This is a genomic window from Micromonospora sp. NPDC048947 (genome assembly GCF_040649495.1).
GTDB lineage: Bacteria > Actinomycetota > Actinomycetes > Mycobacteriales > Micromonosporaceae > Micromonospora > Micromonospora alfalfae.
The window spans coordinates 114,616-228,413 of the sequence record NZ_JBEZFO010000009.1 but is presented as its reverse complement, the minus strand read 5'-3'; the positions used below and the strand labels follow the sequence as shown (position 1 = coordinate 228,413).

Annotated in this window: 108 protein-coding genes and 1 tRNA gene (2 of these 109 only partly in view); 38 read left to right on the top strand and 71 right to left on the bottom strand. The window is 71.6% G+C overall.

The genetic code is table 11. The annotated features are described in order from the left end of the window. From AB0B98_RS15855 to AB0B98_RS15845, 3 genes are all read right to left on the bottom strand, one after another. Nucleotides 1-256, bottom strand: partial view of a serine/threonine-protein kinase gene (locus AB0B98_RS15855; protein ID WP_357363261.1) — the beginning only. 1,307 nt of this gene lie to the left of the window's left edge; the window shows 256 of its 1,563 coding nt (coding positions 1-256); the start codon lies at nt 254-256; its stop codon lies off the left edge, out of view. Between the two features lie 78 nt (nt 257-334). Continuing rightward, on the bottom strand, nt 335-694 hold the full coding sequence (locus AB0B98_RS15850; protein WP_357363260.1) for a hypothetical protein: 360 nt from the start codon (nt 692-694) through the stop codon (nt 335-337). Nucleotides 695-775: 81 nt separating this feature from the next. Beyond that, nucleotides 776-1,543 (bottom strand): enoyl-CoA hydratase/isomerase family protein, encoded by a 768-nt coding sequence (locus AB0B98_RS15845; RefSeq protein WP_357363258.1) that lies wholly within the window; start codon nt 1,541-1,543, stop codon nt 776-778. Between the two features lie 152 nt (nt 1,544-1,695). Between AB0B98_RS15845 and AB0B98_RS15840 the strand changes: the two genes are divergently transcribed. After that, nucleotides 1,696-2,247: a hypothetical protein gene (locus AB0B98_RS15840; protein ID WP_357363256.1), complete on the top strand. Its 552-nt coding sequence runs from the start codon at nt 1,696-1,698 to the stop codon at nt 2,245-2,247. Here AB0B98_RS15840 and AB0B98_RS15835 read toward each other — a convergent pair. The 6 genes from AB0B98_RS15835 to AB0B98_RS15810 form a co-directional block, all read right to left on the bottom strand. Continuing rightward, nucleotides 2,235-2,879, bottom strand: a complete 645-nt coding sequence (locus AB0B98_RS15835; protein WP_357363254.1) for a histidine phosphatase family protein — start codon at nt 2,877-2,879, stop codon at nt 2,235-2,237. The genes AB0B98_RS15840 and AB0B98_RS15835 overlap by 13 nt on opposite strands. A gap of 297 nt (nt 2,880-3,176) precedes the next feature. Beyond that, nucleotides 3,177-3,596 (bottom strand): VOC family protein, encoded by a 420-nt coding sequence (locus AB0B98_RS15830; RefSeq protein WP_088952055.1) that lies wholly within the window; start codon nt 3,594-3,596, stop codon nt 3,177-3,179. 35 nt (nt 3,597-3,631) lie between these two features. Beyond that, the gene (locus AB0B98_RS15825) at nt 3,632-4,033 is read right to left on the bottom strand and encodes an AraC family transcriptional regulator (RefSeq protein ID WP_112582884.1); all 402 of its coding nucleotides are present in this window, start codon (nt 4,031-4,033) and stop codon (nt 3,632-3,634) included. Between the two features lie 114 nt (nt 4,034-4,147). Next, on the bottom strand, nt 4,148-4,351 hold the full coding sequence (locus tag AB0B98_RS15820; RefSeq protein ID WP_357363252.1) for a hypothetical protein: 204 nt from the start codon (nt 4,349-4,351) through the stop codon (nt 4,148-4,150). A gap of 352 nt (nt 4,352-4,703) precedes the next feature. Next, entirely contained in the window at nt 4,704-5,483 is a 780-nt protein-coding gene (locus tag AB0B98_RS15815) for a hypothetical protein (RefSeq protein WP_357363250.1), read from the bottom strand. 131 nt (nt 5,484-5,614) lie between these two features. After that, a tRNA-Thr gene (locus AB0B98_RS15810) sits at nt 5,615-5,691 on the bottom strand. Between the two features lie 342 nt (nt 5,692-6,033). Here AB0B98_RS15810 and ugpC point away from each other — a divergent pair. After that, complete coding sequence (ugpC, locus tag AB0B98_RS15805; protein ID WP_091403085.1) at nt 6,034-7,125, top strand: sn-glycerol-3-phosphate ABC transporter ATP-binding protein UgpC; 1,092 nt, start codon at nt 6,034-6,036, stop codon at nt 7,123-7,125. A 143-nt stretch (nt 7,126-7,268) separates the two neighbouring features. On the opposite strand, the gene rlmB is transcribed toward ugpC, so the two are convergent. Together rlmB and cysS are read right to left on the bottom strand one after the other, a co-directional pair. Further along, nucleotides 7,269-8,402, bottom strand: coding sequence for a 23S rRNA (guanosine(2251)-2'-O)-methyltransferase RlmB (rlmB, locus tag AB0B98_RS15800; RefSeq protein WP_357284719.1), 1,134 nt, complete (start codon nt 8,400-8,402; stop codon nt 7,269-7,271). After that, complete coding sequence (gene cysS / locus AB0B98_RS15795; RefSeq protein WP_357363248.1) at nt 8,402-9,817, bottom strand: cysteine--tRNA ligase; 1,416 nt, start codon at nt 9,815-9,817, stop codon at nt 8,402-8,404. Before cysS ends, rlmB begins: the two co-directional genes overlap by 1 nt. A 273-nt stretch (nt 9,818-10,090) precedes the next feature. Between cysS and AB0B98_RS15790 the strand changes: the two genes are divergently transcribed. Beyond that, complete coding sequence (locus AB0B98_RS15790; protein ID WP_357363312.1) at nt 10,091-10,699, top strand: helix-turn-helix domain-containing protein; 609 nt, start codon at nt 10,091-10,093, stop codon at nt 10,697-10,699. Nucleotides 10,700-11,151: 452 nt separating this feature from the next. Here AB0B98_RS15790 and AB0B98_RS15785 read toward each other — a convergent pair whose 3' ends face one another. Then, entirely contained in the window at nt 11,152-11,292 is a 141-nt protein-coding gene (locus AB0B98_RS15785) for a hypothetical protein (RefSeq protein ID WP_238667146.1), read from the bottom strand. A gap of 405 nt (nt 11,293-11,697) precedes the next feature. Here AB0B98_RS15785 and AB0B98_RS15780 point away from each other — a divergent pair, with 405 nt between their 5' ends. Next, a complete protein-coding gene (locus AB0B98_RS15780; protein ID WP_357363246.1) occupies nt 11,698-12,303 on the top strand; it encodes a hypothetical protein in 606 nt (201 codons plus the stop codon). A gap of 199 nt (nt 12,304-12,502) precedes the next feature. Here the strand turns inward: AB0B98_RS15780 and AB0B98_RS15775 are convergent, their stop codons facing one another. From AB0B98_RS15775 to AB0B98_RS15765, 3 genes are all read right to left on the bottom strand, one after another. Continuing rightward, a complete protein-coding gene (locus tag AB0B98_RS15775; protein ID WP_357363244.1) occupies nt 12,503-14,197 on the bottom strand; it encodes a S8 family serine peptidase in 1,695 nt (564 codons plus the stop codon). Nucleotides 14,198-14,418: 221 nt separating this feature from the next. Further along, the gene (locus AB0B98_RS15770) at nt 14,419-15,114 is read right to left on the bottom strand and encodes an HAD family hydrolase (RefSeq protein WP_357363310.1); all 696 of its coding nucleotides are present in this window, start codon (nt 15,112-15,114) and stop codon (nt 14,419-14,421) included. An 81-nt stretch (nt 15,115-15,195) separates the two neighbouring features. Continuing rightward, entirely contained in the window at nt 15,196-16,152 is a 957-nt protein-coding gene (locus AB0B98_RS15765) for a DMT family transporter (RefSeq protein WP_357363242.1), read from the bottom strand. Nucleotides 16,153-16,238: 86 nt separating this feature from the next. Between AB0B98_RS15765 and AB0B98_RS15760 the strand changes: the two genes are divergently transcribed. Further along, entirely contained in the window at nt 16,239-16,784 is a 546-nt protein-coding gene (locus tag AB0B98_RS15760) for a CGNR zinc finger domain-containing protein (RefSeq protein ID WP_238667150.1), read from the top strand. Here the strand turns inward: AB0B98_RS15760 and AB0B98_RS15755 are convergent. From AB0B98_RS15755 to AB0B98_RS15745, 3 genes are all read right to left on the bottom strand, one after another. Then, nucleotides 16,751-17,350: a GNAT family N-acetyltransferase gene (locus AB0B98_RS15755; RefSeq protein WP_357363241.1), complete on the bottom strand. Its 600-nt coding sequence runs from the start codon at nt 17,348-17,350 to the stop codon at nt 16,751-16,753. The genes AB0B98_RS15760 and AB0B98_RS15755 overlap by 34 nt on opposite strands. A 96-nt stretch (nt 17,351-17,446) precedes the next feature. Further along, complete coding sequence (locus AB0B98_RS15750; RefSeq protein WP_357363239.1) at nt 17,447-17,629, bottom strand: DUF397 domain-containing protein; 183 nt, start codon at nt 17,627-17,629, stop codon at nt 17,447-17,449. Further along, nucleotides 17,620-18,432, bottom strand: coding sequence for a helix-turn-helix transcriptional regulator (locus AB0B98_RS15745; protein WP_357363238.1), 813 nt, complete (start codon nt 18,430-18,432; stop codon nt 17,620-17,622). The genes AB0B98_RS15750 and AB0B98_RS15745 overlap by 10 nt, the downstream gene beginning before the upstream one ends. A gap of 781 nt (nt 18,433-19,213) precedes the next feature. Here AB0B98_RS15745 and AB0B98_RS15740 point away from each other — a divergent pair. Then, on the top strand, nt 19,214-19,504 hold the full coding sequence (locus AB0B98_RS15740; protein ID WP_357363237.1) for a hypothetical protein: 291 nt from the start codon (nt 19,214-19,216) through the stop codon (nt 19,502-19,504). A 15-nt stretch (nt 19,505-19,519) separates the two neighbouring features. Here AB0B98_RS15740 and AB0B98_RS15735 read toward each other — a convergent pair whose 3' ends face one another. The 5 genes from AB0B98_RS15735 to AB0B98_RS15715 form a co-directional block, all read right to left on the bottom strand. Next, a complete protein-coding gene (locus AB0B98_RS15735; protein WP_238672052.1) occupies nt 19,520-20,929 on the bottom strand; it encodes a class II fumarate hydratase in 1,410 nt (469 codons plus the stop codon). A 35-nt stretch (nt 20,930-20,964) separates the two neighbouring features. Next, the gene (locus tag AB0B98_RS15730; RefSeq protein ID WP_357363235.1) at nt 20,965-23,943 is read right to left on the bottom strand and encodes a BTAD domain-containing putative transcriptional regulator; all 2,979 of its coding nucleotides are present in this window, start codon (nt 23,941-23,943) and stop codon (nt 20,965-20,967) included. Between the two features lie 258 nt (nt 23,944-24,201). Next, nucleotides 24,202-25,869 (bottom strand): fumarate hydratase, encoded by a 1,668-nt coding sequence (locus tag AB0B98_RS15725; protein WP_238667174.1) that lies wholly within the window; start codon nt 25,867-25,869, stop codon nt 24,202-24,204. Between the two features lie 126 nt (nt 25,870-25,995). Beyond that, entirely contained in the window at nt 25,996-27,435 is a 1,440-nt protein-coding gene (locus AB0B98_RS15720) for a PQQ-binding-like beta-propeller repeat protein (RefSeq protein ID WP_357363233.1), read from the bottom strand. A gap of 78 nt (nt 27,436-27,513) precedes the next feature. Continuing rightward, nucleotides 27,514-28,017, bottom strand: coding sequence for an Lrp/AsnC family transcriptional regulator (locus AB0B98_RS15715; RefSeq protein WP_238667176.1), 504 nt, complete (start codon nt 28,015-28,017; stop codon nt 27,514-27,516). Nucleotides 28,018-28,156: 139 nt separating this feature from the next. Between AB0B98_RS15715 and hppD the strand changes: the two genes are divergently transcribed. From hppD to AB0B98_RS15690, 5 genes are all read left to right on the top strand, one after another. Then, nucleotides 28,157-29,362, top strand: a complete 1,206-nt coding sequence (hppD, locus tag AB0B98_RS15710) for a 4-hydroxyphenylpyruvate dioxygenase (protein ID WP_357363231.1) — start codon at nt 28,157-28,159, stop codon at nt 29,360-29,362. A gap of 195 nt (nt 29,363-29,557) precedes the next feature. Then, the gene (locus AB0B98_RS15705; RefSeq protein ID WP_238667178.1) at nt 29,558-30,550 is read left to right on the top strand and encodes an RDD family protein; all 993 of its coding nucleotides are present in this window, start codon (nt 29,558-29,560) and stop codon (nt 30,548-30,550) included. Next, the gene (gene hisC, locus AB0B98_RS15700; RefSeq protein ID WP_357363229.1) at nt 30,547-31,650 is read left to right on the top strand and encodes a histidinol-phosphate transaminase; all 1,104 of its coding nucleotides are present in this window, start codon (nt 30,547-30,549) and stop codon (nt 31,648-31,650) included. Before AB0B98_RS15705 ends, hisC begins: the two co-directional genes overlap by 4 nt. A 138-nt stretch (nt 31,651-31,788) precedes the next feature. Next, nucleotides 31,789-32,343, top strand: coding sequence for a hypothetical protein (locus AB0B98_RS15695; protein ID WP_357363228.1), 555 nt, complete (start codon nt 31,789-31,791; stop codon nt 32,341-32,343). Nucleotides 32,344-32,605: 262 nt separating this feature from the next. Beyond that, entirely contained in the window at nt 32,606-33,400 is a 795-nt protein-coding gene (locus AB0B98_RS15690; RefSeq protein WP_357363226.1) for a hypothetical protein, read from the top strand. A 69-nt stretch (nt 33,401-33,469) separates the two neighbouring features. On the opposite strand, the gene AB0B98_RS15685 is transcribed toward AB0B98_RS15690, so the two are convergent. From AB0B98_RS15685 to AB0B98_RS15660, 6 genes are all read right to left on the bottom strand, one after another. Next, nucleotides 33,470-33,832 (bottom strand): LPXTG cell wall anchor domain-containing protein, encoded by a 363-nt coding sequence (locus AB0B98_RS15685; RefSeq protein WP_357363224.1) that lies wholly within the window; start codon nt 33,830-33,832, stop codon nt 33,470-33,472. Nucleotides 33,833-33,933: 101 nt separating this feature from the next. Beyond that, nucleotides 33,934-35,193 carry a PQQ-binding-like beta-propeller repeat protein gene (locus AB0B98_RS15680; RefSeq protein ID WP_357363222.1) on the bottom strand — a complete coding sequence of 420 codons (1,260 nt, stop codon included), beginning with the start codon at nt 35,191-35,193 and terminating at the stop codon, nt 33,934-33,936. An 81-nt stretch (nt 35,194-35,274) separates the two neighbouring features. Beyond that, a complete protein-coding gene (locus AB0B98_RS15675; RefSeq protein WP_091403139.1) occupies nt 35,275-35,757 on the bottom strand; it encodes an SRPBCC family protein in 483 nt (160 codons plus the stop codon). Nucleotides 35,758-35,901: 144 nt separating this feature from the next. Next, a complete protein-coding gene (locus AB0B98_RS15670) occupies nt 35,902-36,111 on the bottom strand; it encodes a DUF397 domain-containing protein (RefSeq protein WP_030327888.1) in 210 nt (69 codons plus the stop codon). A 248-nt stretch (nt 36,112-36,359) separates the two neighbouring features. Continuing rightward, entirely contained in the window at nt 36,360-37,556 is a 1,197-nt protein-coding gene (fahA, locus tag AB0B98_RS15665; protein WP_238667185.1) for a fumarylacetoacetase, read from the bottom strand. Continuing rightward, nucleotides 37,553-38,422 (bottom strand): hypothetical protein, encoded by an 870-nt coding sequence (locus AB0B98_RS15660; RefSeq protein WP_357363220.1) that lies wholly within the window; start codon nt 38,420-38,422, stop codon nt 37,553-37,555. Before AB0B98_RS15660 ends, fahA begins: the two co-directional genes overlap by 4 nt. Before the next feature lie 94 nt (nt 38,423-38,516). On the opposite strand from AB0B98_RS15660, the gene AB0B98_RS15655 reads away from it, so the two are divergent. Then, complete coding sequence (locus tag AB0B98_RS15655) at nt 38,517-39,677, top strand: cupin domain-containing protein (protein WP_357363218.1); 1,161 nt, start codon at nt 38,517-38,519, stop codon at nt 39,675-39,677. Here the strand turns inward: AB0B98_RS15655 and AB0B98_RS15650 are convergent. Genes AB0B98_RS15650 through AB0B98_RS15635 form a run of 4 tightly spaced genes read right to left on the bottom strand, consistent with a single transcriptional unit; the run spans nt 39,674 to nt 42,449 of the window. Next, nucleotides 39,674-40,702, bottom strand: a complete 1,029-nt coding sequence (locus AB0B98_RS15650) for a tetratricopeptide repeat protein (protein ID WP_238667188.1) — start codon at nt 40,700-40,702, stop codon at nt 39,674-39,676. The genes AB0B98_RS15655 and AB0B98_RS15650 overlap by 4 nt on opposite strands. 10 nt (nt 40,703-40,712) lie before the next feature. Continuing rightward, complete coding sequence (gene ispF, locus AB0B98_RS15645; protein WP_357363216.1) at nt 40,713-41,195, bottom strand: 2-C-methyl-D-erythritol 2,4-cyclodiphosphate synthase; 483 nt, start codon at nt 41,193-41,195, stop codon at nt 40,713-40,715. Between the two features lie 16 nt (nt 41,196-41,211). Next, a complete protein-coding gene (ispD, locus tag AB0B98_RS15640; RefSeq protein WP_357363214.1) occupies nt 41,212-41,907 on the bottom strand; it encodes a 2-C-methyl-D-erythritol 4-phosphate cytidylyltransferase in 696 nt (231 codons plus the stop codon). A gap of 56 nt (nt 41,908-41,963) precedes the next feature. Further along, nucleotides 41,964-42,449: a CarD family transcriptional regulator gene (locus AB0B98_RS15635; protein WP_007073334.1), complete on the bottom strand. Its 486-nt coding sequence runs from the start codon at nt 42,447-42,449 to the stop codon at nt 41,964-41,966. A gap of 328 nt (nt 42,450-42,777) precedes the next feature. Here AB0B98_RS15635 and AB0B98_RS15630 point away from each other — a divergent pair, with 328 nt between their 5' ends. Beyond that, entirely contained in the window at nt 42,778-43,470 is a 693-nt protein-coding gene (locus AB0B98_RS15630) for a hypothetical protein (protein WP_357363212.1), read from the top strand. Between the two features lie 8 nt (nt 43,471-43,478). Here AB0B98_RS15630 and AB0B98_RS15625 read toward each other — a convergent pair whose 3' ends face one another. From AB0B98_RS15625 to AB0B98_RS15610, 4 genes are all read right to left on the bottom strand, one after another. Next, on the bottom strand, nt 43,479-44,126 hold the full coding sequence (locus AB0B98_RS15625; RefSeq protein ID WP_357363210.1) for a hypothetical protein: 648 nt from the start codon (nt 44,124-44,126) through the stop codon (nt 43,479-43,481). A gap of 31 nt (nt 44,127-44,157) precedes the next feature. Then, nucleotides 44,158-45,207 (bottom strand): type III polyketide synthase, encoded by a 1,050-nt coding sequence (locus AB0B98_RS15620; protein WP_357363208.1) that lies wholly within the window; start codon nt 45,205-45,207, stop codon nt 44,158-44,160. A 91-nt stretch (nt 45,208-45,298) separates the two neighbouring features. Beyond that, the gene (locus tag AB0B98_RS15615; protein WP_357363206.1) at nt 45,299-46,465 is read right to left on the bottom strand and encodes an acyl-CoA dehydrogenase family protein; all 1,167 of its coding nucleotides are present in this window, start codon (nt 46,463-46,465) and stop codon (nt 45,299-45,301) included. A 40-nt stretch (nt 46,466-46,505) separates the two neighbouring features. Next, a complete protein-coding gene (locus AB0B98_RS15610) occupies nt 46,506-47,279 on the bottom strand; it encodes a methyltransferase domain-containing protein (RefSeq protein ID WP_357284815.1) in 774 nt (257 codons plus the stop codon). On the opposite strand from AB0B98_RS15610, the gene AB0B98_RS15605 reads away from it, so the two are divergent. The 4 genes from AB0B98_RS15605 to disA all read left to right on the top strand — a co-directional run bounded on the left by AB0B98_RS15605 (nt 47,278) and on the right by disA (nt 51,944). Continuing rightward, on the top strand, nt 47,278-48,165 hold the full coding sequence (locus tag AB0B98_RS15605; protein ID WP_238667196.1) for a UbiA family prenyltransferase: 888 nt from the start codon (nt 47,278-47,280) through the stop codon (nt 48,163-48,165). The two genes, AB0B98_RS15610 and AB0B98_RS15605, sit on opposite strands and share 2 nt — an antisense overlap. A gap of 140 nt (nt 48,166-48,305) precedes the next feature. Then, complete coding sequence (locus AB0B98_RS15600) at nt 48,306-49,085, top strand: hypothetical protein (RefSeq protein WP_357363205.1); 780 nt, start codon at nt 48,306-48,308, stop codon at nt 49,083-49,085. 85 nt (nt 49,086-49,170) lie between these two features. Then, nucleotides 49,171-50,628: a DNA repair protein RadA gene (radA, locus tag AB0B98_RS15595; protein ID WP_357363204.1), complete on the top strand. Its 1,458-nt coding sequence runs from the start codon at nt 49,171-49,173 to the stop codon at nt 50,626-50,628. Between the two features lie 131 nt (nt 50,629-50,759). Beyond that, a complete protein-coding gene (gene disA / locus AB0B98_RS15590) occupies nt 50,760-51,944 on the top strand; it encodes a DNA integrity scanning diadenylate cyclase DisA (RefSeq protein WP_030327921.1) in 1,185 nt (394 codons plus the stop codon). Nucleotides 51,945-51,950: 6 nt separating this feature from the next. Here disA and AB0B98_RS15585 read toward each other — a convergent pair whose 3' ends face one another. The 3 genes from AB0B98_RS15585 to AB0B98_RS15575 form a co-directional block, all read right to left on the bottom strand. Next, on the bottom strand, nt 51,951-52,667 hold the full coding sequence (locus tag AB0B98_RS15585) for a hypothetical protein (RefSeq protein ID WP_357363202.1): 717 nt from the start codon (nt 52,665-52,667) through the stop codon (nt 51,951-51,953). 106 nt (nt 52,668-52,773) lie between these two features. Beyond that, nucleotides 52,774-53,346 carry a peptide deformylase gene (locus AB0B98_RS15580; protein ID WP_238667199.1) on the bottom strand — a complete coding sequence of 191 codons (573 nt, stop codon included), beginning with the start codon at nt 53,344-53,346 and terminating at the stop codon, nt 52,774-52,776. Then, entirely contained in the window at nt 53,343-53,855 is a 513-nt protein-coding gene (locus AB0B98_RS15575) for an ACT domain-containing protein (RefSeq protein WP_238687013.1), read from the bottom strand. The genes AB0B98_RS15580 and AB0B98_RS15575 overlap by 4 nt, the downstream gene beginning before the upstream one ends. A gap of 96 nt (nt 53,856-53,951) precedes the next feature. On the opposite strand from AB0B98_RS15575, the gene AB0B98_RS15570 reads away from it, so the two are divergent. After that, nucleotides 53,952-54,863, top strand: a complete 912-nt coding sequence (locus tag AB0B98_RS15570) for an A/G-specific adenine glycosylase (RefSeq protein WP_238667201.1) — start codon at nt 53,952-53,954, stop codon at nt 54,861-54,863. Between the two features lie 467 nt (nt 54,864-55,330). On the opposite strand, the gene AB0B98_RS15565 is transcribed toward AB0B98_RS15570, so the two are convergent. The 3 genes from AB0B98_RS15565 to lysS form a co-directional block, all read right to left on the bottom strand. Beyond that, nucleotides 55,331-57,874, bottom strand: a complete 2,544-nt coding sequence (locus tag AB0B98_RS15565) for an ATP-dependent Clp protease ATP-binding subunit (protein ID WP_355578660.1) — start codon at nt 57,872-57,874, stop codon at nt 55,331-55,333. A 514-nt stretch (nt 57,875-58,388) separates the two neighbouring features. Beyond that, a complete protein-coding gene (locus AB0B98_RS15560; protein ID WP_036392792.1) occupies nt 58,389-58,733 on the bottom strand; it encodes an Lsr2 family protein in 345 nt (114 codons plus the stop codon). Between the two features lie 112 nt (nt 58,734-58,845). Beyond that, nucleotides 58,846-60,354: a lysine--tRNA ligase gene (gene lysS / locus AB0B98_RS15555; RefSeq protein WP_238667203.1), complete on the bottom strand. Its 1,509-nt coding sequence runs from the start codon at nt 60,352-60,354 to the stop codon at nt 58,846-58,848. 88 nt (nt 60,355-60,442) lie between these two features. On the opposite strand from lysS, the gene AB0B98_RS15550 reads away from it, so the two are divergent. Next, nucleotides 60,443-61,183 carry a class I SAM-dependent methyltransferase gene (locus AB0B98_RS15550; RefSeq protein ID WP_357363199.1) on the top strand — a complete coding sequence of 247 codons (741 nt, stop codon included), beginning with the start codon at nt 60,443-60,445 and terminating at the stop codon, nt 61,181-61,183. A gap of 36 nt (nt 61,184-61,219) precedes the next feature. On the opposite strand, the gene AB0B98_RS15545 is transcribed toward AB0B98_RS15550, so the two are convergent. The 8 genes from AB0B98_RS15545 to AB0B98_RS15510 form a co-directional block, all read right to left on the bottom strand. Continuing rightward, a complete protein-coding gene (locus AB0B98_RS15545; RefSeq protein WP_091403191.1) occupies nt 61,220-61,978 on the bottom strand; it encodes a type III pantothenate kinase in 759 nt (252 codons plus the stop codon). Nucleotides 61,979-61,995: 17 nt separating this feature from the next. Next, nucleotides 61,996-62,892, bottom strand: coding sequence for a carboxylating nicotinate-nucleotide diphosphorylase (nadC, locus tag AB0B98_RS15540; RefSeq protein WP_357284850.1), 897 nt, complete (start codon nt 62,890-62,892; stop codon nt 61,996-61,998). After that, entirely contained in the window at nt 62,889-64,583 is a 1,695-nt protein-coding gene (locus tag AB0B98_RS15535; RefSeq protein WP_357284854.1) for an L-aspartate oxidase, read from the bottom strand. Before AB0B98_RS15535 ends, nadC begins: the two co-directional genes overlap by 4 nt. Before the next feature lie 108 nt (nt 64,584-64,691). Then, on the bottom strand, nt 64,692-65,588 hold the full coding sequence (locus AB0B98_RS15530) for a septum formation family protein (RefSeq protein ID WP_357363197.1): 897 nt from the start codon (nt 65,586-65,588) through the stop codon (nt 64,692-64,694). A 96-nt stretch (nt 65,589-65,684) separates the two neighbouring features. Then, on the bottom strand, nt 65,685-66,113 hold the full coding sequence (gene panD, locus AB0B98_RS15525; RefSeq protein WP_357363195.1) for an aspartate 1-decarboxylase: 429 nt from the start codon (nt 66,111-66,113) through the stop codon (nt 65,685-65,687). A 45-nt stretch (nt 66,114-66,158) separates the two neighbouring features. Further along, nucleotides 66,159-67,007, bottom strand: coding sequence for a pantoate--beta-alanine ligase (gene panC / locus AB0B98_RS15520; RefSeq protein ID WP_357363193.1), 849 nt, complete (start codon nt 67,005-67,007; stop codon nt 66,159-66,161). Nucleotides 67,008-67,062: 55 nt separating this feature from the next. Continuing rightward, entirely contained in the window at nt 67,063-68,037 is a 975-nt protein-coding gene (locus AB0B98_RS15515; protein WP_357363191.1) for a Rossmann-like and DUF2520 domain-containing protein, read from the bottom strand. Between the two features lie 111 nt (nt 68,038-68,148). Further along, nucleotides 68,149-68,724, bottom strand: coding sequence for a TetR family transcriptional regulator (locus tag AB0B98_RS15510; RefSeq protein WP_357363190.1), 576 nt, complete (start codon nt 68,722-68,724; stop codon nt 68,149-68,151). A 118-nt stretch (nt 68,725-68,842) separates the two neighbouring features. On the opposite strand from AB0B98_RS15510, the gene AB0B98_RS15505 reads away from it, so the two are divergent. From AB0B98_RS15505 to AB0B98_RS15495, 3 genes are all read left to right on the top strand, one after another. Continuing rightward, complete coding sequence (locus AB0B98_RS15505) at nt 68,843-69,754, top strand: SDR family oxidoreductase (protein WP_357363188.1); 912 nt, start codon at nt 68,843-68,845, stop codon at nt 69,752-69,754. Between the two features lie 94 nt (nt 69,755-69,848). After that, entirely contained in the window at nt 69,849-71,129 is a 1,281-nt protein-coding gene (locus tag AB0B98_RS15500; RefSeq protein ID WP_357363187.1) for an SAM-dependent methyltransferase, read from the top strand. Further along, the gene (locus AB0B98_RS15495) at nt 71,126-72,313 is read left to right on the top strand and encodes an NADH-quinone oxidoreductase subunit D (RefSeq protein WP_357284881.1); all 1,188 of its coding nucleotides are present in this window, start codon (nt 71,126-71,128) and stop codon (nt 72,311-72,313) included. The genes AB0B98_RS15500 and AB0B98_RS15495 overlap by 4 nt, the downstream gene beginning before the upstream one ends. A 19-nt stretch (nt 72,314-72,332) precedes the next feature. Here AB0B98_RS15495 and AB0B98_RS15490 read toward each other — a convergent pair whose 3' ends face one another. The 4 genes from AB0B98_RS15490 to AB0B98_RS15475 all read right to left on the bottom strand — a co-directional run bounded on the left by AB0B98_RS15490 (nt 72,333) and on the right by AB0B98_RS15475 (nt 76,736). Continuing rightward, complete coding sequence (locus AB0B98_RS15490) at nt 72,333-73,997, bottom strand: hypothetical protein (RefSeq protein WP_357363185.1); 1,665 nt, start codon at nt 73,995-73,997, stop codon at nt 72,333-72,335. A 110-nt stretch (nt 73,998-74,107) separates the two neighbouring features. After that, a complete protein-coding gene (locus AB0B98_RS15485) occupies nt 74,108-75,112 on the bottom strand; it encodes a glycine betaine ABC transporter substrate-binding protein (protein ID WP_238667215.1) in 1,005 nt (334 codons plus the stop codon). A gap of 200 nt (nt 75,113-75,312) precedes the next feature. Continuing rightward, nucleotides 75,313-76,053: an ABC transporter permease gene (locus AB0B98_RS15480; protein WP_210780819.1), complete on the bottom strand. Its 741-nt coding sequence runs from the start codon at nt 76,051-76,053 to the stop codon at nt 75,313-75,315. After that, nucleotides 76,050-76,736: an ABC transporter permease gene (locus tag AB0B98_RS15475; RefSeq protein WP_091403225.1), complete on the bottom strand. Its 687-nt coding sequence runs from the start codon at nt 76,734-76,736 to the stop codon at nt 76,050-76,052. Before AB0B98_RS15475 ends, AB0B98_RS15480 begins: the two co-directional genes overlap by 4 nt. A 29-nt stretch (nt 76,737-76,765) precedes the next feature. On the opposite strand from AB0B98_RS15475, the gene AB0B98_RS15470 reads away from it, so the two are divergent. After that, nucleotides 76,766-77,743 (top strand): ATP-binding cassette domain-containing protein, encoded by a 978-nt coding sequence (locus AB0B98_RS15470; protein ID WP_357363184.1) that lies wholly within the window; start codon nt 76,766-76,768, stop codon nt 77,741-77,743. A 51-nt stretch (nt 77,744-77,794) separates the two neighbouring features. Here AB0B98_RS15470 and AB0B98_RS15465 read toward each other — a convergent pair whose 3' ends face one another. The 7 genes from AB0B98_RS15465 to folP all read right to left on the bottom strand — a co-directional run bounded on the left by AB0B98_RS15465 (nt 77,795) and on the right by folP (nt 82,389). Continuing rightward, nucleotides 77,795-78,298 (bottom strand): hypothetical protein, encoded by a 504-nt coding sequence (locus tag AB0B98_RS15465; protein WP_238667315.1) that lies wholly within the window; start codon nt 78,296-78,298, stop codon nt 77,795-77,797. Between the two features lie 53 nt (nt 78,299-78,351). After that, nucleotides 78,352-78,660 (bottom strand): hypothetical protein, encoded by a 309-nt coding sequence (locus AB0B98_RS15460; RefSeq protein WP_091403607.1) that lies wholly within the window; start codon nt 78,658-78,660, stop codon nt 78,352-78,354. Between the two features lie 53 nt (nt 78,661-78,713). Beyond that, a complete protein-coding gene (locus tag AB0B98_RS15455; RefSeq protein WP_357363182.1) occupies nt 78,714-79,928 on the bottom strand; it encodes an ABC transporter permease in 1,215 nt (404 codons plus the stop codon). A 119-nt stretch (nt 79,929-80,047) separates the two neighbouring features. Then, on the bottom strand, nt 80,048-80,584 hold the full coding sequence (locus AB0B98_RS15450) for a DUF3180 domain-containing protein (protein WP_357363180.1): 537 nt from the start codon (nt 80,582-80,584) through the stop codon (nt 80,048-80,050). Between the two features lie 19 nt (nt 80,585-80,603). Continuing rightward, nucleotides 80,604-81,131 (bottom strand): 2-amino-4-hydroxy-6-hydroxymethyldihydropteridine diphosphokinase, encoded by a 528-nt coding sequence (gene folK / locus AB0B98_RS15445; RefSeq protein ID WP_357363178.1) that lies wholly within the window; start codon nt 81,129-81,131, stop codon nt 80,604-80,606. Then, on the bottom strand, nt 81,128-81,496 hold the full coding sequence (folB, locus tag AB0B98_RS15440) for a dihydroneopterin aldolase (protein WP_238667220.1): 369 nt from the start codon (nt 81,494-81,496) through the stop codon (nt 81,128-81,130). The genes folK and folB overlap by 4 nt, the downstream gene beginning before the upstream one ends. After that, nucleotides 81,493-82,389: a dihydropteroate synthase gene (folP, locus tag AB0B98_RS15435; RefSeq protein WP_357363177.1), complete on the bottom strand. Its 897-nt coding sequence runs from the start codon at nt 82,387-82,389 to the stop codon at nt 81,493-81,495. The genes folB and folP overlap by 4 nt, the downstream gene beginning before the upstream one ends. A 355-nt stretch (nt 82,390-82,744) precedes the next feature. Here folP and AB0B98_RS15430 point away from each other — a divergent pair, with 355 nt between their 5' ends. From AB0B98_RS15430 to AB0B98_RS15400, 7 genes are all read left to right on the top strand, one after another. Beyond that, on the top strand, nt 82,745-83,059 hold the full coding sequence (locus AB0B98_RS15430; RefSeq protein WP_030327982.1) for a hypothetical protein: 315 nt from the start codon (nt 82,745-82,747) through the stop codon (nt 83,057-83,059). Nucleotides 83,060-83,072: 13 nt separating this feature from the next. Next, entirely contained in the window at nt 83,073-83,435 is a 363-nt protein-coding gene (locus AB0B98_RS15425) for a hypothetical protein (RefSeq protein WP_053654782.1), read from the top strand. Nucleotides 83,436-83,505: 70 nt separating this feature from the next. Continuing rightward, on the top strand, nt 83,506-86,934 hold the full coding sequence (locus tag AB0B98_RS15420; protein ID WP_357363175.1) for an ATP-binding protein: 3,429 nt from the start codon (nt 83,506-83,508) through the stop codon (nt 86,932-86,934). A 1-nt stretch (nt 86,935) separates the two neighbouring features. Further along, nucleotides 86,936-88,891, top strand: coding sequence for an MFS transporter (locus AB0B98_RS15415; RefSeq protein WP_357363173.1), 1,956 nt, complete (start codon nt 86,936-86,938; stop codon nt 88,889-88,891). Further along, nucleotides 88,888-89,445: a hypothetical protein gene (locus AB0B98_RS15410; RefSeq protein ID WP_357363171.1), complete on the top strand. Its 558-nt coding sequence runs from the start codon at nt 88,888-88,890 to the stop codon at nt 89,443-89,445. Before AB0B98_RS15415 ends, AB0B98_RS15410 begins: the two co-directional genes overlap by 4 nt. Continuing rightward, on the top strand, nt 89,442-90,620 hold the full coding sequence (locus AB0B98_RS15405) for a M23 family metallopeptidase (protein ID WP_357363170.1): 1,179 nt from the start codon (nt 89,442-89,444) through the stop codon (nt 90,618-90,620). The genes AB0B98_RS15410 and AB0B98_RS15405 overlap by 4 nt, the downstream gene beginning before the upstream one ends. A gap of 13 nt (nt 90,621-90,633) precedes the next feature. Continuing rightward, nucleotides 90,634-91,233, top strand: a complete 600-nt coding sequence (locus tag AB0B98_RS15400) for a hypothetical protein (protein ID WP_238667226.1) — start codon at nt 90,634-90,636, stop codon at nt 91,231-91,233. A gap of 2 nt (nt 91,234-91,235) precedes the next feature. Here AB0B98_RS15400 and AB0B98_RS15395 read toward each other — a convergent pair whose 3' ends face one another. Then, entirely contained in the window at nt 91,236-91,793 is a 558-nt protein-coding gene (locus AB0B98_RS15395; protein ID WP_357363167.1) for a hypothetical protein, read from the bottom strand. Nucleotides 91,794-91,988: 195 nt separating this feature from the next. On the opposite strand from AB0B98_RS15395, the gene AB0B98_RS15390 reads away from it, so the two are divergent. Both AB0B98_RS15390 and AB0B98_RS15385 read left to right on the top strand, forming a co-directional pair. After that, complete coding sequence (locus tag AB0B98_RS15390) at nt 91,989-94,550, top strand: FtsK/SpoIIIE domain-containing protein (protein ID WP_357363165.1); 2,562 nt, start codon at nt 91,989-91,991, stop codon at nt 94,548-94,550. Between the two features lie 103 nt (nt 94,551-94,653). Further along, complete coding sequence (locus AB0B98_RS15385; protein WP_357363308.1) at nt 94,654-95,298, top strand: hypothetical protein; 645 nt, start codon at nt 94,654-94,656, stop codon at nt 95,296-95,298. A gap of 107 nt (nt 95,299-95,405) precedes the next feature. On the opposite strand, the gene folE is transcribed toward AB0B98_RS15385, so the two are convergent. The 4 genes from folE to AB0B98_RS15365 form a co-directional block, all read right to left on the bottom strand. After that, the gene (folE, locus tag AB0B98_RS15380) at nt 95,406-96,071 is read right to left on the bottom strand and encodes a GTP cyclohydrolase I FolE (RefSeq protein ID WP_091403265.1); all 666 of its coding nucleotides are present in this window, start codon (nt 96,069-96,071) and stop codon (nt 95,406-95,408) included. Nucleotides 96,072-96,106: 35 nt separating this feature from the next. Further along, nucleotides 96,107-98,125, bottom strand: coding sequence for an ATP-dependent zinc metalloprotease FtsH (gene ftsH, locus AB0B98_RS15375; protein ID WP_238667228.1), 2,019 nt, complete (start codon nt 98,123-98,125; stop codon nt 96,107-96,109). 530 nt (nt 98,126-98,655) lie between these two features. After that, a complete protein-coding gene (hpt, locus tag AB0B98_RS15370; RefSeq protein ID WP_112582849.1) occupies nt 98,656-99,231 on the bottom strand; it encodes a hypoxanthine phosphoribosyltransferase in 576 nt (191 codons plus the stop codon). 100 nt (nt 99,232-99,331) lie between these two features. Continuing rightward, complete coding sequence (locus tag AB0B98_RS15365) at nt 99,332-99,577, bottom strand: hypothetical protein (RefSeq protein ID WP_238667229.1); 246 nt, start codon at nt 99,575-99,577, stop codon at nt 99,332-99,334. Between the two features lie 42 nt (nt 99,578-99,619). Between AB0B98_RS15365 and AB0B98_RS15360 the strand changes: the two genes are divergently transcribed. Then, nucleotides 99,620-100,582, top strand: coding sequence for a helix-turn-helix domain-containing protein (locus AB0B98_RS15360; RefSeq protein WP_238667230.1), 963 nt, complete (start codon nt 99,620-99,622; stop codon nt 100,580-100,582). Nucleotides 100,583-100,694: 112 nt separating this feature from the next. On the opposite strand, the gene tilS is transcribed toward AB0B98_RS15360, so the two are convergent. From tilS to dacB, 3 genes are all read right to left on the bottom strand, one after another. After that, on the bottom strand, nt 100,695-101,687 hold the full coding sequence (gene tilS / locus AB0B98_RS15355) for a tRNA lysidine(34) synthetase TilS (protein WP_357363163.1): 993 nt from the start codon (nt 101,685-101,687) through the stop codon (nt 100,695-100,697). Between the two features lie 10 nt (nt 101,688-101,697). After that, on the bottom strand, nt 101,698-102,768 hold the full coding sequence (locus tag AB0B98_RS15350; RefSeq protein ID WP_091403614.1) for a zinc-dependent metalloprotease: 1,071 nt from the start codon (nt 102,766-102,768) through the stop codon (nt 101,698-101,700). Nucleotides 102,769-102,861: 93 nt separating this feature from the next. Beyond that, nucleotides 102,862-104,325 carry a D-alanyl-D-alanine carboxypeptidase/D-alanyl-D-alanine-endopeptidase gene (gene dacB, locus AB0B98_RS15345; protein WP_357363306.1) on the bottom strand — a complete coding sequence of 488 codons (1,464 nt, stop codon included), beginning with the start codon at nt 104,323-104,325 and terminating at the stop codon, nt 102,862-102,864. A 534-nt stretch (nt 104,326-104,859) separates the two neighbouring features. On the opposite strand from dacB, the gene AB0B98_RS15340 reads away from it, so the two are divergent. Further along, entirely contained in the window at nt 104,860-105,366 is a 507-nt protein-coding gene (locus tag AB0B98_RS15340; RefSeq protein ID WP_196920121.1) for an inorganic diphosphatase, read from the top strand. A gap of 31 nt (nt 105,367-105,397) precedes the next feature. Here AB0B98_RS15340 and eccD read toward each other — a convergent pair whose 3' ends face one another. Further along, entirely contained in the window at nt 105,398-106,801 is a 1,404-nt protein-coding gene (eccD, locus tag AB0B98_RS15335; protein WP_357363162.1) for a type VII secretion integral membrane protein EccD, read from the bottom strand. Nucleotides 106,802-106,902: 101 nt separating this feature from the next. Between eccD and eccCa the strand changes: the two genes are divergently transcribed. The 4 genes from eccCa to AB0B98_RS15315 all read left to right on the top strand — a co-directional run. After that, nucleotides 106,903-110,886, top strand: a complete 3,984-nt coding sequence (gene eccCa / locus AB0B98_RS15330) for a type VII secretion protein EccCa (RefSeq protein ID WP_357363160.1) — start codon at nt 106,903-106,905, stop codon at nt 110,884-110,886. A 74-nt stretch (nt 110,887-110,960) separates the two neighbouring features. After that, nucleotides 110,961-112,301 carry a type VII secretion-associated serine protease mycosin gene (mycP, locus tag AB0B98_RS15325; protein WP_357363159.1) on the top strand — a complete coding sequence of 447 codons (1,341 nt, stop codon included), beginning with the start codon at nt 110,961-110,963 and terminating at the stop codon, nt 112,299-112,301. A gap of 52 nt (nt 112,302-112,353) precedes the next feature. Beyond that, nucleotides 112,354-113,145 carry a phosphatase PAP2 family protein gene (locus AB0B98_RS15320; RefSeq protein WP_357363157.1) on the top strand — a complete coding sequence of 264 codons (792 nt, stop codon included), beginning with the start codon at nt 112,354-112,356 and terminating at the stop codon, nt 113,143-113,145. A 37-nt stretch (nt 113,146-113,182) separates the two neighbouring features. Continuing rightward, nucleotides 113,183-113,798, top strand: partial view of a phosphatase PAP2 family protein gene (locus AB0B98_RS15315; protein ID WP_357363155.1) — the 5' portion only. It continues 92 nt past the right edge of the window; only the first 616 of its 708 coding nucleotides appear in the window; it begins with the start codon at nt 113,183-113,185; its stop codon lies off the right edge, out of view.

The following is a 113,798-nucleotide window of genomic DNA, read 5'->3' as shown; positions in this document are numbered from 1 at the left end:
ACGGAACCTGGACACCGTCCAGCGCCGACTCGCCGTAGTCGTAGACGCTTGTGACGTGGGGATGCGACAGCCGGGCCGCGGCCTTTGCCTCGCCTCGGATCCGCTGTGGGGCGTTGGTGTCCGAAGTGACCAGCACCTTCACCGCCACGTCCCGTTCGAGCACCTCGTCGTACGCCCGATGCACCGCCGACATGCCACCACTGCCGAGGCGCTCCAGGAGCCGATAGCGGCCCGCAAGCAACTGATCACGCTGCACGACGGACAGCCTGCCGTACCGGCCTGAGGATCGGGTACCCGGGATCGAAATCTCGCGATGAGTGGGACCGGCGTGCGGCTACCGTCCGCCCAGATCCGGGTGGTCTCGCAGGAACGCCTCGCCCCGGCGGGCGTTTCGCAGGACCGACACGCTCAGCACCGTCCAGATCAGCAGCAGCAACCCGCCGATCACCGCGAAGAACGGCGCGAACCCCAGGAATGCCTGACCGACGCTCGTCATCGCCAACCCGGCGACCAGCACTACAAACCAGCGCTGGTCGCTGAACTGTCGGGCGGTCTCCACGAGGAGGGCCGGGTCTTCGTCGGCCTCGGGCGTGCCGCGTCGAACCTGCCGCGCCAGCCGTCGACGGTGCGGCTCTGCGGTGAAGTCACCATCTCCATGAAGGCCCCCGCCCCTGGTTGGTCCCGGGATACCCATCGATGGTCGTACGACAAACGCAATCAGCTGTCTCGCCCCCGGGTCCCCGCGTTGTCATGGCACCCGCGGAGGTCGAGGCGCTCAGTCGTCGGTCGGTGGCCGCCAGGCGAAGCGAGGTTGTCGGCGTTCGGCGATCGCCGCCACCCCCTCCCGGGCCTCACCGGTCGTCGTCACCTTCCGGTGCCACCAGGCGATCCGCGCGGCCTCGGCGCGCTCGTCGATGATCTCTTTCGCGGCGGCGATGCTCAGCGGGGATCGCTGGGCGATCGTCGCGGTCAGTTCGTCCACCCGTCCGGCGAGCCGGTCGGCCGGCAGCAGCTCGTCGACCAAGCCGATCCGCAGGGCGCGCTCGGCGTCTATCAGCTCGGCGGTGAACAGCAGAAGCTTGGCGGCGGACGGGCCGACCAGCCGGGCCAGTCGGCGCGTCGTCGGTGCCGGATAGACCAGCCCGAGGCGGGCCGGCGGTACGCCGAAACGGGCGTCGTCGGCAGCGATCCGCAGGTCGCAGGCGACCGCGAGTTGAGCCCCACCGCCGACGCAGGCACCCCGGATGGCCGCGATTGTCGGCTTGGCGAACCGGGCCAGCCGTTCCTCGGCGGCCACCGCGATGCTGGCGTCACCGGCGTCCAGCAACTCGGCCAGGTCACCGAGGTCGGCACCCGCGCAGAAGGCGTCACCGGCGCCGGTCAGCACCAACGCCCGTACGTCGGGGTCGGGCTCCAGCCGGTCGAGCAGTTCGGGGAGCTGACGCCACATGGCAGTGGTCATCGCGTTGCGCCGCGCCGGGTTGCTGATGACAACTGTGGCGACCGGCCCGGTCACCTCGACCGTCAACTCCGCGTCCGACACGTCCGCTCCTTTCCCGCGCCACCTGGAGCGACGCCGCCGATCTGGCCGTCGACGCCGCGCGCCGGTGCGGCGACCATAGCGAAGACGACCGGTCGGATCCGGCGCGGGCGCGGCCGGGGGAACCACCGGTTGGGCTCGCGCGTCCGACGGAGATGAGACCCGCATCGACGACAGTCGTCACGGCCGCGCTCCTGGGCGCACTCCTGACCGGTTGCACCAGCGTCGACCGAGCCCCCACCACCACCCCTGCCGAGCCCTCGGCCACCACAGCTACCGGCCCGGCCGCCCCGGCCACCGGCACCGCGCAGCCGACCACCGCCCCCAGTGTCAGCGCCGGGGCCAGCGGTGTGGCCCCCCGAGTGGCGTTGCGAATCTCCGGCGGCTTCGCTGGGCGCGGGGACTCCATCGTCGTCGAGCCGGACGGTCAGTGGACAGTGACGGACCGGGCCGGCAGCCGCCGCAACGGCCGGCTGACCCCTGCCGATCAGGGCATCCTGGCGGGGCTGGCCGCCGACTCCAGGCTCGCCACCGAGGCGCGACGGCCGACCACAGCGACCAACTGCTCGGACGCGATGCACTACCGCCTCACCGTGGCCAGCAACGACACCGGGTACGCCGACTGCCCGGCCGACGGGACCCCGCCGCCGGCCACCCAGGCGGTGGTCAAGCTGCTCCTGAGGGCCACCGGCTCCTACGTCAGATAGTCCGGGGGCAGGCCGGTGGCCCGCAGCTCCGGCGGTAGGTGGGCCACGTCGTTGACGGCGAGCAGATTCGGCGGGCCGCCCGCGCTGTACCGGATGACGGTCAGCCCGGCGTTGTGCGAGTTGAAACCCAACCACCGCCACTCCGGCGCGTCGAGGGCGTGCCGCACCAGCCAGGCGATCAGGAAGCTGTGCGTCACGACCAGCTCGCGGACCGGTTCGCCGCCGGCTGGACCCTCGGCGACCGGGCCCGCGAACCGCCGCACCGCGTCCGCCGTCACTCGCGGCCCGTCGACCCGCTCGGCCGCCGAGAACTGGGTCAGAAATTCGGCGTACGCGGGCGGCAGGCCAGCCGGATCCGTGTCGTGTGGAAGGTGGTCACCGGCCAGCTCCGTCTCGTACACCGGAACGTCGGGCAGCGACTTGGCGACCAGCTCGGCGGTCTGCGCGGCCCGGCGCAGCGGCCCGTGGTGGACGGCGGCGAACCGCCGGGCCCGTAGGCGTTCGCCCAGCAGGGTGGCCTGCCGTCGGCCGCGCTCCGACAGGCCGGTGTCCGGTTCGCCGGCATCGGGCCCACTCGGCTCGGAGAGATCCTGCTCGGCGTGTCGGGTCAGGTACAGCAACCGGGTCACCATGATCCCCACCTCAACACACCGGGAGGTACGAGTTCGACCCGCACCTCCCGGTCCTGCGGCAGTCGGCTCAGTCGACCCGGCCGGACACCGCCCGTACCACGGGAAACGCCGCGGCCTGGCTCATCGCCCGCCCCAGGGCCTGTTTCATAAGGGCGGTCGAGCCGAGGCGGAGTCCGGGCGGCGACCCGGCAAGGCGCGGTTTTGTCCGGATACCGGTGTTGTATCCGGACGAAACCGCAACGCCGCCGGTCGTCGTCCGGGCCCGCCGCAGGCCGGCCAGTTCTTGTGAAACAGGCCCTACGCCCGGGGGAACATCTGGCCGATGCGGATCCGGTTGCCGAACGGGTCCCGGATGCCGAAGTCGATCCCGTACGGGCGTTCGGTCGGCTCGTCGGTGATCTCGACGCCCTTGGCCACAAGATCCTCGTGCGTCTTGCGGGCGTCGTCAGTGGTCATGAAGAGGTACCCGCCGAGGGCACCCTTGGTGAGCAGCTCCCGGACCTGCTCAGCGGTGGCCGGGTCCAGCGCGGGCGGGCCCGGCTTCTCCAACAGGATCTCGCGCTCCGGGTCGCCGGGCAGGTTGACAGTGAGCCACCGCATGAAGCCGAGGTCCTGGTCGGTGTTGACCTCCATGCCGAGCTTGTTGACGTAGAAGTCAAGCGCGGCGTCCTGGTCGAGGACGTAGATCTGGGAGCGGCTGATCGCGTTCATCGTCATGCCCATGACGCTAGAGGTAGACCGTGACCTGCGGCTTATCCAAAACTGCTGGGTCGGGTCCAGGCTTTGGTGAAGCACGACGGCACGTTGGCCGGCGCGACGCGCTGACGCCGGAAATCCGAGGGCGACTCCCCGACGATCTGCCGGAACGTCCGACTGAACGTGCCCAGACTGCCGAAGCCGACGGCGTAGCAGATGTCCGTCACGTCCCGGTCGGTCTCCACCAGCAACGACATCGCCCGCTCCACCCGGCGGCGTTGCAGGTAGCGGTGCGGGGTCTCACCGAAGGTGGCCCGGAAGGTACGGATGAAGTGCGCCTGGGAGACGTGCGCGATCCGGGCCAACGCGGGGATGTCCAGCGGCTCGGCGTACGCCCGGTCCATCGCGTCCCGGGCGCGCAGCATCGCCCGGTTCGACTCCTCCACCGCCCGACTCATCTGCCCCTGTCCCGCTCCGCGCTGCTCCGGCCCCCAGGCTAGCGCCGGGCGCCCCGTCGTCCGGTCGGGTAGCGGCTCCGCGTCGTTCCTCGCCGGACCACCGGCGGCGTCGACTTACTGGTTGGCCCCACGCTCCGAACAGTCGGCGTACTGCCAGGTCGCGGTGAGGTCCTGACTCGTCACGATCATCCTGCCGGCGAGACAGGCGATCTCGTGCCGGCACCCCTGCTCGTGCGGCAGCACCTCGTCCAACATCACGTCCTGGAGTTGGGCCACGTCCAGCTCACGGTCAGCGGGCTCAATCGTCAGATTCCGCACGCCCCGGTAGCGAATGGTCAGGTCCTCCTCGTGCTTCCAACAGTTGTGCTGGAGGTACAGCTCAAGCCATCGACTGCCGCCCGTCTCACCGGACGTCAGTCGCGCGGGCTTCAGGCTCTTGACACAGCGCTGGCCAGTGAAGTCGTAGTGGTCGGGGTCCGTAGCGAACCTGCGAGCTCCATCGGGCAACGAGTCAGCAAGCGATGACAACTGCTCGACGTATGCCCAGGGATCCAGAAGGATCCCGTCCTTGGTTCGTTCAAGGCTGACGTATCTCATTGCCACCCCTCCGCCAGCCGCGCTGGCTCACCGCTGTGGGACACAGTGGCATCGGCCCGGTACGGCTGAGCTGCTACTTTCCGTAGTAGAAGTCGGCGGCCTCACCAGCGCGTGCCGGCGCGTTGATCTTCAAGGACTTCCCGTGATCCTTCATGGTGGTGGTCAGCGTCAGTTTCGGGCCGTCGCTGGGGCTCAGCTCCACCTTGATCGAGGTGACCCAACCCTGGTCGTCGGTGGTGATCGTGAACGGCGACAGGCGTATGCCGATCGAGACGATGCTCGGTGCGCCCACGGGGAGGAACGACGTGGTGTCCTTGCCGGTGGGGTCGAAACGGCCGGTGTAGGTGTGCGGGTCGACGCGGTCCACCGAGACGATCGACGCTGTGAACGCCTTCAGGCCGGTCGGGTCGACCCAGTCGAAGCGGAGGAAGAGATCGTCGCGCTTCACTCGCTTCAGATCGACGTGCACCCAGTCCTTCTCGTCGGACGGCCGCGAGTAACTGTCGTTGCCGATCACGATCCGGCTCCCCGCCGACGGGTACTTCCCGCCGGTGACCGAGATCGTCGTCTGGAAACGGCGCTTCTTCGGGTCGAAGGCACCCGTGCCGTTGACGTTCTGCCCCTCGGGCAGGTTGCCGCGCACCGCGTACCGGTGGGCAGCCCTCTGCGACCGCTGCAATGCCGCGACCAGCTCTGCGCGGACGTCGGGCGTCGGGGACGGCACGGCAGTGGCAGTCGCGGTGGCCTGAACCGGTTTGTCGGTGCGGGTGGGCTCATTCGCCGGAGTGCAGCCGGCTGCGAAGAACAGACTGCCGGTCAGACCCAGCACGAGCAGAGTGGTGCTGTGTTTCATTGTGATTCCCCCGTAGACCGCCGCTTGATGGCGGGACGGAGGCACGATAGCGACCGTGGTCGACGTCCGGTTGCCCCACGGGGCAGACCGGCACAGACACGGCAGTGCCGCTCGGAAAGGTCTGATGTAATTGGAGCCCCCGGCCGGGATCGAACCGGCGACATCTCGCTTACAAGGCGAGTGCTCTGGCCAGCTGAGCTACAGGGGCGCGTGCGTCGAGGTCAGCATAGCGACTGACGTTCGGTAATCCCGATCCCGAGGCCTCCCGAGCACGGGAATCGTCAAGAACCCGACGCAGACTCGTTTGACACGGCGGCGATTGATGTCTGACCGTGCCCGACTGACCGGAATGCGTAGCCCGACTGGTGGGCTGGGCGGCCCCCCACCTTGGCAGCACGGGTAAACGCGTTTACGGTTCACTGACACGGACGACGACCCGGGCGCCCCCGCGACCGCGCCGCCGTCCGCTGAACCGGCACGGACACGTGCCGGTTGCTCCTTCACTCGGATCGTCCGGCACGTTCCTGCCGGTGAAAGGAAGCGCTTCACCATGGCTACGGTCACCTATTCCAAGGCGTCCCGGGTCTACCCGGGCCAAGAGCGTCCCGCCGTCAACGAGCTGGACCTCGAGATCGGCGACGGGGAGTTCCTCGTCCTGGTCGGCCCCTCCGGTTGCGGTAAGTCCACCAGCCTGCGGATGCTCGCCGGCCTGGAGGACGTGGACGCCGGTTCGATCTACATCGACCAGCGTGACGTCACCCACCTTCCTCCGAAGGCCCGCGACATCGCGATGGTCTTCCAGAACTACGCCCTCTACCCGCACATGACGGTGTACGAGAACATGGCGTTCGCCCTCAAGCTGCGCAAGACCTCCAAGTCGGAGATCGACCGTCGGGTCAAGGAAGCGGCCGGGCTGCTCCAGCTCGAGGAGTACCTCAGCCGTAAGCCGAAGGCGCTCTCCGGTGGTCAGCGTCAGCGTGTCGCGATGGGCCGGGCGATCGTCCGCGAGCCGCAGGTCTTCCTCATGGACGAGCCGCTGTCGAACCTCGACGCCAAGCTGCGCGTGCAGACCCGTACCCAGATCGCGTCGCTCCAGGCCAAGCTGGGCGTCACCACTGTCTACGTCACGCACGACCAGGTCGAGGCCATGACCATGGGTCACCGGGTCGCGGTGCTGCTCGACGGCGTCCTGCAGCAGGTGGACACCCCGCGGGCGCTCTACGACACCCCGGCCAACGTGTTCGTCGCCGGCTTCATGGGCTCGCCCGCCATGAACATCAAGACCGTTCCGCTGAACGAGCGGGGCGCCGAGTTCGCCGAGCTGCAGATCCCGCTGACCCGCGAGCAGGTCGAGGCGGCCCGTGCCGAGGGTGGCGACGGCAAGGTCACCGTGGGCTTCCGCCCGGAGGACTGCGAGCTGGTCAGCCCGACCGAGGGCGGCATGCCGGTCGTGGTCGAGCTGGTCGAGGACCTCGGCTCGGACGCCAACGTCTACGGCCACGCCGCGCTGGGTGGCAACTCGGAGCGCTTCGTCGTCCGCACCGACCGGCGCAACATGCCGAACATGGGTGACACCGTGTTCGTCAAGCCGGTTGCCGGTCGCAGCCACGTCTTCCACGCCGCCACCGGTGGCCGGATCTGACGTAACGCCGTACCGACAGGGGCGGTCCGCTTCGGCGGGCCGCCCCTTCGTCGTACTCGAAGCGGCTCGTCGTCCTGCCGGTGCGCCTGACGACGAAGGCCCCCTCCCGCGCTCGGCGGGAGAGGGCCTTCGTCCGACGTGCGTTACAGCTCGACGGAGCGCCGACGGGCGACCTCGGCCAGGGCGACCGCCGCCGCCACGCTGGCGTTGAGCGACTCGACCTCGGAGATCATCGGGATGCTGACGGTCAGGTCGCAGGTCTCCCCGACCAGGCGGGAAAGACCGCGCCCCTCGGAACCGACCACGACCACCAGCGGACCGACAGCGGCCTCCAGGTTGTAGAGGTCGGTGTCGCCGTCGGCATCCAGGCCGACGACCATGAAACCGGCGTCGCGGCACGCCTTCAACGACCTCGTCAGGTTGGTCACCTGCGCAACCGGCACCCGCGCGGCCGCGCCGGCACTGGTCCGCCAGGCGGTCGCGGTGATCCCGGCGGCACGACGCTCGGGTACGAAGACACCCTGCGCGCCGAACGCGGCAGCCGACCGGATCACGGCACCCAGGTTGCGCGGGTCGGTGACACCGTCCAGCGCGACCAGCAGCGGGGCCTGCTGCTCCAGGGCAGCGGCCACCATGTCCTCGAACGGCTGGTACGCGAAGGGCGGCACCTGCAAGCCGACGCCCTGGTGCAGCACCCCACCGGTCATCCGGTCCAACTCGGCGCGGCTGATCTCCAGGTTGGCGATGCCCCGGTCGGCGGCGGTCCGGATGATCTCGTTGATCCGGTCGTCCATGTCGATGCCCTGGGCCGTGTAGAGCGCCGTCGCCGGCACGTTGGCGCGCAGCGCCTCCAGCACCGGGTTACGCCCGACCAACAGCTCCGGGGTGTCCTTGGACGGGTTGGACTTGCGCCCCGGCGTGACCCGAGGGCCGGACCGGCTGGTGGGCTTGCCGCCCCGCCCGCCGGTGGCGGCACCCCGCCCGACCGGTACGCCCCGACCGCCACCCCGACCCCAGGTGGTGTCCTTGCTGCCCGGCTGGCCGATCTTGGGGGCGCGCCCCTCCTCAGCCGCCGCACGACGCTCCTTGTCCTGCTTCCAGGCGGTGCGCTGGGGCAGCTTCTCGGTGCCCGAGTAGCCCTTGTGCCACGGCCGCTCGTCAGCGGGCAGGGTGCGACCCCGCCCGGCCAACGAGTCCTTGTTCTTGCCGCCGGTGCCCTTGGGGGCGCCTGCCTTCGACGTCAGTCGCCGGCCACGGCGCTGCGAGTTGCCGGCCATCAGTCCTGCTCTCCAATAGTCCAACGGGGGCCCTGGGGGGTGTCCTCGACCACCACGCCGGCCAGCTTGAGCTGGTCACGCACGGCATCCGCGGCGGCCCAGTCCTTGCGGCCCCGCGCCTGCGCACGCTGCTCCAGGGCCAGCGCGATCAGGGAGTCCACCACGGCGCGAAGGTCGTCCGATCGGCCGCCACCGGTCCAGGCCGGGTCGAGGGGGTCGACCCCGAGAATATCCAGCATTGCCCGCACCACGGCCAGCGTGGTGCGGACGGTCACATCGTCGCCGACGCTCAGCGCGGTGTTGCCGTCCCGAATGTGCTGTTGCAGCACGGCCAGCGCGGCGGAGGTGTTGAGGTCGTCGTCCATCGCGGCGACGAAGCCGGCCGGCAGCTCACCGAGCTGCCCGGCACCGACCCGCTCGGCGGCCCGCTGCACGAAACCCTCGATCCGCCGGTACGCGGTGGCCGCGTCGCGCAGCGAATCCTCCGAGTAGTCGATCACCGAGCGGTAGTGCGCGGCGGCGTAGTAGTAACGCAGCTCCACCGGCCGCACCCCGAGCGATTCCACGTACGCCAGGCCCAGCGCGTTGCCGGCGGACTTGCCCATCTTCGCCCCGCCGATGCTCAGCAGGCCGTGATGCACCCAGTAGCGGGCGAACGGCAACCCGGCCGCCTGGGACTGGGCGATCTCGTTCTCGTGGTGCGGGAACGTCAGATCCAGGCCACCGCCGTGGATGTCGAACTCCGGGCCGAGATAGCGCCAGCACATCGCCGAGCACTCGATGTGCCAGCCCGGACGGCCGAGACCCCACGGCGAAGGCCAGTAGGCGTCCGCCGGCTCGTCCGGTTTGGCACCCTTCCACAACGCGAAGTCACGCGGATCCCGCTTGCCCCGGTCCGGCGCGTCCCCGGCGGACTGCATCGCGTCCGGCGACTGGTTCGACAGCGACCCGTACGCCGGCCAGGACGCCACATCGAAGTAGACGTCGCCGGAGCCGTCACTCGCCGGGTAGGCGTGCCCGTCGGCGATCAACTTCGTGATCAGCTCATGCATCTCCGGGATGTGCCCGGTGGCGCGCGGCTCGTAGGTGGGCGCCAACACGTTCAACGACCGGTACGACTCGGCGAGCAGCAACTCGTTGGCGTACGCGATCGACCAGAACGGACGACCCTGCTCGCCCGCCTTGACCAGGATCTTGTCGTCGATGTCGGTCAGATTGCGAACGAAGGTGACCTCATAGCCGGCGGCCAACAGCCAACGGCGCAGGACGTCATAGTTGACGCCGGAGCGAAGATGACCGATGTGCGGCGGGGCCTGAAGCGTGAGACCACACAGGTAGACCCCCACCTTGCCGGCTTCCCGCGGGACGAAGTCCCGCACCGATCGGGTGGCGGTGTCATACAGGCGTAGCGTCACCGTACAAGGGTAGCTGTCCGTGCCTGTCCGGGTCCGCCGGTGCCGGGTCGTACGCTGCCAGGCGTGGATGCGACCGCACGCTCCAGTGGCTCCGGTGACCCGCCAGCCAACCCCACCGCCCCCGCCGACCCGGCCCGCAGGCGGGCTTCCGGGCCGACCGACGCAACCTTCGGGCAGGGCTCCGGTGCGGCCGACGCAACCCTCGGGTGGACCGAGACTGGCGCACGGCGGGCCGATGCGGTTGCGGGGCGGGGCGGGGAGACGTCGCAGACGCTGGACCGGGGGTTGCGGCTGCTGCACCTGGTCGCCGACGCCTCCGGCGGTCTGACAGTGACCGAGGCCGCGAATCAGCTCGGCATCGGCCGGGCCGCCGTCTACCGGCTGGTCAGTGCGCTGACCGGGCACGGCATGCTGCGTCGCGACGGAGACGGTCGGCTGCGCCTCGGTGCCGGGTTGCTGCACCTGGCCCGACGCGCCCAGCCGCTGCTCGCCGAAGGCGCGCTGCCCGCGCTACGCCGCCTCGCCGAGCAGGCCGGCGCGACCGCGCACCTGACCGTCGTCGAAGGTGGCGAGGGCGTCGCACTGGCAGTGGTCGAGCCGAGCTGGACGTCGTTCCACGTCGCGTACCGGGCCGGGGCACGGCATCCACTGGATCGGGGGGCGGCCGGCCGGGCGATCCTGGCCGGCCGCGCCGGGGTGGCCGAGCCGGTGAGTAGCAGCGGAGAGTTGCAGGCCGGGGCGTACGGGGTGGCCGCACCGGTGCTCGGCGTACCCGGCCTGGAAGCCAGCGTCGGCGTGGTAGCGCTCGCCCCGCTGGACGTCGACACCATCGGCCCGCAGGTGCTGGCCGCCGCCCGAACCATCGCCACCGCCCTCAGCTGACCCCGACCGCCGCGCGGCTTGATCGACTCGGGTTCACGAAAGTCGCGGTATCCCAAGGCCAGCAACCGCCCGACTTTCAGGAACGCGAGTGGATCACCGCCCATCGGCGGCCACAATGCCCGATTGGTCGGCCGTTCCGACCGCTGCCATAGCACGACCGGCGGGCGGATTCGTGGTTGTCCACAGGTCCAGCGGCAACCGCGGGCGGGGTTGTCCACAGGGGTTCCGGTGGCCAGTCGGTGCTCGGCAGGCTTCTCTGCATGCCCCCACGTCCGCATCGCCCCGATGCCCTGGCCTGGCAGGTCTTCCGCGGCTCCGACGCTGTCCGGGACGGCCTGCTCACCGAACATCAGCTGCGCAACTCTGCCTGGGTGCGGTTGCGCCACGACATCTACGCCGACTCGCGGTTGGACCGTGATCACGCCCTCGCGTGTCGCGCCGCCCTCCTGCGGCTACCGCCCGGAGTGGTGATCGGCGGCCCGTCGGCTGCCTACCTGCACGGCGTCCAACACGCCGCGAGCTTCACCGACGACGTGCACGTCCTCGTGCCCCGACCGTTGCGGGTCGGCCCGCAGCGCGGCCTCAGCGTGCACGTCAACACCATCACCCCGCTCACGGTGAGCGGGGCCCCGGAGCGAGCCGCGACCCCACCAACCGCACAACGACCACCAACCGCCGGACGAATGCCGAAGGCCGGTGGTCCGGCGACCGTTGGCCGACCACCCGATCCCGGACCACTGCCCAACCCAGCACGACCACCAGACCCCGGACCACAGCCCGACCCAGCACGACCACCAGACCCCGGACCACAGCCCGACCCAGCACGACCGCCAAGCGGGGGGCGAGTGCCAGATACGGGGCGCGCGTCGAGCGCTGGCCGTCCACGTGATGCGGCGCGACCTACGGGAGCAGTGCGCCCACCTGCCGGCCAAATGTCGCCACGGCCAGCGCCGCTGCTGTCCCGCCAGGCCGCGGTGTCTGTCAGAGCAGGGGGGATCGTGACGGCCCGCGCGGGCGATGGGTGGGCGGCGGCCGGCCCGCGCAGGTCCAGCGCGCGGGACCTCCCGATCCCCCGGTCCGACCCCGGGCGGGCCGCCTGGGAAACGGCTGTCTGGCTCGACCCCGTCCGGGCGGTCGCCATCGTCGACTCGTTGCTCGGGCAGGGCCTGGCCGAGCGCGACACCCTGGCCGTCATTGCTGCCCGCAATGCCGACCGGCCCGGTGGACGACGGGCGCGCTGGGTCTTCGACCTGGCCGACGGCAAAGCCGAGTCTCCGCCGGAGTCGCACCTGCGCGTGCGGTTGGTGCTGGGTGGGCTGCCACGCCCAGCCGTTCAACATCCGGTTCGCCTGCCCGTCGGCGTTGTCCTGCACCCCGATCTGGCCTGGCCGCAATATCGGGTGGCGCTCGAGTACGACGGGAAGTGGCACGCCGACGCAGAACAGCTGCACCGCGACCGCCGTCGGTTGAATCAGCTGGTCGGCGCGGGTTGGCTGGTCCTGCATGTGACCAGTCGACGGCTGCACGGCGAGTTCCCGGCGGTGCTCCGAGAGGTGCGCAACGCGCTGGTCAGCCGAGGGTGGCGGCGAGGATCGTCAACATGACCAGGATCAACTCGGGTTCCTGGAAACCGCGCCATCCTTCAGGCACCAACGCCGCGCCTTCCAGGAAACCGAGTCGATCATGAGCGGCGCCGAGCGGCGGCCGGTGACAACAGGCCTGGACGAGCCGGGGCCCGGTCGACGACAGGTCGACCGGGCCCCGAAGGACGGTGGCGGTTGGGCCACCGCAGTGCGATGTGCGCTACGGGCGGGCGTTCGGCTTGAGCGGGGTCTTCACCGCCGCGTAGGCGTCGACGATCCCGTAGCCGTAGAAGCCGTTGAAGTTGACCCCACCGGCGCAGTACGCGTCGTAGGTCTCGTCCCGGCCCTCGTTGCGGTACTGCTGCAGGCGCGGCTCCGGGCACGCGTGCTCGGCGGCCGTGCGGTAGAGGTGCTGCTCGACCTGGTCCGGGGACATCCCGAAGCCGGTCCGACCCTGCGCCTTGCCGTGCCGACTGACGATCAGCGCGGCGACACCAGCGGCGTGCGGGGACGCCATCGAGGTGCCCTGGAGGTACGTGTAGTAGCCGCACTCACCGTTGGCCTTGCACTGCTTGAAGACCGAATTCTCGAAGCCGGGGACGATGTTGCCGTCGGCGTCGACCGATCCTTCCTCCTGAAGCACGTGCTTCGGGTACGAGGACAGGATCATGTTGGCGTCGGTACGGAAGGTGTCGGTGCCGAAACCGTCCCGGAACCAGCCTCCCGGCGCGGCGACCGAGATCTGCTCAGTGCCGTAGTTGGAGAAGTCCGACTTCTTGCCGGACGGGCCAACCGACGACACGCCGATCACGTGCGGGCCCTCGGTGGGGAGGTCCCAGCAGCTCTCGTTGTCGATCGGCCGGGGGTACGGGTCGGCGCCGTAGTCGGGGCTCGTGACGTCGGTGCGCGGTGCACCCAGGTCCTCGTTGTTGTTGCCGAGCGCGCCGACGAGGGTCACGCCCTTGTTGTGCGCGAAGACCAGCGCCCGCTTCATCGCCTTGATGATGGCCCGCTGCTCGGCCTGGTCCTCGGGGGAATCGGCCGGGTTGGCGGTGCAGTTGTAGAGCCACGGGTCGACATAGAACGACATGTTGACCACGTCGATCCCGGACCGGCCGGCGTAGACCAGGGCGTTGACGACCGGGTCGAGGAAGAAGTAGCCGGAGTCCTGGCCACCCTTGAGCTCGACCAGCGAGACGTTCGGGGCGACGCCGGAGAGACCGAAGCCGTTGGCCGCGGCGCCGATGGTGCCGGCCACGTGGGTGCCGTGCCCGCCGTCGTCGGTGCCGACCGGGTCGAGGCAGCTCGGCACCTCGCAGGGGCCGTCCACATCGGTCAGGTCGCGCGCGAAGTTGCGCGACAGCGACCAGTTGAAGTTCGGCGCGATGTCCGGGTTGCTGGCGTCGACGCCGGTGTCCAGCACGCCGACGGTCACCCGACGGTCGCCCGGCTCGATCTTGCGGGCCTCGTCGGCCCGGATCATCTCCAGACCCCAGAGCTTGTCATCGAGCGGATCGAGCTTGGCGCCCTTCTTGGCGGCGCCGGCAGCACCGGCACGAGCACCGGCAGCGGCCAGCAGGTGCTCCTGCTCGACCCGGTCCAACTTCGGCTTGCGGCCGATGGCCTTCTGCTCGGCGGCGCCGATCAGCGTCGGCGCGGCGGTCGCCCTGGCCGCGAAGTCGGCCCGGTCGCTGCTGACCTGGAACATGCCGACCTCATCGGACCGGGACACCACAGTGCCACCAGCTGCCCGGATCGCGGCGACGGCCGTGTCGATGGCGACGCCATCCTCGGCGACGACGGTGAAGGTCCGGGAGTTGCTCGGCGCGGCGTTGGCCGGCACACCCAACCCCGTAGCCGTAAGTGCCAGCACAGCCGCGGTCGCGACCGTACGGGCGGTGAAGCGCTTGCTCACCACATCGGATCCTCTCGTTGAGGGACGTGGCAGCCATCACACAACAACGATCCGGATTACGCCAGTTGAGCGCCCGTTATGGCAGTGAATCCCGCCAGTTCGAGCCGCACCCCGACCGCACAGACACACGCCGCACAGATTCACGCCACACAGATTCACGCCGCACAGACACCGGCCGCACAGACACACGCCGCACAGACACACGCGCCGGCCGCCTCGATCTACTCACCTACCGCGACGGCACCCAGATCCGCCAGCGCGGCCGGCAGCTCGGCCATGCTGGCGACTTCGGCGTCGGGTGGGCAGCCGGGCGGGCGAGGCAGGCCGAGCCGGTTCAGCCACACCGATCGCAGGCCGGCCCGCCGGGGTGCCACCACGTCGTGCTCCCACGAGTCGCCGACGTACACGATGTGCCCGGCTGGCACCCCTGCCGCCGCGACCACAGCGGCGTAGAACTCCGGGGCCGGCTTCTTGGGCAGGCCGTTCTCGTGCGCATACAGCTCGAAGGTGAACTCGCCGGCGAGTCCGCACCGTTCGGCGCGGCTGTTGCCGTTGGTGGCGAAGCCCAGCGTGTACCGGCCGCGCAGCGTGGCCAGCGCCGGTGGTACGTCAGGAAACGGTCGGGTGAGAGCGAAGCGCTGGGCGAAGAAGAGGTCAGTGATCTCGTCCAGGTGGTGGACCAGCGCGGCGCGGGCCAGCGACCGGGCCAGTGCGGCGCGCCGGATCTCCGTCACCGGGGCGGCGCTCAGTTCGCCGAAGACGGCGCCCCAGTCCGATTCCAGCTCGGCGAGCGTCACGCCGGCCGCCGCGGGTGCGTGTCGCCGCATCTCGTCGAGGACCGCCACCAGCCCACCCGTGACCGCTGGACGCAGGTCCAACAGCGTTTCGTCAGCGTCGAACACCACAGTGGTCAGCACGACACCCACCCTCTCACCGCCAGCGGAATTCGCCGCCTGCCGGCAAGGGCCGGCCATCAGGAGCACACCGCCCGCCGACTCTCACCGACCGTCAAGCGCCAGCTCGGGCTCGGGCGTGGCCGGCGCGGGCGATCCGCGCAACTCGTCGAGGCGTACCAGGGCGACGCCGGCGACGATCAGCGCACCGCCGAACAACTGCCAGCCGGTGGGCAGCTCGTTCAGGAACAGCCAGGCGACCAGCACCGCGAAGAGCACCTCGGTCAGCCCGACGAACGACGACAGTCGGGGCCCGAGGATCCGGGTGCCGGCGATGCCGGTGAGGTACGCGATGACGGCGGCCACCAGCGACAACCCGGCGATGGGCACCAACCAGCTGGTGGGCTGCCCGGCGAAGGTGACCTCACCGAAGGTGGCGTGCAGCGGCAGCAGGCCGGTCAGCCCGATGAGGAGCAGCACGGCGGCACCGACGGCCATTCCACCGCTGGCCAAGGCGACAGAGGGCAGCCGGGGGTCGACCCGGCCGGCGAGCACGAAATATCCGGCCAGGCCGAACGCCGCGCCCAGCCCCCAGAGCACGCCCACCGGGTGGAAGTCGGCGGTGCCGGCGAGGTCGAGCACGAACGCCAGCCCGGCCAGCGCGGCCACCGCCCCGGCGATGGTGAGCCGGCGGGGCGGCTGCCCGTGCCGCAGCCACATCCAGACCACGACGAGGATGATGCCCAGGTATTCCAGCAGCAGCGCGACACCGACCGGCAGGTAGCGCACGGCGTTGAAGTAGCACACCTGGGCCACCGCCACCCCGAGGAGCCCGAACACCCCGATGGCCGCGGCGTTGCTTCGCAGCACGTCCCATTTGCCCCGCAGCGACAGTAGGGCGGGGATCGCCAGCACCACTGCGGCAACGCCGACGCGGGCGATCACCGCGGACTCGGCAGACCAGCCGGCCTCGATGAGCGACCGCGCGAAGGTGCCGGAGGTGGCGAAGGTGACTGCGGAGAGCAGCGCCAGTCCGACGCCGGCAGCAGGTCGTGAGTGCATCTCGCGCTCCTCGCAATGGGCACCGTGTCATGAGCAAACTATCCTTGTACTGATGACGCTAGGCGGGGGCAATGACAGGAGTCAAGTTGCTATTCGCTCATGACACCGAGTGTTCTCTGATCGCCGCCGCGGCGCTGGTGAACACCGCAGGTCGGGACGGCGAGTTGCTGCCCGACATCGCTGCGCTGGACACGTTCTTCGTCCGCCACTCCTACAGCGGCCGGCACGAGCACACCGAGGCCGAGCTGCACGCCGTACGGGAGCTACGGCCCCAACTGCGCCGCATCTGGTACGCCGAACCACCCGAGATCGTCGCGGTGGTCAACGGTCTGCTGCTGGAACACAAGGCGCTGCCCCAGCTCATCGAGCACGACGACGAGCCGTACCACCTGCACGCCGTCCCCCGCGACGCGCCGCTGGCCACCCGGATCGCGGTCGAGGCCGCCATGGCGATGGCCGACCTGGTCCGTACCGGCGAGCTGAGCCGCCTGCGGATCTGCGAGTACCCGGACTGCGACAACGTCGTCGTCGACCTGTCCCGCAACCGGTCCCGCCGGTTCTGCGAGGCCGGTTGCGGCAACCGTGCGGCGGTGACCGCCTACCGCGCCCGCCGGGCCGCCGGTCGCTCCTGACCGACGGTCGCCCACTCCTCGGCCCGCACCTCGTACTCCACCTCGCCCTGCTCGGTGCCCGGAATCGGGTCGTCCCACTGCAGGTGGAAGGTCCGCACGTAGTGCAGCCCGGCCTTCACCATCACCCGCCGGGAGCGTTCGTTGACAGTCATCGTCTCGGCCCAGACCCGCCGCACCCCGACCGTGTCGAAGGCGTACCGGACCAGCGCCCGCGACCCCTCGGTGGCCAGCCCTCGCCCCCACGTCGCGCGGCGCAGCCGATAGCCCAACTCGGCCTCGGTGCCGTCCTCCGACGGGTCCAACGCGAACCAACCCAGGAACTCGCCGGACTGCCGATCATGCGCCGCCCACCGACCAAGCCCGGGATGCCTGTCGTACTGGGCCAGCAGCCTCGGCAACTGCTCGTCGCGCACTGTGGCCAGCGGGGTCGCGACGCCCCCGGTGAGGAAACGCATCACCTCGGGGTCGCTGTCCAACTCGACCAGCGCGTCCACGTCGGCCATCGTCAGCCGCCGCAACCGCAACCGCTCGGTCCCCGTCGGCACACCCGCGCCATCGTCACCCATGGCCCGGATCATCCGTCCCGCTCCGGACCACGTCGAGCCGTTTATCGGGGCCAGGTGCGCGGAAACCCAGACCGCCGTCGCGGGCGAGGTGGTCGGTCAGCGCGGGGGCGCGGCCACGAAGAGCCGCCAGGAGTACGCGTCGACTACGAGCACGGGCCCGTTCGAGTCCTTGCTGTCTCGCACCCCGACCACGCTCCCCAGATTCGTAGCCACCTCGACGCAGTTGGCGTCCTGGTTGCTGCGGCTGCTCTTGCGCCACTTAGCGCCGATCAGCTCCACGACTCGGCCACCTCGTTCATCAACTCGATGGACGCCTGCGGGGGCAGGGCCTCACCCAAGGTAGCTTCCCAGACCCGCTGCAACCGCAACAGATCCTTCGGCTGGTCCAACTCCTGGCCGCGAACCTGACAGTCCAGGTAGGCCACCTCCGTGCCGTCGGGCAGGGCAGCGAGCGCGAACTGCCCGCCGAGCCCCGGATACTCCTCGGCCGATCGCGGCACCACGTGCAACCGGACCCGGGGGTGCCCTGTGGCGATGCCCACCAGGTGCAGCGTCTGGTCGCGCATCACCTTCCGCCCGCCCACCCGACGTCGCAGCACCGCCTCATCCAGCACCGCAACGACGTGCGGCGACCGCTCGCTGTGCAGCACCTCCTGGCGGCTCATCCGGTCGGCCAGTCGCCGGTCGACCTCCTCGGGAGCGAGCAGGCCGCCAGCCTCGAAGACCGCACGGGCGTAGTCCTCCGTCTGAAAGAGCCCCGGCACGTAGCGGGGCTCGTACCACCGGAGCGTGCGCGCCTGGGCAAAGATCGCCTGCCAGCCGCGTAGCCAGGGCTGCGCCCGGTCCAGGCTGACCAGTTCGGTGGACATGCGGCCGAAGAGACCGCCGGTGTCCAGGGCGCGATCGACGAGTTCCAGGTACTTGGCGGTGGGCGGCTGTTGGCCCAGCTCGACGGCGCTGACCATCGACGCCGAGTAGTTGACCGCCTTGGCCAACTCGTCCTGACTCCAGCCACGTCGCGCCCGCGCCCGGCGCAGCTCGGCGATCAGGAACGCCGCCGCCGTCATCTGTCCATCGGCCATGCCCAGCCACCCTCCAACCCGCCGACGATCAACTCCAGCCGACCAACAGAGCCGGCGCGACCCGGGAACAGGGCAGCTACGACAGGTGGGCCGAACCCTTCCGACCGTAGTCGTCCGATCACCAGACTGTGAAGCGCGGCACCGCTCCCCGTCCCCCGGGCCCGGCGGCACCGCACGGGACCGCCTGATCCCCCGTGTCAGGCGGTCCCATCCCCACCCAAGCCGCCCGCCCGGCCGCTCGCCCGCCCGCTCGACCGCTCGACCGCTCGACCGCTCGACCGCTCGACCGCTCGACCGCTCGACCAAGATCGTGCTCGATCGTGGAAGTAGTGGGGTCCTGACGTGCGGAAACCACTACATCCAGGATCGAGCACGATCTTGGGCGCCGCCGCCGGAGGGCGCGGGGCGCAGGGCGCGCGGGGTGCAGGGCCGCAGGGCGCGCGGGGTGCAGGGCCGCAGGGCGCAGGGCCGCAGGGGCGCAAAGGCGCAGGGCGCGGGGCGCGGGGGCGCAAGGCGCGGGGGCGCGGGGCGCGGGGGCGCAAGGCGCGGGGGCGCAAGGCGCGGGGGCGCAAGGCGCGGGGCCGCAAGGCGCGGGGCCGCAAGGCGCGGGGCCGCAAGGCGCGGGGCCGCAAGGCGCGGGGCCGCAAAGGCACGGGGGCGCAAGGCGCGGGGCCGCAAAGGCACGGGGGCGCAAAGGCACGGGGCGCAAAGGCACGGGGCGCAAAGGCACCGGGCGCGGAGTGATGCCACAAACGAGTCAGCTCGAAAGGACCGCAACACCATGTCCCGGACCACAGTGCCCGACCGCGCCACCACACCGAGCCGACCGCACCTGCCGCTGCGTCCGCTCTGGCTCTGCCGGGTCTGCGCCGCACCCTGGCCGTGCTCGGTCGCCCGACTCGCTCTTCGTCAGGAGTACGCGGACGATCGGATCGGGTTGAGCGTCTACCTGTGCGCGGTCCTGCACGAGGCCGCCGCCGACCTGTACCGGCTCAACCCGCACGACGGCCCCGACCCCGCAGCGCTCTTCACCCGCTTCCTCGGCTGGGCGAGACCGCGACAGATGCGCTGAGCGGGGCGCTCCGGATCAGGGGTGGGTCATCCGGAGCAGGTCCAACGTCTCGTCGAGCTGGGTCTCGGTGAGCTTGCCGGAGTCGACGTGACCCCGGGAGATGACCACCTCGCGGATCGAGGTCTGCTTTGCCAGCGCCTCCTTGGCGATGGACGCGGCCTCGTCGTACCCCAGGTAGCGGTTGAGTGGGGTGACGATCGACGGTGAGCCCTCGGCGTACGCCAGGCAGACCTCGGCGTCCGCGACCAGGCCGACCACCAGCCGGTCGGCGAAGAGCCGGCTCACCGCGGAGAGCAGCCGAATCGACTCCAGCAGGTTGCGGCCCATCACCGGGAGCATCACGTTCAGCTCGAAGTCGCCCTGTGAGCCGGCGAAGCCGACTGTCGCGTCGTTGCCGACCACCTGGGCGCAGACCTGCCGCATCGCCTCGGCGACCACCGGGTTGACCTTGCCCGGCATGATCGACGAGCCGGGCTGGAGGTCCGGGATGCGCAGCTCGCGCAGACCGGCACGGGGTCCGGAGCCCATCCAGCGGATGTCGTTGGCGATCTTGTAGAGGCCGATCGCCACGGTCCGCAACTGCCCCGAGGTTTCCACCAGCGCGTCCCGCGCACCCTGCGCCTCGAAGTGGTTACGCGCCTCGCTCAGCGGCAACCCGGTCGACTCGCGCAGCTTGTCGATCACGGCGGCGGCGAAGCCGAGCGGGGTGTTGATCCCGGTTCCCACGGCGGTGCCGCCCAACGGCAGCTCGGCGAGTCGGGGCAGCGCGCCCTCCAGTCGTTCGATTCCGTAGCGGACCTGGGCGGCGTACCCACCGAACTCCTGCCCGAGGGTGACCGGTGTGGCGTCCATCAGGTGCGTACGCCCCGCCTTGACCACCGTCTCGAACTCCGCCGCCTTGGCCTCCAGCGCGGCTGCCAGATGCGCCAGCGACGGCAGCAGGTCCTCCACGATGAACTGGGTGGCCGCCAGGTGGATCGAGGACGGAAAGACGTCGTTGCTCGACTGGGAGGCGTTCACGTGGTCGTTCGGATGCACAGGTGAGCCCAGCTCACGGCTCGCCAGGGTGGCGATCACCTCGTTGGTGTTCATGTTCGACGACGTGCCCGAGCCGGTCTGGAACACGTCCACCGGGAACTGGTCGTCGTAGCCACCGTCGGCGACGTGGGCGGCGGCGGCGGTGATGGCTGCGGCCACGTTGGCGTCGATCACGCCCAGCTCGCCGTTGACCTCGGCCGCCGCGCCCTTGATCTGGGCGAGGGCCTTGATCTGGGCCGGTTCGAGGCCCCGGCCGGAGATGGGGAAATTCTGCACCGCACGCTGGGTCTGCGCCCGCCACAGCGCCTCGGCGGGCACCTCCACCTCGCCCATCGAGTCGCGTTCGATGCGGTAACCGGTCGCCTCTGGAGTCGTCACGCGTACCATCCTGCCGCGCCCGTGGCCGACTCGCAGATGATCCGTCAGCCCAACTCGGCGAGCAGCCGTTCCACCTCGCGCTGGTCCGGCGACTCGACCTGCCGGAACAGCGCCAACGCCTGCTCCAGGTGTGCGCGGGCCGCCGTCGGATCCGTGTCCCGTACGCAGCGGGCGATGCCCTCCAACGCCCGGGCCTTCTCGTAGCGGGCACCGAGCCCGCTGGCGTCGACGAGCACCCGACGGTGCAGGTCGAGCGCGCTGGCCGCGTCCCCCTGTTCGAGGATTGCCCGGGCCAGCAGGTTGCGGGACGCACACTGGCCGATGCGGTCGCCAGCGTCGACCATCGCCACCAACCCTTCCCGGTGCAGCCCGGCGGCATGATCCGGCTGTCCGGCGTTGCGCTCCAGCACACCGATCTCGTTCAGCAGCTCACCTTCGCCAAACCGATTGCCGGCCTTCCGCTTGAGGCGTAGAGCAAACCGCAGCAGCCGACGCGCCGGCCCGTCGTCACCCAACCGGTGGCGGATCATGCCCAGGTGCCCCAACGCGTTGCCGATCTGGCGCGGGTCGCCGAGCTCGCGAGCCAGCGCCAGGTGCCGCCGACACGTACGCAGCGCCTCGTCGTACCGTCCCCACAGCAGCAGGGTCACCGAAAGATTGTTCAGGGTGTTGGCCAGTGGCACCTGCTCCTGCATCCGCCGGGCCAGCGCCGCGGATGCCTCCAGGCACTCCCAACCCCGGCGGTAGTCGCCACTGGCGACGTAAGAGTTGCCCAGATTCCCCAGGGTGTTGCGCACATCGCTCCGCAACCCGAGCCGGCGGTAGACGTCGAGCGACACCTCCATGAGCCGGTTCGCCTCGGCGAACCGACCCAACCGGTAGTGGGCCGAGGCGAGGTAGTTGAGCATCATCGCCACCGCCTCCTCGGTGCCAAGTCCCTCGGCCATACGCAGTCCAACCAGATGCGTCTCGATCAACTCGTCGAGGTGGCCACCCTCGAACAGGGCGTACCAGCTGGCCCTCGCCAGTTGCCAGCAGTGCCGGCCGAAACCCTCAGCTTCGGCCAGGCGGACCAGGGCGGTGATCACGGCCAGGTTGTCGTCGAACCATCCTCGGCCCTGCTCGGCAACGGGCAGGACCAGATCGGGACGCGCCGGCTCGGGCAGCAGCGCCAGGCTGAAGTTGGAGGAGAGCTCACTCTTGCGGGCGATCACCGTGGCGACGTGCAGGTGATAGTCGAGCAGACGTTCGATGCCGTCCCGCCGTTCACCCGCCCACCCCGGCTCGGCGACGAGCGTCCGCGCGTACTCCCGCACCAGGTCGTGCAACCGGTAGCGGCCAGGCTCCGTCTCCTCGACCAGGTTCGCGTCGACCAGCTCGTCGAGCAGGTCCTGCGCCTTCGGAAGCGACTGCCCGGTGAGGGCGGCGGCCACCGGGGTGTCGAACCGCACGCCGGGGTGCAGGCCCAACAACCGGAACGCGCGCTGCGCGACAGGGGACACCTGGGCGTACGACAGGGCGAAGGCGCGGCCGACCGACCGCTCGCCCACCTCGAACTCGGCCAGGGGATCCGGTCGGCTGGTCAACCGCTCGGCCAGGTCGGCGATTCGCCAACGGGGCCGGTGTGCCAGCCGGGCACCGGCCAGCCGGATGGCCAGCGGCAGGTGTCCGCAGCGTCGGACGACCTCGGCGGCCGCCTCCGGCTCCGCCGCCACCCGGGCCACGCCGACGACCCGCCCGAGCAACTCGACCGCCTCGTCGCTGTCGAGCACGGGCAGCGACGAGGGTCGCCCCTCATCCACCCCTACCAGCCGGCGGCGGCTGGTGATCAGGATCAGGCAGTGCGAGCCGTTGGGCAGCAGTGGTGTCACCTGGTCGGCGGTCGCCGCGTTGTCGAGCACCAGCAGGGCCCGTCGACCGGCAAGCTCGCTACGCCAGAGCGCCAACCGGTCGTCCTGGCTCGTCGGCACCCTTTCGGCGGGCACACCGAGCTGCCGCAGGAGCGTGGCGACCGCCGCGGCCGGCGTCAACGGGGTGCGCTCGCTGTGCCCGTGCAGGTCGATGTAGAGCTGGGCGTCCGGATAGTCGCCTGCGAGAGTGCTGGCGAGATGCACAGCGAGGGTGGTCTTCCCGCTGCCCGCCATGCCGTCGATGAGCTGGATCCGGGCCCCGGCCTCCACCTCCTTGACCAGGCGGGCCATCGTCTGCTGCCGGCCGGTGAAGTCGCCGATCGCGCGGGGCAGCGAGCGGACGGGAGCGGACGGCCACGCTTCCCGACCGGCCAGGGCCAGGTCACCGGCGAGCACCCGCTGGTGCAGCTCCTGCAACTCGGCGCCCGGCTCGATGCCCAGCTCGTCGGCGTAGGTCCGCCGGCCCTCCCGGTAGACCGCGAGCGCGTCGGCCTGGCGCCCGACCGCGGACAGCGCCAGCATCAGTTGTCCGCGCAGCCGTTCCCGCACCGGGTGCTGGTCGACGCTCTCGGCGAGTTCGCCGATCAGCTCGGCGGCCCGCCCGAGGCGCAGCTCCACATCGACGCACTCCTCCAGCGCGGTGAGACGCTGCTCGTCGAGTGCCTGCGCACGGCGGCGGACGCTCCGGCTCGGGATTCCGCCCAACGCCGGCCCACGCCACAACGCCAGGGCGGCGCGGAACTCGGCACGCGCGTCGACCAGGCGATCGGCAGTGGCGGCGGCTCGGGCCGCCTCCACGCCCCGGGTGAAGACCTCGGCGTCCAGGTCGGTCGTTCCGACACGCACCCCGTACCCCGCCGGGTCGGTGACGATGAGGTCCGGTGCCAGCCCGAGTTCGGTGAAGCGCCGTCGCAACCGCGACACGCAGGTCTGCAACTGCGCCCGGGCGGTGGCCGGCGGGCGGTCCTCCCACACCGCGTCGACCAGCTCGTCGACCGGCACGAGCCGGCCGGCCCGCAACAGAAGCGTGGCGAGCACGATCCGGTCGCGCCCGGCGGTGACAGTGGACTCGCCACCGCCCACCCGCAGGGGCCCCAGGATCCCGAACCGCATCTGCTCTCCCGCGTGAATGGTGCAACTTCCAGCAGAGTAGTCCGGTGGTAACGGACCGCCTCGGTCAGGCGATAGTGATCTGAGAGCGGATCGACAGCGGTGCGCCGCACACTCATTCCGAGTTGTCGGTGACGGCATCCGACGGGGGCGGTGCGCCCGTCCCACCCCAGGGGGCGGGCGTACCGATGTCGGCAGAGCACAGGCGACAGAACGGGCGCCGGGCGAATTCGCCCGGCGCCCGATCGCGTACCTGTCGAGTCAGCGGCGACCGACGGTGAGCACCGGCTTGGTGACCTCGGCGAAGAAGTCGTTGCCCTTGTCGTCGACCACGATGAAGGCGGGGAAGTCCTCCACCTCGATCTTCCAGACCGCCTCCATGCCCAGCTCCGCGTATTCGAGCACCTCGACGTGCTTGATGCAGTCCTGGGCGAGGCGGGCGGCGGGGCCGCCGATCGAGCCGAGGTAGAAGCCGCCGTGCTGCTGGCAGGAGCGGGTCACCTGACCCGACCGGTTGCCCTTGGCCAGCATCACCTGGGAGCCGCCGGCCGCCTGGAACTTCTCCACGTAGGCGTCCATCCGGCCTGCGGTGGTCGGGCCGAACGAGCCGGACGCGTACCCCTCGGGGGTCTTCGCCGGGCCGGCGTAGTAGACGGCGTGGTCACGCAGGTACTGCGGCATCGGCTCACCGGCGTCCAACCGCTCGGCGATCTTGGCGTGGGCGATGTCCCGGGCGACCACGAGCGGCCCGGAGAGCGAGAGGCGCGTCTTCACCGGGTACTTCGACAGCTCCGCGCGGATCTCGTCCATCGGCCGGTTGAGGTCGACCCGGACCACCAGCTCCGCGTCGAGCGAATCGTCGGTGACGTCGGGCAGGAACCGCGCCGGGTCGGTTTCGAGCCGTTCCAGCCACACGCCCGACGGGGTGATCTTCGCGACGGCCTGGCGGTCCGCCGAGCAGGAGACGGCGATCGCCACCGGGCAGGACGCACCATGCCGGGGCAGCCGGACCACCCGTACGTCGTGGCAGAAGTACCGCCCACCGAACTGCGCGCCGATGCCGAAGTTGCGGGTCAGCTCCAGCACCTCCGCCTCCAGCTCCAGGTCGCGGAAGCCGTGCGCGCTCATCGAACCAGAGGTCGGCAGCGCGTCGAGATACTTGGCGCTGGCGTACTTCGCGGTCTTCAGCGCGTACTCGGCGGAGGTGCCGCCGATGACGATGGCCAGGTGGTACGGCGGGCAGGCAGCGGTGCCGATCAGCCGCAGCTTCTCCTCCAGGAACTGCATCATCCGCGTTGGGTTGAGCAGCGCCTTCGTCTCCTGGTAGAGGTACGACTTGTTGGCCGAGCCACCACCCTTGGCCATGAACAGGAACTTGTACGCGTCGGGGTGCCCGTCCGGGTCCTCGGCGTACAGGTCCACCTGGGCGGGCAGGTTGCTGCCGGTGTTCCGTTCGTCCCACATGGTCAGCGGGGCGAGCTGGGAGTAACGCAGATTGAGCTTGGTGTACGCCTGGTAGACGCCTCGGGAGATGGCTTCCGCGTCGGCACCGTCGGTCAGCACGTGCCGACCGCGTTTGCCCATCACGATGGCGGTGCCGGTGTCCTGGCACATGGGCAGGACACCGCCGGCGGCGATGTTGGCGTTGCGCAGCAGGTCCAGCGCGACGAACCGGTCGTTCGGCGAGGCGGCCGGATCATCGATGATCGCCCGGAGCTGCGCCAGGTGCGCGGGGCGCAGGAAGTGCGCGATGTCGTGCATCGCCTCGGCGGTCAGCGCGGTGAGCGCGGCCGGCTCCACGGTGAGGAACCGACGACCTCCGGGGCCGTGTACGACGTCCACGCCCTCGTCGGTGACCAGGCGATAGTCCGTCTGGTCCGGGCCGGTCGGCAGCAGAGGGGCGTACGAGAATGCGGCGGCACTGCTCATGAGCGGCAAGCCTAGGGCAGACCGGTCGATCACTCCCACCCGCCGGGCGGGTCCTGGGACGCCGCTCTCATCCACCGGGCGTGCCGGGCCCGTCCGCGATCCGGATCATCGGGCGAACCGCCCCGCTCAACCGTCCTTGCCACCGCCCGGCTCGGGGCAGAGTTCCCTCTTCGGCCCGCAGTCGCCGTTGTTCGGCCCGTCGGGGCCGGGGCCGCCCGGCCCGGGATTCCCACCATCGCCGGGCGGTCGGGCGGGCGAGCTTCCGGACGCGCCGCCGAAGCGGACGTACCCGATCTCCCGCCCCTCGCCGATGATCATCCCCTGGGACCCGACGGCGAGGGCGTTCGCCGAGGTACGCAGGGCGGCCAACTCCCGGCCGGTGCGCGGGTCAAGTGCCGCCAGCCGGGACGGCTTCTCGTCGGCCACCACCGCCGCGTACGGGGTGAGGGCGGCTGCGGCCTTGCCGCTGGCCTGTCGCGTCCAGAGCACCTTCTCGGTGCCCAGCTCACGGGCGATGACCGAGCGCTTGTCGGCGGCCCGGAACACCGCCGAACGATCGTCCACCGCGATCAACTTGGTGCCCGCCTCACCGACCCAGAGCAGCCGGCCGTCGTACCCGTCGATGACCGCCTCGCGGCCGTCCGGGGCGACGCCGATAATGACGTTCCGCGCTCCCTGCGGGTCCTCGCGTTGCACGCAGCCGGCGGAGTCCGCGGTGCGCAGGTTGATGCCGGCCCGCTGCCAGGCCTCCTGCCCGGTCGCCGAGTCCCGGGCGGAGATGGCGAAGTAACAGGTGCCGTCCTGGGAGCGGGCGGCGATCCGCAGCAGCCGGCCGCCCACCACGGAGAGCCTCTCGTCCCGGTCGGGCTCGACGTTCTGCAGCACCCGCCCGGTGGCGGTGTCGACCACGTGGACCCGACCGTCGACCGGGAAGCCCAGCAGCGGTGGCGCGGCCTCCGCCCCGGCCACACCGTCGTCGATGCGGGTGGCGGTGAGCCGGCGGGTGCCCCGCAGACCGGGGTTGTCGGCGAGCAGGCCGCTGTGCACCCCGGGCAGGAAGGCCGTCCAGAGCGGCGCCGTGCCACGCGGGTCCCAGGCGCTCAGGGTGCAGTCGGTGGCGTCCGTGCACCTGGCGTCGAGGAGCAGGTTGCGGTACGTCCAGACGGCCACCGCGTCATCGTCACGCCGCCGGGTCGCCCCGGTCGTCGGGTCGAGCAGCTCGTACCCCTTGACCAGGAGCTTGCCCACGGCCACTACCGGGTCCCGGTCGCCACCGGCGACCGCCGCCCAGTCCGCCTTGCGCTCCCAGAGCTGGGCGCCGGTGGCCAGGCTGCGAGCCTCCACCCGGGTGCGTTGCTCGACCACTACGGCGTCGCCGGCGATGGTCACGCTGCGCGGGGTGCCGCCGACCCGTTGCTGCCAGACCACGTCCGGCTCGGAGATGGGTTCGCTGCGGTCCACCCAGTCCCACAGGCCGGGGAACGGGTTCCACACGCCGGTGGCGGCGAGCGCGACGACCACGGCGAGGCCGAGCAGCAGCCCACCGCGCACGCTCCCCTTCGCCACCCGCACACCGTAGCCACGATCACGGATCTTCCGTACGCCCGCGCCGCCGTGTCGCCGCGCTTTCTGCGCTCGGAGGTGTTACAGCGCCCTTCCCTCCGCCCGAACAGCGCTACGCACCAGCGGCAGCGTGCGGTAGGGGATCTGCTCGGCCAGCGCGATGATCGTCGAGGCGCGGGTGATGCCGGCGGACGAGACGATCTGGTCGATGACCCGTTGCAGGTCGGTGTTGGAACGGGCCACGATCCGGCAGAGCAGGTCGCTGGAGCCGGTGATGGTGTGCGCCTCCAGCACCTCGGGGATGGCGGCGAGGTGAGCGGTGACCGGGTCGTGACCGTGCCGCTGACTGATCTCCAGGGTGACGAAGCTGGTCACCCCGAACCCGATCGCGGCCGGCGCGATCTCGGGGCCGAAGCCCTCGATGACCCGCCGCTCGACGAGCTTGTCCAGCCTCGCCTGCACTGTGCCCCGGGCCACCCCGAGCCGCCGGGAGCACTCCAGCACCCCGATCCGGGGCTCCTCGGCGAGCAGTTCGATCAAGCGCACATCGAGCACGTCGAGCTGTACATTCTGCTCACCATTCATGAGTGACGACCATACCGAATGCACAACCTGACCAGCATTTCTGCCAACAGTTGCCCACTCGATGCCGGGGCAGCGATCCTCGCCACAAGAACCGACCACGGCGGCCCACAAGGCCGGCCGGTACGCGAGGGAGCCCACCATGACCCAGGCGATCGACCGACCCCAGTCGACCGAGGACGTCGACGTCGACCGGCTCGTCGGCGCTGTCGACCACGACATCAGCCACGACCCGTTCCCGGTGCGGGGCCTCGACCACGTGCACTTCCTGGTCGGCAACGCCAAGCAGGCCGCGCACTACTACTCCACCGCCTTCGGCATGACCTGCGTGGCGTACCGCGGCCCCGAGCAGGGCTACCGGGACCACGCCCAGTACGTGCTGACCAGCGGCTCGGCCCGGTTCGTGCTGACCGGCGCGGTGCGCCCGGACGCCGAGGGCGCCGAGCACGTGGCCCGACACAGCGACGGGATCAGCGACATCGCGCTGGAGGTCCCGAACGTGGACGCCGCGTACGCGCACGCCATCGCGCAGGGCGCCGCCAGCGTCGTCGAGCCGCACGAGGTGACCGACGAGCACGGCACCGTCCGGATGGCGGCCATCGCCGCGTACGGCGACACCCGGCACACGCTTGTCGACCGGTCCCGCTACAGCGGCCCGTTCCTGCCCGGCTTCGTGGCCCGGGGCCCGATCGTGGACCGGCAGCCGATGATCGACGCCGGCATCCAGCCGAAGCGCTTCTTCCAGGCCGTCGACCACGTGGTCGGCAACGTGGAGCTGGGCCGGATGGACGAGTGGGTCGAGTTCTACAAGCGGGTGATGGGCTTCTCCAACATGGCGGAGTTCGTCGGCGACGACATCGCCACCGACTACTCGGCGCTGATGAGCAAGGTCGTGGCGAACGGCACCCGCAAGGTGAAGTTCCCGCTCAACGAGCCGGCGATCGCCCGCAAGAAGTCCCAGATCGACGAGTACCTGGAGTTCTACCAGGGCCCGGGCGCGCAGCACATCGCCGTCGCCACCAACGACATCCTCGCCAGCGTCGACGCGATGCGCGCTGCTGGTCTGGAGTTCCTGGACACCCCGGACTCGTACTACGACGACCCGGAGCTGCGCGAGCGGATCGGCAACGTGCGGGTGCCGATCGAGGAGCTGAAGGCCCGCAAGATCCTGGTCGACCGGGACGAGGACGGCTACCTGCTCCAGATCTTCACCAAGCCGGTCCAGGACCGTCCCACTGTCTTCTTCGAGCTGATCGAGCGGCACGGCTCGCTGGGCTTCGGCAAGGGCAACTTCAAGGCGCTCTTCCAGGCGATCGAGCGGGAGCAGGAAGCCCGCGGCAACCTGTAACACTTGCAAGCGTGACGCAACCTCCGTCGTACCCGACGCCGCCGGCCGGTGGGCCCCGACCCACCGCCGGCGGCTTCGCGCCGCAGCCCGGACCAAACCCCCAGGGGTACGCCCCGCAGTACCGCCATGCCGAGTTCACGCGAGCAGTCGTCGTTAAGGTGTCCCCGTGAGCGAGCAAAGCGGACTGGTGGCGGCGTGAGCGTTCAACCTGGTTGGTACGTCGACCCCTCCGACACGGAGACCCGGCGTTACTGGGACGGCGAGGGCTGGCTCGGTGCGCCCATTCCCGTCGACGCCACCCCACCGGATGGTCCGCCGCCGCCCGAGCCGCCGCCCGCGCCGGTCACCCCGGCCGCGCCCGCGGCGGCGACTACCCCCGAGTCGGCGACCGGCGCGCCAGGTTGGTCACCCCAGCAGGGCCCACCCCCCGGGTACGGCCAGCAGCCGGGGCACGGCCCGGGCTGGGGACCGCAGGCCGGTCCGCCGGGCTGGGGCCCGCAGGGCGGTCCGCCGGGCTGGACCCCGCCGGGTGCCCCTCCCGGCTGGGCGCCTCCGGCCGGTCACCCCGGCTGGCCCGGACGACCGCCGGAGCCGCTACCGCACGGTTTCAGGTTGGCCGGCTACGGCCGTAGGTTGGTCGCCCGGCTGATCGACTTCGGCCTCGTCTTCGCACTGAACGTGGTTGTCAACGGCTGGTTCGTCTGGCGCTGGGCTCAGGAGTGGGCGCCGTACTGGCAGGAGGTCTTCCGGCGCGCGTCGCGCGGCGACACTTCCGCCGACGGCCTGCCGCTCCCCAGTGAGCAGGCGAATTCTCTGCTGGTGGCGATTCTGCTGATCGCCACGGCGCTCTGGCTGGCGTACGAGGTGCCGACGATGGCTTCCGGCGGGCAGACCGTCGGCAAGCGGGTGATGCGGATCCGGGCGGTGCCGATGGCCGCCGACCAGCCGCTGGGCGTCCGCCGCGCGCTGAGCCGGTGGAGCACGCTGGGCCTGCCGACTCTGCTCTGGTACTGCGCCGGGCTGGGCCTGGTGCTGCAACTGGTCGATTCTCTCTCTCCCCTCTTCGACCACCCCCTGCGCCAGGCGCTGCATGACAAGCGCGCGCAGACGGTGGTCGTCGAGGTCCCCCAGCACATCGATACCGCCCCCTCGAACGACCGTAACCAGCCCCCGGGAGACACCCCATGACCGACTCCGGACGTCACCAGCCGGCGCTGCGGCTGACCCGCGTCGACCTGGACGCGCTGCCCAGCTACGTGCCGGGGCGCAGCCCCGCCGACCTGGCCCGGGAGTTGGGCCTGCCGGAGGCAATCAAGCTGGCCAGCAACGAGGTGCCGTACGGGCCGCTGCCCGGCGTGGTGGAGGCGGTCACCGAGGCGATCACCACCTCGCACCGCTACCCGGACATGGGTGTGGTCGCGCTGCGGGACGCGCTGGCCCAGCGGTACGGGGTGGACGCCGATCGGATCGCCACCGGATGCGGTTCGGTGGCGCTGGCCGAGCACCTGGTGCGGGCCACCTGCCTGCCCGGTGACGAGGTGCTCTACTCGTGGCGGTCCTTCGAGGCGTACCCGATCATCGTGGCGACCAGCGGCGCGACAAGCGTGCGGGTGCCCAACGACGCCGGGCACGGGCACGACCTGGCGGCGATGGCTGCGGCGGTGACCGACCGGACCCGGGTGATTTTCGTCTGCAACCCGAACAACCCCACCGGTACGGCGGTGCGCCGGGCCGAGTTGGACCGGTTCCTCGACGCGGTGCCGGACGACGTTCTGGTGGTCATCGACGAGGCGTACCGGGAGTTCGTCACCGACGCGGAGGTGCCGGACGGTCTCGACTACCTGGACCGGCCGAACGTGGCGGTGCTGCGCACGCTGTCGAAGGCGTGGGGGCTCGCGGGGCTGCGCATGGGTTGGCTGGTTGCCCAGCCGGTGGTGGCCGCGGCCATCCGGAAGGTGGCGACCCCGTTCTCGAGCAGCACGGCAGCCCAGGCCGGGGCGCTCGCCGCGCTGACCCAGGTGGCGGAGATGGAGCGCCGCTGCGCCCTTGTCGTCGCCGAGCGGGACCGGGTCACCGAGGCGCTGCGCAAGTTCGTGCCCGAGGTGCCGGCGAGCCAGGCCAACTTCGTCTGGCTGCCGCTGGGCGAGCGGGCCGTGGCGTTCGGCAAGGCGTGCGAGGCGCGCGGTGTGATCGTGCGGCCGTTCGCCGGGGACGGGGTCCGGGTCACCATCGGCACCCCGGCCGAGAACGACGCGTTCCTGGCCGCCGCGGAGGCAGCGTCGAGCTGAGCACCACCCGGTCACTATGACCAATTAGTGACGTATGGGCTGTTTGTCCGATTGCGTGCCTTGTTTGCCCTATCTTCCGAAGTAGCCGACGCGCCGAGGATCGTGTCGGCTCACTTCGAGAAAACGGGGTACCGAACAGTGCGCACTGCCAAGATCGTTCTGGCCGGAGCGGCCGCCGCGGCGATGGTGGGATTCCTCGCCGCGCCGGCTGCCGCCGCGCCCACCGACACCACCGACACCACGTTCGAGGTGCTTGCCGGCACCCTCGACATCGTCGCGCCGGCCACCGCCGACCTCGGTGACGGCGCCCCCGGTGGCACCATCACCGGCCAGCTCGGCACGGTGACGGTCACCGACTCCCGAGGCGCAGCCGACGCCTCCTGGGTCGCCTCGGTGACCGCGACGGTCTTCCAGACCGGCGGCGGCTCGCCACCCGAGACGGTGCTGCCGTCCGAGATCGACTACTGGTCCGGCCCGGCGACGGCGACCACCGGTGACGGCACCTTCACGCCGGGGCAGGCCACCGCCGGCGACGCCGCAGCGCTGGACAGCGTCACCCCGCTCACCGCCTTCACCCACAGTGGCGGCACCGGCGGCAACACCGCCGCCTGGAACCCCACACTGGTGGTCAACGTTCCGCTGGACAGCATCGCGGGCGTCTACACCGGCACGGTGACACATTCCGTGGCGTAGCCGTCGGGGGCGGTCGGTCATCGCGGTCGCGCTCGCCCTGTTCTGCCTTGCCGGTCCGGGTCTGTCGACCCGGGCCGGCGCGGTCGAACCGGATGCGGGCCCGGACGACGGCACCATCGGGATCCGGCTGCTGGAAGCCCCGACCGAGCGCCGCACCGACCCCCGGGCGCTGCGCTACATCGTCGACCACCTACCGCCGGGCACCACCATCAAGCGGCAACTGCTGATCGTCAACCGCACCGACCAGACCCGTCGGGTCGACGTGTACCCGGCGGCGGCGACCCTGGAGGACGCGGGGTTCCGCTTCGGCGAGGGTCGCGCCGAGAACGAGCTGACCACCTGGGTCACCCTCGACGAGCGCTCGGTCGAGCTGGGACCGTGGGCAGAGACCCGGGTCCGAGCGACCATCACCGTGCCGCCGGCCGCTTCCCGGGGCGAGCGGTACGGGGTGGTCTGGGCGTCCACCGCCTCGACGCCTCGGGCCGGCGGCGAGATCACCCAGGTCCACCGGGTCGGAGTCCGGATGTACCTCGACGTCGGGCCCGGCGGCGAACCCGCCTCCGACTTCTCAATCGGCGAGATGCGCCCGGCTCGCAGCCCCGAGGGCGAACCGTCGCTGACCGTCCAGGTCACCAACACCGGAGGCCGTGCCATCGACCTGACCGGCGCGGTCATCCTGAGCGACGGCCCGGCCGGCAGTCGGGCCGGCCCGTTTCCGGTCGGGCAGGGCGTCACGCTGGCGCCGGGCGCCTCCGGGCAGGTCATCGCCCGACTCCCGACCACGTTGCCGAACGGCCCCTGGAAGGCGGAGGTGAACCTGGAGAGCGGCCTGGTGAAGCGGAGCGTCACCGCGCAGGTCACGTTCCCCGAGGCTGGTCAGGTCGGGAAACGGGGCAGTGTCGTCTCCCGGATCTTCTCCGGGTGGACAGTGGCCGCGGCGGTCGTGGGCCTGCTGCTGGTCGTCGGCCTCGCCATGCTGGCCCGCCGGTCCCGCCGGTCCGGGCAGTCTCGGCCTCCCACCATCCGCCCGAGGGAGCGCACCCCGGCCGGCCGATGATCGCGCGGGCAGCCCGAGCGCCTGCTCCGGCCAGAGCCCGTGAGCTCGGCCTGCTCCGGCCAGAGCCCGTCAGCTCGGCCTGCTCCGGCGGGCGGCGATCCACCCGGCGGCGAGCAGGGCTGCGCCCAGCACGGCGAGGAGCAGCACCGACCCGCCCGACCCGGTGACCGGCAACTCACCGCCGTGACTCGGTGTGGGCTGGGGTGGTGCCGTCGGCGTGGACGTGGGCGGCGGTTGAGTCGGGGGCGGCGTCGGCGACGCCGGCAGGATCTCGAAGGTGACTCCCGTGCCCGTCGTCGGCTCGGCCCGTACGACGCCGAAGCCCTGCGCCGAGGCGGGGTCGGCGGCCAGCACCGGCGACGCCGCCAACGCCAGGCTCGCGGTGGCGGCGAGCGCGCCGCCCACGAGGTAGTTGGCTGCTGTCCTGGCCATGCGCCGACCCCTTCCACCGGAAACCTGAACCGTGAAAAACGTACCCTTTCACGACAAAAGGAATGGAATGGTTCGGTGTTCCGAGGCCGAAGACGCCACGATCAGGTGGCGGCCAGAATCACCGTCTCGCCGGTGTAGTAGTAGCGCCGGTCGTCGCCGGTGGGGTCGACCGGCCTTCGGAGCCGCTCGATCGCGACGAACCCGTCCTCGGCCGTCACCGCCCCGGGTGCCCAGCCGGTCCCGTCCGAGCCGACATTGAGCGCGAAGCGGGACAACTGCCTGCCGGTCACCGGATCCAGCGTCACCAGATCGTTCGCCTCGGTCAGCAGGTGCACCCGGCCAGGCTGCCCGGCCAGTACCCGAGCCGCGCCCAGGCCCGCGGACCGCCACAGCTGGCCGCCCGTACGCGCCGATCGACCCACCACCACGCCGTCGAGCACGGCGACTGACTGCTCACCGACCAGCGCGGCACCGGCCGGATCCAACGCGGGGGCGGCGACCGGCGACCGGGCAGTCAACAACCAACCCTGACCGCCCTCGTCACCCGGCCCGGCGGTCCGCAACCCCAGACAGTCCGATCCACCGGTACGACAGCCGAGTGGCGTCACCACAAACCCGTCCGGGCCGCCCGGCGGACGCCAACGCTCACGTACCTCGCCCGTCGCCGCGTCCCGGAACTCGACAGCGGCCGCTCCGGCGCAGGTGTCCAGACCGATCAGCAGCCCGGTGGCGCTGGTGCCGACATCACTACGGCACCTGCCGCCGGGCAGTTCGACCCGCCACAGCTCCCGGCCGCCGCTCAGCTCGACTCCACGCGCCTGGGCATCCCCGGTCACCACCAGCACGACCCGCCCGTCGGGAAGGTCGGTGAGCTGGAGGCCTGGCGCATCCCAGACGGTCGCCGCCCAGGTACGCCGCACCGGCGCCGTGCTCTCCACGGGCTCCGGTCCGTCGGCTCGCCAGAGCACCCCGCCGGTCCGGGCGTCGAGTGCGACGAGTTGCCCGTCGGACCAGCGGCTGACCACAGTGCTGCCGCTCGCCACCACACCGGTCAGCTCGGCCGGCCACCGCCGGTACGACCAGAACGGCGAGGTCCGGTACCGCCCGTCGACCGGCCGGTCGGCGTAGACCTGGCGGTGCGCGGCGTACACCCGCAGTCTCCCGTCGACGATCAACGGGGCGACCGGCAACCGACCGATCACTCCGGCAGCAGGCCGGGCCGGGGCCGGGTAGTCGGCCCGTGCCACGGTGCTCACCTCAGCCGGTGCGAGGACCCGGTGGACGACGACCGCGACGGCTGCCGTCGCGAGCAGCGCCGCGACCACGATCGCGAGCCGTCGCCGGCCTCTCGGGAACCTCATGCCGCACCTCCGCCCGGCACCCTACCCAGCGGAGGGGGCCGGACCCCGTTCAGGTCACGGCGACGGCTGACGGCCTGGCGCTCAGGCGGCTTCGACGGAGCCGGTGGCACCGGCCGCCACGGCAAGGTCGGCGAGATCACGCCAGAGCGCCGCCTCGACCGCCCGCGCGGCAAGCCCGCCGAGCAACAGTGCCACCACCCGACCGTACGGAGCGGTCGGCACCGCCTCGTGGGTGACGGTGATCGCGGTGCAGCCCCGACGGCGGCGGCGGACCGGCCGCAGGCTCCAGGTGATGCGGTAGTCGGCGCCGGTGCCGGAGGAGCAGAGCACCAGTCGTTGCGGTGCGAGCGCCTCGACCACCAGGAACTCCTCGGTCAGCGTGCCGCCGCCCGGCTGGACCCGTTCCTCGCGCCAGGAGGTGCCCGGCCCGAACGAACCCGGGGTGAGCACTTCGATCGGGCCGGCTGCGGTCAACCGGGCGGCGCGGCCGGGCAGGTCGGTCAGCAGACGCCAGACGTCGACAGCGTGCGCCTCGATGATTCCGGTAATCGCCACCGTCGACATGCCACCCTCCCGTGTCCCCGACGGTACGCGGAGTGAGGGCCGGACGGGGCCCCCGGAGCGGAATTTCCACCACCCGGGGGCCACGCTGTCCGATTGGGCGGTCGCTCCGGCACCGGTCGTCGTCGACCGGCACCGAAGCGCCGGTCAGCGCTCGAAGCGACCGGCCCGAATGGCGCCGATGAACGCTGTCCACCCCGGCGGGCTGACCGCGAGTGTGGGACCGGCCTGGTCCTTGGAGTCGCGGACTCCGACCAGACCATGGACGTCGACCAGGTTGTCCGCCACTTCCACGCAGAGCCCCTGGTCGTTTGAGCGGCTGCTGGTACGCCAGACCGCGCCCGCAAGATCGTGCATCGTCGTTACCTCCGTGTGCGTCGGGATTGCCCCACCGCTGTGGCCGGGCGTGGGCCCGGCCCGTGTGGGACGACTTGATCCGCGTGACCAACGGCGCAACGAGGGCTCTTGATCGCACCCGCTGTGCGATCAAGAGTCCCGTGAACGAGACGACTCGAAGACCAGATGGTCAGAGCGCTCCGGAGGGGGCGCAGTAATCCGACTCGGCAGTGGAAGCCGCTGACGTACTGGGCGCCGCAGCCCCGGCTTCAACGCGCCGGACGAACGGTGCCGGACACCTCACCGAGGGCGATGGTGGTGCCGTCCGGGCCGGGCGCGGTGGCGGTGATGGTCACCGTGTCGCCGTCGTTGAGGAAGGTACGGCTCTCGCCGCCCACGGTGACCGGCTCGGCCCCACCCCAGGTCAGTTCCAGGAAGGACCCGACCTGTCCCCGGTCCGGGCCGGAGACGGTCCCGGAGGCGTACAGGTCGCCGGTGCGCAGCGAGGCCCCGTTGACGGTGAGGTGCGCCAACTGCTGCGCGGGGGTCCAGTACATCGTGGCGAACGGGGGCTCACTGACCTGGTCGCCGTTCCACTCGACCGCCAGGCGCAGGTCCAGGCCCAGGTGCGGCACGTCCCGCAGGTAGTCCACCACCGGCGGGTCCTGGTCGGGGGCCGGCACAAAGGCGTCGGCGAGGGCGTCCAGTGGCGTCACCCAGGCCGAGACCGAGGTGGCGAACGACTTGCCGAGGAACGGGCCGAGCGGCTGATACTCCCAGGCCTGGATGTCGCGGGCCGACCAGTCGTTGACCAGCACCACCCCGAAGACGTGCTCGGCGAAGTCGTCAACGGAAACCCGGTCGCCCAACGCGCTGGGTACGCCCACCACGAAGCCCACCTCGGCCTCGATGTCGAGGCGTACCGATGGGCCGGTGACCGGGCCCTCGGCGGAGGCCCGCTGCCCGGTCGGCCGGGTCACCGGCGTGCCGGAGACGACCACGGTGCCGGCCCGGCCGTGGTAGCCGATCGGCAGGTGCTTCCAGTTCGGCAGCAGCGGCGGCTGACCGGGGCGGAAGATCTGCCCGACGTTCGACGCGTGGTGAACGGATGAGTAGAAGTCGACGTAGTCGGCCACCTCGATGGGGAGCAGCAACTCCACGTCGTCGAGGGGCACCAGCAGCGGCTCCACCGCCTCCCGGTGCGCCGGGTCGGTCAGCAGCTCGGCGATCCGCTGCCGTGCCGCCGTCCACTGCGGACGCCCCAGGGCCATGAAGTCGTTGAGCACGGGCCGGCACAGCGTGCCGGCGGCCAGCACCAGCTCGGCGGCCTCGGCCGCCGCGAGGTCGAAGACCCACGACCCGATCCGTACGCCGATCCGCGACGGGCCCCCGTTCTGCCGGAACACCCCGTACGGCAGGTTCGTCACCCCGTACGGCGAACCGTCGGCGCCGGTCACCCAGGTCATGCGTCGTAGCCCCCGTTCACCAGCCCAAGCCGGATCAGATCGGTCAGTGGTTCCAGGATGCTGCACGAGCCGAAGCCCACCCACAGGGGGCGAGGCCCGTCCAGTCGTGCCGTCGTGCGCTCCACCAGTGGGCGCGGGTCGACCACTGTGAGCAGCTCGGCGACCGAGCGCACACCGTCACCGTCAGCGGCGGCCAGTGTCGCGGCCAGTACGTTGGCGTAGCCGTGGTGGGTGAACCCGGTCTCCGGGTCCAGGTGTCGGATCGCCTGGTGCAGTCCGGCGGTGAGCTTGAACGGCAGGCCCCGGTCCCGGCAGGCGCAGATCACAGTGGCCAACTCGGTCGGGGTGGGGAAGAGTTCCGCGGCCAGGCCGCCGGTGCGGAACTTGGCCGCGATCGGCACCCCGTCGGCCCGTGCGGCGACGAGCGCGTCCAGTGCGCCCATCAGCCCGAAGGTCAGCGGCAGTTCGGCGTAGACGGTTTCCACGCCCGGTAGCGCGTCGGTCAGGCGCAGCAACTCGGCGATGCCGGGCAGCGGGTCCTCGCCGCGCTTGGCGACCGCCACCTCGACCTGACGCGCGGTGACGCCGTCGGGGGCGAGAAACGACAGCGCGAGCGGCAGGTTCCCGATCCCGGTGTCACCGATCACCCCGACCACCAGGCCCTCGCCCGGGTCGACGAGACCGCTCAGCGCACCGGCGGCCACGTCCGACGCGGGGATCAGCAGTGGGCCGACCAGGTCGGCGTACCAGGCGGCGCGGTGCTGGCGGTGGGCGACCAGTGCGTCGTGCAGCGCGGCGCTGCCCGGTGGGAAGACGGCGGCGTCGTCCACCAGGCCGGTCAGGAGTGCTGGCACCTGCGTTGACACGGAACAAGAATGTACGGGACGCTACGAGGAACGGACAACAGCGTCCGATTATCGGACGCCCTCGGCCGGTGAACGGGAAATATCGGGAGGCGAGATGCCGTACTACCGCAGCGTCGGCGAGGTGCCGCGCAAGCGCCACACCCAGTTCCGGCAGCCCGACGGCAGCCTCTACGCCGAGGAGCTGATGGGCCAGGAGGGCTTCTCCTCCGACTCGTCCCTGCTCTACCACCGGCACGCGCCCACGGCGATCCTGGCCGCCGACGAGTTCACCCCACCCGCCTTCACCCGGGTGCCGAACCTGCCGCTCAAGCCCCGCCACCTGCGCACCCACAAACTGGACACCGGCGGTTCCGACCCCATTCTCGGCCGGCAGTACCTGCTCGCCAACGACGACGTACGGATCGGTTACGCGGTCGCCGACCGACCCTCACCGCTGTTCCGCGACGCCACCGGGGACCACTGCCTCTACGTCGAGTCGGGCACCCTTCGGGTCGAGTCTCCGTTCGGCGTGCTGGACGCGGTCGCCGGCGACTACGTCGTCATCCCCACCTCGACCATCCACCGGCTGGTGCCCACCGGCGACCAGCCCGTCCGGCTGCTCGCCGTCGAGGCGTCCGGGCACATCGGCCCGCCCAAGCGCTACCTCTCCGTGCGCGGCCAGTTCCTGGAGCACTCGCCGTACTGCGAGCGGGACGTACGCGGCCCCGACGCCCCGCTGCTCGTCGACGGCGATGAGGTCGAGGTGCTGGTCCGGCACCGACGCGGGTGGACCCGCTACGTCTACGCCCACCACCCGTTCGACGTGGTCGGCTGGGACGGGCACCTCTACCCGTGGGCGTTCTCCATCCACGACTTCGAGCCGATCACCGGCCGCATCCACCAGCCCCCGCCGGTGCACCAGACCTTCCAGGGGCCCAACTTCGTCATCTGCTCGTTCGTACCGCGCAAGGTCGACTATCACCCGCAGTCGATCCCGGTGCCGTACAACCACCACAACGTCGACTCCGACGAGATGCTCTTCTACACCGGCGGCAACTACGAGGCGCGGCGCGGCTCCGGCATCGAGCAGGGCTCGATCTCCCTGCACCCGTCCGGTTTCACCCACGGCCCCCAGCCGGGTGCCGCCGAGCGTTCCATCGGCGCGGACTACTTCGACGAGTTGGCCGTCATGGTCGACACCTTCCGCCCGCTGGATCTCTGCGACGCCGCCAGCTCCTGCGAAGACGAGGGGTATGCCTGGACCTGGGCGCGCTAGCGGATGGCGGTACGCGTGAACACCGCGAACTCGGCCACCGCCGTGGTGGCGATGGCCAGCACCAGGGGCCATGGGGAGCCGACCACGGCGTACACCAGCAGCAGCAGCGGCGCGGCGGCCACGGCGTAGATGGCCAGGGCCATCGCCCGGTCCGAGTGCAGCAGGGCGGGCAGGACGGTCCGGGTCAGCCCGGGCAGCCGAGCCGCGAGCTGCCAGACGATGATCCCGCCGGTGAGGGCGGCGAGCACCGCCAGGACGCGGGAGAACCCGTCGCTCGCCGACGCCGCGAACGCGACCAGCACCGCCGCGACCAGCGACCACCCCGCGCCGTAGAGCACCAGGCGGTGCAGCCCGTACGCGAGGGTCCGTGGCGAGTCGATCCGGCTCGGGCTGACCGTCACCGCCTCGGCGACGTGCTCCAACGCCTCCGACCAGCGGCGCTGCTCCAGCCGCATGACGCCAACGTCGTGGCCGGCCTCGCCGATCCGTGGGTCGAGCCGCAGCGCCTCCCGGTAGGCCCGCTCGGCCAGGTCGAACAGGTTCAGGCGGGCGGCGACCAGGCTCAGCACCAGGTGCGCCTGCGGCTCCTGCGGGGCCAGCTCGACACCGCGCCAGGCCGCGTTCAGCGCCGGCTGACCGTTGCGGGCGCCGGCCAGGATCGCCGCCGCGCTCCGCTGGGCGTACGCGTCGGCCGGGCCGAGGGTGAGGATCCGATCAGCGGTGGCAGCCGACTCGCTGTAGCGCTCCAGGTCGGCCAGGGCCATGCCCCTGGCGGCCAGCGGCGGCAGGGCCTCCGGTGCGGCGGCCACTGCCGTGTCGGCGGCGGTGAGCGCCTCGGCCGGGCGGTCGGCGGCCAGGTGCACCCGGGCCAGCATGGTGAGCGCGTCGACGTCATCCGGCTGGAGGGCCAACCCGTAGGCCAGCTCCCCGGCCGCCTCGTCGTAGCGGCCGAGTTCGGCGAGGAGTTGGGCCCGCTGGACGTAGCCGTCGGCGGCGGACTGGTCGGGGGTGGGGTCGCTGGACATCGCGGCGAGCTTAGGCGGCCGACGCGTCGTACACCAGGGCCACCGCGACCCCGGCCAACCCTTCCTCGCGGCCCGCGAAGCCGAGCCCGTCGGTGGTCGCCGCCGAGACGGTGACCGGGGCGCCGACAGCGGCGGAGAGGACCTCCTGCGCCTCCGCCCGACGCCCGCCGATCTTGGGGCGGTTGCCGATGACCTGCACGGACACGTTGCCGATCTCCAGGCCGGCGGCGCGCACCCGACGGGCCGTCTCGGTCAGCAGAGCCACCCCGGACGCGCCGGCCCACTCCGGCTGGCCCACCCCGAAGGCGGAACCGAGATCACCGAGACCGGCGGCGGAGAGCAACGCGTTGCAGGCCGCGTGCGCGGCCACGTCGGCGTCCGAGTGCCCGGCGAGGCCGTCCTGGTCGGGCCAGAGCAGCCCAGCCACCCAGCACGGCCGGCCCGGCTCGAACGCGTGCACGTCGGTGCCGATGGCCACCCGGGGAACGATCATGAGCAGAGGGTACGCGTCAATCGGCTGCGGCAAGCAGATGCTCGGCCAGAGCCAGGTCGAACGGTCGAGTGATTTTCAGCGCGTACTCCGAGCCGGGCACGCAGCTCACCGCGACGCCCTGCTTCTCGACCAGCCCGGCGTCGTCGGTGAGGGAGTCACCGGCGGCGGCGTGGGCGGCGCTGAGCACTGCCCGACAAAAACCCTGCGGGGTCTGCACCGCGCGCAGGGCGGAACGGTCGACGGTGCCGAGCACCACCTCGTCGGCACCGACTTCCTTGATCGTGTCGACGACCGGCAGGACCGGGATCACCGCATCACGCCCGCCACGCACCGCCGCCGCGACGGATTCGACCAGCTCAGGTGGGGTGAGCGCCCGGGCGGCATCGTGCACCAGGACGATCGTCGGGCCGGCGGGCACCGCAGCCAGCGCCGCGGCCACCGACGCCTGCCGTTCGGCACCACCGGGCACCACGATCACCGGGGCGACCGGGGCCAACAGCTCGCGGACGGCCTGTACCTCGGCGGCCGGCGCGGCCACCACGATGGTGTGCACCGACGGCGCGGCGGCCAGTCGACGCACGGCGTGCACCAACAACGGTTCACCGGCGAGCAGGCGCAGCGCCTTGGGTCGCCCGGGGCCGAGCCGTACGCCGGCACCCGCCGCAGGCACGAGGACCGCGACGTCACCGCGCGGATTGAGCTGCGCGGTCACGTCGCGGTCCTCGGTGGTTTCTTCACTACGAAGTGGGTACGACGATGCTGTGCGGACTAGGCCTCGGTGAGGACCTTGTCGAGCAGCGTCTCCGCCTCATCCTTGGTGCTCTTCTCGGCCAGCGCGACCTCGCCGACGAGAATGTCGCGGGCCTTGGCGAGCATCCGCTTCTCGCCCGCAGAGAGGCCCCGCTCCCGCTCCCGGCGCCACAGGTCACGCACGACCTCGGCGACCTTCAGCGGGTTGCCGGAAGCCAGCTTTTCCAGATTGGCCTTGTAACGCCGTGACCAGTTGGTCGGCTCCTCGGTGTGCGGAGCCCGCAGAACGTCGAAGACCTTACCGAGGCCCTCTTCGCCGACCACCTCGCGGACGCCCACGATCTCGGCGTTCTCGGCCGGCACCCGGACCGTCAGGTCACCCTGCGCGACCCTCAGGACGAGGTATTGCTTAGGCTCGCCCTTGATGACCCGAGTCTCGATTGCCTCGATGAGTGCGGCCCCGTGGTGGGGGTAAACAACGGTCTCGCCGACACTGAAAACCATAGGTTCGAAACCCCTTTCGCTGTGTCTAGGGTAACACGCTCAGGCACCGATGTCTCACCGATGTCCTGACCGTTGGCGCAGCTCAGGGGCCCTGTGAGAGGTCTTGCTTCAGCTTGACAGGCGGTCAAACCGATGGTTCGAACACGCTCCGTAACGCGGAAATGACTGCCCGGTACGGGTGAACAGAACGTCGAGATCAAGGGCTATGCGCTCCTCCCATGGTAGCCCGGCCAGCAGGACCGCGCCCAGATGTAGCGGGAGGAGCCCCTGGTGCGCGACCCTGGAGACCGAGCCGCACTCAGCTCTCGAGACGCTTCCAGGAGGTCCGATGGGCAAGCCGGACGCAGAGGGACACGGGCCAGCCGAGGGCCTGCCGGGCCTCCCGCCCGAATGGGGCCGCGTGGTGGTTCCCGACGACGCCTCCGCGCTGGCCGTCGAGGCCACTCAGATCCGCCGTGAGCTGCGCCGGGCCGGCAGCCTCCCGGGCGGTCACCAGGCCCTGGGCCTGCCGCTGGTGGTCCTGCTGGTGGCGGTCCTCACCACGCTGGCCGGCCTGCTGGCGGTCACCTGGCCCCGCGCCAACCGCGGCGCCGACCGGCCGACCCCGGCCCCCTGGTCGCCACCCGCGACCCTCGTCGGTCGGGCGCTGCCCGCACTGGACCTGGTCGACGCGGACGACGCACCGGTGCCACTGCGCGGCCTGCTACCCGCCATGATCATTCTGTTGGACGGCTGTCCCTGCCCGGATCGGGTCGGCGACGCCCTGGCAGCCGCGCCCAGCGGCGTCTCCGTGGTCACCGTCACCGGAGGGCGGACGCCGTCGGCCAGGCCCACCATCGAGAGGCAGGCTCGCGCCCTGGCCGACCCCGCCGGAGGCCTGCGTTCGTTCCTCGGCCAGCCGGCCCGCCCCGGCGCCGCGACCGCCCTCCTCGTCGACCGGGCCGGCCTCGTCACGCGGGTGCTGCCCGAGCTGGGCACCAGCGACACCTACCGAAACGATCTGAGCGTCCTGGCCGGCTGACGCCGCGCCTAGAGCGGCAGCGCGACGAGCTGCGCCTGAATGTCGATGGGCCGGTCGACGGCCGAGAACGACACCCGGAACGGCCCGCCGTCGGGCAGCACCTCGGCATTGGCGATCGTGCCGTCACAGTCGATGCGCGACTGACCGACGATCTCGGCCCCGGTGCTGGTAACCGCCATCGTGCCCGGGCGGGTGCACCGGTACTGGAGCAGGTAACGCCCACCGTCGTTGCCGGCCTGCCGGGTCAGTGCCTGGCCAGGAGCGAGGCCCCGCTGCTCTCGCCAGATCGTCTCGCGGAACGGGGGCAGGTCACCCGCGGGGAAGAGCACCTCAGGATCACCCTCGATGTCGCTGATCGAGCCCGTCGCCGGGTCGATCACCACCCGCGAACCGCTCTCCACCCGGACGACCTCGCCGGTGCTCGGGTTCATCCGCACCGTCACCCGCTCGTCAGGCTCCGCAGCCGCGAGGAGACGTTCCATCCGGGTGCTGACGCTCGGCCCGACCGATGGCACCGCCACCGCCGAAGGGACGGTCGCCCCCGCCGTCGACGCTGGCGCGGCGGCACGCCACCACCAGCCGCCGACGACCAGAACGGCCACCGCAGCACCGAACAGCACCACCGAGCGCAGCCGGTCGTCCGCTGTCGCATCCACCCCCTGAGCGTACCGGCCGGGCCGGCGAGGTTCAGTCCTGTCGATCGAGCAGGGCGGCGTACAGGGTGAGGCCGGGGCCGAAGGCCAGCATGACGATGCGCCGAGCCGCCGGTGTCGCCCGACCCAACCGGTCCAGGATCAGCAACACTGTCGGCGACGAGCAGTTGCCGTGCTCGTCCAGCGTCGCCCGGGACGCCGCCAGCCCCAGCGGGGGCAGCGCCAACTCCCGCTCCACCACGTTGAGGATCCGCGGCCCGCCCGGGTGCACCGCCCAACCGTCCACCTCGGAGCTGGTGACGCCGTGCCGGGCCAACAGATCGTCGACCAGCCCTCGGACGTGCCTCGACAGCACCTGCGGGACCTTTGGCGACAAGCCCATCCGGAACCCGGCGTCGGTGACGTCCCAGGTCATGTGGTCGGCGGTCGAGGTGTCGGTGACGGCGGTGACCTCGCGCACCGCGTACCCCGAGCCGCCCGGCACGACCACAGCGGCGACCGCGGCGTCGGAGAAGAGCGCGTGGGAGACGATCTGCTGGGTGTCCACCCGGGCGCTGGACGGTTGAATGTGCAGGCTGGTCAGCTCCGCGCAGAGCAGCAGCGCCGGTCGCCCCCGGGCGGTGACGAAGTCACTCGCCGCGCCGAGCCCCGGCAACGCCGCGTAACAACCCATGTGACCGACGAACATCCGCTGGGTGTCAGCGGCCATGCCCAGGTCCCGGGCGAGCAGGATGTCCAGCCCCGGGGTGGCGTACCCGGTGCAGGAGCAGACGATGAACAGCCCGATGTCGCCGGCGCTCAGCCCGGCCGCCGTCAACGCCCGACCCACCGCCTCCTTGCCCAGCGGCAGCGCCTCCACCTGGTAGCGGCGCATCCGGCGCTCCGTCGGCCAGTCCGAGACGTCCTCCAGCAGCGGATTGACAGCGGCCTGCCGCCGGGTCACCCCCGAGTTGGCGAAGATCCGCTGGGCCAACGACCGGGTGGTGCCGGAGAAGTGCCGGGAGAAGAAGCCCTCCCACAACTCGTCCTGCGAAGCGGACGGCGGCTGCGCTGTCCCGAGCCCCGCGATCACTGGTACGAACACGATCCCCACCTCTCGTCAGATGCTGTCCTCCCCCTGGCCGTCCCACCAGCCACCTCGGCTGGTCGTTCCTCCGTGCGAGCCCGCGGCGGGCTCACCAACGCGGTGCCGATCCGTCACGATCCGGGTCGCCGCCGAGCGCGGCGATGCCGAGCCAGTCGGCGCAGACGTCCGACGTGGCCGGGTGCAGCGAGCCGCAGCGGGCGTCGCGGTAGAGCCGCTCCAGCGGATGTCCACGGCGGGTCGCCGAGGTGCCCGCCGCCTCCAGGACCGACGCCGCCACCTCGGCGGCCGTGGTGCCGGCGAGCAGCTTCGCCCGCCACACCCAACGGTTGGTCTCCTCGTCACCGGGCGCCTCGTCCACCCGGCGGGCCGCCTCGGCCACCACCAGCTGAGCGGCGGCAGTCGCCGCGTCCGCCCGACCCAGCCGGGCCCGCACCGCCGGCAGGGCGGACAGGTTGCGGGCGTTGAGATGCTCGGCCGCCGCGTCGATCGCCGCACGGGCGACCCCCACGTAGACGGCCGCGTAGCTGGCCACCAACCAGTGCGGCATCAGCTGGGCGACCACCAGCGCAAGCCCCTCCACCCCACCGAGCAGCCGGTCGGCGGGCACTGTGACGTCCAGGTGCAGGTCGTGGGAGGAGGTGGCGCGCATGCCGAGTGAGTCCCAGGTCCGCTCCACGGTCAGCCCGTCACCGGCCGGCACCAGGAACTGTGAGACCACCGACTGGTCGGCCGTGCTGCGTGCCGCCACCAGGTAGCCGTCCGCGTGCCCGGCGCCGGAGCAGAAGGTCTTGCTGCCCTTGAGATGCCAGCCCCCGTCGGTCGGCTCGTACGCGGTGGTCAGCTGGGACAGCCGCGCGCCCGCGCCCCGCTCGCTCATCGCCACCGCGTACCAGGAGCCCTGCGCCGCCGCGCTGAGCAGCCGGTCGCGGGCGGCCAGCGCCTCGTCGGGTACGCCCAGCGCCTCGGCCAACTCCTCGGTGACCGCGCCCAGCGCGCCGGTCACCGAGGCGTGCATGTTGAACACCAGGGCGGTCGCACCGTTGCCCCGGGCAAGCTCAGTGGCCACCGCGGCGTACTCGGCGAAGGTGGCGCCCAGACCGCCGAGCGCCCGGGGCACCATCAGCCCGAACAGGCCGGCCTCGCGCAGGTCGGTGAAGTCGTCCACTGGGAAGGAACCGTCCCGGTCGTGCTCGGCCGCCCGCGCGGCGAACCGCGGCGCCAACCGGCGTGCTGCCTCGAGCGCGTGCACCGTCATCTCGTTCCTCCTCGGCGTTCCATACCCCGCCACGGCCGGACTATCCTTTGCGGACCCCCCGGCCCTGGTAGAGCACGGCGGTGGAGCGGGTCGGCACGATGCGCGGCGCGCGGCCGGCGGGCACCGCTGCGGCCGTTCGGCTCGCGCGGGCACGGCGCAACAGCCAGGCGAGCATGCCGCCGACCTGCGGACGGATGCCCCGCAGACTCAGGTCGACACCGTGTCGCGCGCACTCGGCCACCAGCGCCCGATCGTCCACGAAGAGCAGTGGGTCGTGGATGCCGCGGGGCACCGTCGGCAGCCGCTCGGCGATCCGGACCGCGACGAGCCGGGCCAGCGCCGTGTCGTTGAGGGTGTCCAGCACCAGCACGCCACCGGGGCGCAGCAGACGGCAGGCTTCGGCCACCGCGCGCGGCCAGGCCGGCACGTGCTCCAGCAACTCACCCGCCGAGACCACGTCGGCGCAGCCGTCAGGCAGCGGGACCGCTGTGGCGTCGCCCTGAACCACCCGCACCCCGTGCTCGGCCGCCTGGACGAGCGCCGAGCGGGTCAGATCCACCCCGACGTGGCGGTAACCCTTGCCGGCCAGGTGTGGCGCGAGCAGGCCGGCGCCGCAACCCAGATCGACGAGCAACGCGTCCGGACGGGTGGCCGGCGGCACCAGCGCGGCACGGGCCTCAGCCAGCCAGTGCAGCATCGCGAACGCGCCGTCCGGCCGCCACCACTCACCGGCCAGATCGTCGTACTGACGCGGATCGTTTCGCGGCAGCACCCTCGGACCGGTGGACGCCCCGGCCGCAGCCACGTCTCGCATGGAACCGAGCGTGGCACGACTGCTCGGTAACGACCAGACTTCCCTTATGTCGTCGAGGGTGTTAGGGCTGGTCAGAGCGAGCCATCCGGAACCGGCCGCGGCGGTGACCACGGTGGCCGGTCTGCTGGCCTGGGGAGTGGGCCACCGGCCGGCCGGAATCGTCTCGGTGGTGCTCGCCGTGCTGGCCAGCCAGCTCGCCGTCGGATGGACCAACGACGCGCTGGACGCCGAACGGGACGCCACTGTGGGGCGTACCGACAAACCGGTCGCCAGTGGTGCGGTCGGTCGACGCGTCACCGCCTGGGCCGCTGCGGCGGCCGCGGTGGCCTGCCCGCTGCTGGCGCTGACCACCAACCCGGTGGCGGCGTTCTGGCTGACGCTCGCCCTGGTCTCCGCGCTGCTCTACGACTGGCCGCTCAAGGCCACCGCGTTCTCGGTGCTGCCCTACGCCGTGTCGTTCGGCGCGCTGCCCGCCTTCGTGGTGCTGGCGCTGCCCGGTCAGCCGGCCCCGCCGGTCTGGCTGGTGACGGCGGCAGCCTGCCTGGGCGCCGGTGCACACTTCGCCAACGTGCTGCCCGACCTGGCCGACGACGCCCGCACCGGCGTGCGCGGCCTGCCCCACCGGCTGGGCGCCGCCGGCAGCCGGGTGGCCGCTGCGGGTCTCCTCCTCGCGGCGACCGCGACCCTGGTCCTCGGACCACCCGGGCCGCCGTCGGCGATCGGCTGGGCGGCGGTCGGCACTGCCGCCGTGGTGCCGCCGCTGAGCTGGTACGCCGGGCGTTCGGCGATCCGGGCCGGCCGGCGGCCGGTGGCGGCCTTCCGGGCCGTGATGCTGGTGGCCCTCATCGACGTGGTTCTGCTGGTGGCGAGCGGTCGGGTGGTGTGAACGCCACCCGGGCAGGTGGCATTGCCGGGTCCGCGTGCGGGCCTCGATCAGTCCCAACTACCCTGGAGCGCGGTCTGCGCGGGTATGGCCACCGTGCCCGGCGTACGGCCCGGGTGGGGATTGTGACGAGGAGGACCGACGTGACGCGCTCGATCAGGGGATCCCGGCGGGCGGCCCTGTTGCTGTCCGGGATTGCGGCAGCCGGTCTGCTGGCTTCCGGATGCGGCACCGGTCAGATCGCCGAGACCGCGTTGAAGGAGCCGTCGGTCCAGGGCGTCAGCCTCACCACCAACAACGGTTCCTTCTCGGTGCGGGGCCTGCTCGTGGACTACCCGGGCACCGAGGGCTACAAGGCCGGGCAGGACGCGGGGCTCGGCGCCGTGATCTACAACGATTCCAAGGAGACGGTCACGGTCACCGTCACCACGGAGAGCGCCCGCGACCTGGTGATCAGCGGCGGCTCGGCGAGCCCGTCGCCGTCCGCCTCGGAGTCCGCCTCCATGAGCCCGTCGCCGTCCGGTTCGGCCAGCCCGTCGAACTCGACGTCCGGATCGCCGAGCCCGTCGGTGACGCCGTCCGAGACCGGATCGTCCTCGGCCACCCCGTCCGCCCCGGAGTCGGCGCGGGCGTCCGGTTCGGCCAGCCCTTCCGCCCCGGGTCAGCCGGCCCGGATCGAGCTGGCGCCGCTGAGCTACGTGCAGTTCAATTCCGAGTCCACCACCCAGCTCCGGCTGATCGGCCTGACCGAGGCGCTGCGCTCCGGGCAGAACGTCGTCGTGACCTTCGACTTCGGCAACGGCAACACGGTCACCGGGCAGGCGCCGATTGCCGTGCCGCTCACCCCGGCGGCCCCTCCGTCGCCGATCATCGAGCGCGAGGGCGGCTACGAGGGCAACGAGGGCGGCACGACCCACGAGTGACCCGACCCGCACATCGACAGACGCCCCGGCGTGGTGACCACCACGCCGGGGTGTTTTCGTCGTACGCGAGGGCTAGCGTCCTGATGTGACCACCTCCCGATCGACCCCTCCGCGCGGCGGCGCTGCCGGTGCCGCCCGTGGTCGGTCCGCCGCCCGTGACCCGCGTCCGGCCTACCAGTGCGACGCCTGCGGGCACCAGCCGCCCAAGTGGGTGGGGCGCTGCCCGGAGTGCGGCGAGTGGGGGGCGGTCGTCGAGAACACGGTGACCGGCCCGACCGTCTCCGGTCGGGTGGTCAGCTCCCGGATGCCGTCCGAGCCGGCCCGACCGATCGCCACCATCAGCGCCGCTCCGGCCCGGGCCGTGCCCACCGGGGTGAGCGAGCTCGACCGGGTGCTCGGCGGCGGCCTGGTCCCCGGTGCCGTGGTGTTGCTCGCCGGCGAGCCCGGCGTGGGCAAGTCGACCCTCCTGCTCGATGTGGCGCAGCAGTGGGCGGTCGGGGCCGGCAGCCCCTCGCTGGTGGTCAGCGGCGAAGAGTCGGTCAGTCAGGTGCGTCTGCGCGCCGAGCGGATGGGCACCCTGCACGAGCAGCTCTACCTCGCCGCGGAGAGTGACCTCGCCTCGGTGCTCGGTCACCTCGACGCGGTCAAGCCGGGCCTGTTGGTGCTCGACTCGGTGCAGACCATCTCGACCACCGGCACCGAGGGGGTACCCGGTGGGGTGACCCAGGTCCGCGCGGTCACCGCCGCGTTGGTCTCGGTCGCCAAGGAGCGGGGCATCGCCACGGTGCTGGTCGGCCACGTCACCAAGGACGGCCAGGTGGCCGGGCCCCGGGTGCTGGAGCACCTGGTCGATGTGGTGCTGCACTTCGAGGGCGACAAGCACTCGTCGCTGCGCCTGGTGCGCGGCGTGAAGAACAGGTTCGGCGCGGCCGACGAGGTCGGCTGCTTCGAGATGCACGAGGGCGGCATCAGCAGCCTCGCTGACCCGTCCGGGCTGTTCCTGACCCGCTACGCGGAACCGGTCCCGGGCACCTGCGTGACCGTGGCCATGGAGGGGCGTCGTGCCCTGGTCACCGAGGTGCAGGCGCTGATCGGCGCGACAGTGGCGGGTTCTCCCCGACGCACCGTCTCCGGCCTCGACTCGGCGCGACTGGCGATGGTGCTCGCGGTGCTGCAACGGCGCACCGAGCGGCTGACCCTGCACGACCGGGAGGTCTTCGCCGCCACAGTGGGCGGGATCCGGGTGGTGGAGCCGGCCGCCGACCTGGCGGTGGCTCTGGCGGTCGCCTCCGGAGGGCTCAACCTGGCGATCGCGCCGCACCTGGTGGCGATCGGTGAGGTGGGGCTGACCGGCGAGGTGCGCCGGGTCGGTGCGGTGCCCCGCCGGCTGGCCGAGGCCGCCCGGCTGGGGTTCAAGGTGGCCCTGGTGCCGCCCGGCTGCGGCCCGTCCAGCACCGGCGCGGGCCCCGAGCAGATGCGGGTGACCGAGGTCACCGACGTCCGTTCGGCGCTGCACCATGCGGCCCGCGCGTCCGCCGAGTGACCCACCGTGCCGACGAGGGCGGCGAAACCGGACAGCACGTCGCAAGCGGGAAACGCTGGAAAGAGCGGCATCGTGACACATCACAGTAACCACGACAGCACCCACCGCACGGCAGTCCGTAGACTGTGCCCGTGCCGATCGACCGCGATACCACCAAGCCAGCCGGCGCGCCGCCCCAGGCCCGCACCGGCGCCGTGGGCTCGCCCGCCCGCCCGATCAGCGTGAGCGTGACTGCGGGGGCCGCCGGGAGCGCCGGAGATCCGCTACGGGCCAATCTCGCCCTGATGGCCCCGGGCACCGCCCTGCGCGACGGCCTGGAGCGCATCCTGCGGGGTCGCACGGGTGCCCTCATCGTGCTCGGCTACGACAAGGTGGTCGAGGGCCTCTGCACCGGCGGCTTCCCACTGGACGTGGAGTTCTCCGCGACCCGCGTGCGCGAGCTGTGCAAGATGGACGGCGCTGTGGTGCTCTCCAGCGACGGCACCAGGATCGTCCGGGCGGCAGTGCACCTGATGCCCGACCCGTCCATCCCTACCGAAGAGTCCGGCACCCGGCACCGCACCGCCGAGCGGGTGGCCCGCCAGACCGGCTATCCGGTCATCTCGGTCAGCCAGTCCATGCGGATCATCAGCCTCTACGTCAACGGCCAACGGCACGTGCTCGACGACTCGGCGGCCATCCTCTCCCGCGCCAACCAGGCGCTCGCCACCCTGGAGCGCTACAAGCTCCGGCTGGACGAGGTCTCCGGCACGCTCTCCGCCCTGGAGATCGAGGATCTGGTCACCGTGCGGGACGCGGTGGCAGTGGTGCAGCGGCTGGAGATGGTTCGCCGGATCGCCGACGAGATCGCCGGTTACGTGGTGGAGCTGGGCACCGACGGCCGCCTGCTCGCCCTGCAACTCGACGAGCTGATGGCCGGCGTGGACGCCGACCGGACTCTGGTCATCCGGGACTACCTCCCCGTCGGCCGCAAGTCGCGCACGCTGGACGAGGCACTCGTCGAGCTGGACCTGCTCGGCGCCACCGAGCTGATCGACCTGGTGTCGGTGGCCAAGGCGATCGGCTACCCGGCCGCCTCCGACGCGCTCGACGCAGCGGTCAGCCCGCGCGGCTTCCGACTGCTGGCCAAGGTGCCCCGGCTGCCGGTGGCCGTGGTGGATCGCCTGGTGCTGCACTTCGGCAGCCTCCAGCGGCTGCTCGGAGCGACAGTGGAAGACCTACAGGCTGTCGAAGGGGTCGGTGACGCCCGGGCTCGTGGCGTCCGAGAGGGGCTGTCCCGGCTCGCCGAGGCATCCATCCTGGAACGTTACGTCTGACCCCGCTCAGCCGGTGATGGTGAGCTTCACGGGCTCGCTGTACTTCGTGCCGACCCGGGCGAACACCTGGTACGACCCGACCGGCGGGAACGGTCCGCCAGCCAACGCGCCGTCGCAGCGGCTGGTGTCCCGCCCGTTCCACGGCACCTGGTAGGAGCGCTCGAAGTTCGGCGTGAACGACTGCACTTCCGAACCCTTGACCTTGCCGCAGGTGTCCGACGACCAGATCTTCTCGGCACCGGACTTGATGAAGATCTCCTGCAGGTCCGCACCCACGTTGCGACTGCAGGTCCGGTCCGACGTGTTCTTGATCCTGAGTTGCAGCTCGGCCACCGCCCCCCGCTGCAGTGCGGTAGGGCTCGCCGCCGACACCACGCTGATCTCCTCGTCGGTGCAGGTGTCGCCGTCGTCCTCCGAACCGGCGGCCGCGCCCAGCGGAGGCGTGTTGCTGGTCATCGCCGGGCTCGGACTCGTCGCACCCGAATCAGCGGACGCGGACGACGACGGATCGCCGGTTTGCGGAGTCAGCACCGGCCCAGCGGGACCAGACGTCGCGGCGGACGTCGCCGTCGGTGTCGCACCCGCCTTCGGCTGCCCGCCGGAACGGCCCGAACCGGTGCAGGAGTAGAGCAGGACAATCAGGAAAAGGAGGCCCGCTCCGAATACGACGGCGCGACGCCGCCAGTACACGGCGGGTGGCAGGGGGCCGACCGTCAGACGCATGATGCCCTCCACCGTAGCCGCGCCGTACCCGGCAGTGCGGCGCGACGCGCCGGAGCCACTCCGAGGCGCCCGCACCACTCTCCATTGAGGACAGTCTGGCACCCGATCACAGGTAGACCTTGCGCTGATAGACCGCGTGCGCACCGGCCACCCGGTCCAGGAAGAGTAGCCCCGCGCAGTGGTCGATCTCGTGCTGCAACGCCCGAGCCTCGAAACCGTCGGTCACCAGCCGGACCGGCACGCCGCTGCCCGGCAGGTCACCCTCCACCACCAGCCGGCTGGCCCGCTTCACGTCCCCGGTCAGGTCCGGCACCGACATGCAGCCCTCCCGGCCCGGCTTCCACCGCGTCGCCTCCACCACGCGCGCATTGCACAACACGAAGGTGCCGTGCACCGTCACCGCCTTCGGGTGCCCGGTCACGTCGACGGCGAAGACCCGAGCGCCCACCCCTACCTGCGGCGCGGCCAGCCCGACACAGCCCGGCGACACCTTCATGGTGGCTATCAGGTCGGCCGCGAGTTGGACCGTCTCCTTCGCCGTTGGGTCGACCTCGTCCGCGGCCCGACTCAGCACCGGATGCGGGGCGGACACCACCGCCCGCACCTCCCCCGGCACGTCCAGCGACTCCGGCGTCCACTCCCCCAGGCCGACGTCCGGCCCGCGCTCCTCGCCGGTCACAACAGATCCGGATCCGCCGGCCGGAGGGTGACCTCCACGCCCAGCTCGGCTGCCGTCCGGTGCAGGCGGTCGAGCACAGTGTCCGCCACACCGGCCGGCAACTCGACCTCCGCCAGGACCACGTAGAGCGCACCAGTCAACCGCGTGCTCAGGTCGGTGACATTCCCCCCGGCATCCACCAGCACCCGCGTCATCGCCGCTACGATGCCCATCCGGTCCGAACCATGCACAGCCATCACGTACGGCTCACCCACCGGAGGAACATCGCCGTCCGGGGTGACCGCGCGTACCGTCGCCAGCAGCTGACCCTCGGCGGCCAGCGACGCCAGTGCGGCCTCGACCTCGGCGGCGGCCGGACCGGTGCAGATGAGGGTCATCGCGAAATGCCCCCGCAGCCGCGTCATCGTGCTGTCGGTGAGGTTCGCGCCCAGTCGGGCCAGCACCTCCGCGACGTCGGCCACGATGCCCGGCCGGTCCCGACCGATGACGGTGATCGCGAGCTCGTTCATCCGCGCATTCTCCCCCGTCCGCCGAACGAGGACGCGGCACCCCGCCCGAGCCGCCCACCCAACGGGAACACCGGGCGTGACATCATCGACCACGCCATGACTCAACCCGACTTCGCCTCCCTCGTCAGCCGGTGGTTCCAGCAACACGCCCGTGACCTGCCGTGGCGCGAGCCCGATGTCACCCCGTGGGCCATCCTGGTCAGCGAGGTCATGCTCCAGCAGACACCAGTGGTCCGGGTGGTGCCGGCCTGGCAGGCGTGGCTGGCCCGCTGGCCGGAGCCCGCCGCGTTGGCGGCGGACACGCCAGCCGAGGCGATCCGGATGTGGGGACGCCTCGGCTACCCCCGTCGGGCGGTCCGGCTGCGCGAATGCGCGGTAGCGATCGTCGACCGGCATGGCGGCCAGGTGCCGGACCGGCTGGAGCAACTGCTCGCACTGCCCGGCGTCGGCACGTACACCGCGCGGGCGGTGGCCGCCTTCGCGTACGGGCAGCGGCACCCGGTGGTCGACACCAACGTACGCAGGGTCGTGTGCCGGGCGGTGGCCGGCGAACCGGACGCCGGGCCCGTCACCCGACCAGCGGACCTCGTCGCCACCGAAGAGCTGCTCCCGGCGGAACCGGCCGCAGCGGCACTGGCCAGCGCCGCGTTCATGGAACTGGGCGCGGTGATCTGCACGGCCCGGTCACCGCGCTGCACCGCCTGCCCCGTCGAGTCGGTCTGCGCCTGGCGGGCGTCCGGCCAGGAGGCGCCGGCCGGGCCGACCCGCCGACCCCAGCGGTACGCGGGCACCGACCGGCAGGTCCGCGGTCTGTTGCTCGGAGTGCTCCGGGACAGCACCGGCCCGGTCCCACGCCAGCGGTTGGACCAGGTCTGGACCGACGACGTGCAACGCGCCCGCGCCCTCGCCGGGCTGGTGCAGGACGGGCTTGTCGAACCCGCCGGCACTGAATCCTTCCGCCTGGTCGGTGACGGCCCGTCCCGGCCAACCGCGGACCTCACCACCTGACCCGCCCCCACCCCGGGCATCCCGCCCAGCGACCCGCTGGCCGCCCACCCGCGCGCTCCAACCCGTCGCCGGCCGCAGGCCACGCGCTCTGGCCGCCGCCGGCCGCACACCGCGCGCTCTGGCCGCCGCCGGCCGCACGCCGCGCGCTCTGGCCGCCGCCGGCCGCACACCGCGCGCTCTGGCCGCCGCCGGCCGCACACCGCGTCCTCTGAGCCGCCGCACGCCGCGCGCGCTGAGCCGCCGCACACCGCGCGACCTGCTGGCCGTACGCCGCGCGGCGGTGGCGCGGGCTCGGCGCAGCTCACCCAAGATCGTGCTCGATCCCGGATGTAGTGGTGTCAGGCGCGACGGATGCCACTACATCCGGGATGTAGTGCGATCTTGCGGGCGGAGGACTCTGCGGGTAGCGCACAAAGGCGGGGCCCCGGTGGCTTGCGCCACCGGGGCCCCGCCCCTTGCTTGTTGTCTTACTCGTCCACGCCCGCGGCGGCGGTGCCAGCGGCAGTGCCACCGAGATCGGCCGGGACGGCGTCCGGAACTTCGACCGGCTTGTCCGAGCCCCGGAAGACGAGCTTGGACTTGTCGATGTCGTCCGGGTCGCCCTCGCAGTCCACCACGACGATCTGACCCGGGGTCAGCTCGTTGAACAGGATCCGCTCGGAGAGGTTGTCCTCGATGTCGCGCTGGATCGTGCGACGAAGCGGACGGGCACCGAGCACCGGGTCGAAGCCCTTCGCGGCCAGGTACTTCTTGGCGTTGTCGGTCAGCTCCAGACCCATGTCCTTGTTCCGCAGCTGGCCCTCGATCCGCTGGATCATGATGTCCACGATCGAGAGGATCTCGGTCTGGCGCAGCTGGTGGAAGACGATGGTGTCGTCGATCCGGTTGAGGAACTCAGGCCGGAAGTGCGTCTTGAGCTCGTCGTTGACCTTCTGCTTCATCCGGTCGTAGTTGGACTCGGAGTCCTCCGACTGCTGGAAGCCCAGCGACACCGCCTTGGCGACGTCACGGGTGCCCAGGTTGGTGGTCAGGATGATGACCGTGTTCTTGAAGTCCACGATCCGACCCTGACCGTCGGTGAGCCGACCGTCTTCGAGGATCTGCAGGAGCGTGTTGAACACGTCCGGGTGGGCCTTCTCGATCTCGTCGAAGAGGACCACCGAGAACGGCCGACGCCGCACCTTCTCGGTCAGCTGCCCGCCCTCGTCGTAGCCGACGTAGCCGGGAGGGGCACCAACGAGCCGGGAGACCGTGTAACGGTCGTGGAACTCGGACATGTCCAGCTGGATGAGGGCATCCTCGCTGCCGAAGAGGAACTCGGCGAGCGCCTTGGACAGCTCGGTCTTACCGACACCGGACGGGCCGGCGAAGATGAACGAGCCCGACGGGCGCTTCGGGTCCTTCAGGCCGGCCCGGGTACGCCGGATCGCCTTCGAGACCGCCTTGACCGCGTCCTCCTGGCCGATGACGCGCTTGTGCAGCTCGTCCTCCATGCGCAGCAGGCGCGAGGTCTCCTCCTCGGTCAGCTTGTAGACCGGGATGCCGGTCCAGTTGCCGAGCACCTCGGCGATCTGCTCGTCGTCAACCTCGCTGACGACGTCCAGGTCACCGGCCTTCCACTCCTTCTCCCGCTGAGCCTTCTGGCCGAGGAGCTGCTTCTCCTTGTCGCGCAGCTGGGCGGCGCGCTCGAAGTCCTGCGCGTCGATCGCGGACTCCTTGTCGCGACGCACCTGGGCGATGCGCTCGTCGAAGTCACGCAGGTCTGGCGGCGCGGTCATCCGACGGATCCGCATCCGGGCACCGGCCTCGTCGATCAGGTCGATCGCCTTGTCCGGGAGGAAGCGGTCGGAGATGTACCGGTCGGCCAGGGTCGCGGCAGCCACGAGAGCGGCATCCGTGATCGAGACGCGGTGGTGAGCCTCGTAGCGGTCCCGCAGGCCCTTGAGGATCTCGATGGTGTGGGCCAGCGACGGCTCACCCACCTGGATCGGCTGGAAGCGGCGCTCGAGTGCCGCGTCCTTCTCCAGGTGCTTGCGGTACTCGTCGAGCGTGGTGGCACCGATGGTCTGCAGCTCACCACGGGCCAGCATCGGCTTGAGGATGCTCGCGGCGTCGATCGCGCCCTCGGCGGCACCCGCACCCACCAGGGTGTGGATCTCGTCGATGAACAGGATGATGTCGCCGCGGGTGCGGATCTCCTTGAGCACCTTCTTGAGGCGCTCCTCGAAGTCACCGCGGTAGCGGGAACCGGCGACGAGCGCGCCCAGGTCGAGCGTGTAGAGCTGCTTGTCCTTGAGGGTCTCGGGCACCTCGCCCTTGATGATCTTCTGGGACAGGCCCTCCACCACGGCGGTCTTGCCGACGCCGGGCTCACCGATCAGGACCGGGTTGTTCTTGGTACGGCGGGAGAGCACCTGCATGACCCGCTCGATTTCCTTCTCGCGCCCGATGACCGGGTCGAGCTTGCCCTCGCGGGCGGCCTGAGTCAGGTTGCGGCCGAACTGGTCCAGCACCAGGCTGGTCGACGGCGCGGCCTCACCCGGCGCGGCGCCCGCCGCGGCAGGCTCCTTGCCCTGGTAGCCGGAGAGCAGCTGGATCACCTGCTGGCGGACCCGGTTGAGGTCGGCGCCGAGCTTCACCAGCACCTGGGCGGCGACGCCCTCGCCCTCACGGATCAGCCCGAGCAGGATGTGCTCAGTGCCGATGTAGTTGTGGCCGAGCTGCAGCGCCTCGCGCAGTGACAGCTCCAGCACCTTCTTGGCCCGCGGCGTGAACGGGATGTGCCCGCTCGGCGCCTGCTGGCCCTGGCCGATGATCTCCTCGACCTGCTGGCGGACGCCCTCCAGGGAGATGCCGAGGCTCTCCAGGGCCTTTGCCGCGACGCCTTCACCTTCGTGGATCAGGCCCAGCAGGATGTGTTCCGTACCGATGTAGTTGTGGTTGAGCATCCGGGCCTCTTCTTGGGCCAGGACGACAACCCGTCGCGCTCGGTCGGTGAACCGCTCGAACATGCCCTCGTGCTCCTCACGTGCCGTGCGCCTTGATGGTCAAGATCTTGGCGGGGCCGGTGCACGAACGTCCAGGACGGGCGTCCGTGCCTCCTTACTCTATCGTCGCTGACCGACTCCGCTGAGGTCGTGTGTCTCTGCTCTGGGTCGGTTCCACGTCGTTTTGAACAACCGTCCGCGCTCAGGAGGTGTTCCGGTAGCCCTGTCGCTACGCGCAGAGCGAAATCCGACTGGCTCGACGGAAGCCCGATCCGGGGTCCGGAAGGGCTCCGGGAGGCCCCGGAGGGCGGACCGGCGGTCGCGACGGGCGCCGCGCCGGGCCCCTGGGGAAGGTTGTCCACAGGCTGTGGATAGCTGTTCCACTGGTTGTGGACAACGTAGGTGGGCCCGGAATGCTTCCCGACCCCGGACGGGCGCGACGACGCCGTCCGGATACGGCGACGCCGGCCCGGAGAACTCCTCCGGCCCGGCGTCGGTGTCGCCTGCGGTGGCGGCTGGCCACCGAGCTGCTGACGGATCAGCGCTTCGCGTGGAACTCGTCCACGATCTCCTGCGGGATACGACCCCGGTCCGAGATGTCCTTGCCGGCCTTCTTGGCCCACTCCCGGATCGCCTTGTTCTGTTCCCGATCGGCTGTCGCGCCACCCCGACCGCGGGCAGCCCGCCCACCGATCACGACACCACCCCGACCGACCTTGGTGCCGGCGCCCACGTACGACGCAAATGCATCGCGCAATTTCGCGGCGTTGGCGCTCGACAGGTCGATCTCGTACTGAACGCCGTCGAGGGCGAACTTGACGGTCTCGTCCGCGTCCCCGCCGTCCAGGTCATCGACCAGCTTGTGAATGATCTGCTTGGCCACGTCCCACATTCCTTTCGAGCAGGGTGCTCCTGCTAACGAGAGCACAATAACCCGCGCTCCGCTCGTCGCGTCAATAGGACCCGGTTACGGCTCGGCGTAGGCCCGGACGGGACTACTCCTGGCGGACCAACGGGAAGAGGATCGTTTCCCGAATTCCGAGGCCGGTCAGGGCCATCAAGAGCCGGTCGATTCCCATTCCCATACCGCCGGCCGGCGGCATTCCATACTCCATCGCCCGAAGAAAGTCCTCGTCGAGACGCATCGCCTCGTCGTCGCCCCGGGCCGCCAGCTGCGCCTGGGCCACCAGCCGTTCCCGCTGCACGATCGGGTCGACCAGCTCGGAGTATCCGGTGCCCAGCTCGAAGCCGAGCACGTAGAGGTCCCACTTCTCGGCCAGCCCCGGCTCGCTGCGGTGGCCCCGGGTGAGCGGGCTCGTCTCCTCCGGGTAGTCCCGCACGAAGGTGGGTGCCTCCAGGCCGGGAACGACCAGTTCCTCGAACAACTCCTCGGCCAGCTTGCCCGGGCCCCACTTCGGGTCCACCGCCAATCCGACCTTGTCCGCGTACTCCACCAGGCGGGAGCGTTCGGTGCGAACGGTGACCTCCTCGCCCAGCGCTTCGGAAAGCACACCGAACAACGTCACTGACCGCCACTCGCCGCCGAGGTCGAACTCGCGCCCGTCGGCGTGGGTCACCACCGTCGAGCCGCTCACCGCGATCGCCGCCTGTTGCACGAGATTGCGGGTCAACTCGCCGATCGTGCCGTAGTCGCCGTACGCCTGGTACGTCTCCAGCATCGCGAACTCCGGCGAGTGCGAAGAGTCGACACCCTCATTACGGAAGTTGCGGTTGATCTCGAAGACGCGATCGACGCCGCCTACCACAGCGCGCTTGAGAAACAGTTCGGGAGCGATTCGCAGATACAGATCGGTGTTCAACGCATTGCTGTGGGTCACGAACGGTCGGGCCGCCGCGCCGCCATGAAGCAGTTGCAACATCGGCGTTTCCACCTCGATGAAGCCCTGCCCGTGCAGTGAATCGCGCAGACTGCGTACCGCGGCGGCCCGGGTACGCACCATCTCCCGTGCCTGCGGCCGGACAATCAGGTCGACGTAACGCTGCCGGACGCGCGCCTCCTCGGAGAGGGGCTTGTGGGCAACCGGCAACGGTCGCAGCGCCTTGGCTGTCATTTCCCATTGCTGGGCCAACACCGACAGCTCACCCCGGCGGCTGGTGATCACCTCGCCGGTCACCCCGACGTGGTCGCCCAGGTCGACGAGGCGCTTCCACGCCTCCAGCCGCTCCGGTCCGACCCGGTCCAGGGAGAGCATCGCCTGCAACTCGGTGCCGTCGCCGTCCCGGAGGGTGGCGAAGCAGAGCTTGCCCGTGTTGCGTACGAAGATCACCCGGCCGGTGACCGCCACCTGGTCGCCGGTCGCGGTGTCGGTGGGAAGGTCGGCGTAGCGCGCCCGGACCTGCGCAAGGGTGGTGGTGCGGGGAAAGCCGACCGGGTAGGGCTCGACGCCCTCGGCGAGCATCCGGTCCCGCTTCTCCCGGCGGACCTTCATCTGCTCGGGAAGGTCATCGGCGGGGTCCACTGGCACGGGGTTCTGCTCGGTCACGGCACGCTTCCTCGTCACGGAGATACAGGGGGTCAGGCCCGAGCGTACTCAAGCGCTCCGGAGGCCGTTACGGGATAACCTGCCCGTCATGGTCGATCACACTCACGCCCTGTCGTTCGGTGCCGCCGCGAGTGATTACGACCGGTTTCGGCCACGCTATCCCAAGGCTGCGGTCTGTTGGGCACTCGACGGGCTGAGCGAAGCCCGGGTGGTCGACCTCGCCGCGGGAACCGGCATCCTGACCCGCGCTGTGCTGGCACTGGGTCACGAGGTCGTACCGGTCGAGCCCGATCCGGGGATGCGGGCGCAGCTCGCCGCCAGCACCCCGGGCACGGCGGCGCTGGCGGGCAGCGCCGAGGCCATGCCGCTGCCCGACTCGACGGTGGACGCGGTGCTGGTCGGGACGGCGTACCACTGGTTCGACAGGGAGCCCGCGCACGCCGAGATCGTCCGGGTGCTCCGCCCCGGCGGGATCTTCGCCCCCATCTGGAACATCCGGGACGCCAGCGTCGACTGGGTAGCCGAACTGGGGCGCATCGCCCACTTCGGGGACAAGTCGACAAGCCAGGTCTTCGGCGAGCGCCCCGACTTCGGCCCCGCGTTCGACGCCGTCGAAAAGCGCGAGTTCACGCACCGCACCACGCTCACGCCGGACGAGCTGCTCGGCATGGTCCGCACCCGCTCGTACTGGCTCACCGCCTCCACCGACGATCAGCGACGAGTCGAGCGGGAACTGAGCGAACTCCTGAACACCCACCCTGCCCTGGTTGGCCGGGACACCATCGAACTGCCGTACCGGACGCTGGTGCTCCGCACGCGGCGGCGCTGACACCGGCGCGGAGGCCGGCCCCGACGGCGGCCGGGCTCACAGGTTGCGGTCGTAGACCATCCGCAGACCGATCAGGGTGATCATCGGCTCGTGGTGGGTGATGCTGCGACACTCGTTGATCACCAGAGAGGCGAGGCCGCCGGTGGCGATCACCGCCCGCACCTCGCCCAACTCCTCGGTCATCCGCTCGACGATCCGGTCCACCTGCCCGGCGAAGCCGAAGTACAGGCCGGCCTGGAGGCACTCCACGGTGTTCTTGCCGATCACCGAGCGGGGCTTGGTGGCCTCGACCTTGCGCAGCTGCGCGGCCCGGGCCGCCAGCGCGTCGAAGGAGATCTCGATGCCCGGGGCGAACGCGCCGCCGAGGAACTCACCGCGCTCGCTGATCACGTCGAAGTTGGTGGTGGTGCCGAAGTCCACAACGATCGACGGGCCGCCGTAGAGGGTGTACGCGGCCAGGGTGTTCACCACCCGGTCGGCACCGACCTCCTTCGGGTTGTCGATCGCCAACTGCACCCCGGTCCGCACGCCCGGCTCGACCACCACGCTCGGCAGGTCGGCGTAGTAACGACTGAGCATGGTGCGCAGCGACCGCAGCGCGGCCGGCACCGTGGAGCATGCGGCCACACCGGTGATCTCGACGTTGTCCCCGGCGAGCAGACCCCGGAACATCAGGCCCAGCTCGTCCGCCGTCGAACGGGCATCGGTCTTGATCCGCCAGGAGTGCACCAGCTTGTCGCCGTCGAAGGTCGCCAGCACGGTGTTGGTGTTTCCGATGTCGATGCAGAGCAGCACGCACGCAGCCTAGACAACTAGTCGACGCGCAGGTCCAGCGCGATGTCCAGGATCGGCGACGAGTGCGTCAGCGCGCCCACCGAGAGGAAGTCCACGCCGGTGGCCGCGTACCGTCCGGCCACCTCCAGGGTCAGCCCGCCGGTCGCCTCCAACTCCGCCCGGTCACCCACCGCGGCCACCGCCTCGGCAAGCACCTCCGGCGTCATGTTGTCGCAGAGCAGGAAGTCCGCGCCGGCCTCCACCGCCTCCACCGCCTCGTCGACTCCGGTCACCTCGACCTGCACCGGAACCTCCGGGAACGCCTCCCGGACCCGCCGGTAGGCCGCAGTGATGCTGCCGGCCGCCAGCTTGTGGTTGTCCTTGATCATGGCCACGTCGTAGAGGCCCATCCGCTTGTTGGTGCCGCCGCCGGCCCGCACCGCGTACTTCTCCAGCGCCCGCAGGCCCGGCGTCGTCTTGCGGGTGTCCAGCACCATCGCCTTCGAGCCGGCCAGCGCGTCCGCCCAGGCGCGGGTGTGGGTGGCCACCCCGGACATCCGGCAGAGCAGGTTGAGCGCCGTCCGCTCGGCAGTCAGCAGCAGCCGGGTCGGGCCGGTCACCGTCGCCAGCACGTCGCCGCGGGCCACCCGCTCGCCGTCGCGGGCCAGCACCGACACCTCGACGGTACGACCGAAGCCAGTCACCTCGCCCACCAGCTCGAACACTGCGGCGGCCACCGCCATCCCGGCCAACACCCCGTCCGCGCGGGCCACCAGGTCGGCGGTGTCGGTCTGTTCCGCCGGAATGGTGGCCACGCTTGTGACGTCAAGGAAATCCGGGCCCAGATCCTCGACCAGCGCACCCTCGATCACCTGCCGTACGTGCGCCGGATCCAACCCAGCCGCCCGCAACGCCGTCTCCGTCGACTCGATCACGAGTTCCCCTCCCACTGTTGCGTCACCCGGCCCTGCGCCCCGACCGCCCCCACCAGATGGCCCAGCCACCGTTCGTCGGCCGTCGGGAAGTCCTCCCGCCAGTGGCAGCCCCGGGTCTCACCACGGGCGTACGCGGCGGCAACCAGCGTCGACGCCACGGTGAGCAGGTTGGTCGCCTCCCAGTCGGCGGTCCGCGGCCGGCCCCGGGCAACGCCCAGGTCGGTCAACGTACCGGCCGTCCCGGCCAGCGTCGCCGCGGATCGGAGCACCCCGGCCCCCCGCGTCATCGCCCGTTGCAGGGTCGGCGTCACCTCAGCGGGCAGCACCCAGCCCGCACCACCGCGCCAGGCACCGGTGTCCGCCGGCTGGGCCTGCTCGGGCAGGCCGGCCGCGATGTCCTCGGCGATCCGCCGGGAGAAGACCAGACCCTCCAGCAGCGAGTTGCTGGCCAGCCGGTTCGCGCCGTGCACACCCGTGCAGGCGACCTCGCCGCAGGCGTACAGACCGGGGATGGAGGTGCGGCCGCGCAGATCGGTCCGGACCCCGCCGGAGGCGTAGTGGGCGGCCGGCGCCACCGGGATCAGATCGGTCGCCGGGTCCACGCCGATCGCCAGACAGGACGCCACGATGGTGGGGAACCGACCGGCCAGGAAATCGCCGCCCAGGTGCCGTGCGTCGAGGAAGACGTGGTCCGCGCCGGTGGCCAGCAGCACCCGGTGGATGCCCTTGGCCACCACGTCCCGCGGTGCCAGCTCAGCCAACTCGTGCTGGCCCACCATGAACCTCTTGCCGTCCGCGTCCACCAGGTACGCGCCCTCGCCGCGCAACGCCTCCGAGACCAGCGGCTGCTGCGCGTGCCCCGCCCCGGGCACCCCCGCGCCGGACGGCGTGATCAGGGCGGTCGGGTGGAACTGGACGAACTCCACATCGGTCACCGCCGCGCCGGCCCGCAGCGCCAGCGCCACCCCGTCCCCGGTGGAGACCGCCGGGTTGGTGGTGGCCGAGAAGATCTGCCCCATGCCTCCGGTGGCGAGCACCACGGCACGGGCGAGCAGCGCGCCGACGCCGTCCTCGCTGCCCTCACCCAACACGTGCAGGGTGATCCCGCAGGCCGGGCCGAGCCCGTCCGGGCCGTCGCCGGGCGCGCGCAGCAGATCCAGCACGAGGGCGTGCTCGACCAGCCGGATCCACGGATCGCGCTGCACCGCGGCGTGCAGGGCCCGCTGCACCTCCGCGCCGGTGGCGTCGCCGCCGGCGTGCACGATCCGGTCCGCCCGGTGCCCGCCCTCGCGGGTCAGCATCAACGAGCCGTCCGGGTGCCGATCGAACTCGGCGCCGATCCGGATCAGCTCACGGAGCCGGGTCGGGCCCTCCTCGACCAGCACCCGGACCGCCGCCGGGTCGCACAGCCCGACCCCGGCGACCTCGGTGTCCCGGGCATGCGCCGCCGGGGTGTCGGCCGGGTCGAGCACCGCGGCGATACCGCCCTGCGCCCACCGGGTCGAGCCGTCGTCAATGTTGACCTTGGTGACCACCGTGACGTGCAGACCGGCCTCACGCAGGTGCAGCGCCGCGGTCAACCCGGCCACGCCGGAGCCCACCACGATCACGTCGGTGGTCTCCACCCAGCCGGGCGCGGGCGCGGCCAGCAGCGCGGGCAGGGCAGGCAGGTCGACGGTCGGGAGGTCCATCCCCCCAGTCAACCCGAACCATCCTCGCCCGGGGCGGCGGGGGCGGGACGAGTGTTTTGGGCGACCCCGTCCGGCGCGCTCCGCGCCGCGCCGACAGTCAGGCAGTGGTCACTTCGTCCGGACCGGCAGACCAGCCGGGCCCGCGCCCTTCAACGAGGCGGTCACCGTACGGTCGCTGAGCCACAGGTAGCAGCGGACGCCCCGATCACCGACCCTCCAGCGCCCCGCACCCGGCGGACGGACCACCACACCGCTGCGGAAGCGCAGCGTGGCGTCGTCAGGTACGCCCACGTACCGGGCCAGGACGCTACGACAACCCTTGTAGAGCGGCAGCCAGTCGGCGTCCCGGGTCGGGTACGCCAGGTCCGGTGCGCGCCACACTCCGACGAACTCGGCGTTGTGCTGTTTGCCGCACTCCACCGGGGTCAGCGTCTGCACACCCCGGCCGGCGCCACCGCGGGTCTGCTGGCAGCCCAGGCGCAGCCCGGTGGGCCCCTTCAACGCGTCCCGCAGACTGCCCGACCGGACCACAACTGTGGCCGCCGCCTCGACGGTGGTCAGTTCGGTGAGGTCGCAGCGGAACCACCGGGAACCCGCCGCCCACCCCAGCCCGTTGGGCAGCGCCACTGACAGCCGCAGCCGGCCGGACCGCCAGTCGTCACCCACGTAGCCGGTCGCCCGGGTGTCGCACTCGGCGAACGCACCCCGCAGCTCGGCCGAACCACCCGCCGGAGCGGCCGTCCGCTCGGCCGGGAAAACCCCGACGTGCACGGTCTCCAAACGGTGCGGCCCGGCGCAGTCCACCGGCTCATAGTTGGCCAGGCTGACCAGATCGGTGAAGTCGGCGGCGTGACACACACCGGCGGCCGGGGTGAACGCCGACGGCGCGGGCAACGCCGCCCAGTCGTCGGTCAGATCACCGTCCAGGCCGCCGGACCCGGCGCAGCCCACCAGCAGCACTGCCGTCACGGCAGCGGCGAAGACTGTCGTCATGGCACGGCTCATCGCGGCCTCCCCCAGCCACCGACCGGCTTCCGCCAGCGCGCCCAGGGTAACCGGAAATGACCTTCCGGTAACAGACCGGAATCGCGGTACGCGGGATCAGACTCCGGACACTGCCAACGGGCTGGGCACCGGGCTACCGGCGGTGCCGGGCGCCGCCGCAGCCGGGTCGGCACCCAACTCGATCACCCGGTTGTCGGCGTCGACGTGCACGACCCGTGGCCGGTAGGTACGGGCCTCGGCGTCGTCCATCTGCCCGTACGAGATCAGGATGACCAGGTCACCCGGATGCACAAGGTGCGCGGCGGCGCCGTTGATGCCGATCACGCCGCTGCCCCGCTCGCCCGGGATCACGTACGTCTCCAGTCGGGCGCCGTTGGTGATGTCCACGATCGCCACCTGCTCGCCGGGGAGCAGGTCAGCGGCGTCGAGCAGATCCTCGTCCACAGTCACCGAACCGACGTAGTGCAGGTCGGCCTGGGTCACAGTGGCTCGGTGGATCTTCGACTTGAGCATGGTCCGCAACATCGCAGTGGCCTTTCGCGGGTATCGGTGGAGGGTGGTACGGCCGGGTCAGGGGCGCGGAGCGAGGTGGATCGCCGCGTTGTCGATCAACCGGGTGGCACCCACCCAGGCGGCGATCACCAGCCGAGCCGGCCCAGCCACCGGCCCCGGTTCCAACTCGGGATCGGTGAGCACCAGGTAGTCGAGGCGGGCACCGGGCGTACCGGCTCCGAACGCGGCGTGCGCGGCGGTCAGCACCGCGCCCGCGTCCAGCCCGTCGTCGGCGGCTTGTGCGCCGGCCCGCAGCGCCGCGGACAGACTCAGCGCGGCGGCCCGCTCCGGCTCACTCAGGTAACGGTTGCGGCTGGAGAGGGCCAGCCCATCCGGCTCCCGGACGGTCGGTACGCCGACCACCTCGACCGGCACGTCCAGGTCGCGGGTCATCCGCCGGACCAGGGTGAGCTGCTGGTAGTCCTTCTCACCGAAGAACGCCAGGTCCGGCCGGGTGAGCTGGAGCAGCTTCAGCACCACGGTGAGCACCCCGTGAAAGAAGCCGGGGCGGCTCGCCCCCTCCAGCTCGGCGCCGAGCGGGCCCGGATCGAGGCGTACGCGGGGTTGCCCCTCCGGGTACATGTCCGCCACCGACGGGGCGAAGACCAGATCGGCGCCCGCCCGCCGGCACACCTCCAGGTCGGCGTCGAGGGTGCGCGGGTACCTGTCGAAGTCCTCGTTCGGCCCGAACTGCAACGGGTTCACGAAGACCGTAACCACCACGTGGTCGGCCTGTTCCCGGGCCGCCCGCAGCAACGTCTCGTGCCCGGAGTGCAGCGCACCCATCGTCATCACCACCCCGACGGTGCCCTTCAGCCCGGCCCGGGCCTCGGCCAACTCGGCGCGCGTGTGCACCACCTGGGTCACGGCGACACCTCGGTTCGCGACTGCGGGGCTCGCAGAATCGGCTCACTCCTCATGCTCACGCGGCCACCTCCCGACCGCTGTCGGCCAGTACGCCGAGCAGCGACTGCGCGTCCACCGGCCGCAGCCGGCCGGCGGCGATCGCCCGGTCGGCGGTACGACGGGCCAACGCCAGGTACGCGGGGACGGATTCCGGTGCGGTGGCCGCCAACCGGGCGAGGTGCCGCTGCACGGTGCCCGCGTCGCCGCGGGAGACCGGCCCGGTCAACGCGTCGTCGCCGAGCCGCAGCGCGTTCTCCAGGGCGGCCCGCAGCAGCGGGGCGAGGACCTTCTCCGGCCGGGACACCCCGGCGTCCCGCAACCGGTCGGTCGCCTCGTTGACCAGGGTCACCAGGTGGTTCGCGCCGTGGGCCAGCGCGGCGTGGTAGAGCGGACGATCCGACTCGGCCACCCACTCGGGCACGCCACCGAGATCGGCTACCAGCCGGGCCGCCAGCGGGCGCAACTCGGCCGGGGCTGTCACCCCGTACGAGATGCCGTCCAGCCGGGCCAGGTCGTCCGGCGTACCGGTGAAGGTCATCGCGGGGTGCAGGGCGAGCGGCCGGGCGCCGGCCGCGACGGCCGGCCCCAACACGGAAAGGCCGTGCGCTCCCGAGGTGTGCGCGACGATCTGGCCCGGGTGCAGCGCGCCCTGCTCGGCGAGGCCGGTCACCACACCGGCCAGCCTGTCGTCCGGCACGGCGATCAGCAGCAGGTCGGCGGCGGCGTCGGCCACGGCGGCGACCGGGCGGCGAGGCACCTCGGGCAACAGCAGGGCGAGGCGGGCGCGGCTGGCTCCGGAGCTGCCGGAGACGGCAACCACCCGGTGCCCGGCGGCGGCGAGCGCGGCGCCCAGCACGGCGCCGACCCGACCGGCGCCAACGACACCGACGGTGAGCAGACGGGAGGTGGCGCGGGCGCCGGGAACGGCGCTATCCCACGAGGCGGCGGGCCCGGGTGGGCCGGCCGGACGCGGGCGCAACGGTGCGCTCATGACGATGATCCAGTCCTCGAGAAGGGGTACCGGTCGATCGCAAGTATGCGCCCGGCCCGCCGAACCGGGACAAGCATGTGTGAAAACCTTCACCACCGACGAGACGGCTCGTCAGGGCGTTTCGGTCGGGGCCGACGTGATGGCGCGTAGCTCGGCGGCCACCTCAGCGATCAGGTTGCTGAGCGGGGCGTCGCTGTCGGGCGCTACCCAGCGGGCGTACGCGACCCGGAAGACCGTGGCACCCGACTCGGTGGCCAGGGTGGCAGTGGTCTCGTCGAGGCCCCTGGCGCGCAGGGCGGCGGTGACGGCGGCCACCAGTGAGCCCGTCTTGCGCAGTTCACGCTCCTGTAGCTCCGGGCTGCTCTCGATGATGGCCTGCCGCGCTCGGACCAGCTCCAGGCGGTCGGCGAAGATCTCCTCCGCCACCAGGCGGAAGGCGGCGACGACCGCCTCGAAGGGGCCGGCGTCGGTCTCGGTCACCGAGCGGACCAGGAGTTCCTCCAGGTGCCCGTTGCCGCTGAAGAGCGCCTCGCGCTTGTCGCCGAAGAGTCGGTAGAAGGTGCGTTTGTCGAGGCCGGCACGGGCGGCGATGTCCGCGACAGTGGTCTGTTCGAAGCCGCGCTTGCGGAACAATTCGAAGGCGGCCGCCTCCAGGCGGCCGCGTGCGTCAGGTTGCCAGCGAGCCATGCGGCGATGGTATCCGATGTCACACCGCGACATTAATTCGTTCCACATGTCGCGGTGTGACATCACGCGAGCTACGGTTATGTCGCAAGGTGACATCGGCACTCACGAAGGAACCACAATGCGCGTATTCGTCACTGGCGCCTCCGGCCACCTCGGCTTCGCGGTCGTCCCGGAACTGCTCTCCGCCGGGCACGAGGTCGTCGGCCTCGCCCGCTCCGACACGTCCGCCGCCGCCATCGAGAAGCTCGGTGCTCAGGCACACCGCGGCGACCTGTCCGACCTCGATGTGCTCCGGGACGAGGCAGCCGCCGCCGACGGAGTCATCCACCTGGCGTTCCGCCACGACCTCATGATCAACGGCGACCTGGCCGGCGCCGCCAGAGCTGACCTGGACGCCCTCACGGCACTCGCCGACGGCCTGGCCGGCTCCGGCAAGCCCCTGGTCGGCACCGGCGGAACGGCCATGCTCGTGATGGGCGGCATCGTCGGCCGCCCCGGCACCGAACGCGACACCTTCCCGTCCGGCGGCTACCGGATCGACGCGGAGAACTTCGTGGCCGGCCTCGCCTCCCGCGGCGTGCGCTCCTCCATCGTCCGGCTCGCGCCCACAGTGCACAGTTCACTCGACCACTACGGCTTCATCACCGCCATCATCGCCGCGGCCCGCCGCAAGGGGTACGCCGCCTACGTCGGCGACGGCAGCAACCGGTGGCCGGCCGTACACACGCTCGACGCGGCAGTGCTCTACCGACTCGCCCTCGAAAAAGCCCCAGCCGGTACGCGCCTGCACGGAGCCGCCGACGAGGGCGTCCCCTTCCAGCAGATCGCGGCAGCCATCGGCGACAACCTCGGCATCCCGGTCCGAAGCATCAGCCCCGCCGAGGCCAACGACCACTTCGGCTTTCTCGGGTCGTTCGCACAGATGGACAACCCCACGTCGTCCGCCATCACCCGCGAACTGCTGGGCTGGACTCCGACCCACCCCGGCCTGATCGCGGACCTGCACGAAGGGCATTACTTCCAAGCCTGAACCACGAAGCCGACCCGCCGGGGACGGAAGTCATCGCCGGGTCGGATGCCCGTAGGGTCGGCACGGTGACACCTCGTGAACCCGGAGTGGACTGATGTCGATCCCGTGGCGAGACGCGATGAGCCACGCCCTCTACGGGCCGGACGGCTTCTTCGTGGCCGGCAGCGGGCCGGCCGATCACTTCCGGACCAGCGTGCACGCGTCCCCGGCCTTCGCCACCGCGCTGCTGCGCCTGATCTCGGACGTGGATTCCGCTCTCGGCTACCCGGCGCGGCTCGACGTGGTCGACGTCGGGGCTGGGCGGGGGGAGCTGCTGCGTTCTCTCGTCGGGTGCGCGGTGGGGGTTTCCGGGGAGCCCGCCCACTCCGGGCGGTCAGGCTTGATCCCTCCGTGGTCGGGCTCCCCGGAAACCCTGACTCCCACGGCCTCCGCCCGTTCGTTTGGCGAGGAGCCGTCGTCCGGCACGGGCCGTCCGTCGCTCGCGGAGCGGGTCCGCTTCACAGCAGTCGAGTACGCCCACCGCCCCGAGAACCTGCCCGAAGAAATCAACTGGGTGTCTGAGATCCCCGACGAGATCACCGGACTGTTGATCGCTACCGAATGGCTGGACAACGTCCCACTCGACGTGGCGGTGCACACCGCCGATGGCTGGCGATATGTGCTGGTCGACCCCGACAGCGGCGTGGAGACGGTTGGCGAGTTGGTCAAAGCTGCTGATCTTGATTGGCTGACCACCTGGTGGCCCGGTCCCGCGAGCCCTCGCGGTGCGGACCGTGACCTGACCGGTGGTTCAACCTCTACCGATGCGATCACCGGAAGCGGGTCGGGTTTCGGGGCAGCCCGGCCGGCGCAGGGATCAAGCCTGACCGCCCGGAGCCGGCCGGGCTGCCCCGAAACCCCCAACAGTGACTACCGACGAGCCGAGATCGGCCGAAGCAGAGATGAGGCCTGGGCCAACGCGGTCCGGAAGATCAGCCGAGGGCTCGCCGTTGCCGTTGACTACGGGCACCTACGCGACGAAAGGCCCGTGGACGGGACGTTGACCGGGTATCGGGGTGGGCGGCAGGTGCCTCCGGTGCCGGACGGGTCGAGTGACGTCACAGCGCACGTGGCAATGGACTCGGTCGCCTCCGCCGGTGCGGCGGTCGCCCGGTGCGCGTACTCCCTGCTGTTGCAGCGGGAGGCGCTGCGGGCGCTCGGGGCCGACGGCGGGCGACCACCGCTCAGCCTGGCCGGCACCGACCCGGTCGGCTACGTGCGGGCGCTGGCCGCCGCGTCGGCGGTGGCCGAGCTGACCGACCCGGCCGGGCTCGGCGGGCACTGGTGGTTACGCCAGCCGGTCGGCATCCCGCTCGGGCCGGCCGTGGCACGATGACGGGCATGACCACCGACGCCGGGGCCCTCCGTGAACTGACCGTCGGCACCGGGGCCGGGCTGATCGCCGGCACCGGTGATCAGCAGCTCGGCACCGACATGGTGCTGAACATCGGCCCGCAGCACCCCTCCACCCACGGTGTGCTGCGGTTGAAGCTGGTGCTCGACGGCGAGCGGGTGGTCGCCTGTGAACCGATCGTCGGTTACATGCACCGGGGCGCTGAGAAGCTCTTCGAGGTGCGTGACTACCGGCAGATCATCGTGCTGGCCAACCGGCACGACTGGCTCTCGGCGTTCTCCAACGAGCTGGGCGTGGTGCTCGCTGTGGAACGCCTGATGGGCATGGAGGTGCCGGAGCGGGCCACCTGGCTGCGGATGGCCCTCGCGGAGCTGAACCGGGTGCTCAACCACCTGATGTTCCTCGGCTCGTACCCGTTGGAGATCGGGGCGATCACACCGATCTTCTACGCCTTCCGGGAACGCGAGACCATCCAGGCGGTGATGGAGGAGGTCTCCGGTGGCCGGATCCACTACATGTTCAACCGGGTGGGCGGCCTCAAGGAGGAGGTGCCGTACGGGTGGACCGGGCGGGCCCGCGCGGCCATCGGCGAGGTACGCCGCCGGTTGCCCGACCTGGACCACCTGATCCGGCGTAACGAGATCTTCCTGGCCCGCACCGTCGGCGTGGGCGTGCTGTCCGCAGCGGACGCCGCCGCGTTCGGCGCGTCCGGCCCGGTGGCCAGGGCCTCGGGGCTCGACCTGGACCTGCGCCGCGACGACCCCTACCTGGCCTACGACGAGCTGGACGTTCCGGTGGTCACCAAGACCGCCGGGGACTGCCACGCCCGTTTCGAGGTGCTGCTCGACCAGGTGTACGCGTCACTGGACCTCGCCGAGCAGTGCCTCGACCGGGTGGACCGGCTGACCGGGCCGATCAACACCCGGCTGCCGAAGGTGCTCAAGGCGCCGGAGGGGCACACGTACGCCTGGACGGAGAACCCGCTAGGCATCAACGGCTACTACCTGGTGTCGCGGGGTGAGAAGACGCCGTGGCGGTTGAAGCTGCGCACCGCCTCGTACGCGAACGTGCAGGCGTTGGCAACCCTGCTCCCCGGCTGCCTGGTCCCGGATCTGATCGCGATCCTCGGCTCGATGTTCTTCGTGGTCGGCGACATCGACAAGTGAGCCCGGGCCGCCTGACCGGTCACCGCCAGCGGTCGGTGGGTGGCGCGCCGCCGGCACGCGGTACGTCGTCCTGCGGCGGGTAGCCGTAGCGCTCGTCGACCCGCCGCCGGCCGGTCCGTTCCGGGGCGGGTTCCGCCTGGTGGCCGCGTTGGCGCGGTGGACGCCACTCGTCCGGCACCGGCACCCCGCCCACCGGCAGCGCGGGCCTTCCCGGCTCGGCCCGCCGACCACTGTCGTGGCGGCGCGGTTCTTCATACCGGCCGGCGTCCTCGTAGCGGCCGGCGTCCTCGTGACGGCGCGGCTCCTCGGGACGGCGCGGCTCCTCGTAGCGGTGCGGCTCCTCGTAGCGGCCGGCGTCCTCGTGACGGCGCGGCTCCTCGTAGCGGGCGGCGGCCCAGCGGTCGGCCACCCGGTACTCGGTGCCGGTGGCGTCGGCGTGCACCTCGGCCCGACGTTCGCCGACCCGCAACTCGCGACCGTTCTCGTCGTCGCGGACGGCGGCCCACCGGTCACCGGCCCGCAGCTGCGACCAGTACTCGCCGGTGTCGTCGGCCCGCAGCGGCGGCCCGGCCTGTGGTGCCTGGACGCCTGCCCGGTCGCGCTGCTCCGACCAGCCCCGATCGTCCGGGCTGTCCCAGGATTCCGCCGGCCTCTCCGGGGTGCGGTGTGACCGGGCTGCCGGGGCTGGCTCGTCGGGCTGGGCGTACGCGTCGCGCCGGTCGGTCCACTCCGGCTCGTCGCGGCGGCCCGTCCAACCCGGCTCGTCGCCGTACCCGGCTCTGGGGTGCTGCTCCGGCTCGCTCCGCGCCCGGCCGGACGGGCGCGGGGGCTGATCGGCGTCGCCGCCCCGGGTCCACTCCTGTGCGGGTGGCGTCCACTGACCGGCGTACCCGCCGCCGTAGCGACCGGGCGGCTCGGCCGGGCCGCCGTCCACCACTGTGTGCCGGGTGGTGACGTGCACGGTCTCGGTGTGTCGGACCACGCCAGCCGGCCGGTGCGCCGCCTCGGGGCGGTCGTGCTCCCGGGGGCGGGCTGAGCCGTACGCGGTGCCGGCCGACCGTTCCCCGCCGTACATCCCGGCGGCGGCCGGCGGCTCGGGGGTTTCCCGGGCGTACGCCGGCTCGTCGTCCTGGTGCTCGGGGCGCCCCCACCGGGGCGCGTCGTCGGGGCCGGACACCCGGGCGCGGCCGGCCTGCGCGTCGCCCCGGTTACGGGCCACCGGTGTGTCGTCCGCCGGCGGCTCGACGGCAGCCACCCGCGCCCGTCCGGCACCCGCCTGGTCGACTGCTGGGGCGGCACCGGCGAGGGCGGCGCCACTGGCGTCGAGACGGCGGCGCACCGCGGCGATCCCCTCCTGGGCCCGTTGGGCCTGGTCGAGCGCCTGGTTACCGCGCTGGGCGGCGGCCACGATCTCGCCGCGCAACTCCCGACGCAGCTCCTCGATCTCGTCCAGCAACTCGTCGGTCCGCGCCGAGGCGCCTTCGCCGTCGGGACGCAACGCGATGGAGAGGCCGATCAGCACCACAGCGAGGATGGCGAGCACCGCGGCGAACCGCAACGGGCCGTTGCCGTCGGCCACCAGCAGAATCAGCGCCGCCACCGGCGCGAGAGCGACGCCGGCCCAGAAGAGCATGGTCAGCAGCGGTGGTTGACGCCGGGCGTCGGAGGTGGCCGGGGCTGGCATGGATGTGCAGCCTACCCACGATATCCACCGGAGGGAACGGGGTCCCCGGGACGCGCGAACGCCCCCGCCCGGTCGGGGGCGAGGGCGTCCGCGGCACGTGCGGAAAGCGCTCAGCTGGTGGCGAAGGCGCCATCCGAGGAGAAGATCAGACCCACGCTGATCGAGCCGTCGCGCAGCCCGCTCTTGGTCAGCGGCCCGCCCTGGTCGAGGGAGGAGAACTTGCCGAACGACAGCCCGTAGGTCTTCTCCAGGCCCGGCTTGCAGAAGGGACGCTGCTCGCACTCCGGCGGGCCACCCAGCACAGTCGCGCTGCCGGAGCACTTCGCCGCCAGCTCGGAGAGGGTCCGCACGCCGTACTTGTCGGCGAAGGCCTGGGTCACCGCGAAGGCGTTCTGGTCCTGTGCGGCGGCCGGGGTGCCGAAGGTGAGGCCGGCCTTGTCGCCCTCGGCCTTCAGCGCGGTCACCGTCGTGTTGATGTCCGGCGAGGAGACCGGCTGGGCGTTCTGGCCGTTGGCCTTGGTGTTGAGGAACTCGGCCATTGTGGCCGCGTACTCCGGGACGACCTGGATCTCGCCCTTCTCCAGGGCCGGCGCGTAGAGCTCCCGGTTGCCGATCTGCTGCACCTTGACCTGGTAGCCGGCGGCGGTGAGCGCGATCCGGTACAGCTCGCCCAGGATCTGACTCTCGGCGAAGTTGCCGGCACCCACCGTGATGTCGCCTCCCGGGCCCTTGGCGATGCCCGCGGTGAGGTTGTTGGCGCTGGCGAACTCCTCGGCCGCCACCTTGGGGGTCTTGCGGTCCTCGTTGACGGCCTTGTTGAGCTGGATCAGCTTCGGAGTGTCGAGCGTGGCGGAGACCTTGTCCAGTGCGGCGATCAGCTGCGGGTTGGCCGCCTTGCTGTTGACCGCGGGAATGACGTTGTCGGAGTTCTGGAGCTTCTTGTCGTCCTGCAGAGCGATGAGCTGCTGGCCGGCGACCGGGGCGCACCCGGCGCCGGAGGCGCTCGTCTGGGGTGCGTCGGTGCCGGACGAGCCGGCGTCACCGCAGCCGGTGAGGAGTGCTGCCCCGGCGACGGCGCTGACCGCCCCGATCGCCAGACGTGTACGTGCGCGCATGTGCCCGCCTTCCGTGTCCCGGCGCGGCCCGTCCCGGGCCGGCCGCGTGTCCGACGGGCGATCCTGACTGTCGGCCGCCCGCGAATGTCCACCCAACATGCTCCGGAACCGACCGACAACTTGGGATGGACTTCGTCACCCCATCGTCACCGATTTGACGGGCGTGGGTCGCCAGCTCGACGCGGGCTCACCCGGACGGGTCAGGCGCTGCCGGTGGCGTCGGCGGCCCGGGGCCGCCCGAGGCGCTGCCGCCCGCGCCGCAGCGGCTTGGGGGTGACAAGCCGTTCGACGCCGCCGAGGACCACCTCGGCCAGCAACGCGAGCCCGGCCACCAGCACACCACCGGCGACGATCTGTCCGCCGCCGGCCGCGATACCGATGCCGAAGCCGGTCCGGATGATCTGGCCCAGGCCGCCGCCGTTGACGAAGGAGGCCAGCGCCGCTGTCGCGATCACCTGGACCGCCGCGGTACGGAACCCGGCGGCCAGGTAGGGCACCGCGAGCGGCAACTCCACGCGGCGCAGCAGTTGCCCGCCGGATAGGCCCATCCCCCGGGCCGCGTCGCGGGCCTCCGGGTCCACCTGACGCACCCCGGTGTACGCGTTGGCCAGCAGCGGCGGCACGGCGAAGACAGCCAGTGCCACCACCACCGGTGTCTTCCCGAAGCCGCTGGCGAAGACGACCGGGAGGATGGTCAGCAGCGCCAGGGTGGGGATGGCCAGGGTGGCGTTGGAGATCAGCACCACGAGGCCGCCACCTCGACCGAGGTGCCCCAACCAGAGCCCGAGCGGCCAGGCCACCAGGCAGCCGAGCGCCACCGCCAGGGCCGAGATCGTCAGGTGCTCGCCGAGCCGGTCCAGCATGCCGCCGGGGTTGGTCCAGTTCAGTGGGTCGTTGATCCAGGTGATGGCCTGCCCGATCGGGTTTTCCGCCACGGTCACCGTGCCCTCCGGGTGGACCAGGGAGTCACCAGTCGGGCGACCAGGATGAGCAGCAGGTCGAGCACGACGGCGAGCGCCACGCAGAGCAGTGCGGCCGTCATGATCTCGGCCTTGTAGAGGTTGTTCTGGAAGCCCGCGAAGATCAACTGACCGAGCCCGCCGTGCCCGACCAGCACCCCGACAGTGACCAACGCCACCGTCGAGACCGTCGCCAGCCGTACGCCGGTCACGATGCCCGGCAGCGCCAGCGGCAGGTCGATCCGGAACAGCCGCCTCCAGCGACCGTAACCCATGCCCTCGGCGGCCTCCCGAACCTCCGGAGGCACCTGGTTGAGACCGGCCACCACGTTGCGCACGATCAGCAGCAACGCGTAGAGGACCAGCCCGACCAGCACAGTGGTCGCACCGGTGCCCAGGTAGGGGGCGATGAACGCGAAGAGCGCCAACGACGGGATTGTGTAGACCACCCCGCTGACGGCGAGGATCGGACCGGCAAGCGGACGGACCCAGTACGCCAGCACTGACAACGGCAGGGCGATCAGCACCGCGATCAGCACCGCTCGCCCGGTGAGGGAGGCGTGTTCGCGCACCGCGGCGAGGATCGTGTCAGAGTTGTCCCGCACGTACTGCCAGGAGAACCAGGGGTTACCCGGGTCGGCCCGGTAGCTCAGGCGGAAGGACATACGTGGACGTTACCCCGGAGGCTGCCGGCGTGGCCCAATCCCCTCGCGCGGCGTCGATCTCCCTGGAGGGCATCCAGAAGCGCTACCCGAACGGCACCGAAGCTGTCCGGGACCTCAGCCTGGAGGTCCGGGCCGGCGAGCTGGTGGTGCTGATCGGCCCGTCCGGCTGCGGCAAGTCGACGGTGCTGCGGATGATCAATCGCCTGATCGAACCGACCGCCGGTCGCATCACGCTCGGCGACGAGGACGTCACGAATGTCGACCCGGTGCGACTGCGCCGTCGAATCGGGTACGTGATCCAGAACGTCGGTCTCTTTCCACACCAGACCGTGCGGGCCAACGTGGCCACCGTGCCGGGCCTGCTCCGCTGGCCCAAGAGCCAGACCCGGGCCCGGGTCGACGAGCTGCTCGACCTGGTCGGACTGGACCCGGCGGAGTTCGGCGGTCGCTACCCGCACGAGCTGTCGGGTGGCCAGCGGCAGCGGGTCGGGGTGGCCCGGGCGCTCGCCGCCGACCCGGTGGTGCTGTTGATGGACGAGCCGTTCTCGGCCGTCGACCCGATCGTCCGGGCCCGCCTCCAGGAGGAGTTCCTGCGCCTCCAGGCCGAGGTACGCAAGACGATCGTGCTGGTCACCCACGACCTCGACGAGGCCGTCCGACTCGGTGACCGGATCGCTGTCCTCTCCGAGGGCGGGCACCTGGAGCAGTACGACACCCCGGCCGCGCTGCTCGGCGCACCCGCCACCGCGTTCGTACGCGAGTTCGTCGGCGCCGACCGCGGCATCCGCCGGTTGGCGGTCACCCCGCTCGACCGGGCGACCCTGGAGCCGGTGCCCGAGGACGCCGCACCGGACCTGCCCACCGTCGCCGTGGACGGCTCGGCGTACGACGCGTTGGCGGTCCTGCTCACCTCGGGCCGGGACCGGCTCCTGGTGACCGACGCCGGCCGGCCGGTGGGCGCGTTGAGCCGACAGCGCCTCCTCGACCTCGGCCGCCCGAGCAGCTGACCCGCGTTCGGGGCAGGCACGACCGTCGCGTCTGACCCCGCCTCGGCCAGGTCAGGCGCGACCGCCCAGGCTGGCGATGCCGATGATCCACCCGGTGAGGAAGCCGTAACCGGCACCGGTGCTGGCGTCCTGCAGTGCCCCCAGGAGCGACGGCGCGGGGCCGAGCAGCGCCGCCAGCACTGCGGCCAGCCCGCCAGCCAGCACGTACGCGGCCCAACCGGAGAAGAACTGGCTGACCGGGCCGGGCACCCGGGCGACCTGGGCCGCGGGCAACAGGTAGAGCAGCGCCACAGCGAGGACCACCAGCAGCACGGCTCGCAGGTCGGCGGCGAACAACCCGCCGGCCTGCCCGTCCGCGTCGAGCCGCCAGGCCGGCCAGGCGAGCAGGCGCGCGTAGAAGGCCCCGGCCGACTCCGGGTCGGTGAGGGTGACGGCCCAGCCGGTGTACGCCGGACTGCCGCAGATGCCGACCAGCAGCAACACGGCGAGCGCGCCGGTGCCGGCGGCCGTGCCGTAGCGGCTGACCGGGCCGGAACGGTTGACGAGCGACGCGATCCGCCCAGACCCCGAACCGGTGGCTCGGGTGGACCTGGGCTGCCCCGAGCGGCTCAGTGCTTCATCAGGTAGTCGATGAAGGCGGCCCGCAGCAGCGGCGCCGACTCCTCGTAGCCGTGACCGGTCAGCTCCCGCCACAGCGCGTTGGCCTCGTCGATCGTCGGGCCGATCGAGTTCGGGGCGCCATCCAGCACCGTGGCCTCGTCCGCGTTCGGCAGGTGGCGCAGCACCGACCAGAAGAAGCCCACGTCCCGGTGCTCCCGGGCCCGGGCGAACGCCCGCTCCCGCAGCTCCTCGGTGGACAGCGCGTCAAGCTCCTCGAACGAGGTTCCGCCCGGGGTGGCGGCAGGTGAGTCGGTCATGTCGCCGAGCCTAACTGTCGAGATCAGCTCCGGCTCGGCGGACGCGACGCGGCTCACCGCTCATCGGTGTCCCACCGTCGCGGGCCGTCCTCCCACCGGGGATCCCGCCACGGGTCGACCGGTTGCGGCGCGGCCTGGGTCGGCAGCGTGGGAGGCCAGTTGTCGACGGACTGCGGCTGCGGTGTGGTCCAGCCCGAGCTGATCGTGCCGTCGCTGACCGGCTCGGGTCGCTCAGGGCCGCCCGGTCGAGGCCGCCCGAGCGTCTCGACCAGCCGGGTGGCCAGCAGCCCGACGCCGAGCGCGGCCCCGCCGACCGCCCAGTTGCTCAGCGTCCAGCCACGCTCCGGCGCGTACACCTGGAAGACAGTCACCAGGCCGACCGCCAGCAGCGTGCCGAACACCCCGCCCCGGCGGCCGTACGCGCTGGTGCCGGCGAGCAGGGCCACCCCGATGGCCAGCACCGTCCAGTCCAACCCCGAGGTGGGCGCCACCGGCCCGGGGTCGTTGGCGGCGAGCAGCACGCCGGCCAGAGCGGCCAGCACCGTGGAGACGACAAGCGCGACTGCGGTCACCACTGCGGCCACCGCGCCCCGCCGACGGGCCGGGTCGGCGATCGGTCGGTACCTGCCGACGAGCCTGCGGATCGCCCGGATAGCGCCGAACAGCCCGCCCAGGACGGCCACCGCGGCGAAGCCGGCGAAGAGGTAGCCGGCGCTGCTGGTGGGGTCGTAGTCGCCCTGCACCAGCACTGGCGCCGAGCGGCGTTCGATGTACACCACCACGGCGGCGGCGCCGGCCAGGCTGGCGGCCCAGCCTGGCACGTGCAGCACCACCACTGCCAGCGCCAACGCCAACCCACCCACCGCGGCGACCGCCACGGCCGGGCCGAGCGACGCCGGCAGGCCCCGGTCACCCTGCTCGGCGTAGTGCAGGGCGGCCGCCACCGCGATCGGGCCGACGGCCAGGTTCGGCGCGGACGTCCGCAGGCTCAGCCCTGCGGCCAGGGCGAGCAACCCCAGCCCGACCGCGTCGATCAGCAGCGTGCGCAGGTTGCCGTCGCGCACCGCGGCCGGATCCTCCCGCCAGAGCAGCCAGCTCACGGCGGCCAGCCCGGCCAGCAGCAGCAGCTCCCACCCCAGGTGTACGCCGATCCGGTCCCGGCCGGGCTCACCGTGGGCGGGATCGTCGAAGACGTTGTCCAGGACGGCGGCCGGCACCCCCGACGAGGGTTCGGCCGACCGGTCCCGGCCCGCTTCTTCGTACCCCATGACGCCGCCTCCCCAGTGGCCGGCCGTCCCCAGTCCGGCGCACGGACGGACCCTGGGCGGCCCTTGCTCCCCGATCGCAGGCACCGTACCCGCGACCGCAGCCGGGCGTAACCCCCTGCTCAGCGCTGGCCGGGGCGGCTCTCCCGCTGGTCCTGCTCGCGCTCGTCGTCAGGGCGTTCCGGCACCCGGCAGGAGCGCTCCAACCAGAGCGCGGCACCGACAAGTGCCAGCGAGGCGAGCAGGCCTCCGCCGGCGGCCGGTCGATCGTCCAGGGCGGCGCGGGTGGTCTCCACGAAGAGCCAGCCGGTGAGCCCCGCGTAGAAGCCCGCGAAGATCGCGGCGGCCAGTGCCGACGCCTTGGCCAGCACCACGAAACGGGCGACCAACAGCGGATTGACCGGCTCCCGACCAGGCTTGCGCTCGATCCGGCCCCGGGTGTTGATCGCGGCGTACGCCTCCAGCACCGCGAGCCCGGCCAGCGTCACCACCGGCAACCAGGGCAACCGGGGAATGCCGCTGTAGTAGAGGGTGCTGATCAGCAGCCAGGCCACCGCCGCCGCAGCCAGGCCTGCCACGACCAGGGTCGAGATCCGGGTGGGGCCCATCCGCGACCCGTCCGGGCCCGACCCGCGGGGTGGGGGCTTCGCCTGCGTCATGCCGGCCGGTTCCGCTCGGTCATGCCGTCGACTCTAACGCCAACTCCGGCCGGGGACGCAGTTCCAACGCCTCGTCCGCGGCGGGGCCGGTGGTCAGCAGGTCGGTCAGCCAGCCGTGACCGGGCAGCCGACCGTACGGCTGGATGTCGATCCACGGACGCAGCACGAAGGCGCGCAGGTGCGCCCGGGGGTGCGGCAGGGTCAGCTCCTCCTCGTCGCTGAGCACCGGCTCGTCGTCGTCGCTCCAGACCGCGATCACGTCCACGTCGAGGGTGCGCGGCCCGAACCGCCGCTGCGGGTCACGGACCCGGCCGGCCGCGCGCTCCGCGTCGCGGGCCCGCTCCAGCCAGTCGCGCGCTGTCGCGCTCTCGTCCTGCACGAGCACCACCGCGTTGAGGTACGCGGGCTGATCGGTGTCACCCCACGGTGGAGTCTCGTACACCCCGGAGAGGACGAGCACCGCGTCGCCGAGGGTGGCGACGGCCGTGCGCAGGTGCTCCAGGCGGTCGCCCAGGTTGCTGCCGAGCGAGAGAACCGCCCGGGTCACCGGGTACGCGCCCGGGTCATGGTGACTGCCACGTCGGCGAAGGTGTGCGGCACCGGAGCCTCCGGCTTGTGCACGGTGATCGTCGCGGCGTCGACCCGAACGTCTGCCAGGCAGACCGCGAGGAGCCGGTCCGCCAGGGTCTCGATCAGGTTGACCGGCTCGCCGGTCACCACCGCGACCAGGCGTTCGGCCAACTCGCCGTAGTGCACTGTGGCGGTGACGTCGTCACTGGCGGCGGCCGGGCCGAGGTCCAACTCCAGGACGGCGTCGACCACGAAGTCCTGCCCCTGTTCGCGTTCGAAGTCGTACACCCCGTGCCGACCATGCGCCCGCAGGCCGGTCAGCTGGATCCGGTCCGTCGTCATCGCCGTACCCCCTGCTCGTGATCGTCTTGCGTCCGCATCCTGTCGTGCGGCGGCACGGCCAGGCGGGGGCTGCCGGTCGCCGCCCAGACGGCGAGCGCGTCGGCGGTGGCCCGCACGTCGTGCACGCGTACGCCCCAGGCGCCCGCGGCGACCGCCAGCACACTGGTGGCCACGGTGGCCGCCTCCCGCTGGGCGGTCGGTCGCGGCGTGCCGTCCGCGGCGGCGAGCAACCCACCGAGGTACGACTTACGGCTCGCCCCGAAGAGCAGCGGGTAGCCGAGATCCAGCAACTCCGGCAGGCGGGCGCTGAGCTCCCAGTTGTGCGCGGCCGTCTTGGCGAAGCCGAGCCCGGGGTCGACGATGAGGCGGTCGGCGGCCACACCGGCGGCCAGCGCCGCGTCGATCCGTTGGGCCAACTCGGCCCGGACCTCGGCCACCACGTCCGTGTAGGTGGCCAACTCGCGCATGGCACGGGAGTGCCCACGCCAGTGCATCAGCACCCAGGGGCAGTGCGCGTCGCGGACCACCCGGGCCATGTCCGGGTCGGCCAGGCCACCGGAGACGTCGTTGACCACTGCCGCGCCGGCGGCCAGGGCGGCCTCCGCGACCCGCGCGCGGCTGGTGTCGACGCTGACCGCCACACCGGCGGCGGTCAGCTCACGAATGACCGGCAACACCCGCTCGGCCTCGGTCGCGGCGTCGATTCGCTCGGCACCCGGACGGGTCGACTCGCCGCCAATGTCGACCAACTGCGCACCGGCGTCCCGTAGACGGACGCCGTGTCCGACGGCGGCGTCCAGGTCGGCGTACCGTCCGCCGTCGGAGAAGGAGTCCGGTGTGACGTTGAGGACGCCCATCACCACCGGGCCCGAAGCCCGCACCAGATCGGTCACGACTAGACGGTACCGGTCGCGGTGGCGGTGCCCAGCGACCCGGGTAGGCCCCGCACCACTGCCCTGACGTGGCGATTAGAACAGGTGTACGATCGGTCATCTGGGCAGTATCGGGCAGCCCCTTCGCGGCTTGTCGCAATCCGGGGCGGCCCGTACGCTTTGAAATTGGCCAGCATCGAGATGGCGAAGCTTGGAGGGAGGGCCGAAGCGGGGGAAAACCGCCCAAACCTCGCCACCCTCCGTGGTGAGTAACGAACACAGGGTCAAGAACGCCATGCCCTGTGGAGCACTTTTCCCGCCAGGCTTGCCTATTGCACCGCCGCGGCACCGCCGGCCGCGCTATGGGGAGGTTCCAGTGATCGCCTTCGAGCTCATGGAGACGGCGTCGTCCGGCGTCGCCCACGCGCTCTCCACCCTGGCGTCGGCTCCACTCGCGGAGCCGGCACCGAAGGGGATCGACACGAACAGTGTCGTCACCTTCTTCGCCAGCAAGATCGCGCCGATCCTGCTCGCCGTCCTGGGTGTCATCTTCATCGGCCGCGCCAGCCGAGGCGAGATCTCCAAGGTGCTGACCAGCTCCGCGATCGCCATCGTCGGGCTCGCCTTCATCGCGGGCGCGGCAACACTCTTCTTCGTCGGCGATTACCTGATCGACCTGATCTTCGAATAGGCGCGTTCACCAGATGCGGCTGCGCACCGACGACGACATCTACCGGGCCCGCCTGGTCTACCTCGGGCCGCCCGGTTACACCCTTCCGGTTCACCTGCCCTACGCCCAGTACGGGCTCTTCATGCTGCTGGTCCCCCTCTACATGTTCATCCACTGGCTGTTCACGTTGACGGTCGAGCTCTTCCCAGCCTGGGAGATCGCGCTCGCCATCGTGACCACGTCGTTCATCTTCCGGCACGTCGACCCCGATCGGCCGGCGCGGGTGGTCATTCGCACCGCGCTGACCGACTGGCGACGCACCCGGGAGCCGGCGGTCGAGCAGCGCGATCCGCGCCTGGTCGGCAGCCGGATCAGGATTCGGGAGGAGCTGGCATGACCGGACGTACGTCGAACGGTCCGTCGCAGGACGCGGGCATGGGTCTGCCGACAGTCGCCGAGGCGATCGCATGAGCCGCTCCTCCACGCCGGGCTCCCCGGCCGGCCGACCGGGCGCACCAGCCGGTCACCGTGCGCACTCATTCGACTACACCGAGGACGAGGATGAGGTTGCCCTCGACCCCGCGCTGGTGACGTCACCCGGCCACGGTGCCGTCGGCGTGTTCCAGGCACCCCGGCCGGTTCCCCGCCGGACGCCACCGGCCGAGCCCACCGCCGTGTCGGCCGGCGAGAACGCCGACATCGACTCCCCCTTCCTGGACCTCTTCGGCGGCGGAGGGCGACCCGCCTCGCCACGAGCGGTCACCGCCGGCCCGAGCACCCGCGAGCAGCCGGCGATCCCGCACCAGCCGCCGCCCACCGCCAGCCCGGCGCCAGCCCGCGCGGTTCCCGAGGTCGAGCCACAGTGGACGCCGGCCGGCAACGCTGGCCGACCCGTCGAGCCACGGCACGGAGGCAGCCACCCGACCAACGAGTCCCGGGTGCCGCACCAGGCCGGCGATCGACGGCCGATGCTGCGTCCGCCGGACGAGTCCGAGTCACCCACCGACGGCGGGTCGCCGTCGGTGACCACCAGCCCGGTCCGCCGACCCGCCAACACCGCGCCGGGCGGCCGCCCCACAGCGACGTCGCCGGCCCGACCGGCGGCTCAAGCGCCACCCCAGCCGACGGCCGCCGCCAGCCGGTCCACTGCTCCGACGGAGCAACCGGCCATGATCACGGCTGCGGATCGGCCAGCTCTCGAACGTACGGCGCGCCGGACCACCGACGCGGATCGGCCCAGGAGCACCGGCAAGGAGATGGCCGCGCCCCGACAGCGCACGGCGAGCCGACCGGACCGACCGATCAAGCCGACCCGGGTTCGCGCTCCGAAGATCAAATTCGGGGATCGGGATCCGTCGGTCGAACTGGCCATCACCGAGATCGCCGGCCACCTCACCTTCACACCGAACACCGTCACCGCCTGGTACTGGCTGCCCGAGGTCCGTTGGGCGTTCCGGCCGGACGCCGAGCGTGAGGCGCTGCTGTCGGCGATCTCCGAGCAGTACGCCGGCCTGGCCGGCTTCCGACTGCACCTGCGCCGCACCACCCGGCCGTTCCCCGCCGACGAGTGGGCGCGCACCATCGACACGCACACCTCGGCACCGCTGCCCGACGTCCCCGGCACCACCGGCTGGGCCGACCACCTGGTCGCCGCCCAACGCCACCTGATGGCGGTCAACCACGCCGAGGGCCAGACCTACCTGGGTGTCACCTTCGCCCGGCGTTCCCTCGGCGACTCGCTCACCGAGCGGCTGCTGCGCACCTTCGGCCGGGGCACCGCCGACGGAGAACGCCGCAAGCTGGGCCGCACAGTGGAACAGTTCGACGAGGTGCTCGGGGCGTTCGGCATGCGCGGCCGGCGGGTCACCGCCCAGGAGCTGGAATGGCTGCTCTACCGCTCGGTGGCGCTGTGCATGTCGCCGCCGAGCACCCTCTCCCCCGTCACCGACGGGCGCTGGGAACGCGGCGACCTGCTCGCCATGACCGAGCAGGTCGAGCGCTACCGCACCCCGTACGGCTCGACGGTCAAGCTGGTCAACCGGATGACCGGCGAGGAACGGCACGTGGCAGTGCTCGCTGTCGGCCGGATGGAACCGCTGGAGATTCCGGAACGACACGAGCCCTGGCTGCACTTCCATGAGCGCCTGCCGTGGCCGATGGAGATCTCCACCCGCGTCGACATCCTCGGCTCCGGCGACTCCTTCCGCAATCTGGAACACCGGCTGCGGATGATCCGCTCGCAACAGCTCGACTACGCCGAACACGGCATCGACGCGCCCCCTGAGCTGGAGCGACTGGCCAAGCGCGCCCTGGTGATCGGCGACGAGATGACCACCGGCCTGCCGGTCGACTCGGCCCGTGCGCACGGCTGGCACCGGATCGCTGTCGGCGGCCGGACCAGGGAGGAATGCCTGGAGCGGGCCCGCCGGCTCATCCAGCTCTACTCCCGCGAGCTACGGATCTCACTGCAGCACCCGAAGAACCAGGACTGGCTGGCCCGCGAGTTCATCCCCGGCGAGCCGATCGCCAACACCGGCTACGTGCGTCGCATGCCGGTACCGCTGCTCGCCGCCGCGCTCCCCCAGGCCGCATCCAACGTGGGCGACCGGCGGGGCGACCTGATCGGCCGAACCGCCGGCACCTGCCGCCGCCCGGTCTTCCTCGACCTGCACTTCCCCATGGAGGTCCGGGAACGCTCCGGGCTCGCGGTCTTCGTCGCCGAACCGGGCGGTGGCAAGTCCACCCTGCTCGGCGCCCTGGGCTACCTGGCCGCCCGCCGAGGTGTCCAGGTGACCCTGCTCGACCCGTCCGGCCCGCTGGCCCGCCTCTGCGCGATGCCCGAGCTGCGGCCGTACTCCCGGGTGTTGAACCTGACCGGCTCGGAGCACGGCACCCTGGCGCCCTACTCGCTCATCCCGACGCCGCTGCGCTCCGAATTCGGCACCGGGGCCGCCGGCGACCGGGAGTTCGAGATCGCGGTCTCCAACGCCCGGGCCGAGCGGCGAATGCTGGTCCAGGACATCTGCATGATGCTCGTCCCGCCGCAGGTGGCCAGGGAAGCGTCGACAGCCACCCTCTTCCGGCACGCCGTCCGCCAGGTCCCCGCCGAGGAGACCTCCACCCTTGACGACGTGGTGAGCTGCCTCGGGCGGCTCGACGACGACGCCGGCAAGGAACTGGCCAACCTCCTGCTGGACACCGCCGAGATGCCACTGGCCATGCTCTTCTTCGGCCGACCGCCGGAAGGGCTGCTCGGCGCCGACGCGGCACTCACCGTGATCACCATGGCCGGGCTACGGCTGCCCGACCTCAAGATCGAACGCGAGTACTGGTCAGCCGAGGAAGCACTGGCCCTGCCGATGCTGCACACCGCGCACCGGCTCGCCGTCCGGCGCTGCTACGGCGGCTCAATGTCGTCCCGCAAGCTCGTCGGCCTCGACGAGGCGCACTTCATGGAGGGCTGGCGGTCCGGGCGTTCCTTCCTGGTCCGACTCGCCCGCGACTCCCGCAAGTGGAACCTCGCCGCGCTTGTCGCCTCCCAGAACCCCCGCGACATCCTCGGCCTCGACGTACAGAACCTCGTCTCCACAGTCTTCGTCGGTCGCATCGCCGAGGACGCCGAGATCGCCTCCGAAGCGCTACGGCTGCTGCGGGTGCCGGTGAACGACGGGTACGAGGCCACCCTCGCCTCACTCTCCGCCGCCGACACCAACTCGGCCTCCCGCCTCGGCTTCCGCGAGTTCGTGATGCGTGACGTCGACGGCCGGGTGCAGAAGGTCCGAGTCGACGTCTCGTACGTCGAAGGGCTGCTGGACCACCTCGACACGACGCCCGCCGCGATCGCCGCAGCGGCCGGAGTCCTGCCGAGCATCCCCCTGCCGGATCTGGAGGCGTGACATGGCTAGGGCCTGGGCAAGGACCGTGTCGTTCCTGCTCGCCCTTGGCGTACTGGCCGGGGCCACCCTCAGCTGGCCGCTGATCGGTGCGGAGGCCGCAGCCGCCGCACCGCCTACTGCCCAGGCCCGCGCCGACCTCTGCACGACCGCCGAATGGCAAGCCGACTTCCGCGCCTGCGTGGCAAAGCTGAAGCAGGTCAGCAAGGCAGAGATCGATTGCCTCAAGCCACCTGTGCCTTCCGCCCCGGATTCGGGCTTGGCTGGTTGGTTCGCCTCCCGACCGGACTCGTCCAAGCTGCCCGGGCCAAAGGGCATCTACAGCGACTACGGCTACGGCGGTTACAGCTTCAACACCTACAACGTGGAGGGTGGATGTGCATCCACCGTCCTTCATCCGGACTACAAGTTCACCACCACCGTCGCCAACGGTGAGCTCATGATCGCCACGGCGGTCGTGGGTGCCTCTAACGCCCTGCGGGAGCGGGCCTGGGATCCCCGCTCGATGTGGAATTGGGCCGACCCGCTGGTGGAGAAAGCCACCAAAGGCGTATACGAGAAAGTATTCAGCGTCTTCGGAATCGTCACGCTCTGCGTGGTGGGTCTCTACCTGCTCTGGCGCTCCCGCCAGTCGGACATGAGCAATGCGATGACGACGGCAGGGTGGGCGCTACTGGTGATGGTGGCGGTCACCGCGCTGGCGGCTTGGCCGGTCAAGTCGGCGAACATCGCCGACGGCACCCTGATCACTTCGCTCGGCGTCGTACACGACGCCATAGGCCCGGCGTCAAAGGACACCCCGCCGGATCAGTGCGCCGTTCCTAACCCAGACGCTTGTGTGGATAAAAGACCGCCCGCTGTTCGGGCCAGCGACACTGCCACCGAGGCAATGCTCTATCGCAATTGGCTGCGCGGAGTGCTCGGCTCGGCGGATAGCGAGACCGCCCGAAAGTATGGCCCTGCCCTGTACGACGCCAAGGCGTTCTCCTGGGAGGAGGCCGAGAAGCTACGGGCCAACCCGGCTACCCGGGCAGCGACGATCGAGGCCAAGCAGCAGCAGTGGATGACGGTCGCGGAGCAGATCAAGACGGAGGACCCGGAGGCGTACGAGTTCCTGACGGGTACCCGCGACATGGATCGAATCGGCTCTGGTTTCATCGCCGTACTCGCGGCCGTGCTCTTTGCGATGTTCGACCTGACCGCGTCGGTGCTGGTCCTGCTGGGTTTCCTGATCTTCCGGTGGGCGGTGATCGCGGCACCCATCCTGGGCACCATCGGCCTGCTCCGGCCGGCCAGCGCCGGCCTGCGGCGGTTGGCGAACGCCGTGGTCGCCGCGGTGTTCAACATCGCCATCTTCGGCACCGGGGCAGCCATCTACCTGTTCGCCGTCGACCTGATCATGAGTACCCCTGCCCTACCGGGTTGGCTGCAGGTGGTGCTGGTGTGGCTCTGCGGGGTGGTCGGATGGCTGCTGCTGCGGCCGTACCGGCGGATCACGCAACTCGGCGGCAAGGACAGCAGCGAAGCGGTCAGTTCGGCCGGTTCCTGGCACCGCCGGTTCTTCCGCGACATGCGTACCGCCGCACGACTGGACGTAGCCGAGCCGGGCGGCACCGCCGAGCCGGTGGGCGGACGTCGACGGTCGCCCGACGCAACGCAGACCCGGCTACGACCCGAGGCACGGCGGGAGGACCCGGCCCCGGTGCCGACAGCCGCGGCCGAGGGCCGACGCGCAGACACGGTGCGCCCAGACGGTCGCGAGCGGCCCGACGAGGCGCCGGCGGAGGAGGGCAGAGGTCGGAGCCGCCCAACGGCCCCGCAGCCCCGACGCCGACAGCCAGCGACCTGGACCGAGCCGGACGTTCCGGCTGAGAACCCGTCGTTCGTGGTCTACCGCCCGGGCTCCAGCGAGCGTGTAACGGATCACAGCGGACCTCGGGTGCGCTCAGAGGCGAGGTGACGGTGATGCGACGGGCGTTGGAATTCGTCTTCACCCGGGCGCTGCGGTCCCGGCTGGGCGTGGCGCTCGTGATCGGGGTGGTGGTCGTCGCTGTGCTCGGGGCGGCCAGGCTGATCTCCAACCCGGGCGATTCGGCCGATGGGTTGAGCACCCGTCCGGATGGGCCGATCATCACAGTGGACCCGACGGCCGGCGACGACGGTCTGCTCAACAGCGCGGCTCCGCCGTCACCCGTGACGTCGCCCGGTGCTCGCACGCCCGAACAGACCGCCGACCGCTTCGCCAAGGCCTGGCTGGGCCGTCCCGGGATGACCACCGAAGAGTGGCAGGCTGGTCTACGGCCACTCTCCACGCCGGCACTGAGGGACAAGTTGACCGGCGCCGAGCCAGAGAGCGTGCCGGCCGAGAAGGTCACCGGTCCGCCAACCATGCGAGAGCGGACCGAGACGTTCGTCGAGTTGCTGCTTCCCCTCGATGCCGGCGGGCTCCGGTTGGAACTGGTCACCTCCGATGATGGTTGGCTGGTCGACGTTCTGGACTGGGAGCGGCCATGAGCGACGTTGGTAGCGCCAAACTCCGCCGTGGTCCCCTCCGGCTCGGTGTGGTCGCCGCAGTGCTCACCGGAATGCTGCTTCTGCTCTGCTGCACCGGCGGCACCGCGGCGTTCTTCCTCACCGGGCTCGGAGGCGACGACGCCGAGAACGGCGACACCATGGCAGGCATGGAGTGCGGGCCGGTCCGAGCGGTCAACATCGCGGGCAAGCTGCCGCGATTCGCCCAGTACGGCGACACCCAGGTCCGCAATGCCGCGGTCATCATCAAGGTCGGCCAGGACATGGGCGTGCCTTCGCGCGGTTGGGTGGTCGCCCTCGCCACCGCGATGCAGGAGTCCGCCCTACGCAACCTGGCCAACAGCGGCGTACCCGAGTCCCTGGCCCTGCCGCACGAGGGAGTAGGCGCGGACCACGACTCACTGGGCCTTTTTCAACAGCGGCCGGGGTGGGGCACTGTCGCCGAGCGGTTGAACCCCGCCTACGCGGCCCGCAAGTTCTACGAGAAGCTCGTCAAGGTGGGTAGCTGGCAGCAACGACCGCTGACAGTTGTCGCGCAGCGGGTGCAGGTCAGCGCATACCCGGACGCGTACGCCAAGCACGAAGAGGTAGCCAGCCGGATCGTGGACGCGCTGGCCGGCGGCGCGGCCCGCACCGTCGAGATCAACGGCAAGGCGGTGTGCAACGCGGCCGAACGCGGTCAGATCGCCGCCTCCGGCTGGACCGCGCCGATCCCCGGCGGAGTCGGCTCCGGTTTCCGCACCGCCAGCCGACCCAGCCACAACGGAGTCGACATCGGCGCGGCCAAGGGCACCGAGATCCGCGCGGCAGCGACCGGTCGGGTGCTGGTCTCCACCTGCGACGAGGATCGCCGCGGCCGCCAGGACTGCAACGTGGACGGCTTCCCCGGCAAGGGCGGCTGCGGCTGGTTCGTCGACCTGCTGCACGCCGGTGGCTACATCACCCGGTACTGCCACATGGTGGTTCAGCCCTTCGTCAAGAAGGATCAGATCGTGACTGCCGGTCAGGTGATCGGCAAGGTCGGCAGCAGTGGTAATTCCTCCGGCCCGCATCTGCATTTCGAGGTGCACCTGCGCAACGACCGCAGCGCGTCCGGGGCGGTGAACCCGGGCCCCTTCATGCGCGAGCGGGGTGCCCCGCTGCGCGCCGCCGGGTGAGGCCACCACGGCTATGACCGGACCGTTACCTGACCCATTCGCAGACCAGCCGGACTGGGCACCGCAGCCACCGAGACCACTGACCATCGTCCCAGCGACGCAGCGGGTCGAGCTTCGCGGTCGACGGGTGCTGGTCGGGCTGCCCGGGATGGGGTGGCGCGGGGACCTGCGCGCGGACGACCGGGTGGTGCAGAGCGCCCGGACCTACGTGCCGGTGATCCCCGAGCACGAGTGGTACCGAGCCGAAGCCGACCAGGTCGAGGTGTTCGCGCCGTTGGTGCCGGTGGAGCGGGTCTGGGTGGAGACGGTCGGCGGCCGTCCGGGTGTGGACGACGCCCGGGACACGGGCATCCGGTTGGTCTCGCTGGACGGCCCCGCACACCGGACCCCCACACCGGTCTTCGAAGCGGACGCGGTCACCGGTCGGCGGGTGGTGCACGTCGAGGGCGGCCTGGAGCACCGTGACCTTCGGGCGGTCACCGAGACCTACTCGGGCGCCGAAGGGGACATCTGCGTGCGAGTCACACCCGAGGTGGAGTGGTATCGCTGGGCCTGGCGCGGCCAGTCACCCACCACGTTGGAGGTTCCGGTTCACCTTCTGTGGATCGAGTGACCTCAGCCAGCTCGCGCACCACCACACACCTGCCAGCCGTCGGCTAGCCGGGTATTGAACTGCCAGGGCTGACGGTCGCTCTGGCTCATCCCGTCGATCCGAGCCGAGATGATCAACGTAACCTCAACAGCAGCGACTTCACCCTGTGTCTGCACGTTCAGGCTCCCCCAACTGACAGTTATCGTGGTCCCGAAACGCTGCTCCCGCTCGAGTAGGTCGGTCCGCAGAGCGCTTAACGCCTCCAACTGCGACCCGCTTTCGCAGGTGAAGAGGTTTGCTCTTGTGTCATTGCGATCGACGAGGAACGCACGCAGATAGTTGTCCACGACCACGTCGGGTGCGCTGCGGTCGGGCGTTGAGGCGCGGTTGTACCAAATCAGGGCGGTGGCGACCCCGCCGAGGCAGAGCAGGGCGAGCACGCCAGCGACGACAGTGAGCACCGTCCGCATTCGGCGGCGTGGCGGCTGCGGTGCCGGCGTTGCCGGGGCGGGCGGCAGCTGCTCGGACGGTGTCCGCTGGGCCGGTACGCGGGAGACCTGGGAACCGGCGGGGGGCTGCACTGATTCCACCTCCTGAAGTTATCGGCTGGACGCTCCGGAGCCAATGCCTCAGATCCAGCGGATCGTGACGGACCCCTCCCCACCGGTGAGATCCACGACAACACCGGCGCAGCACCGAGGCACCTCCCGGAGGAGGACCGTCGGCTGGGATACCGTCTCTGCTTGGGGAGGGGTTGCCAACCTCGGGTAGAGGGGGTGGACGCGGTGGCCGGTCCGAAGGCTCGCACGAACCGCGCCGCAGCCCTGCACCGTCGGGCGGCGGCCGTCGCGACCGCGGCTGCCGGGATCCTGGACGAGACGCGGCCGGCTCCGGCCGATCAGCGCCGCCAGTACGAGGTGGCCGACCGGTTACGGACGGCTGCGGCCCTGCTGGCGCCGGGCTGGTCGGGCGCGGCACTGGATTCGCTCACCGTGGACTCGCCGGCAGGTGATGGTCCGCCGCCGTTCGTCCGGGTCGGTACTGCGGCGCCGTTGGACGACGCTCGTTTCCCCGCCTTGGTGCCGCTGGTCGGCGTCGGTCACCTCAGCGTGGACGCTGACGCGCGGGAGCCACGGGTGGCGGGGTTGCTCCGGGCCGTACTTTTGCGGTTGTTGGGTGCGGCACCGGCGGGTGCCCTGCTGATTCGCGCGGTGGATGCCACCGGGGCGGTGCTGACGCCGTTCGGGGCACTGGCGGATGCTGGCCTGTTGCCGCCGCCGGCGGTGGACGTGGCGGGTCTGCGCGCGGTGCTGACCGAGGCGGAGCAGTGGGTGACGCCGGGGGCGAGTGGGCGACGCCGTCACGACCGGACGTTGTTGCTTGTGGTGGCCGCGCTTCCGGAGTCGACCGGCCCGAGCGATCTGGCGCGCATCGAGACGTTGGCCGAGCAGGGGCCGGCAGCTGGGCTGCACCTGGTGGTGGCGGGTTGGCCGCCGGCCGGCCCGTACTCGGCCCGGGCACCGCTGCCGCACACCACTTCGCTGGCGTTGCGGAATGCGTACGCGTTGCTCGGCGATCCGCCGGGGGCATCGTTCGCCGGGCCGGGCGCCGATCCGCCGGGCGGTTTGAACTCGCCGGTCTTCGTCGAGTCGGACCCGCCGGCGGAGCTGGTCGACGCTGTCTGTCGGCGGCTCGCCGAGCAGGTGGAGGCGGGTTCCCGGTTGGCGTTGGGTGCTCTGCTGCCGCCGACGGGCGAGCGACTGTGGGAGTCGGATTCGGCCGACGGGCTGACCACTACCGTCGGTGATGCCGGGGGCCGGTCGGTGCCGTTGGGCTTCACCGAGTTGACCCCGCACTGGCTGGTGAGTGGCCGGTCCGCAGCGGGCCGGGCGGCGTTCCTGACCACCGCGCTGCTCGGCCTGGCCGCCCGTTACGGGCCGGACGACCTGGTCTTCTACCTGGTGGATCTCGGCGACGGCGAGTCCTTCGTGGAGTTCTTGCAGACCGAGCGGGACCGATCGTGGGTTCCGCAGGTGCGCGCGGCCGCGATGGCAGCCGACCGGGAGTACGTCCGGGATCTGCTGGACGAGTTGGCGGCCGAGGTTCAGCGCCGCACGGAGGCGGGCGCTCGGGCCGGGGGGCAACGGTTTGCGGAGCTGCGTCAGCACCAGCCGCTGCCCCGGATCGTCTGTGTGGTGGACAATGTGCCGCTGCTCTTCGCCGAACGGGACCGGCTGGCCGCCGAGGTGGCCGCCCAGTTGGACGGGCTGGCCCGGGCGGGTCGGGCGTACGGCGTGCACCTGGTCCTGGCGGGCGCGGGCGAGTTGGGGCTGAGTGCGCGCGCGGATGCTGGTCATCGGGATTCGGTGCTCGGGCAGTTTCCGGTACGGGTGGCGCTTCCGGGTGGCAGCCCGGTGTTGGAGCCGACGAACGATTCGGCAGCCGGTCTGCCGGTGGGCAGCGCGGTGGTGAACACGGCCGGCGGGCTGGGCGGCCCACGGGGTGCGATCCGGGGTCATGAACGGTTGATCCGTCACCCGGATCCGCTGGATCATCCGGAGGTTGTGGAGGCGCTGCGGCACGAGTTGTGGGCGGCTCGTCCGGCCGGGTCGGTGCCGCCGGTGGTCTTCGCGGGTTACGCCCGGCCGCTGCTGGGAAATGATCCGCGCCACCGGGCGGCCCTGGCGGGGCAGGCTCACGGACCGGCGGCTCTGCTGGGCCGGGCGGTGGACGTGGCCCGTTCGACTGTCGCCGTGCCGCTGGGGCCGGCGGCCGGACGCAACCTCGCGGTGCTGGGCTCGGGTACCGCGGCGGGCGGGTTGTTGGCGACGGCGGCGCGGAGCACGTCGGCTCACCACGCGCCGGGCGGGGCACGCTTCCTGGTGGCGGCACCGGACCCGGGCGCCCGGGCTTTGGCGGAGGCGTTGACGGCGGATCTGGCGGCCCGGCATCCGGCCGAGTTGGTGGATCTGCCGACGCTGCTCGCGGACACCGCCGACGACCTGCCGACGTACCTGGTGGTCTTCGGGTTGGACCGGCCGGGTCCGCGGGAGTTGCCGGTGGAGCGGCTGCGGTCGCTTCTGCGGGACGGACCGCCGGCGGGGCGGCATCTGCTGGGCTGGTGGCGTGCGGTGCCGCCGTTCGCCGCGTTGTTCGAGCCGGCGGGCGAGGTCGACAAGCTGGCGGCGGTGGCCGTGCTGGACGTGCCGGTCGCGCAGCTCACAGCGGTCTTTGGTCGGCCGGTCGAGTGGCAGGTGCGCCCGGACCGGGCGGTGCTCTGGGACGGCCCGGACGAGCGGGGCACCGTCCTGGTGCCGTTCGCCGACGAGGCCGGCTGATCGGGTGGCGCGCGTGGAGGGTGTCGAGGTGGATCCGATCGCGACGGTGACCGGGCCGGGGCGGCAGCGGGCAGCTGCGGCGACCGGGGATTCCGCGCCGCGGGTGGTCGAGCCCAGCACGGCCTGGACGGAGTATCTTGCGGCCGCCCGCCAACTGGACGGGGTACGCCGGGGCGCGGCTGCCGCCGCCGGTGAGCAGGCCCGGTCGGCGGAGGCCGCCCGGGAGGAGTTGACGGTGGTCCGGACCGGGCTGGCGAGTCAGCAGGAACGACTGCGCGAGTTGGGCGTACCGGCGATCTCCCTGGTGCCGTCGCCGCCGGAGCTGACCGAGGCGTCCCGGTCGATGGCGGGCGGACCGGCGGCCGTGTTGGCGGCGCTGCGGACCGCGCGGGGTTGGGCCGAGGCGGCGGACGCGGCGCTCGCCGCGCGCCGCCGGTTCCGGCCGGGGTCCTGGCCCGCGCGGGCGCGCAACCTCCTCGTGTACGGGCCGTTCGCGCTGCTGGTGCCGCTGATCCAGGTCGTGGTTCTGGCGGCGACGGGGGTCGGACCGGCCACCGTGGCGGCGTTGATCTGTGGGCTGCCGATGCCGGCGGTCGCGTTCGTCGCCGGTTGGATCGGCATTGGCCGGTTGTTCCGGGTCAGCCCCGCCGAGCGGCTGGACCGTACTGTGCGTTTCGGCGCGTTGGTGTGCCTGGTGCCGGCGGTGCTGGCCACGGCGGGCCTGCTGTTGGCGCTGCTCGCCGGCTGACAGGCCGGGCCGGAAAGCCGCCCGGCCGGAATAACGTGGGGTGGGTGGGGAAACGCAACGGCCGGCCGTCCCGGATGGGTGTCGGCCGGCCGTGGTGTGTCGGGGTGTCAGCGGGGAATGATCAGCGCCATCGCCTCGGCCCGCGACTTGGAGTCCGATTGCAGGATGCCGCGTACGGCCGACGTGATGGTCTTGGCACCAGATTTCTGGATGCCGCGCATCGCCATGCACATGTGTTCGCATTCGAGCACGACGACGACGCCACGTGGTGCGAGTTTGCTCATCAGCAGGTCGGCGACCTGTGACGTGAGCCGTTCCTGCACCTGCGGACGACGGGCGAAGACCTCGACGAGTCGGGCCAACTTGGACAGGCCGGTGATCCGCCCATCGGGACCCGGGATGTAGCCAATGTGCGCGCTGCCCCGGAAGGGCAGCAGGTGGTGCTCACAGAGGCTCATCACGTCGATGTCCCGGACGATGACCAGCTCTTCGTGGTTGGCCTCGAAGGTGGTGCTGAGCACCTGGGCCGGGTCGACCCGCAGGCCGGCGAAGAGTTCGGCGTACGCACGGGCGACCCGGGCCGGGGTCTGCTGGAGTCCGTCGCGGTCCGGGTCCTCGCCGACCGCGATCAGGATCTCCCGGACGGCCTTCTCGATCCGGCCGAGGTCGACAGCGTCCTCGACGGGGCGTCCGGTCAGTTTGCCGCTGATCAGCCGCGCGGCCACGTAGTCCAGCTCGTCGTCGCCGTCGGGTTCGGTCGCGGAGACGGCCAGCTCCCGGTGTGGGGAGCTGGCCGTCGGGTCGTTGCTCAGTGCGTGCCGTCCGAGTTGTTGGACGGCGCCACGCCACCGACCGACGCCTGCGCGCCGTCGGCCTGGGCCTGCGCCTTGAGCTTGTCCTTCTCCGCAGGGGTGAGCACGGGCGGCTCGGTGGAGGGCTGACGCTTGCCGAAGCCGTTGTACGGCGCCAGCGGCGGGCGCTTGACCACTCGGGAGCAGATCCGCGCCATGTCGGCAGTGGAGAGGGTTTCCTTCTCCATCAGCTCCAGCACGATGTTGTCGAGGACGTCCCGGTATTCCACCAGGATCTCCCAGGCCTCGTCGTGCGCCAGCTCGACCAGTGCCCGCATCTCGCCGTCGATCTCGGCGGCCACCGAGTCCGAGTAGTCCCGCTCGTGGCCCATGTTGCGGCCGAGGAACGGCTCGTCCCCGCTGGTGCCGTACTTGATCGCGCCGAGCTTGGAGCTCATGCCGTATTGGGTGATCATCGCGCGGGCCAGTTGGGTGGCCTTCTCGATGTCGTTGCCGGCACCCGTGGTCGGCTCGTGGAAGACCAGTTCCTCAGCGGCGCGACCGCCCAGCGCGTACGCCAGGGTGTCGATCATTTCGGCGCGGGTCTGGGTGTACTTGTCTTCGGTGGGGAGCACCAGGGTGTGGCCCAGCGAGCGACCACGGGACAGGATCGTCACCTTGTGCACCGGCGCGGCGTGCGGCAGCGCCCAGGCGACCAACGCGTGACCACCCTCGTGGTACGCGGTGATCTTCTTTTCGTTGTCGCTCATCACCCGGGTGCGTCGCTGCGGACCGGCGACCACCCGGTCGATCGACTCTTCCAGCGAGTCGTTGGAGATCGCCCGCTGCTCCTTGCGAGCGGTGAGCAGGGCCGACTCGTTGATCACGTTGGCCAGGTCGGCGCCGCTGAAGCCCGGCGTACGACGAGCCACCGCGTCGAGGTCGACGTCCGGCGTGAACGGCTTGCCCTTGGCGTGCACCCGCAGGATGGCCTTGCGGCCCTCCATGTCGGGGGCGTCCACCGGGATCTGCCGGTCGAACCGGCCCGGACGCAGCAGCGCCGGGTCGAGGATGTCCGGCCGGTTGGTGGCCGCGATCAGGATGACCCCGCCCTTGGTGTCGAAGCCGTCCATCTCGACGAGCAGCTGGTTGAGCGTCTGCTCCCGCTCGTCGTGGCCGCCGCCCATGCCGGCGCCACGGTGCCGGCCGACGGCGTCGATCTCGTCGACGAAGACGATCGCCGGGGCGTTCGTCTTGGCCTGCTCGAACAGGTCACGGACCCGGCTGGCGCCGACGCCGACGAACATCTCCACGAAGTCGGAGCCGGAGATGGAGTAGAAGGGCACCCCGGCCTCGCCGGCGACCGCGCGGGCCAGCAGCGTCTTGCCGGTGCCGGGCGGGCCGAACAGCAGCACGCCCTTCGGGATCTTGGCGCCCAGGGCCTGGTACTTGGCCGGGTTCTGCAGGAAGTCCTTGATCTCGTACAGCTCTTCGACGGCCTCCTCGGCACCCGCGACGTCCGCGAAGGTCGTCTTCGGAGTGTCCTTGGTGATCATCTTGGCCTTGGACTTGCCGAAGTTGAGCACCCGGGAGCCGCCGCCCTGCATCTGCGACATGAAGAACAGCAGCAGGAGCACGAGCAGCGCGATCGGCAGCAGGTTGACCAGCAGGCTCACCCAGATGCTGTCCGAGGAGACCTTGGCGTCGGCCGGGCCGGTGACCCTGTTGTTCGCCTTGGCGTCCAGCACCTCGTTCCAGATCTGGTCGCCAGCCTGGTACGGGAACTGGGCCTCGATCTTGTTGGTCTCGGTCTTGCCGAACTTGGTCTTCTGGGCCAGGTCCAGCTGGAGCGTCTGCTCCTTATCCTGGAAGACCACCTTGTTGATCTTGGCGGTGTGCAGTTGATCGAGCGCAACGGAAGTGTCCACGCGGTGGTAGCTGGGACCACTGGTGAACAGCTGACTGAGCACAACGGCGCCGAGGATGACCAGGATGATCCAGACCACCGGTCGGCGGAAGAAACGCGTACGTTCCATACTGTTGTCGAGCGCCGGAGCGCCCGCATCCTCCTGATCGACGTCCTGACCGTCTGATGGTGTCGCCGCGTTGAGCGGCGGCCGGAGCCGCCGTGCGGGCCGGCCTCGACCCCGAGGCGCGAAAACTACCGCGCCGCGGTCATTCGACGGTACACCGTGTACGCGAGGAGTGAGCTTGCGAGCCCCGCAGTCGTGCACCATCAAAAGACCGTGTACGCCAACAGCGAACCTGCGAGCCTGCGCACTCTGCGCGCCTTCGACATCGACGACACGCACCGTGGGCAGGCCCACCAGCCCCGCAGCCAACGTACGGCGAGTCCGGGTGGAAGCCGGCGTGGCGGGGAGTCCGGCTCGGCCACCCGAGCGCCCGGTCACGCGATCGAGAGGGTCGAGCGCGGAGGAACCTCCGGGCCACCGTGCTACACGGTAACCGCATCAGCTGAGAGCGCGCTGAACGTCGGCTTGATGGATGCCGATACAAGTACAGCTCATGTCGACCGGCGGGCCGTCGCGACGGGTCGGGCCCGGCGTCAGGACCGGGCGTAGACCTCGGGCTTGAGCACCCCGACGTACGGCAGTTCCCGGTAGCGCTCGGCGAAGTCCAGGCCGTACCCGACCACGAACTCGGTGGGGATGTCGAAGCCTACGTACTTCACCGGGACCGGCACCTTCACCGCGTCCGGCTTGCGGAACAGGGCGACCACTTCGACGCTCGCCGCCGAGCGCGACTCGAGGTAGCGCAGCAGCCAGGAGAGCGTGAGCCCGGAGTCGACGATGTCCTCGACGACGACCACGTGCCGACCGGCGATGTCCCGGTCCAGATCCTTGAGGATGCGGACCACCCCGGAGGAGGTGGTGCCCTGGCCGTAGGACGAGATGGCCATGAAGTCGAGCTCCGCCGGCGGGCCGTTGCGGCCCAGCGCCCGGGCGAAGTCCGCCATGAACATCACCGCACCCTTGAGTACGCACACCAGCAGCAGCCCGTCGCCCACGTGGGCGTAGTCGGCGGAGACCTGCTTGGCCAGCTCCGCCGTCTTCTCGCGGATCTGCGCCTCGGAGATGATCACGTGGTCGATGTCGGCGTCGTACCAGGAGCCGTCAGCCATGACTCCTAGCCTGCCGTACGTCGGATGGCCTCCGTCGGCGGGGCCGCACCTTTTGGCGCGGTCCCGCCGAGGATTTTCTGCGCAAACAACGCTAATCACATCAGTTGGTGCGTGACCGCCAGCGGCGGCCATCGTCGCTCGGCTTCCAGTCGGCCGAATCGTGGCTGTCGACCGTGAGGCCGGCCGCCGAGGCGGCAGCGAGGAGGACGAGGAACAGGAGGATGAACAGGAACTCCATGGCGGCGCTCGCTTTCGCATGATTGCTGTCGGTTTCGCCGCCGGTGCGCACCGGACTGAGACCAGTCTGCGACCTCACGAAGCGACCGGACAGTGGCAGGAATGCCATTGGTCATCGATTTACTGCCACCTGTCGGGTTACCCTCGTCACATGCTGCGGTCCGTTGCCGTCCTCGCCCTCGACCAGGTCGCTCCCTTCGAGCTCGGCGTGCTCGCCGAGGTGTTCGGCACCGACCGGACAGCGGACGGTTTCCCCGCCTACCGCTTCCAGGTGTGCAGCCCGGACGGTGCTCCCGTGCGTACCTCGTCCGGCTTCCACCTCACCCCGCACGCCGACCTCGGCCCGGTCGACGAGGCCGACCTGGTGGCCATCCCCGCGCACAGCCAGGGCACCACGGTCCCCGGCCCGGTGCTCGACGCGCTCCGCCGGGCCGACGCCCGCGGAGCGCACCTGTTCAGCGTCTGCTCCGGAGCCTTCCTGCTCGGCGAGGCCGGGCTGCTCGACGACCGCGAGTGCACCACCCACTGGCGGTACGTGGACGAGCTGCAACGCCGGCACCCGCGCGCCCGGGTGCTCTGCAACTCGCTCTACGTCCAGGACGGTCGGTTGCTCACCAGCGCCGGCACGGCGGCCGGCATCGACGCGTGCCTGCACCTGATCCGCCAGGAGCACGGCTCGGCCACCGCGACCCGGCTGGCCCGGCGGATGGTGGTCCCGCCGCACCGCGACGGCGGCCAGTCCCAGTACATCGAGGCGCCCATCCCGAAGGCGCCCGAGGCACCCACCCTCGAACCGGTGCTGGAGTGGCTGATGGGTCACCTGGACCGGACGATCACGGTGGAGGAGTTGGCCGCCCGCGCCGGCATGGCGCCTCGCACGTTCGCCCGCCGGTTTCGCGCCGAGACCGGCACCACCCCGCACGACTGGCTCACCAACCAGCGAGTGCTGCTCGCCCGGCGGCTGCTGGAGGAAACCCCGTTGAGCGTGGAGGCGGTCGCCGACCAGTCCGGCTTCGGCGACGCGGCAGCGTTGCGTCACCACTTCAGTCGCCGGGTCGGTGCCACCCCGCACAGCTACCGGACCACCTTCCGGGACCGGGCGCACAGCGGCTGAGACCGGCCGGCCGAGCAGCACGGACACAGCCTTTGCTCTGCTTCACTCCAGGAAACACCCGACGGCCCGCGGTGTTGCGCGGGTTGAAGCAGAGCAAAGGAGGCCGGGCAGGTCAGGCCGGGCGCACCGATGCCAGCCGCCCGTCACGGCGGAGCACCCGGACACCGCCGGGCAGGTCGGCCGGGCCCTGACCGTGCCAATCGGTCACCAGGGCGTCCAGAGCGGCGACGTGCCGGTGCGACAGGGCACCGGGCAGTGCGCCCAACTCGCGAGCCCAGGAGTGCAGCACCCGGCCGCGTACGGCGGGTACCAGGCCGAGCAGCGCCGGTACTGACAGCCCTCCGTCGGGGCACCGGGCCGCCGCCAGCGCCGTCCCCGCCAACTCGTCGAGCGCGGCGTTGTCGGCGGCCACCAGCCGGGCGGTACGCGCCAGGTTGTCCACCACGCCCGGCCCGAGCGCCCGCACCAGCGCCGGCAGCAGGTCGCTCCGCACCCTCGACCGGGCGTATGACGGGTCGCTGTTGTGCGGGTCCTGCCACGGGTTCAGGCCGAGGACGGCGCAGGCGGCGCGCGTCTGCTCCCGACCGATCTCCAGCAACGGACGCAGCAGCGGCACACCGCCCAGATCGCGCCGGGCGGGCATCCCGGCCAGCCCTCGTGGGCCGGCGCCCCGGGCGAGCGCGAGCAGCACCGTCTCCGCCTGGTCGTCGCGGGTGTGCCCGGTGAGCACCGCGACGGCGTTCTGCTGCCGGGCCGCCTCGGTCAGCGCCTGGTAGCGGGCCTCGCGGGCGGCCGCCTCCGGCCCGCCCGGACGCCCGGCCACTTCCACCCGGACCACCGTCGCCGACGCGAACCCGACCCCTCGCCCCCAGGCGGCCACCGCTTCGGCGCGCTCCGCGGAGCCGTCCTGCAAGCCGTGGTCGACGGTGACGAGCGTCGTGGCGCGGCCCAGCCGCGGCGCCACGAAGACGGTGGCCGCCGCGAGCGCGAGCGAGTCGGCGCCACCGGAGCAGGCGACCAGCACCGGGCCACCGGACGGCAGACCGGTCAGGGCGCGGCGGACCGCCACCCGCATCGCGGCCACCGGCGGAGCGAGCGCGGCCACCGGCGGGTGGTCAGCCAGCGGCCGGGATGGTGCCGGCCGGGCCGTGCACCCGGGCGACCCAGGCGTCCGGGTCACCCAACTCCGACAGTCGAGGCAGGGTCAGCGGTGAGTTGAAGATCGAGTTGAACCCGTCCATGCCGACGCGTTCCACCACCCCGTGCACGAACTTGCGCCCCTCGGCGTACTGGCGCATCTTGACGTCCACGCCGAGCAGCCGGCGGATCGCCTTCTCCAGCGGGTTGCCCGCCTCCCGGCGTCGGTTGAACGACGCCCGGATCCGTTCCACGCTCGGGATCACCTGCGGGCCGACGCCGTCCATCACGAACTCGGCGTGCCCCTCCAGCAGGGTCATCAACGCGGTGAGCCGGTCCAGTACGGCCCGCTGCGCCGGGGTCTGCACGATGTCCAGCACGCTGGTGCGGCTCTCCGGATCACGGACCGCGTCGGACAACGTGGCCACCCCGCGCCGCAACCGCTCGACCAGGTGCTCACTTCCGCTGGACGAGGCGTCGACGAACGCCTGCACCTCGCTGAGGAAATAGGCACGCATCCACGGCACGGCCGTGAACTGGGTGCGGTGGGTGACCTCGTGCAGACACACCCAGAGCCGGAAGTCCCGAGGGTCGGCGCCGAGCTTGCGCTCCACCTCGACGATGTTCGGTGCGACCAGCAGCAGCTGGCCCGGGTCAGCCGAGAAGACCTCGTACTGGCCGAGCACCCGGCCGGAGAGGTAGGCCAGCACCGTTCCGGCCTGCACCCCGGTGAGCCGGGACCCGATCGCCTCGGTCAACGCGCCCGGTTGCTTGTCGCCGGAGAGCCGACTCACCAGCGGAGTGATCACCTCGCGGAGACCGGCGATGTTGGTAGCGGCCCAGTCGCGGCGATCGACCACCCGGACCGGCGGATGCGACACCTGCGCCCGCAACCCCGTGTAGTCGGCCACGTGCCCGGCCGCCTCGTCGGTCAGCCGGCGCAGGTCGCCGACCACGTCGGTGGCTTCCGCGTACGACACGCGGGGGCCAGACTTGCTCAACGCCCCCGCGGTGGCGGCGGCCAGATCCCAGTCCACGAACTGCGCCATGAACCCACCGTACCCGCGCCGCGACACCCCGGCCCGGGCTCGCGCCCTCGATCGACGCCGATGGCGACAGCGTCACTCCCGAACCGGCGACGGTCAGCCGCAGCCGCAACCGGCCAGCGCTGCGGCGATCCGGTCCAGGGCCGGCTGGGCGGTGTCCCGGTCCCCCGGCACCTTGTCGGTGAGCACCGCGAAGGTCAACAGCCGACCATCGGCGGTGGTGACCAGGCCCGCGACGGAGTGCACCCCGGTCAGGGTGCCGGTCTTGGCCCGGACGCTGCCCGCGCCCGCGGCGGTGCCCGCAGCGGTGCGGTAGCGCTCGTTCAGGGTGCCGGACCAACCGCCCACCGGCAGACCACCGAAGACGCCGGCCAGCTCCGGGTGGTCCGGACTGGCGGCCAAGCGGATCAGATCGGTCAGCAGCGACGGGCTGATCCGGTTGAGCCGGGACAGGCCGCTGCCGTCGGAGACGCTGATCTCGTCGGCCGGCAGGCCCAGCTCCGCCACCTCGGCGTCCATGGCGGCGGCGCCACCGTCGAACGAGGCGGGTTGACCGCGGGCCAACGCGACCTGCCGGGCGAGCGCCTCGGCCACCAGGTTGTCGCTCTCGCTGATCATGACGTCGACCAGCCGGATCATCGGCGGGGACTGCACCACGCCCAGTTCGGTACCCGGTACCGGGCTGGCACCGGCCGCCGCCTGAGGCGGGGCCGCGCCCCGCTTCACCGAGTCGGTCGGCACCCCGAGCAACCGGGCGAACGCCTTGCCCGCGGCCAGGTCCGGCTCGGCGAACCGCGGGGCGGACCCGTGCTCGACGCCCGGGTCGGTACGCGCGCCGTCGGTCATCAACGCGGTCACCGCGCCGCCCGAACCGCCGGTGGGGATGTCGTCGTCCCAGCCAGGGCCGTAGACCGGGCCGGAGTAGACCGAACCGTCGACGGTGACGCTGGTCGGGGCCGTGCCGCCGAGCGCGGTACGCACCTGGGCGGCCAGGTCGTCGAGGCGCGCCGCGCCCGGGTAGTAACCCTTCTTGTTGATCGCGAGGGTCGGGTCGCCGCCCCCGACGATCACCACCTCGCCGGCCTTCGCGCCGGCCACGGCACGGGTGGGAATCCGGTAGCCGGGCCCGCGGGCCGCCAGCACTGTCACGGCGGTCGCCAGCTTCGTCACCGAGGCGGGCACTGTGCCGTCGTCCGCCCCCTTGGCGAACAACGTCTGACCGGTGATCACGTCGGCGACCGAGACGTTCACCCGGTCACCCAGGGCGGCGACGCCGACCAGTGGATCGAGCACGGCACGAACCCCGTCCGGGGTGGGCAGCGGGGCGTTGGAATCCGGGCCGCCCAGCACGTCCGACGGGGCAGGTTCCGGAGTCACGCCGACCGCGTTCGGCCCGGACCCGGCGTCGTCGCCCAACCATCCGGCGACCGGGCCGGGACGGGTGATCACGACTCCGACGCCGGCGAGCACCAGCAGGAGCACGGCGGCCAGCACCACCGGCAGCCGCCTCCGGCGGCGCGGCGCGGCGGGTGCGGGCGTGGCGTCGGCGGGTGCCGGCAACGCGGAGATCGGCGGGCCCACCGGGGGGACCCCGCCCGGGCCGGGGGCGGTCGGCCCGGGACCGAACGACGGGCTGACCGGCGCAGGGCTGACCGGGACCGTGGCACTGCCGCGTGGCGGGCCGCTCACCGGTTGCTCACCGCCGGCCACCGGGAAGTGACCCGCGTTCGGAGCGGGCGACGCCGGGCCGACCGGTGGACGCCAGGGCAGCGGCGGGGGCCGCTCCGGCACCGTCTCCGGTGCCGGGGTCGGTGCTTCGGGAGCCCGTGGAAGGTGCGCCTCCGGCACCGGGACCCGCCCCTTGGCACTGCCGGAGCCGGATCGTCCGGTACCGTGCGCGGAGCCCCCGTCCGGGCGGTAGTGTGAATCTTCCCTCCCCACGACCCCCTCCTCCCCCAGCGAAAATCGGCTTGGGTGACACTACTTCGGTCCGAAGACTATGCGGCGGCCGGAGTCGGCGGGTGGGCATTCACCTGTCCGGAGGGGCCGCCAGTGGTTCCGTTAGCCAGCGTGGGCAGACGAGGGAGCGTGCAGATGGATTTCGACGTGACGGTTGAGATCCCCAAAGGTCACCGGAACAAGTACGAGGTGGACCACAAGACCGGCCGGATCCGGTTGGACCGCACCCTCTTCACCTCCACCCAGTACCCGGCCGACTACGGGTTCATCGAGGGCACTCTGGGCGAGGACGGCGACCCGCTGGACGCCCTCGTGCTGGTCCCCGAGCCGACCTTCCCGGGCTGTCTGATCCGCTGCCGCACCATCGGCATGTTCCGGATGACCGACGAGAAGGGCGGGGACGACAAGGTCCTCTGCGTGCCCTACGAGGACCCCCGCCAGGAGCACCTGCGCGACATCCACCACCTGGGCGAGTTCGACCGCCTGGAGATCCAGCACTTCTTCGAGGTCTACAAGGACCTGGAGCCCGGCAAGTCGGTGGAGGGCGCGACCTGGGTCGGCCGCACCGAGGCCGAGGCCGAGATCCACGCCTCCTACAAGCGGGCCCGCGACGCCGAGGCGCGCGGCGAATCCGCCCACTGACGACTGCTGACGCACCGGGCCCGAGGGTCGCTCATCCGAGCAACCCTCGGGCCCGTTCGTAGAGGTCGAGCACCGCGCAGGCGATCGGCACCACGGCGACCACCAGGGCCGTGTCGGTGAGGTCCGCGACCCTCCCGAGGTACGGCGAGACCGGCCGGCGGGCGTACCCGGTGCCGCTGGCGACCGCCACCAGGGCCAGCGCCGCCCCGCCCAGAACCAGCACCAACCGCCCGGTCTCGTCGGCCTGACCGACCAGCACGGCACCCAGCGCCGCGTAGCCGGCGAGCCCGGCGAGCACCGTCGGCACCCGGTGTCGCAGCGCCACGAACAGCCGCGACCGCAGCAGCAGCACGGCCGAGGTGACCGCCACCAGCACCCGACCGGCGGTGCCACCGGCGATCACGAGTACGCCCGCTGTGGCCACCACCAGCAGCGCGTGGCCGATCAGCATCCCGGTGAGCGTCTCCTCGGTGCGGATCACCGCAGCGTGCACCCGGCCCTGGTCCGGCAGGTCCCGCACCCGCTCCGGCTCCTCCGCGGAGGTGGCGGCCGGCAGGGTGATCGGCGGCAGGGGCAGCTTGCCCAGTCGGATGGCCAGCAGCGGGATCACGCCGACGGCGAAGACCAGTGCGCTGAGCAGAACCGCCGCCGTACCGGCCGTGGTCATCAGCAGTCCACCGAGCGCGGCCGCCGCGCCGATCAGGCCGACAGTGACACCGGCCACGAAGACCCGCAGTCGACTGGCCACCCCGAGAAGACCGATCAACGCCGCCAGCAGCAGCGCTACCGAGCCGGCCAGCAGTTCGGGAGCGCCCACCCAGCGGGCCGGGCCGATCGGCCCGACCGGGTCGCCGGAGCCGACGGCCAGGGCACCGGCCGTGAACGCGTAGGGCAGCGCGTAGCCGCCGAGCGTCGCCCCGGCGGCGCCGTCGCCGTTGGCGCGGGAGGCGACAGTGCCGGCCACCGTGAGCACCAGTGCCACAGTGACGGCCGCCAGCCAACCAGCTCGGTGCGTCGGGCCGCCGGCGAGCAGCGCGAGCAGGCCGACCGCGAGCGGGACGGAGGCACCGGCCAGACCGGCTGCCCGGGTGGCGGTGGGCGACCAGGCGCCGCCGCGGCGGCGAGCACCGTCGGCGATCGCCTCGATGACGTCGTCGTACTCCAACTCGGGCCAGTGCGCGCGGGCCGGCACCAGGTGCAGCACCTCACCGTCCCGGACACCCTGCGGCAGCAGCGCCTGTGCGGTCACCAGCAACGCCCCGTCGGGGCGGCGGAGCACCCAACCGCCGTGCTGCTCGCCGTCGTCGGCGAGCCCGACACCGGCGTGCCGGAGCACGTCGGGCAGCAGCTCAGCTAGGGGTACCTGCTCCGGCAGGGCGACGTCCACCCGTCGTTGCGGCGCGCTGATGGTGACGCGTGCCAGCCCGGTAGTCATCGACTGGTCTCCATATCGACTGGGATCGGAGGCTGCGCGGACGAGTGGACTTTACCTACCATGAGCCAGGCTCGGGTTACCCAGCGCTGTCAGGAGGCCGAGTGTCCACAGTCGTCATCAAGCGGCCACCGCGTCGACCAGCGCCGGAGATTCCCGCCGGTGAGCTGTCGGTCGACGCACCGCCGGAGATCCCCGTGGTGACCGGCGGGCGGTGGCAGCAGATGCTCATGCTGCTGCCCATGCTCGGCGGCACCGTCGCGATGGCGATGATGTTCGGCCGGGGCGGCGGGGCCTACTCGTACGTGGTGGGCGGCATGTTCGGGCTCTCCTCGTTGGCGATGCTCGTGACGTCCTGGGGCAGCGCCTCCGGCACCCCGAAGAAGTCCGAGATGATGGCCGCCCGCCGGGAGTACCTACGCCACCTGGCCACGCTGCGGCGGCGGGTCCGGCGGACCGCGGGCCAGCAACGGGCCGGGCTCTACTACCGGCACCCGGATCCGGGCCGGCTCTGGTCGACGGTGGACAGCCACCGGGTCTGGGAGCGGCGCCCCGCCGACCCCGATTTCGCTGTGGTGCGGGTCGCCGTCGGGCCGCAGACACTGGCCACCCCACTGGTCCCACCGGTCACCCGGCCGCTGGAGGAACTCGAGCCGATGACCGCCGGCGCGCTACGCCGCTTCCTGGACGCGTACTCCGTGGTGCCGGACCTGCCGGTGGCGCTGTCGCTGCGCAGCTTCGCCCGGGTGCACGTACGATCCGCCGGCCGCGGCCGGGCGACCACCCCGACCACCGGCGGGCCACCGACCGGCGACCCGGCGGCGCAGGCGCTGGTCCGGGCCGTGCTGACCCAGCTGGCGGTCTTCCACGCCCCCGACGAGCTGCTCGTCGCGGTCTGCGCCGGGCCGGAGCGCCGCGCCTGCTGGGAGTGGGTGAAGTGGCTCCCGCACGCCCACCATCCCGGCCGCACCGACGCGCTCGGCCCGGTACGCCTGGTCACCAGCTCGGCCGCCGAGTTGGAGTCGTTGCTGGCCGACGTGCTGGCCACCCGGTCCCGGTTCAGCCCGGCCGGCCCGGCCACCGACGGCCCGCACGTGGTGGTGGTCCTCGACGGCGGCGACCTGACCGGTGCCAGTGACCTGACCGGCGACGGCGGCATCGACGCGGTCACAGTGCTGGATCTGGACACCCCGCCGCCCCGACTGCTGGACCGGTACGCGCTGCTGCTGGAGCTGCACGGCCGGCGGCTGCACTCGCTGTCGTCCGACGGGCACGCCGAGGTGGGCACCGCCGACCAGGTGGAGCTGGCCGACGCCGAGGCGGTCGCCCGACGGTTGGCGCCGCTGCGGCTCGCCGGCGCGGCCAGAGGGCCGGACGCCCCGTTCCAGGCCGACCTGGGCCTCCCCGAGCTGCTCGGTCTCGGTGACCCGGAGAGCTTCACCGCGGAACAGGGCTGGTTGCCGCGTTCGGCACGGGACCGGTTGCGGGTGCCGATCGGGGTGGGCACGGACGGCGGCGCCATCGAGCTGGACCTCAAGGAGTCCGCCCAGGACGGCATGGGCCCGCACGGCCTGCTCATCGGGGCGACCGGCTCCGGCAAGTCCGAGCTGCTCCGCACGCTGGTGCTGGGGCTCGCCGCCACGCACAGCTCCGAGCAGCTCAACTTCGTGCTCGTCGACTTCAAGGGTGGCGCCACCTTCACCTCGTTCGACAGGCTGCCGCACACCGCAGCCGTGATCACCAACCTGGCCGACGCGTTGCCCCTGGTCGATCGCATGGTGGACGCGATCAACGGGGAGTTGGTCCGCCGCCAGGAGTTGCTGCGGCGGGCCGGAAACTTCGCCAGCGTGCGCGACTACGAGCGGGCCAGGGCGGCCGGCAGCCCTCTCGCCCCGCTGCCGTCGTTGCTGCTGATCTGCGACGAATTCTCGGAGCTGCTCTCCGCCAAGCCCGACTTCATCGACCTGTTCGTGCAGATCGGCCGGCTGGGTCGGTCTCTCGGCGTGCACCTGCTGCTCGCCAGCCAGCGCCTGGAGGAGGGCCGGCTCCGCGGGTTGGACACCCACCTCTCGTACCGGATCGGGTTGCGCACCTTCTCGGCGCTGGAGTCCCGGACGGTGCTCGGCGTGGCGGACGCGCACGAGCTGCCCCGCTCACCGGGCCACGGCTACGTGCGTGCCGGCACCGACCCGCTGGCCCGGTTCAAGGCCGCGTACGTCTCCGGGGCCGTCCGCCGTCGGGCCGCGCCGGGCGGCGTCAACGCCGAGGGGGGCGCGCGGCTGCTGACCTTCACCACCCACGTCGTACCGGTGCCCGAGCCGGCGGTCCCGGTGGTGCCCGTCGTGGCGGAGGAGGAGGGCACCAGGACGCTGCTCGACCTGCTGGTGGACCGGCTCGTCGGGCAGGGCCCGCCGGCGCACCAGGTCTGGCTCCCGCCGCTCGGCCAGCCGCCGGCCCTGGACGAGTTGCTCGGTCCGGTCGAGGTGCACCCGAAGCGCGGGCTCACGGTGGGCAACCCGGAGTTGCACGGGGCACTCGGGGTGCCGATGGCGGTGGTGGACAGACCACTGGAGCAGCGCCGGGACCTGCTCTGGCTGGCACTGGACGGCGCTGCCGGGCACGTCGCTGTGGTCGGTGCGCCGCAGAGCGGCAAGTCCACAGCCCTGCGCACGCTGATCTGCGCGCTGGCGCTGACCCACACACCGGCGGAGGTGCAGGTCTACTGCCTCGACTTCGGCGGCGGCGGGTTGGCCGCGCTGCGCGACCTTCCGCACGTCGGCGGGGTGACCGGCCGCGCCGACCCGACCGCCGTACGACGCACGGTCGGCGAGATGACCACCCTGCTGGTCGACCGGGAACGCCGCTTCGCCGAGCTGGGTGTGGAGTCGATGGCCGCCTACCGGCAGCGTCGAGCGGCAGCGGGGACGGTGGGCCAGCCGGGCACCGACCCGTACGGCGACGTGTTCCTGGTGATCGACGGGTGGACCACCATCCGCGGCGAGTACGACGACCTGGAGCCACTCGTCACCGACCTGGCCACCCGGGGCCTGTCGTACGGGCTGCACGTGGTCGCCACCGGGCTGCGCTGGCTGGATTTCCGCCCCGCGATCCGGGACCTGTTCGGCTCCCGGCTGGAGTTGCGCCTCGGTGACCCGGCCGACTCGTTGGTGGCCCGGCGCGCGGCAGCCAACGTGCCGGAGCGCTCCGGCCGAGGCGTGACCGCGGAGGGCCTGCACTTCCTCACCGCGCTGCCCCAGCTCGGGACCCCCGGCGGAGACACAGCCGACCTGGTCAAGAGGGCCGCCGATGGGTGGGCGGGTGCCCCGGCGCCCCGGGTGCGGTTGCTCCCGCCGGTGCTGCCGTACGCCGACCTGGACCTCGCCTCGACGACCGGGCTGCGGCTGCCGATCGGGATCGCGGAGGCGGACCTGCGCCCGGTGTTGCTCGACTTCGCCACCGAGCCGCACTTCGTGGTCTTCGGGGATTCGGAGTGCGGCAAGTCGTCGTTCCTGCGCGCGCTGGCCACGTCGATCATCACCCGGTTCACTCCCGAGCAGGCCCGGGTGATCCTCGTCGACTACCGGCGCAGCCTGCTCGGTGCCATCGAGACGCCGCACCTGATCGGGTACGGCACCGCGGCGGCACACACCGCTGACCTGGTCGAGTCGGCCGCCGGTTACCTGGAGCGGCGGGCTCCCGGGCCGGAGGTCACCCCGCAGCAGTTGCGGGACCGGTCCTGGTGGTCCGGGCCGGAGCTGTTCGTGCTGGTGGACGACTACGACCTGGTGGCGGCCGGGCCGGCGAACCCGTTGCGCGCGTTGGAGGAGCACCTGCCGCACGCCCGGGACATCGGGCTGCACCTGGTGCTGGCCCGCCGTTCCGGTGGGGCGAGCCGGGCCCAGTACGAGCCGATCGTGCAGCGTCTGCGGGAGCTGTCCACGGCCGGTCTGGTGATGGCGGGCAGCCCCGAGGAGGGCGCACTCGTCGGGCCGGTGCGACCCGGACCGCTGCCGCCGGGGCGTGGTCGGTTGGTCACCCGGCGGGAGGGCGTACGCCTTGTTCAGCTGGCACAACTGCCGCCGCAATGACCTGACTCGCCGGTTCTTCCCGTGACGGGTGGGGAAACCGGTAATCTCCGATCGTCATGGTTCCGTCGGGATGAATGGCTGGGTATGTGACTGGGGTGCGGTACAGCGGTCCGTCGGCGGCCCGACGAGCGACCGGCCGGGCGCTGCTCGGCGTGGCAGCGGCGCTTGCTGTCGTGGCCCCGACCGCGGCAGCCGTGCCGATCGCCGCGCCCACCAACGGTGGACAGCTCGCCGGCGCGCCGATGGCGTTCGCCCCCGGTGACGCCGTCGCCCGCACCGACCAGGTCCGCGACGAGCAGTGGCAGCTCGACGAGTTGCAGGCCGAGACGGCGTGGCGCAGCTCGACCGGCCGGGGAGTGACGGTGGCGGTGGTCGACTCCGGAGTGGACGGCAACCACCCCGACCTTGTTGGGCAGGTGCTGCCCGGCAAGGACCTGGTCGGCCCCGGTGGTGCGCCGGGCCCGGACCCGGTGGGTCACGGCACCACTGTCGCCGGCCTGATCGCCGGGCGCAACGACGACAAGCGGGGCGTGGTCGGCCTCGCACCGGACGCCCGGATCCTGCCGGTCCGCGTGCTGGACGAGGAGAATCGGTACGACGACGCGCTGATCGTCGCCCAGGGGGTCCGCTGGGCGGTCGACAACGGCGCCCGTGTGATCAACCTGTCGCTGGGCGGCAGCGGTGACAGCCCGGCCCTGGCCGCCGCCCTGGACTACGCATTCGTCCGGGACGTGGTCGTGATCGCCTGCACCGGCAACCTGGCCACCTCCACCAGCACCAAGGTCTGGTACCCGGCTCGGGAGCCTGGTGTGATCGCGGTGTCCGGTCTCGAACGCAGCAGCGACAACCTGTGGTCCGGCTCGATCACCGGCCGGGCGACGGTGCTCACCGCTCCCGCCAGCGGCCTGGTCGGCGCCAAGCCTCCCGGCGGGTACTGGCGGGTGCAGGGCACCAGCTTCGCCGCGCCACTGGTGGCGGCGACCGCCGCGCTGGTCCGGTCCCGCTATCCGCAGATGCCTGCGGGTGAGGTGGTCAACCGGTTGTTGGCCACCGCCCGGGACCTGGGCCCGACCGGGCGGGACGACCGCTTCGGGTACGGGGTGGTCGACCCGGTGGCCGCGTTGACCGCTCAGGTGCCGTCGGTGACCGCCAACCCGCTGGACGACCAGACGTCGCCGGGCGTCACCGGTTTCGGTCCGGCGCCCGGCTCGGTCGACGACGATCCGGTGGCCGGCGCCGGTAGCGATCCACTCGGTCTCGCCGCATCCGGTCAGCACAGCCGCTGGACGGCTCGGGCGGCGGGCGGTCAGGACACCTCCGCGCCGGAGCAGCTGTGGACCACTGTCGTGCTCCTCGTCGCTCTGGTCGGCGGCGCGGCCCTGATGGTGCGCCGGCTGCGTCAGCGGACCCGTTGATCGTGACCGGCCGGCAGGCCTGACCGGCCGCCCGGCCGGGTAGAACGGACCCATGAGTACGCACCGGCCGCCCACCCTCGCCCCCACCGGCCAGCCGTCCTGGCGGCGCCGCCGATTCGACCCGGACCATGCGCTGGGTCTGCGGCTCACTCTCGCCGCGACGGCGGCGTTCCTGGTGCTGGTGCCGTTCGCGTTGCTCACACTGCTGGTGCTCGGCGCCTGGGCACCGCTGCACCGGCTGGACGCGGCGGTCACCGACGCGCTGCACGGCTACGCCCAGGATCACCCGGCCTGGGTCATGCTGATGCGGGTCTGGAGCGAGGTGTTCGCACCGATGCCACTGCGCGCCGTCGCCCTGCTCCTGGTGGTCCTGCTGCTGCGCCGGGGAGCCCGCCGGCTGGCCCTCTGGGCGGCCACCACAATGGTCGTCGGCGGGTTGATCGGTCCGCTGCTCAAGTTGCTGGTCGGCCGGGACCGGCCGGAGTTGCTGGACCCGGTGGCTCGGGCCGCCGGTTATTCGTTCCCCTCCGGGCACGCGCTGAACGCCACCCTGGCCGCCGGGGTGCTGCTGCTGGTGCTGCTGCCGTACGCCGGGCGGGGGGTGGCGCGGGCCGCGCTCTGGGTGGCGGCGGTCCTGCTCACAGTGGTGACCGGGCTGAGCAGGGTGACGTTGGGTGTGCACTTCACCAGTGACGTGGTGGGTGGATGGCTGCTCGGTGTGGCGGTGGTCGCGGCTACCACCGCAGCGTTCACCAGTTGGCGGGCACACACCGGTCTGCGGCCGGTCCGACCGACCCGCGACGGCATCGCTCCCGAGGTCGAGCGGCATCCGGGGGCAGCCTGAGGAGTGACGACGCGGCCGGCCGGGTACTGGCCGATTCATGTCCGAGACCGTGGTCCAGATCGTCCGGCGGGTGCTGCTGCCGGTGTCCCTCCTGCTGGGGCTCATGGTGCTGCTCGGGGTGCTGGTCACCCGGGTGTTCGCCCGGACCTGGCCGTTCACCGTGGAGGACGCGGTGAACCGGGAGTTGGCCGCCGACCGCACCGGCGACTGGAACAACGTCTCGCTGGTGTTCAGCACGCTGGCCAGCACCCAGATGATCGTCGCGGTCACGGTGCTGGTGGCGCTGGCGCTGCGGCTCTGGCTGAAGCGCTGGCGCGAGCCGCTGTTCCTGTGCGCGGCGGTGACCGCCCAGGCACTGGTGTTCCTGCTGACCACGCTGGCTATCGACAGACAACGGCCGGCTGTGGAGCACATGGACGTCTCGCCACCGACGTCGAGCTTTCCGTCCGGGCACACGTCGGCGGCGGTGGCGCTCTACGTCGGCATCGCCGTGCTGTTGGCGCTGCGGGCACGGAGCACCGGCGCGAAGGTCGCCTGGTGGACGCTGCTGCTGATGGTGCCGCTGGGCGTGGCGGTGACCCGGATGTACCGGGGAATGCACCACCCGAGCGACGTGGTGGCGTCCTTCCTCAACGGCGGCACCTGCGTCGCGA

Bases quoted from the DNA above. Each gene is read 5' to 3' on its own strand.
- AB0B98_RS15850 (WP_357363260.1), bottom strand. From the start codon at position 694: ATGGGTATCCCGGGACCAACCAGGGGCGGGGGCCTTCATGGAGATGGT.
- AB0B98_RS15840 (WP_357363256.1), top strand. From the start codon at position 1,696: ATGAGACCCGCATCGACGACAGTCGTCACGGCCGCGCTCCTGGGCGCA.
- AB0B98_RS15835 (WP_357363254.1), bottom strand. From the start codon at position 2,879: ATGGTGACCCGGTTGCTGTACCTGACCCGACACGCCGAGCAGGATCTC.
- AB0B98_RS15830 (WP_088952055.1), bottom strand. From the start codon at position 3,596: ATGACGATGAACGCGATCAGCCGCTCCCAGATCTACGTCCTCGACCAG.
- AB0B98_RS15825 (WP_112582884.1), bottom strand. From the start codon at position 4,033: ATGAGTCGGGCGGTGGAGGAGTCGAACCGGGCGATGCTGCGCGCCCGG.
- AB0B98_RS15815 (WP_357363250.1), bottom strand. From the start codon at position 5,483: ATGAAACACAGCACCACTCTGCTCGTGCTGGGTCTGACCGGCAGTCTG.
- ugpC (WP_091403085.1), top strand. From the start codon at position 6,034: ATGGCTACGGTCACCTATTCCAAGGCGTCCCGGGTCTACCCGGGCCAA.
- rlmB (WP_357284719.1), bottom strand. From the start codon at position 8,402: ATGGCCGGCAACTCGCAGCGCCGTGGCCGGCGACTGACGTCGAAGGCA.
- AB0B98_RS15765 (WP_357363242.1), bottom strand. From the start codon at position 16,152: ATGCACTCACGACCTGCTGCCGGCGTCGGACTGGCGCTGCTCTCCGCA.
- AB0B98_RS15755 (WP_357363241.1), bottom strand. From the start codon at position 17,350: ATGGGTGACGATGGCGCGGGTGTGCCGACGGGGACCGAGCGGTTGCGG.
- AB0B98_RS15745 (WP_357363238.1), bottom strand. From the start codon at position 18,432: ATGGCCGATGGACAGATGACGGCGGCGGCGTTCCTGATCGCCGAGCTG.
- AB0B98_RS15740 (WP_357363237.1), top strand. From the start codon at position 19,214: ATGTCCCGGACCACAGTGCCCGACCGCGCCACCACACCGAGCCGACCG.
- AB0B98_RS15735 (WP_238672052.1), bottom strand. From the start codon at position 20,929: ATGGTACGCGTGACGACTCCAGAGGCGACCGGTTACCGCATCGAACGC.
- AB0B98_RS15730 (WP_357363235.1), bottom strand. From the start codon at position 23,943: ATGCGGTTCGGGATCCTGGGGCCCCTGCGGGTGGGCGGTGGCGAGTCC.
- AB0B98_RS15725 (WP_238667174.1), bottom strand. From the start codon at position 25,869: ATGAGCAGTGCCGCCGCATTCTCGTACGCCCCTCTGCTGCCGACCGGC.
- AB0B98_RS15715 (WP_238667176.1), bottom strand. From the start codon at position 28,017: ATGAATGGTGAGCAGAATGTACAGCTCGACGTGCTCGATGTGCGCTTG.
- hppD (WP_357363231.1), top strand. From the start codon at position 28,157: ATGACCCAGGCGATCGACCGACCCCAGTCGACCGAGGACGTCGACGTC.
- hisC (WP_357363229.1), top strand. From the start codon at position 30,547: ATGACCGACTCCGGACGTCACCAGCCGGCGCTGCGGCTGACCCGCGTC.
- AB0B98_RS15685 (WP_357363224.1), bottom strand. From the start codon at position 33,832: ATGGCCAGGACAGCAGCCAACTACCTCGTGGGCGGCGCGCTCGCCGCC.
- AB0B98_RS15680 (WP_357363222.1), bottom strand. From the start codon at position 35,193: ATGAGGTTCCCGAGAGGCCGGCGACGGCTCGCGATCGTGGTCGCGGCG.
- AB0B98_RS15675 (WP_091403139.1), bottom strand. From the start codon at position 35,757: ATGTCGACGGTGGCGATTACCGGAATCATCGAGGCGCACGCTGTCGAC.
- AB0B98_RS15670 (WP_030327888.1), bottom strand. From the start codon at position 36,111: ATGCACGATCTTGCGGGCGCGGTCTGGCGTACCAGCAGCCGCTCAAAC.
- fahA (WP_238667185.1), bottom strand. From the start codon at position 37,556: ATGACCTGGGTGACCGGCGCCGACGGTTCGCCGTACGGGGTGACGAAC.
- AB0B98_RS15655 (WP_357363218.1), top strand. From the start codon at position 38,517: ATGCCGTACTACCGCAGCGTCGGCGAGGTGCCGCGCAAGCGCCACACC.
- AB0B98_RS15650 (WP_238667188.1), bottom strand. From the start codon at position 40,702: ATGTCCAGCGACCCCACCCCCGACCAGTCCGCCGCCGACGGCTACGTC.
- ispF (WP_357363216.1), bottom strand. From the start codon at position 41,195: ATGATCGTTCCCCGGGTGGCCATCGGCACCGACGTGCACGCGTTCGAG.
- AB0B98_RS15635 (WP_007073334.1), bottom strand. From the start codon at position 42,449: ATGGTTTTCAGTGTCGGCGAGACCGTTGTTTACCCCCACCACGGGGCC.
- AB0B98_RS15630 (WP_357363212.1), top strand. From the start codon at position 42,778: ATGGGCAAGCCGGACGCAGAGGGACACGGGCCAGCCGAGGGCCTGCCG.
- AB0B98_RS15615 (WP_357363206.1), bottom strand. From the start codon at position 46,465: ATGACGGTGCACGCGCTCGAGGCAGCACGCCGGTTGGCGCCGCGGTTC.
- AB0B98_RS15605 (WP_238667196.1), top strand. From the start codon at position 47,278: ATGGAACCGAGCGTGGCACGACTGCTCGGTAACGACCAGACTTCCCTT.
- AB0B98_RS15610 (WP_357284815.1), bottom strand. From the start codon at position 47,279: ATGCGAGACGTGGCTGCGGCCGGGGCGTCCACCGGTCCGAGGGTGCTG.
- AB0B98_RS15585 (WP_357363202.1), bottom strand. From the start codon at position 52,667: ATGCGTCTGACGGTCGGCCCCCTGCCACCCGCCGTGTACTGGCGGCGT.
- AB0B98_RS15575 (WP_238687013.1), bottom strand. From the start codon at position 53,855: ATGAACGAGCTCGCGATCACCGTCATCGGTCGGGACCGGCCGGGCATC.
- AB0B98_RS15570 (WP_238667201.1), top strand. From the start codon at position 53,952: ATGACTCAACCCGACTTCGCCTCCCTCGTCAGCCGGTGGTTCCAGCAA.
- AB0B98_RS15565 (WP_355578660.1), bottom strand. From the start codon at position 57,874: ATGTTCGAGCGGTTCACCGACCGAGCGCGACGGGTTGTCGTCCTGGCC.
- AB0B98_RS15550 (WP_357363199.1), top strand. From the start codon at position 60,443: ATGGTCGATCACACTCACGCCCTGTCGTTCGGTGCCGCCGCGAGTGAT.
- AB0B98_RS15535 (WP_357284854.1), bottom strand. From the start codon at position 64,583: ATGGACCTCCCGACCGTCGACCTGCCTGCCCTGCCCGCGCTGCTGGCC.
- AB0B98_RS15530 (WP_357363197.1), bottom strand. From the start codon at position 65,588: ATGAGCCGTGCCATGACGACAGTCTTCGCCGCTGCCGTGACGGCAGTG.
- panD (WP_357363195.1), bottom strand. From the start codon at position 66,113: ATGTTGCGGACCATGCTCAAGTCGAAGATCCACCGAGCCACTGTGACC.
- AB0B98_RS15515 (WP_357363191.1), bottom strand. From the start codon at position 68,037: ATGAGCGCACCGTTGCGCCCGCGTCCGGCCGGCCCACCCGGGCCCGCC.
- AB0B98_RS15510 (WP_357363190.1), bottom strand. From the start codon at position 68,724: ATGGCTCGCTGGCAACCTGACGCACGCGGCCGCCTGGAGGCGGCCGCC.
- AB0B98_RS15505 (WP_357363188.1), top strand. From the start codon at position 68,843: ATGCGCGTATTCGTCACTGGCGCCTCCGGCCACCTCGGCTTCGCGGTC.
- AB0B98_RS15500 (WP_357363187.1), top strand. From the start codon at position 69,849: ATGTCGATCCCGTGGCGAGACGCGATGAGCCACGCCCTCTACGGGCCG.
- AB0B98_RS15495 (WP_357284881.1), top strand. From the start codon at position 71,126: ATGACGGGCATGACCACCGACGCCGGGGCCCTCCGTGAACTGACCGTC.
- AB0B98_RS15490 (WP_357363185.1), bottom strand. From the start codon at position 73,997: ATGCCAGCCCCGGCCACCTCCGACGCCCGGCGTCAACCACCGCTGCTG.
- AB0B98_RS15485 (WP_238667215.1), bottom strand. From the start codon at position 75,112: ATGCGCGCACGTACACGTCTGGCGATCGGGGCGGTCAGCGCCGTCGCC.
- AB0B98_RS15475 (WP_091403225.1), bottom strand. From the start codon at position 76,736: ATGTCCTTCCGCCTGAGCTACCGGGCCGACCCGGGTAACCCCTGGTTC.
- AB0B98_RS15460 (WP_091403607.1), bottom strand. From the start codon at position 78,660: ATGACCGACTCACCTGCCGCCACCCCGGGCGGAACCTCGTTCGAGGAG.
- AB0B98_RS15455 (WP_357363182.1), bottom strand. From the start codon at position 79,928: ATGGGGTACGAAGAAGCGGGCCGGGACCGGTCGGCCGAACCCTCGTCG.
- AB0B98_RS15450 (WP_357363180.1), bottom strand. From the start codon at position 80,584: ATGACGCAGGCGAAGCCCCCACCCCGCGGGTCGGGCCCGGACGGGTCG.
- folB (WP_238667220.1), bottom strand. From the start codon at position 81,496: ATGACGACGGACCGGATCCAGCTGACCGGCCTGCGGGCGCATGGTCGG.
- AB0B98_RS15425 (WP_053654782.1), top strand. From the start codon at position 83,073: ATGCGGCTGCGCACCGACGACGACATCTACCGGGCCCGCCTGGTCTAC.
- AB0B98_RS15420 (WP_357363175.1), top strand. From the start codon at position 83,506: ATGAGCCGCTCCTCCACGCCGGGCTCCCCGGCCGGCCGACCGGGCGCA.
- AB0B98_RS15415 (WP_357363173.1), top strand. From the start codon at position 86,936: ATGGCTAGGGCCTGGGCAAGGACCGTGTCGTTCCTGCTCGCCCTTGGC.
- AB0B98_RS15405 (WP_357363170.1), top strand. From the start codon at position 89,442: ATGAGCGACGTTGGTAGCGCCAAACTCCGCCGTGGTCCCCTCCGGCTC.
- AB0B98_RS15400 (WP_238667226.1), top strand. From the start codon at position 90,634: ATGACCGGACCGTTACCTGACCCATTCGCAGACCAGCCGGACTGGGCA.
- ftsH (WP_238667228.1), bottom strand. From the start codon at position 98,125: ATGGAACGTACGCGTTTCTTCCGCCGACCGGTGGTCTGGATCATCCTG.
- hpt (WP_112582849.1), bottom strand. From the start codon at position 99,231: ATGGCTGACGGCTCCTGGTACGACGCCGACATCGACCACGTGATCATC.
- AB0B98_RS15365 (WP_238667229.1), bottom strand. From the start codon at position 99,577: ATGGCATTCCTGCCACTGTCCGGTCGCTTCGTGAGGTCGCAGACTGGT.
- AB0B98_RS15360 (WP_238667230.1), top strand. From the start codon at position 99,620: ATGCTGCGGTCCGTTGCCGTCCTCGCCCTCGACCAGGTCGCTCCCTTC.
- AB0B98_RS15350 (WP_091403614.1), bottom strand. From the start codon at position 102,768: ATGGCGCAGTTCGTGGACTGGGATCTGGCCGCCGCCACCGCGGGGGCG.
- AB0B98_RS15340 (WP_196920121.1), top strand. From the start codon at position 104,860: ATGGATTTCGACGTGACGGTTGAGATCCCCAAAGGTCACCGGAACAAG.
- eccD (WP_357363162.1), bottom strand. From the start codon at position 106,801: ATGACTACCGGGCTGGCACGCGTCACCATCAGCGCGCCGCAACGACGG.
- mycP (WP_357363159.1), top strand. From the start codon at position 110,961: ATGGCTGGGTATGTGACTGGGGTGCGGTACAGCGGTCCGTCGGCGGCC.
- AB0B98_RS15320 (WP_357363157.1), top strand. From the start codon at position 112,354: ATGAGTACGCACCGGCCGCCCACCCTCGCCCCCACCGGCCAGCCGTCC.